The sequence below is a fragment of the Pseudomonas sp. B6002 genome (genome assembly GCF_013385985.1).
Classification (GTDB): Bacteria; Pseudomonadota; Gammaproteobacteria; order Pseudomonadales; family Pseudomonadaceae; genus Aquipseudomonas.
In genome coordinates, this window is sequence record NZ_JACAOY010000004.1 from 55,816 (window position 1) to 157,215 (window position 101,400).

Here is a 101,400-nt window from a genome sequence, read left to right on the forward strand (position 1 = left end):
CAGGAACACGTTTTTCTTGGCGGCCTTGGAGTACACCGACGGCATGTTGTGCACCAGCAGGCAACGGTCGAAACCGAGGTCGGCACCGCCCAGTTCACCGCTGTAGGTCACCTGGTCGGCGACGCTGGCGTCTTTGCCGTCCAGCACCACACGGGCCTTGATGCGTTTGCCAAAGGCAGCGAACTCACCGGCTACAGCCTTGGTGCCGGTGAAGCCCGGGGCGCCGATGATGGTCAGGTCTTCCGGCACGCTGGCCAATGCCGCCAGGCCGAGCTTGCGACCGGTGACCGGCTCGTCGCCGCCGATCACGTTGTTGATCGTGTCAGCCGGGGTCGTGCCCTCTTCGACGATCACCACGTAGACCGGCACCTTGACCACTTTGAGGATCTGGTAAACGGCGTGGAACAGCGTGCCCGACTCAGTGCCGGTCGGGTCCAGCAGCGCCTGGGTGGTGAAACTGTTGATGCGGAACGGCGCATTCTTCGGGATCGACGCATGGGCCTTCGGCGCAGTGCCGACCAGGCCGATCACGTTATCACCGAGGCCACCCATGGCCTCGGGGGATTCGGTGGCATTCACAGTGATGCCGTTGTGCTCGAAGTTCAAAACCTCAGCCATGATTAGTCAGCCTTCTTGGTGGTGGCCTTTTTGGCCGGGGTGGCGTTGAGGACGCTGGTGAGTTCCAAGCGGCCAGCGGTGCGCAGGGCGGATGCTTCGACGTCCAGCAGCTCCAGCTCCTGGCCGACGGTGGACCAATGGCCGGCGCCGATAGGGAATGGGGTTAGGACGGTGTAGGTTTGGCGGGTGGGCATAAGTAGGATCTCCAGGCGAAAAAAAACCGCTCAAGGCGGTTGGGATGGTTGGTGTTTTTAGGCCGGAGGCGCAGGCCATTCGATTTCCATGGGGTAGCCAACTTGAGCTGAGACTCGGCTAATATCCACACGGTATTTTTTCCATTTTCTAAGCTGTTCAATCTCTGCTGGCAAGGCCTCGTCAAGATCTTCGGCATCTTGCAATGGAGCAATTTTGGTCGTCGCTACTGCAAGCAAGACGTCTGCTTTTGCGGCTGCTTGCGCTAGGAGCTCCTCCTGTGTCTTTTGCTGCACGTCTAAACGAGGCTTTCCATCTGAATCAACAGTAATTACACCGCCTTCAGATTGGCCATTGATCAAAACCCAATAGCTTTCATCAGTGAGCGCTACAGCGCCTTCAAATGTTTGCAAATAGAACCCTGATGTTCGCGGATCAAAGTAATACATAGAAAACCCTCAGTAACCGAATGCCAACCACCTAACAGGGACACCATTTACCGTCCCCGTTCGAATTTTGAATTGTGCGTTCGATACAACAACGCCCATCGTCATATACTCCGTGCTACCGCCTCCCGAGTTGCCATCAACGTTAACGGTTGCGCCCAGATAAGCGCAGTTCGTAGCGAATGCTATAGGGAAGCTCAATGTTGCAGTCGACGAATTGATACTGCCCCATTGAATGGTCAAGCCACCTAGCCAAGAAGGGAATATGAGGTAACCGTTTGCGGTTAGAGAAGCAGCAAAGCCGAAGCGTAACTTTTTCGGGCTAACAAAAACTGAGTCGCTGGCGCCATCATTCACTTGGCCTTGCGTACCCACTTTCGCAGTGCCTTGGTTACTCTCGGTTGCCTGCGATGCGAGCGCAGCCAGAGCCGCGATATCAATATTTCCCTGATTTACTGGTGAGTTCCAGGCCTTGATGCACCACATGACGGCCAGGTTTCGAGGACGTGTAACCCCAAAATTATTACCTTCGGCCGCCATCGTGCCGCCGCTACCGCTAATGCCACCATACGCAGCACCTGGGTAATCCCCCGCGCTACCGATATCCAACCCGTATGCAGCACGAGCGTTCGATTCCGGCGTTACGGTCGCGTTGTACAGCCCCGTGATAGTGACGGTTGTGATCGTCGAATCTATCGTCTGAAGGCTACCCTTCTGTGCGCTCCCAAGCTCCCGTCCGGCATCCACTCCGCGACCATGGTCCCAACCACGCAAGAACTCTCCACGCGACTCAGGCAATCGGAAGTACCCGGCAGGTTCGCCCCCCGTGTTGAACGTAGTACCGAGGTATGCCGCCAGATCGGGGTAGGTCGCAATGCTCTTTACACTGCCGTCCAACTCCAGGTAGCCGGGCGGTACGGCAGTTTTGGGGAATGGAACGATCGAGCCGACGGGAACGGCGGATTTCAACGTATCGAGTTCACTGACAAGTGCGGCGACATCGATGCTTCCCTGATTGATCGGAGCGTTCCAAGCCTTGATGCAGTACATCACGGCAATACTGCGCGGGCGTGTTTCACTCGCGATACGGGGATCGCCGTTCACGCCATCATTAATAGGGGTGACAACTGTAGGGCCAAGAACCGTATCACCTACTTTGTTTGATACGAATGGCCCGTTCGACGTTTCACTGATAACGCCCGCTCTACCACGCAATTCATGACCATGACCTTGAAAAGAGTCCGCGCGCCAACTACCGATGCCACGGCCTAGGTCAACGCCCCGCCCATGATCCCACCCACGCAAAAACTCCCCACGCGACTCCGGCAGTCGGAAATTCCCAACCCCCTCATCGCCCTTATTGAACGCAGTCCCCAGGAACTTCGCCAAATCCGGGTACGCCGCAGCGCTCTTCACACTGCCGTCAATTTCCAGGAACCCAACCGGTACCTTATCCACCGGAAACGCCACCATCGAACCCACGGGCAGCGCCGAAGATTGAGCAATCAGCGCCTCAATCTCAGCCTTCGAATACGTCCCCTGCTTCAGGTAATCCATCACCCAAGCCCGAGTCGCTTTTACCACCGTGTCATCAATCAACAACGTGACAATCGAGGCATTGCTCGTCTCGAAAATCGAGCGGATATAAAACTCCTTACCCGACCCGGACGTAGCCAGCACCGGCTTGTACGACTCCGGATATTTCACGATGGCGTACAGAATCCCGGTGTCGGTCCACAGCCCGGCCTCTCGCACGTACCAGCCACCAACATCCGAAGGAATGGTGACTTCGGCCATCAGCCAGTTGGCGTTTTTTTCATCTTGAAACAGCGCATTCAACGGCCCGCGCCAGACTTCGCGTTTCAGCGCTTTTGCGTTGGCATCCGGGTTGTAGACGGCGCCGTTGCCGTCGCCGACGGAGATCTGCGCCAGTTTGATCGGCACGCCCGCCGCCTTGCAGGCGGTTTCGTAGGCGATCCCCGCATTCGTGAGCAGGGTGTAATAGTCAGCCATTTAGTGCTCCTGTGGATAAAGGGTGGTGGTTTCGACGGTGTACAGCCCGGCCGCCATAAAAGCGCGGCCCGTGGCCTCGACTCCTGCCAGCACGTTGGGGTAGATCGTGGTCAGTTCGCCGCACAACGTGGCGGCGCCGATGAAGTGACGGCCCGAAGCACTCAGGCCTACGGAGATCGACAAAATGTCGCGCTCGCTCTTGGCGTCAGCCAGGCGGCGATCGAGTCGGGCGTCGATGATTTCGCTGTAGGGCAATTCGGTGTAGGCCCGTACGGAAAAGCTGTAGGGCACGCCAGGCGGTGTTTGTTCGTACCAGGCACGCACCTCTGGGGTGAGTTGCAGACCTTTGGCCGCGTTTTCCAAAGCCTGTCGCGTGCCAGCCTGGCGAGCAGTGGGCCAGGCGAGTTTGACGGTCAGGCGTTTCTCGGCCTCGGGGGCCGTGGAACTCCATTCGTTCACCGCGCGGTCTGCCGCCAGGTAAGGCAAAAACGACGCCGGTGTGCGATCCGGGTCCATCAATTGCGGGAACGGTGGAGTCACCCGCTCCAGCAACTGGCCAAAGCCCAGATCCAGCGCCTTTTCCAGCGGTGAGCTGTTGGCGGGCAACAGGCTCGCTTTGGGTTCACTCATAGCGTGCGCACCTCCACCTCGACGCCCGTGCAATACGGGGCCTGGAACGCGCTGCTGATGATCGGTTCCAGAGGCTCGAGAATCTGCAACTGGGCGGCGCCGGCACTGTGGATGGCGTAGTCGATCCAGCTTGGATCGACGCGACCTTCCAGGCGGTGGCAGGAATCGGCGTAGGTTTGCAGCAGTTTTTGCGCCGCGACTTGGGTCAATCCCGAATCGGGGCCGGCGTTGATCTTGGCCACCACGCGAATTTTGTAGCGCTGGATCTGCGCGCCCTGGACGGTCACTCGATCAGTTTCCGGTCGCACATCGGGCCGCGCGAAATGTCGACGCACACCGTCAAGCAAATCGGCAGAGGCCGTGCCATCGCCATCCCGTGAAAGCACGGTGACCATCACCTCGCCGGGGGCGGTGCGCCGGCCATTGCCGTCCTTGACCTGTGCCGCATAACCATCCGGGTCGAAGGTGTAGCTGACGGTGACCACGCCTGGTGTAGCGCTTTGCACCTTCACCGACGGCCGTTCACCGAGGGTGAAGACTTCGCGGCGATACTGCATCCGCGAGCCCGCTGCCGGCGCATGGGGCGCCAGGTAATAACGCAGGCGGGCGTCATCATCGCTTTCCAGAATCGGCGGCACCGGCGGGAATGCAGCCGGGTCGCCGGGGTCGAGTACCTGGCGCTCCAGGCCCATGTCGGCCAGGCGGGCATCCAGGTTGCTACCAGTGGCCCACCACGCCAGCATCTGCTTGATGCGGGCGTTGTATTTGCGTTCATGGGTTTGCAGGCGCACGCAAAAGGCTTCCAGGGCCAGGGTCAGCAGCTCACTTTCGTTGTCGAGGCTGACCTTGAGTTTGGCCGCGCTTTGCGGCGCACGGGTGGCGACGTAATCGACGACGAAGGCTTTGAACTCGGCCAATAGAGGTTCGAACTCATCGACAGCGATGATCGCCGGTTCTGCCAGTTGGTTCTGGCCAGGGATCAGCATGCTCATGTGACAACCTCGAAGGATTGTTGGCGGTTTTTCCAGGTGCCGGCAAAACGCAGCAACAAACCTGCGCCCTGGCGGGTGGCGACAATGACCTGGGGTTGAAAATCAGCAATGCCGTTCTGGGTGTTGTAAAACGCTTGAGCCGCGTGGCTCTGGGCGAGAAGCAGCAAATCGTCGCCCAGGTTCTGGCCGAGCAGTTGGGGGATGAGCGAGCCGTACAACGGCCGCTTCTGACGCGTGCCCACAGGGGTGGTCAGCGCTCGGGTGGCACGCTGCACAAATTGCAGCCAGTCATCGACGGCTGCCCCGGTGTTCCTATCGATTCCGATCATGGCAAATCCTTATGCGCTGCTGATCACTCGGCCTTGGTGATCCACCACCGGGCCGCTCAAATGCACGCCGGCCGCATCCAGCAACACGCCGCTGGCGCCGAGTTGCAGGGTGATGCTCTGGGCCGTCATCGTCAGGCTGGCGGCACCGACCTTGACCTCGACCTGTTCGCGGGAGCCGCTGAACGTGGTAGGGCCGTTAATCCAATTGAAGGTGTGGCTGACGTCGTCGTAGTCGCTTTGGGTGCCGTCCTGATGGCGGCGACGTGTTAGCGAAGCAACACTCGATACAGGCGGAAACAGACTACTGTTGAGGCCGAACAAAGCCACGGACTGCGCGCCCCCTTCCCCGCTGCCATAGTTGAGCAACAGGCATTGCTCGCCGATTGACGGGATGCGGGTTTCGGTCTGTGCCCCCGCGCTGGGGTTGAAGAACCGGATGGCCGGGGTAAGCAACTCGCCGTGGCTGATCTTGCAGGTATTGCTGACAGCGTCCACTTCCTGGCACACACCGATGCGGCAGAAGCTTTCGGCGCGGCGGTAGAGGTCTTCGAGTTGGGCTTCCATTTCAGCCAGGCGCTCGACGATCGGCCCCAGTTGCATGCGTAGCAATGCATCGAACATGGACTACTCCAGCAAGGGGCGATATTGGTCAGGGTCATCGATGTTCGAAACTTCCCACGTGCGGGCAAACAGCGGTGTGCCGGTAGGATCTTCGAGCAGCGACGGGCCGAGGTAGAGGGTTTGGGTGAAGGACACGGTCCAGGTGTCGTAGTCCGTTTCTGCAATGGATGAAGTCGACGGCGCCGCGACAATGTTGGTGGGCAAGTCGCATTGGTCTGGCGGCAGGCCCCAGCGATTATCCAGGGCCAGGTCCATCACTTGGCTGGCCAGATCGCAGGCGTCGAAAGGGGCTGAGCCGGCAGGTACATTGACCTTGAGCAAAACCGTGAGGGCATGAGCCTTGCGCCCGTCCATGGAGCGAAAACCAGGCCCATTGCGTTCAATGCTGATCAAGACGCCGGGGCCTTGAGCGTCCAGGTGTGTTCCCAAGCTCAGCTGTGGGAAAGCGTTCTTCAACGCCAGCCCAATGGCTTCGGGAAGCCGGGAAGGTTTTTCAATAAGTGTCATTGGGTCGCGTCCTTGCAGCGGGTTACGGCTGATCCGGGCGAGACGTCGGGGTCTCGTTGACCCCGATGCGCTTGGCCGCCCAGCGTTCATAAAGGCCGATGGCGACGTCCGCGCCGGCCATGGCGGTGAGGCAACCAATGGCACCCGCGGTCCAGATCGACATGCCGGCGGCGTAGCACAGCATCAACGCCGAAACCCCGCAGACCATGCACGCCCCGGACCGCAGGGCCAGGCGCCGTATTAGCGACCAGCCACGGGCGCCCTCTTTGTCGGCGCGCCACATTTCGCCGGACACCCCGCCGATCAGGGCCAGTGCGATCACCAGCCAGATCGGCATTTCCGCTAACGCTTGCTGCTCGTTTGTCATGTCACGCCTCCTGGCTGAGCACTGCCGGCAACGTGCCGGTTTCCTTGGTAAATCCATACAGTGGTAGGCATTCCAAAAAGCCCGGTCGCCCGGGCTTTTCAGTAATGATGTCCTCGGTCTTTCGGCGCTACTGGCGCGGTACGGACCTTTCCTCGATGTTTTTCCGACCACGATCCCTGTCTGCCGGATAACTGCTTCTGGTGCTTTACGCTGCACACCCGGGCCAGTTGCCAACCCTCTGAACCGTTATGAGGCCGGTTCATCGCTGCCTGTTCTTGAAGCGGTGGTGAAACTAAAGAGCGTCGGCATCCTTGCCGGTGTTGCCTGGCATCCCTGCCATCGCTTCGATGGCGTCCATGCCGGTGTTGCATGCCTTCCTTGTCTTCCTTGGCAGCATCCTTGCCGCCTCCACCAGGCCTTATTGGCTGGCTTGAGATGAAGAATATGCATGTATGCATATACAGTCAATGCACAAATGCATTTATTTTTCCTGATGAAATGCACGAATGCATTTTCAGCCTTGTGGGCAGCGGGATTGGTGGTTTTTTGCAGACGAAAAAAAGCCCGCTCGTGGGCGGGCTTTTTCTTACGGAGGAAGGTTATCGGGCGTACATGCCCCACCAGAATACATGGCCGAGGATGCTGATCTGCTCATCCTGGATTTCCTGGAAGCTGTAGTCTTCGTCCGGGTGCTCATCGCGATTGAAACTGCGCAGGCGAATCCCGGAAGGCAGGCGGTAGAGCTGTTTCACGCGCAACTGGCCATTGTGATTGATGGCATACAAGTCGCCATCCACGATGTCGCCGATGCCGCTCTTGCCCGCGTTCACCCCGACCGTGGCGCCGTCACGCAGCACCGGCAACATGCTGTTGCCACGTACCGTTACGCACTTGGCCTGGTCGAACTGCACACCGTTGTGGCGAAGGCTGCGCTTGCCAAACCGCAGGCTGGCTTTCTCGCTTTCCTCGATGACGAATCTTCCTGATCCAGCAGCCAATTCAACCTCGCGCAAAAAGGGGATCGACACCTCGTCATCATTAACGGGCGTGTCGTCGTCCCACAGGCTTATGTCCTTGAGTTCGGAATGCATCGGGTCACGCCCCTCCTCCCGCGAAACGCCCACCGCCACGCGCCCGCGCAGTTGATCGGTGCTCACGCGAAAGTACTCGGCGATGCGGGAAATATGCTTGTCCGACGGATCCACGATCTTGCCGCTGAGGATCCGTGACAGCGTGGATTGAGGCACGCCGGTACGCCGGTGAAGCTCCGTGGGGGAGATCCGGTCGCGGTCCAGCAGTTCTCTTAATACGGTTGAAACGTTGCGTTTTTGCATAACGGGGATGATGACGGGGGATTTAGGGGTTGGCAAATGCAAATTTGCATATTTCATGCATTTACCTTGCCGGGATACCTATCCGTTTGCGAACTGCGTAGCCACGACCTCGCGTGTTAACCTTGCCGCCATCGCAAAATCGCAGGGCCGAATGCCCCACCTTTGCCCCACTCCTTTCAACGAATTTGCCTACGACCCAATGAGTAAAGCCACTTCAGATCTGTCCTCCCACACCCCGATGATGCAGCAGTACTGGCGCCTCAAGAACCAGCACCCTGATCAGTTGATGTTCTATCGCATGGGCGACTTCTACGAGATCTTCTATGAAGACGCGAAGAAGGCCGCCAAGTTGCTGGACATCACCCTCACCGCGCGCGGGCAGTCGGCGGGGCAGTCGATTCCGATGTGTGGCATTCCTTACCACTCGTTGGAAGGCTACCTGGTCAAGCTGGTGAAGCTGGGCGAGTCGGTGGTGATTTGTGAGCAGATCGGCGACCCGGCGACGAGCAAGGGGCCGGTGGAACGGCAGGTGGTGCGCATTATTACGCCGGGGACGGTGAGTGACGAGGCGCTGCTGGATGAGCGTCGCGACAACCTGATCGCCGCGGTGTTGGGCGATGAGCGTCTGTTCGGCCTATCGGTGCTGGATATCACCAGTGGCAACTTCAGCGTGCTGGAGATCAAGGGCTGGGAGAACCTGCTGGCGGAGCTGGAGCGCATCAATCCGGTGGAGCTGTTGATCCCGGATGATTGGCCAAAGGACTTGCCGGCAGAAAAACGTCGTGGGACCAAGCGTCGCGCGCCGTGGGATTTCGAGCGTGATTCGGCGCTGAAAAGTCTCTGCCAGCAATTCTCTGTGCAGGACCTTAAAGGCTTCGGTTGTGAAACCCTGACCCTGGCCATCGGCGCTGCCGGTTGCCTGCTCAGCTATGCCAAGGAAACCCAGCGCACCGCCCTGCCGCACTTGCGCAGCCTGCGCCATGAGCGCCTCGACGACACCGTGGTGCTGGATGGTGCAAGCCGTCGCAACCTGGAGCTGGACACCAACCTGGCCGGCGGTCGCGATAACACCCTGCAATCGGTGGTCGACCGTTGCCAGACCGCCATGGGCAGCCGCTTGTTGACCCGTTGGCTGAACCGCCCACTGCGGGACTTGAGCGTGCTGCAAGCGCGCCAGTCGTCTATTACCTGCCTGCTGGACGGATACCGTTTTGAGAAGCTGCAGCCGCAGTTGAAGGAAATCGGCGACATCGAGCGCATCCTGGCGCGGATCGGCCTGCGTAACGCTCGCCCCCGCGACCTGGCACGCCTGCGCGATGCCCTCGGCGCCCTGCCGCAGTTGCAGGCCGCAATGACCGATCTGGACACGCCGCACCTGCAACAACTGGCCGTGATCGCCAGCACCTACCCGGAACTCGCGGCGCTGCTGGAAAAAGCCATCATCGACAACCCGCCGGCGATCATTCGTGATGGCGGTGTACTCAAGACCGGTTACGACAGCGAGCTGGATGAGCTGCAGGCCCTCAGCGAAAACGCCGGGCAGTTCCTGATCGACCTGGAAGCCCGCGAAAAAGCCCGAACCGGCCTGGCCAACCTGAAAGTCGGCTACAACCGTGTGCACGGCTACTTCATCGAATTGCCGAGCAAGCAGGCTGAATCAGCACCGATCGACTATCAACGTCGCCAAACGCTTAAAGGTGCCGAACGCTTTATCACCCCTGAGCTGAAAGAGTTCGAAGACAAGGCACTGTCGGCCAAGAGTCGTGCCCTGGCTCGGGAAAAAATGCTGTATGAGAACCTGCTGGAAGACCTGATCGGCCAACTGGCACCGTTGCAAGACACCGCCGCTGCATTGGCCGAATTGGATGTGCTGAGCAACCTGGCCGAACGTGCGCTGAACCTTGACCTGAACTGCCCGCGTTTTGTGAGCGAGCCGTGCATGCGCATCGTGCAAGGGCGTCACCCGGTGGTGGAGCAGGTGTTGACCACGCCGTTCGTCGCCAACGACCTGTCGCTGGACGACGATACCCGCATGCTGGTGATCACCGGTCCGAACATGGGCGGTAAATCCACCTACATGCGCCAGACCGCGTTGATCGTGTTGCTGGCACATATCGGCAGCTTCGTGCCGGCGGCCAGTTGCGAATTGTCCCTGGTGGACCGCATTTTCACGCGGATCGGCTCCAGCGATGACCTGGCCGGCGGCCGGTCGACCTTTATGGTGGAAATGAGCGAAACCGCCAATATCCTGCACAACGCCACCGAGCGCAGCCTGGTGCTGATGGACGAAGTGGGACGCGGCACCAGCACCTTCGACGGCCTGTCCCTGGCGTGGGCGGCGGCGGAGCGATTGGCACACCTGCGTGCCTATACGTTGTTCGCCACCCACTACTTCGAGCTGACTGTACTGCCGGAAAGCGAACCACTGGTGGCCAACGTGCACCTGAACGCCACCGAGCACAACGAACGCATCGTGTTCCTCCACCACGTACTGCCGGGGCCAGCCAGCCAGAGCTACGGCTTGGCCGTGGCGCAATTGGCCGGTGTGCCGAACGATGTGATTCTGCGCGCCCGCGAGCACCTCAGCCGCCTGGAAACCACAGCCCTGCCCCATGAAACCGTGGTCGCAAGCCCTGCCAAGGCCTCCAGCAAACCTGCCGCTCCGCACCAGAGCGATATGTTCGCCGGCCTGCCCCACCCGGTGCTGGAAGAGTTGGCCAAGCTTGACCTGGATGACTTGACGCCGCGTAAAGCGCTCGAAATGTTATATGCACTGAAGGTTCGGATATAACGCTGGCGCTTGCAAGCTGGTAGACTCTCGCGCGGTTTGGGATGCTGCGGGCTATTAGCCTGGCCTGCAGACTATCGCTCCCGAACCTCGCGAGCCCTGCCACAAAGGGTTTCGCTGCCGCCGCCTGAGGAGAGAATTAGAAATGACCTTCGTCGTCACCGACAACTGCATCAAGTGCAAGTACACCGACTGCGTGGAAGTATGTCCGGTGGACTGCTTCTACGAAGGCCCGAACTTCCTGGTTATCCACCCGGACGAGTGCATCGACTGCGCCCTGTGTGAGCCAGAATGCCCGGCCGTCGCTATTTTCTCCGAGGACGAAGTCCCGGCAGAGATGCAGGAATTTATTCAGTTGAACGTCGAGCTGGCGGAAATCTGGCCGAACATCACTGAACGCAAGGATCCAATGCCAGAGGCAGCGGAATGGGATGGCAAAAAAGGTAAGATTGCAGACCTCGAACGCTGATAGCGTCGTCGCCCCAAAAGGCCCCTTGCGGGCCTTTTTGCGTTTCTACAGGGCGGGTTTTACTTTTCTACAGGCAAAAAAAAGGGGCGGTATGACCCGCCCACATTTTTTCCCTAGTCCCTGTGTTCCTTTTCATCATCCTGATGAATCGCATCCTGCGACGTTCCTTGAACCATCGTTCCTTGATGGCTGTGTCAATCCGTGGACACAGGGCTGATCTTAAAGAGTTCCAATGTAAGTTCAACGGGATCCAAGCACAGGGACCACCATTGATCTCGGTCAACTCGACAAAAATAACCCTTTAATATCAATGAGATAAAAAAACACTCTCAACGATTCAAGACGGCCAAGGCGGGTAAAAAAACCAATCACTTACGAAAAAGTAAGCGAATGCTTACACGAGCAATTGCGTAAAAGCGTAACTGCGACCTTTCTCCGGCCATCCAGATAAGAAAAAGCCCCGACACGTCGAGGCTCCTTTTCCCGCCAACGGCTCAGTCGTCGCTGACCGTAATGGTCGGCATGGCTGGCGCGGCGGCTTCCTGCAGGACGATTCGTGCGCCCACGTGGCGGGCCAATTCCTGGTAGATCATCGCGATCTGGCTGTCCGGCTCTGCAACTACCGTTGGCTTGCCGCCGTCGGCCTGCTCGCGGATCAACATCGACAACGGCAGCGAAGCCAACAGTTCCACACCGTACTGGGTGGCCAGCTTCTCGCCACCGCCTTCGCCGAACAGATGCTCGGCATGGCCGCAGTTGGAGCAGATATGCACCGCCATGTTTTCCACGACGCCCAGTACCGGGATGTTGACCTTGCGGAACATCTCCACGCCTTTCTTCGCGTCCAGCAGCGCCAGGTCCTGGGGCGTGGTGACAATCACAGAACCGGCCACCGGGACTTTCTGCGCCAGGGTCAACTGGATATCACCGGTGCCTGGCGGCATGTCGATCACCAGGTAGTCCAGGTCGCCCCAGGCCGTCTGGGTCACCAACTGCAGCAGCGCACCCGAGACCATCGGCCCGCGCCAGACCATCGGCGTGTTGTCATCGGTAAGGAAGGCCATGGACATGACCTCCACGCCCAGCGACTCGATCGGCACGAACCACTTCTGGTCCTTGACCTTGGGCCGCGTGCCCTCGGCAATGCCGAACATCACGCCTTGGCTCGGACCGTAGATATCGGCGTCGAGAATCCCCACGCGCGCGCCTTCACGGGCCAGGGCCAGGGCCAGGTTGGCGGCGGTGGTGGATTTGCCCACGCCGCCTTTGCCGGACGCGACCGCAACCACGTTCTTGACGTTGGCCAGGCCTGGAATCTGCGCCTGGGCCTTATGCGGGGCAATCACGCATTGGATGTCGACCTTGGCGGTCGCTACGCCGTCGAGGCCTTCGATAGCCATTTGCAGCATCTGCGCCCAGCCGCTTTTGAACAAGCCGGCGGCATAGCCCAGTTCCAACAGGACCGAGACCTGGTCGCCCTGGACCTCGATGGCCCGTACACAACCGGCACTGACCGGGTCCTGGTTCAAATAGGGGTCGGTGTACTGGCGAAGAACGGCTTCCACCGCTGCGCGATTGACGGCGCTCATGGGCTACTCCCGAAAAAAGACTGACTGAAACAGGCGGCTATCCTAACCGTTCCGACCGGTTAACGGCATGCTTTCGCAGCCAGGGAATGTTCTGAAACAGCGCCACGGGGTGAAATATATTTCCCGGCGCTTTATAGTGGCCGACCTCCGTTTCATCAAGTAGCCGAGCCCCATGTCCGAGCCACGCAAGATCCTCGTCACCAGCGCCCTGCCCTATGCCAATGGTTCCATCCATCTTGGCCATATGCTTGAGTACATCCAGACCGATATGTGGGTGCGCTTCCAGAAGCATCGCGGCAATCAATGCATTTATGTCTGCGCGGACGACGCCCACGGTTCGGCCATCATGTTGCGCGCCGAAAAGGAAGGCATCACCCCGGAACAACTGATCGCCAACGTGCAGGCTGAACACAGCGCCGACTTTGCCGAGTTCCTGGTGGATTTCGACAACTTCCACTCGACCCACTCCGAAGAAAACCGCGAGCTGTCGAGCCAGATCTACCTGCGCCTGAAAGAAGCCGGGCATATCGACCAGCGTTCGGTGACCCAGTATTTCGACCCGGAAAAGAAAATGTTCCTGGCCGACCGCTTCATCAAGGGCACTTGCCCGAAATGCGGCACCGAAGACCAGTACGGCGACAACTGCGAAAAATGCGGTGCCACCTACGCGCCGACTGAGCTGAAGAACCCTAAGTCGGCGATTTCCGGCGCCACCCCGGTGCTCAAGGACTCCCAGCACTTCTTCTTCAAGCTCCCGGATTTCCAGGCCATGCTGCAAACCTGGACCCGCAGCGGCACGTTGCAGGACGCCGTGGCCAACAAACTCGCCGAATGGCTCGACACCGGCCTGCAGCAATGGGACATCTCCCGCGATGCGCCGTACTTCGGCTTCGAGATCCCGGGCGAGCCGGGCAAGTATTTCTACGTGTGGCTGGACGCGCCGATCGGTTACATGGCCAGCTTCAAGAACCTGTGCGACCGCACGCCGGAGCTGGACTTCGACGCGTTCTGGAACAAGGATTCCACCGCCGAGCTGTACCACTTCATCGGCAAGGACATCGTCAACTTCCACGCCCTGTTCTGGCCGGCGATGCTCGAAGGTTCGGGCTACCGCAAGCCGACCGCCATTGCCGTGCACGGCTACCTGACGGTCAACGGCCAGAAGATGTCCAAGTCCCGTGGCACCTTTATCAAGGCGCGCACCTACCTGGATCACCTGTCGCCGGAATACCTGCGCTACTACTACGCCTCCAAGCTGGGCCGTGGCGTGGATGACCTCGACCTGAACCTGGAAGACTTCGTACAGAAGGTCAACTCGGACCTCGTGGGCAAAGTCGTCAACATCGCCAGCCGCTGCGCCGGGTTTATCCACAAGGGCAACGCTGGTGTGCTGGTGGCCGAAAACGCCGCACCCGAGCTGACCGACGCGTTCCTCGCCGCCGCGCCAAGCATCGCCGACGCCTATGAAGCACGCGACTTTGCCCGCGCCATGCGCGAGATCATGGGCCTGGCCGACCGTGCCAACGCCTGGATCGCCGACAAAGCCCCGTGGTCGCTGAACAAGCAGGAAGGCAAGCAGGCGGAAGTCCAGGCGATCTGCGCCACGGGCGTCAACCTGTTCCGCCAGTTGGTGATCTTCCTCAAGCCAGTGCTGCCGTTGCTGGCCGCCGATGCCGAGGCGTTCCTGAACGTCGCGCCGCTGACCTGGAACGACCACGTCACATTGCTCAGCAATCATCAGTTGAATGAGTTCAAGCCGCTGATGACCCGTATCGACCCGGTGAAGGTGCAGGCCATGACCGACGCTTCGAAGGAAGACCTGGTTGCCAGCCAGACCGACACCGGTGAATCCGCGTCTGCAGGTAATGGCGAGTTGGCCAAGGACCCGATTTCCCCGGAAATCGAGTTCGACGCCTTTGCCGCCGTGGACCTGCGCGTGGCGCTGATCGTCAAGGCTGAAGCCGTGGAAGGTGCCGACAAGCTGCTGCGCCTGACGCTGGACCTGGGTGGCGAGCAACGCAACGTGTTCTCCGGGATCAAGAGTGCCTACCCGGACCCGTCCAAGCTCGACGGCCGCCTGACCATGATGATCGCCAACCTCAAGCCTCGGAAAATGAAGTTCGGCCTCTCGGAAGGCATGGTGATGGCGGCCGGCCCTGGCGGCGAAGAAATCTACCTGCTGAGCCCTGACAGCGGCGCCAAGCCGGGCCAACGCATCAAGTAAGCCCATGGGCCTACGATGAGCGAAACAGGTCTACTGTAGGAGCCCGGCTTGCCGGCGATGGCGTTCTCAAGGACGCCATCGCAAGCAAGCCGGGCTCTTACACATCCACTACCCGCCCGTTCGCTTGACCGGCATGCCAATGATCACCCCATGAACCTGATTCAACGTATCGACGCGCTGCTGCCACAGACCCAATGCGGCAAGTGCGGGCACCCGGGCTGCAAGCCTTACGCCGAGGGCATTGCGCTTGGCGAGGCAATCAACAAGTGCCCGCCCGGTGGCCAGGAAACCATCGCCGGCCTGGCGCAGTTGCTGCAGATGCCTGTGCTGGAACTGGACACCAGCCGTGGCGAGGCTCCCGCCCAGGTCGCCTATATCCGTGAAGCCGAGTGCATCGGCTGCACCAAATGCATCCAGGCTTGCCCCGTGGATGCGATTGTCGGTGCGGCCAAGCTGATGCATACCGTTATCGCCGATGAGTGCACCGGTTGCGACCTGTGCGTCACACCCTGCCCCGTCGATTGCATTGAGATGCGCCCTGCGACCAACGTATTGCCGATCGTGGGAGGCCAGGCAACCCACGCTCACGAGCTGCATGAGCGCAGCCTCAAGCGCGATCGCGCTAGACGGCGCTATGAACAACGCACTATACGGTTGCAGCGGGAAGAAGCGCATAGGCTCGCCGAACGCCTGGCTCGGGCCAAGCGCCCAGCAACGGCTGCCCCCGTGCAGACAGATACGACTCAGGCCGCTCAGGATGCAGCGATCAAGAAAGCCAAAATCTCGGTTGCAATGAGTCGCGCCCAGTTACACAAATCGCTGAAGGCATTTGGTCACCCACCTACATTTGAGCAGCAGTCGCAATTGATCGTGCTCCAACAGCAGTTTGAAGCGGCTGAACAGGCACTCGCGGCATTGGAGCTCAGCACTCCGACACCTTTGCCCATACAGAAGGACCCGGCGCTCAAACGCGCAAAAATCCAGCTGGCCATGCGCCGGGCCGAACTGAAAAAAGCCCAGGACTTGAACGCTGACGAGCAACAGTTGGCAACCTTGAGTGCAGCCCTCTCCAGTGCGGAGCAGGCGCTGCATGATGCCGAGGCGGAAAGCGACCAACCCAAGCCCGACTTGCAACGCGTGGAAAAACGCCCTATCGATGCCCAGCTGCGCCAGCTGAAAACGGCCCTGGCTTATGCACGGGCTGAAGTCAGCAAGCTGCAACGCCAACCCGGTGTCAGTGCACAGGAGCTGGACGTCGCGCAACAGAAGCTCGAGCAAGCGCAGCTTCGGGTAGATACCCACACCAGCCCTTGACCCGCGACAGGCGCTGCAAGAGGTGCCAACGATGGTTTATCCTGCAAGCGCTGCCCCTATTCGAAGATCATGCTGACCGCCTGCAAGGAACCGCCCGCCCGATGAATGCCGCTAAACGCCTGGAAATATTCCGCAGGCTTCACGAAGACAATCCGGAACCCAAGACCGAACTGGCCTACTCAACGCCGTTCGAGTTGCTGATTGCGGTGATCCTGTCGGCCCAATCCACGGACGTGGGCGTCAACAAGGCCACGGCCAAACTGTATCCGGTGGCCAACACGCCAGAAGCGATCTATGCCTTGGGCGTGGAAGGGTTGTCGGAATACATCAAGACGATCGGACTGTACAACAGCAAAGCCAAGAATGTCATCGAGACCTGCCGTCTGCTGGTGGAACACCATGGCAGCGAAGTGCCACAAACTCGCGAAGCACTGGAAGCCTTGCCTGGGGTCGGCAGAAAAACGGCCAACGTTGTACTGAACACTGCATTTCGGCAACTGGCCATGGCGGTGGACACCCATATATTTCGTGTCAGCAACCGCACCGGCATTGCCCGCGGCAAAAACGTGGTGGAAGTCGAAAAGCAGTTGATGAAGTGCGTGCCCAAGCCCTACCTGCTTGATTCCCACCACTGGCTGATCCTGCACGGTCGCTACGTTTGCCAGGCGCGCAAGCCGCGTTGTGGCAGCTGCCGCATAGAAGACCTGTGTGAATACAAGGAGAAAACGTCCGACGATTGAGTGATCATTGTTTTTTTCGATCAATCGATTGAAAAAATCTTTTTTACCCGTTCATGGATTATCGTTATAAGGAGCGCCAACGGCAGTCTTAGCCTGGAGTTAACCTTATGAGCACTGGCAAAGAACAACTCGATGTAGAAGACGACCTCGTTGCGGAGTCGGACGATGATGGGGAAGCACCTGTTGCAGAGGTGGCCAAGACCAATTTGAGCAAACGCCGCACCATCGACAATCTTCTGGAAGAGCGACGCTTGCAAAAACAACTGGCCGACTACGACTTCGACCTCTGATCAATCCGTTGACGACCGGAAGCCTCCCTGACGGAGGCTTTTTTGTGCCGGTAATCCTTCCTAATGCCTGCGGCGTAACACGTTCGCCTATACCAGGCCATTGCGTTGGGCCAATTCGATCAAGTCGACAAGGGAGCGGGCGTTAAGCTTGAGCAGAAGGCGAGTCTTATAGGTACTGACGGTCTTGTTGCTAAGGAACATGCCATCGGCAATCTCCTTGTTGGTTTTGCCACGTGCCAGTTGCTGCAACACCATCATCTCCCGACCTGAAAGGCGCTCGACCATATCTGCTTCACTGGCGTTGCCAATGGTGGAGCGCACCGAGTTCAGTGCCTGGTTCGGAAAGTAGCTGTAGCCGGACAATACCGCCTTGATGGCGCTCAGCAGTTCGGCCAGGTCCTGTTGCTTGCACACATACCCTGCTGCGCCCGCCTGCATGCAGCGCATGGAGAAATGGCCCGGAGCCTGGGACGTCAGCACCAGCACCTTGAAGGGCGCAGGTTGTTTGGCGGAAGACAGCCGGCAGATAACTTCCAGGCCGTCGAGCTTGGGAATACCGATATCCAGTATGACAATGTCCGGCGTGTATTCCTTGGCAAGTTGCAGCGCATCGACACCGTTATCAGTCTCGGCAACGACCTCATAACCATGACGCTCCATTAGCATGCGCACAGCAAGTCGAATGACAGGATGATCATCCACGATCAGCACTTTATTCATGAGAAAGTCCAATTTCGCTGTTCGAATTATTTAGAGCAAGCACAATAGCCTAGTCGTTTCCTAGTTGGCATAGTGTTCCCCCCCAAGCAACAGCAAGCAGAGACCCAACCCACACAGATAAAGGAATCGCCCTACAAAAAAACGCCAACTTGGAGGTATAGCGTTTTATGGAGCCTTTCAGATCTTTCCTTGGGCTTACATATTTTGAGTGAAATTTCCAAAGGGTAAGGGGCCTTGGGTAAACATTCTGCACAAGGCTTTCAGGAAATTCCCCTTGCTTGGCGTTTTCCACAGGGACGGCATGCGAAATAAATTCAACAATTTTAGTTCCATTTAACATATTTACTTTCACCCTAAAGTCCTACAGACCATTCAGCACATTGCTGCTTATCAGCACTTTCATGAGTGAATTTTCTGTAAGACCAGTTCCTACGCAGGTGTAAATATTCATGCCAACCTACATAACGCTAGTGACCTGCCAATAACCGCTGTCGAAGTTTCCTGACAAAAAAACATCAACATTTGTTAAACAAGATTAAACATTACAAAGCTGAGCAAATAGACAGGCAAAAAAAATGGCCCCTTGAACAAGGGGCCATTTCTATAACGCGTGAAACACTCAGAACAACGAGCGACCTTTGTTGGCCGCAATGCGCATGCGCAGAGCATTCAACTTGATAAAGCCAGCTGCGTCCGCCTGGTTGTAGGCGCCGCCATCTTCTTCGAAGGTGGCAATGTTGGCGTCGAACAGCGACTCATCGGACTTACGGCCGGTGACGATCACATTGCCCTTGTACAGCTTCAGGCGCACAACACCGTTCACGTGAACCTGGGACGCGTCGATCATCTGTTGCAGCATCAGACGCTCAGGGCTCCACCAGTAGCCGGTGTAGATCAGGCTGGCGTACTTGGGCATCAGCTCGTCTTTGAGGTGAGCCACTTCGCGGTCCAGGGTGATCGACTCGATGGCGCGGTGGGCGCGCAGCATGATGGTGCCGCCCGGGGTTTCGTAGCAGCCACGGGACTTCATGCCCACGTAACGGTTCTCGACGATGTCGAGACGGCCGATACCGTGTTCGCCGCCGATACGGTTCAAGGTCGCCAGCACGGTGGCCGGGGTCATTTCGACGCCGTCCAGTGCAACGATGTCGCCGTTACGGTAGGTCAGTTCCAGGTACTGTGGCTTGTCTGGAGCGTTCTCCGGGGAGACGGTCCATTTCCACATGTCTTCTTCGTGCTCGGTCCAGGTGTCTTCCAGCACGCCGCCTTCATAGGAGATGTGCAGCAGGTTGGCGTCCATCGAGTACGGGGACTTCTTCTTGCCGTGGCGTTCGATCGGGATGGCGTGCTTTTCAGCGTAATCCATCAGCTTTTCACGGGACAGCAGGTCCCACTCACGCCAAGGGGCAATCACTTTTACGCCTGGCTTGAGCGCGTAGGCACCCAGCTCGAAACGCACCTGGTCGTTGCCCTTGCCGGTAGCGCCATGGGAAATGGCGTCGGCACCGGTTTCGTTGGCGATTTCGATCAGGCGTTTGGCGATCAGCGGACGTGCGATGGAAGTACCCAGCAGGTACTCGCCTTCGTAGACGGTGTTGGCGCGAAACATCGGGAAAACGAAATCGCGGACGAACTCTTCGCGCAGGTCGTCAATGTAGATCTCTTTCACGCCCATGGCTTGCGCCTTGGCACGTGCAGGTTCGACCTCTTCGCCCTGACCCAGGTCAGCGGTGAAGGTCACCACTTCACAGTTATAAGTATCCTGCAGCCACTTGAGGATCACCGAAGTGTCCAGGCCGCCGGAATACGCGAGAACGACCTTGTTTACGTCGGCCATGCCATCACTCCACGGGGTTGTACGGAAAGGCGTCGATTCTACCGACCAAAACCGTGGATTTACAGAGGCGCGACAGCAAATGAAGATAAAGCGACAGATTATGTCGAGCGGGCGACCGATGGTCGCACCTTACGACGTGTGCGCGGGGTTGCTCGGGCCGGTGGCCGTGGGCGCCGGTTTCTCGGGGGCTGCCACACGCTCAAGCTGAATGTTGACGCGGCGATTGCGGGCCCGGTTTGCCGCGTTGGTATTGGGCGCCAATGGGTAGCTTTCGCCATGAAAGCGCAAGGTGATCTGCGATTCCTGGATACCGTTGGCCTTCAGGTAATCCATTACTGCCAGGCCGCGACGGCGCGAGACATCCCGGTTGGTCAAACGGTTGCCGCTGTTGTCCGAATGGCCATTCAATTCGATATGGTTGACCGTGGGGTCGGCCTTCATGAACGCGAGTATCACATCCAGCTTCTTCTTGGCGGCCGCGTCCAGTTCGATGCCACCCCCGGGGAATCCGACTTCGGTCTGCTTGACCTGGTCGTAATTCATCGGCAACAGCTTGGTGGTGCACAACTGGTAGTCGTTGTAGGCCTTGCTGAATTTCACCGGCAACAGGCGAATTTCCGAGTACCCCCCTTCGCGCCCGTAATGTCGGACCGTCGGGCTGCGCCCTTCAAGCAAACCGGTGAACAGTCGCCCGGCCTGGGCCTGGGAGCTGTTGAACAGCACATCGCCACTACCTGCACGTACGGCGCCAAGGTTGATATCACCGCGCCCCGGCTGCCAGGGCGCCGCAGCGGCCAAGAGTGTCGCGGAACCTGCGCCCAGCGAGCCGTTATAGGCTTTCAGGCGGAACGTCGCCTGCTCACCGGCCCGGCGCACGAACTCACCCGAACCGAAATCCGTGATCGGCTGGGTCAGGCGGCACTCGAACTGGTCGCCTTCCACCTTCCACTCAATATTCTCCAGACGTGTCTGGAACGTGAGGGCCATCGCAGGCAGGCTGGCGAACACACTGAGCAGGGCTAGATAATGCTGGCGCACGGGAGGCTCCACTGGTTTCTACAACACTTCAAAGCGTCATACATCGATAAGGCATACAAAAGGCTATCGGATGCATCCCGCAAAACTTGATAGCGAGTGCCTGACAGAGTCTTTTCCGGTAGCATTCCCACCAGATTGACCCGCCTGGAATCCCCAATGTCCGACCGCCTGACCCTGCTGCGTCCCGACGACTGGCATATTCATCTTCGCGATGGTGCTGCGTTACCCCACACCGTGGCCGATGTAGCGCGCACGTTTGGCCGCGCCATCATCATGCCTAACCTGGTACCTCCGGTGCGTAACGCCGAGCAAGCCGATGCCTATCGCCAGCGAATCCTTGCTGCACGACCGGCCGGCAGCCGCTTCGAACCGTTGATGGTGCTCTACCTCACCGACCGCACCCAGCCCGAAGAGATTCGTGAAGCCAAGGCCAGCGGTTTCGTGCACGCCGCCAAGCTGTATCCGGCAGGCGCGACCACCAACTCCGACTCCGGCGTGACCAGTATCGACAAGATCCTGCCGGCGATCGAAGCCATGGCCGAAGTTGGCATGCCGCTGTTGATCCACGGTGAAGTCACCCGTGGCGACGTCGACGTGTTCGATCGTGAAAAAATCTTCATCGATGAGCACATGCGTCGTGTGGTCGAGCTGTTTCCGACCCTGAAGGTGGTGTTCGAGCACATCACCACCGCCGATGCCGTGCAGTTTGTCACCGAGGCCTCGGCCAACGTTGGCGCAACCATCACCGCGCACCACTTGCTGTACAACCGCAACCACATGCTGGTGGGCGGGATTCGGCCGCACTTCTATTGCCTGCCGATCCTCAAGCGCAACACCCATCAGGTGGCGTTGCTGGACGCCGCGACCAGCGGTAATCCGAAGTTCTTCCTCGGCACCGACTCCGCGCCTCATGCCCAGCATGCCAAAGAAGCCGCGTGCGGTTGTGCCGGTTGCTACACGGCATTTGCTGCCATCGAGCTGTACGCCGAAGCGTTCGAACAACGTAATGCGCTGGACAAGCTCGAAGCATTCGCCAGCCTCAACGGCCCGCGTTTCTACGGCTTGCCGGCGAACACCGACCGCATCACCCTGGTTCGTGAAGACTGGACCGCCCCTGCCAGCCTGCCGTTTGGCGAGCTGACTGTCATCCCGCTGCGCGCCGGTGAAACACTGCGCTGGCGCCTGCTGGAGGAAAGCAAGTGAGTGAAGACCATTACGACGACGAACACGAGCACAGTGGTGGCGGTTCCCGTCACCCGATGGCCGAGCGGTTTCGCGGCTATCTGCCGGTTGTCATCGACGTAGAAACCGGTGGCTTCAACAGTGCCACCGACGCCCTGCTGGAAATCGCTGCGACCACCATCGGCATGGATGAACAGGGCTTTGTGTTCCCGGAACACACCCACTTCTTCCGCGTCGAGCCGTTTGAAGGCGCGAACATCGAAGCGGCCGCTTTGGAATTCACCGGGATCAAGCTCGATCACCCGCTGCGCATGGCCGTGAGCGAAGAAGCGGCGCTGACCGACATCTTCCGTGGCGTGCGCAAGGCGTTGAAGGCCAATGGCTGCAAACGTGCGATCCTGGTGGGTCACAACAGCAGCTTCGATCTGGGCTTCCTGAACGCCGCCGTGGCGCGGCTGGACATGAAACGCAATCCGTTCCACCCTTTCTCCAGCTTTGACACGGCCACCCTCGCCGGCCTGGCGTATGGCCAGACCGTGCTGGCAAAAGCCTGCCAGGCAGCCGGTATCGACTTTGACGGTCGCGAGGCCCACTCGGCTCGCTACGACACCGAGAAGACGGCCGAGCTGTTCTGCGGCATCGTCAACCGCTGGAAAGACATGGGCGGCTGGGAAGACTTCAACGATTGAGATCGTTTCCCGCGCATAAAAAAACCGGCCTTCTCAGGCCGGTTTTTTTGTACCGCTAACGTGGCTTACAGCTTGCCAGCGTTCTCGGTCAGGTAAGCCGCAACGCCTTCTGGCGAAGCGTTCATGCCTTTGTCGCCTTTTTTCCAGTTGGCTGGGCAAACTTCGCCGTGCTCTTCGTGGAATTGCAGGGCGTCAACCAGACGGATCAGCTCTTCCATGTTACGGCCCAGTGGCAGGTCGTTGATGATCTGGGAGCGAACCACGCCTTTGTCGTCGATCAGGAATGCGCCACGGAAAGCCACGCCGCCTTCGGATTCAACGTCGTAGGCCTTGGCGATGTCGTGCTTCATGTCGGCAGCCATGGTGTATTTGACTTTGCCGATGCCGCCATCGTTGATGGCGGTGTTGCGCCATGCGTTGTGGGTGAAATGGGAGTCGATGGAAACGGCGACCACTTCAACGTTGCGCGCCTTGAAATCGTCCATGCGGTGGTCCAGAGCGATCAGCTCCGAAGGGCAGACGAAAGTGAAGTCCAGCGGGTAGAAGAACACCAGGCCGTATTTGCCTTTGATGGCTTCAGACAGTTTGAAGCTGTCTACGATTTCGCCATTGCCGAGAACGGCGGGTACGTCGAAATCCGGGGCTTGTTTGCCGACGAGTACGCTCATTGGGTATCTCCTGATGTGAGGGTGACGATTGAAGTAAAAGGACCGCCTCCAAGTCTGCCGTGTGTAAGCGACAGCCCTGTGACGCAGTCACGCTTCGTGAAGACCGACCATCATACACTGAAAAAACCGTTCGTCAGCGCACGGGCAACGTCGGTGAATACCCTACGATTCTACTTTGACAATCATTCTCGTTAACATTAAGATCCATCGCACTTAAGCCTTAAACCCGCGACGGTTCTCCCTTATGTATGTGTGCCTGTGTACTGGCGTCACCGACGGACAAATCCGCGAAGCAATCTATGAAGGTTGCTGCAGCTACAAGGAAGTGCGTGAAACCACCGGCGTTGCCAGCCAGTGCGGCAAATGTGCTTGCCTTGCCAAGCAAGTGGTACGGGAAACCCTGACGCAGCTGCAAACAGCCCAGGCCGCGATTCCCTTTTCAGCAGAATTTACACATGCTTAATTGAGCGTGTTTTAAAGAACCGGACTTAGTGTCCGGTTTTTTTATGCCCGTAATTCAATTAGTTAGCGTCAAGACGCGGAACACAAACATTCGTATTCCGATTAATTTTCATTTATTATTCAATAACTTAGGTTTGACACTCAGGATTTCGCCGCTCAAACTCCGCCTTATACACAGCTATTACAGGGCAGGACCCCAGTCATGAAAGGCGACATCTCAGTCATCCAGCAACTCAACAAAATCCTTGCCAATGAACTGGTCGCGATCAATCAGTACTTTCTGCATGCGCGCATGTATGACGATTGGGGCCTGGAAAAGCTGGGCAAGCGTGAATACAAAGAATCCATCAAGGCCATGAAGGACGCCGACGCGCTGATCAAGCGCATCCTGTTCCTCGAAGGCCTGCCGAACGTGCAGGACCTGGGCAAGCTGAACATCGGCGAGCACACCCAGGAAATGATCAGCAGCGACTTGAAGTTCGAGCACAAGAGCCACAGCGACCTGAAAGCCGCTATTGCTCATTGCGAAACCAAGGGTGATTTCGGCAGCCGCGAACTGCTGGAAGATATCCTGGAAGACCAGGAAGAACACATCGACTGGTTGGAAACCCAACTGGGCCTGATCGACAAGGTCAGCCTGGAAAACTACCTGCAATCGCAGATGGGCGAATAAGCCCAAACGCGCAGGTATAAAAAAGCCCCGCTCTCTTATGAGAAGCGGGGCTTTTTATTGACCACGGATTATGTAGGAGCCCGGCTTGCCGGCGATGGCGGTTTCAGAGTCACCGCTTGGCTCAAGGCCCTATCGCCGGCAAGCCGGCTCCTACAGATTACGCGTCGGTCTTGGCGGCGGCGTTGGCCGCGGCTTCTTTGATCAGCGCTTGCAGCGAGCCATCGGCCGCCATCTCAACGATGATATCGCTACCGCCGACCAGCTCACCGGCGACCCACAGTTGTGGGAACGTTGGCCAGTTGGCGTATTTCGGCAGGTTGGCGCGAATTTCAGGGTTTTGCAGGATATCCACGTAAGCGAATTTCTCGCCACACGCCATGATGGCCTGGGAAGCCTTCGCGGAGAAACCGCACTGAGGAGCGTTTGGCGCGCCCTTCATGTAAAGCAGAATGGTGTTGTTGGCAATCTGCTCTTTGATCGTTTCGATGATATCCATGGAACACCTCGGCTGGAACTTTGCGACTCACAGGTCGGCACGGTGGCGCATTGTAACGCAAAATCCCAGCGTGGTGCTCAGGCTCCTTATGCGGCCGCCACCTGCACGGGAACCCCGTTCAGCGCGGCATTTCCGGACAATTCGTCCAGTTGCCGCTCGTCGGTCAAGTCATTCGCGCTCGCCCCGGGCTGCCCGCTGGCAATCGTCATCTGCACCCCTGGCCGGCCGTGGCCCCACCCATGGGGCAGGCTGACCACGCCGGGCATCATGTCCTGACTGGCCACCACTTCCACCTCGATCATGCCGATACGCGAACTCACGCGCACACGCTGCCCATCAACCAGTTGCCGACTCGACAGGTCATCGGGGTGCATCAGCAATTGATGGCGCGGCTTGCCCTTCACCAGTCGGTGATAGTTATGCATCCACGAGTTATTGCTGCGCACGTGCCGGCGGCCGATCAGCAGCAGTTCGCCCGCCTGAGGCATGGGCTGCGCCGCAAAGCGCGCGAGATCCGCAAGGATCACCGCCGGTGCGGCCTGGACGTGGCCATCAGCGGTCTTCAGCCGCTCAGCGAGGTTGGCCCGAAGCGGCCCCAAGTCCACACCATGGGGATGATCCGTCAACATCGCCACCGACAGCTTGTGCTCGGAGGCATCGCCATAAACCCCGGCACGCAGGCCGAAGTCGATCATCTGGGCCGGCGCCATGGTCGGCTTGAGCGTGGCGCCGATGCGCGCCGCGAACGCCTGGGCCAGGCCGACAAAGATTTCCCAGTCATGCAGCGCGCCTACGGGCTTGGGCAGGATCGCCCGATTGAAACGGGTGACATTACGCACCGCGAACATATTGAAGGTGGTGTCGTAGTGATCATTTTCCAACGCTGACGTAGACGGCAGGATCAGGTCGGCATATCGCGTGGTTTCGTTGATATACAGGTCGACGCTGACCATAAACTCCAAGCTTTCCAGGGCTTGTTCCAACTGGCGGCCATTGGGCGTCGACAACACCGGATTACCGGCGACCGTCACCAATGCGCGGATTTGTCCTTCGCCTTCAGTAAGCATTTCCTCGGCCAAGGCCGACACGGGCAATTCACCGCCGTACTCAGGGCGCCCGGAAACCCGGCTCTGCCAACGATTGAAATGCCCACCACCGGTAGACGCCACCAAGTCCACCGCTGGCGTAGTACACAAGGCGCCGCCCACCCGATCCAGGTTTCCGGTCACCAGGTTGATCAACTGCACCAGCCAGTGACACAACGTGCCGAACGCCTGGGTCGACACACCCATGCGCCCGTAACACACGGCCTTATCCGCACCTGCAAAGTCGCGCGCCAACTGGCGGATCTGCTCGGCCGGCACCGCGCACTGGCCGCTCATGGCCTCAGCAGTAAACCCGGCGATCGCCTGGCGCACCTCATCCAGCCCCGTAACCGGCAAATGCGTGGCACGGGTCAGGTTTTCGGCAAACAGCGTATTGAGCACCCCGAACAACAGCGCTGCATCACCACCCGGGCGAACGAACAGATGCTGATCAGCCATCGCCGCCGTTTCGCTGCGCCGCGGGTCGACCACCACCACTTTGCCGCCTCTGGCCTGGATCGCCTTAAGGCGCTTCTCCACGTCGGGCACGGTCATGATGCTGCCGTTGGAGGCCAATGGGTTGCCGCCCAGGATCAGCATGAAGTCGGTGTGATCGATGTCCGGGATCGGTAGCAGCAAACCGTGCCCATACATGAGGTAGCTGGTGAGGTGGTGGGGCAGCTGATCCACCGACGTCGCGGAAAAGCGGTTGCGCGTCTTGAGCTGGCCCAGGAAATAGTTGCTGTGGGTCATCAGCCCGTAGTTATGCACGCTGGGATTGCCCTGGTACACCGCCACGGCGTTTTGCCCGTGCTGCGCCTGGATGCCCGCCAGCCGTTCGGCGACCAGTGCGAAGGCTTCGTCCCACGGGATCGGCCGCCATTCGCTGCCTTCACGCAGCATGGGCTGGTGCAAGCGGTCCGGGTCGTTCTGAATATCCTGCAGCGCTACAGCCTTGGGGCAGATGTGACCACGGCTGAAAGTGTCCAGCGCGTCGCCCTTGATCGAGGTGATCGCCAGGCTGCCGTCGTCGGCCTCGGTGGTTTCCAGGGTCAGGCCGCAAATGGCTTCGCACAGATGGCAGGCACGGTGGTGGAGAGTCTTGGTCATGGCCAGTCTCTTTATCAGGGCTTTGATTGCACTATGGGCCGCGACCGGAGCATGCACCAGCATCGTTCGCCCCGTGAATCCAAGCCCATCAGGCCAGACCATGGGCAAGCGTGAGCAAATGTTTCAGAACCCGGCGCACAGCCCCTGAAACCGACACAGCCTGGTCTGGGCCCGCCCCCACACATTGCAAAAGGTCTCGGCGCCAGTGTACAAATGGCCCGCTGCTGTCTGGAAATCGTCTTCAAAAGCGCTCTGGCGCCCTTCTTGAACACCCTTAAAAACCGTAGCCCTATTGGTAAGACGCGACATTTAATTATAAGATCGCGCCTTCCCCTATTTCGTCGCCCCGTGCGGCTTTCGCCGCAGGTCTCGCCCGTTGTCACAATAAACAAGGCTTTGAGTATCTGCGGTCTGTTGCAAAAAGGTAGTTAATGATGAGCGCAAGGCACTTTCTCTCCCTGATGGATTGCACGCCCGAAGAGCTGGTCAGCGTGATCCGTCGAGGCATTGAGCTTAAAGACCTGCGTAACCGCGGCGTACTGTTCGAGCCTTTGAAAAACCGTGTGCTCGGGATGATTTTCGAGAAGTCCTCGACCCGCACCCGCGTGTCGTTCGAAGCCGGCATGATCCAGCTGGGTGGCCAAGCCATCTTCCTGTCCTCGCGCGATACCCAACTGGGCCGTGGCGAACCGGTGGCCGACAGCGCCATCGTGCTGTCGAGCATGCTCGATGCGGTGATGATCCGTACTTTTGCCCACAGCACCGTCACCGAATTTGCCGCCCACTCCCGCGTACCGGTGATCAACGGCCTGTCCGATGACCTGCACCCGTGCCAGTTGCTGGCCGACATGCAAACCTTCCTTGAACACCGCGGCTCGATCCAGGGCAAGACCGTGGCCTGGATCGGCGACGGCAACAACATGTGCAACAGCTATATAGAGGCGGCGATCCAGTTCGACTTCAAACTGCGCGTCGCCTGCCCGGAAGGCTACGAGCCCGACGCACGTTTCCTGGCACAGGCCGGTGAGCGCATCACCCTCGTGCGCGACCCACGTGACGCCGTGACCGGCGCTCATCTGGTAAGCACCGACGTCTGGACCTCCATGGGCCAGGAAGACGAAACCGCCAAGCGCCTGGCGCTGTTCGCCCCGTATCAGGTGACCCGCGCCCTGCTCGACCTCGCCGCGCCGGACGTACTGTTCATGCATTGCCTGCCCGCGCACCGGGGCGAAGAAATCAGCCTCGACCTGCTGGACGACCCACGCTCGGTCGCCTGGGACCAGGCCGAAAACCGCCTGCATGCACAGAAGGCCTTGCTGGAGTTCCTCGTGCCGCCGTCGTACCACCACGCATGAGCCAGCCTTTACTGCTGAACCTGCGCAATCTGGCATGCGGCTATCAAGATCAACGGGTGGTGCAGAACCTCAACCTGCACCTCAATGCCGGCGACATCGGTTGCCTGCTGGGCTCTTCGGGCTGTGGCAAGACCACCACCCTGCGCGCAATTGCCGGGTTTGAACCGGTGCACGAAGGCGAAATCAGCCTGACAGGCGAAGTGATCTCCAGCGCCGGGTTCACCCTGGCTCCAGAGAAACGTCGTATCGGCATGGTGTTCCAGGACTACGCGCTGTTTCCCCACTTAAGCGTGGCGGACAACATCGCCTTTGGCATTCGCAAGCACCCGCAAAAAGAGCGCGTGGTGGCCGAGTTGCTGGAACTGGTGAACCTGAAGAACCTGGGCAAGCGTTTCCCCCATGAGCTTTCCGGTGGCCAGCAACAGCGTGTCGCCCTCGCCCGTGCACTGGCGCCGGAACCGGCACTGTTGCTGCTGGACGAACCGTTCTCCAACCTTGATGGCGAACTGCGCCGCAAGCTCAGCCACGAGGTGCGCGACATCCTCAAGGCCCGGGGCACCAGTGCGATCCTGGTGACCCATGACCAAGAAGAAGCGTTTGCCGTGAGCGATAAAGTGGGCGTGTTCAAAGAGGGCCGCCTGGAGCAGTGGGACACGCCCTACAACCTCTATCACGAACCGCAGACGCCTTACGTCGCCAGCTTTATCGGCCAGGGTTACTTCATCCGTGGCCAATTGAGTTCGCCGGAGTCTGTGATTACCGAATTGGGTGACCTGCGCGGTAATCGTGCCTACACCTGGCCTACCGGTGGCGCGGTGGATGTGCTGCTACGCCCGGATGACATCGTCTACGCGCCGGACAGTGCGTTGAAAGCACGGATCGTCGGCAAGACGTTCCTCGGTGCGTCGACCCTGTATCGCTTGCAATTGCCGACGGGCGCGCAATTGGAATCGATCTTCCCGAGCCATGCCGACCATCAGGTTGGGGCGGATGTAGGGATTCGTGTTGCCGCCGAACACCTGGTGTTGTTCCAGGCTTCGGGCAGCACGGCGGCGCAGATTCCGCAGTCCGAATCAGGCGTACGGCGTTACAGCCCGGCCCACTGACCGCACCGGATCACAAAATGTAGGCGCTGGCTTGCCAGCGATGCAGGCACTTCGGTCCTCCAGTGACACCGAGGGGATGCTATCGCCGGCAAGCCGGCTCCTACAGTTAGATTCCAGTCAAAATTGGTTCAGGGCCGGCCAATCGGGGCGAACTTGGCCTGGGTGTGCTCGGCCAGCACCGCCGCTGGCAATTCAACTTCCAACCCCCTTCTCCCCGCGCTCACAAAAATCGTCGCAAACGGTTGCGCCGTCTCATCGATAAAAGTACGCAAGCGCTTCTTCTGCCCCAACGGGCTGATACCGCCCAGCAAATAACCCGTAGAACGCTGCGCTGCTGCCGGGTCGGCCATCTCGACTTTTTTCACACCCGCCGCATGGGCCAACGCTTTCAAGTCCAGGCTTCCGACGACCGGCACCACGGCAACCAACAATTCACCTTTTTCACTGCTGGCCAGCAGGGTCTTGAACACCTGCGCCGGGTCCAACCCCAATTTTTCCGCGGCCTCCAGGCCATATGACGCAGCTTTGGGATCGTGCTCGTAACTGTGGATACGATGTTCGGCGCGAACTTTTTTCAACAGGTCCAATGCGGGGGTCATGACGTCTCCGGGCGTGGCAAACAGATGGCCAATTCTAGGCCAAGCCCACCTAAAAGGCTCTAGTCCGCCCACTCTTAAGGTGCACGCGTAATGTGACAAGCGTGATCATTCACCAGACCAATAGTTTGAAAGTGACTGACAGTTCACTTTCGACCTTTGACAGCCGTCATTCTTGTCTATATTTTTTCGTTTCCGAATACTGTAGGAATAGATCTACAGCACTCGAGCAGCAAGCCGCGACCGGGATGGGGATCCTTGCCACGGTGAAAATCGCGCAACAACCCGTTGAGGTTGTGCGCCAGACAAGAACAACAACTGAGGTTTTCCATGACGACTGCTCTTCAACAGCCTTCACTTTCGAGCCAATGCATGGCCGAGTTCCTGGGGACTGCGCTTCTGATCTTCTTCGGTACAGGATGTGTCGCTGCGCTCAAGGTTGCGGGTGCCAGCTTCGGGTTGTGGGAAATCAGCATCATCTGGGGGGTGGGCGTCAGCATGGCGATCTACCTGAGCGCCGGTATTTCCGGGGCGCACCTCAACCCTGCCGTCAGTATTGCCCTGTGTATTTTCGCCGACTTCGAAAAGCGCAAACTGCCCTTTTATATCCTTGCCCAAGTCGCCGGCGCCTTCTGCTCCGCCGCGTTGGTCTACACCCTCTACAGCAATCTCTTTTTCGATTACGAACAAACCCACCATATGGTTCGTGGCACACAAGCGAGCCTGGAACTGGCCTCGGTCTTCTCCACCTACCCTCACCCACTGCTGAGTACCGCCCAGGCCTTCCTGGTGGAAGTGGTGATTACCGCGATCCTGATGGGTGTGATCATGGCCCTGACCGACGACAACAACGGCCTGCCGCGTGGCCCAATGGCGCCCCTGCTGATTGGCTTGCTGATCGCCGTGATTGGCAGTGCCATGGGCCCGCTGACCGGCTTCGCGATGAACCCTGCACGGGATTTCGGGCCGAAGCTGATGACCTTTTTCGCAGGCTGGGGTGAAATGGCTTTCACTGGCGGCCGAGATATTCCTTACTTCCTGGTTCCGATTTTCGCGCCAATTGTTGGCGCATGCCTCGGTGCTGTGGCCTATCGCGGGCTGATCGCCCGCCATCTGCCGAGCGCCGCACCTGCTATAGCTGAAGAAACACCTGACACGGCTGTCAACGGCAAGACCCGTATTTCCTGATAGCGCCAGCCTGGACGCACCTGCCCTTTTTGTGGCCCAGGCTGATTACCGATTTTCTTATTTTCCAAGGCATTCGACATGACCGATCTTCAGAATAAGAACTACATCATCGCCCTTGACCAAGGCACCACCAGCTCGCGAGCGATCATCTTTGATCGCGACGCCAACGTGGTGTGCACCGCCCAGCGCGAATTCGCCCAGCATTACCCGCAAGCCGGCTGGGTTGAACATGACCCGATGGAAATCTTCGCCACCCAGAGCGCCGTGATGGTCGAGGCCCTGGCCCAGGCTGGCCTGCACCATGACCAGGTCGCCGCCATCGGTATCACCAACCAGCGTGAAACCACTGTGGTGTGGGACAAAGTCACCGGCCGCCCGATCTACAACGCCATCGTCTGGCAGTGCCGCCGCAGCACCGAGATCTGCCAGCAGCTCAAGCGCGACGGCCACGAGCAGTACATCAGCGACACCACGGGCCTGGTCACCGACCCGTACTTCTCGGGCACCAAGCTCAAGTGGATCCTCGATAACGTCGAAGGCAGCCGCGAGCGCGCACGCGCCGGCGAACTGCTGTTCGGTACCGTCGACAGCTGGCTGATCTGGAAATTTACCGGCGGCAAGACCCACGTCACCGACTACACCAACGCCTCGCGCACCATGCTCTTCAACATCCACACTCTGGAGTGGGATGCGAAGATGCTGGAGATCCTCGACATTCCGCGCGAGATGCTGCCGGAAGTGAAGTCGTCCTCCGAAATTTACGGCCGTACCAAAAGCGGCATCGCCATCGGCGGTATCGCCGGCGACCAACAAGCCGCCCTGTTCGGCCAGATGTGTGTCGAAGCCGGCCAGGCCAAGAACACCTACGGCACCGGTTGCTTCCTGCTGATGAACACCGGCGACAAGGCGGTGAAATCCAAGCACGGCATGCTCACCACCATCGCCTGCGGCCCACGTGGCGAAGTGGCCTACGCCCTGGAAGGTGCCGTGTTCAACGGCGGCTCCACCGTGCAGTGGCTGCGTGATGAGCTGAAGATCATCAACGACGCCCACGACACCGAATACTTCGCCGGCAAGGTCAAGGACAGCAACGGCGTGTATCTGGTACCTGCCTTCACCGGCCTGGGCGCGCCCTACTGGGACCCGTATGCCCGTGGCGCGCTGTTCGGCCTGACCCGTGGCGTACGCGTGGATCACATTATTCGTGCGGCCCTGGAGTCGATTGCCTACCAGACCCGCGACGTGCTCGACGCCATGCAACAGGACTCCGGCGAGCGCCTCAAAGCCCTGCGCGTGGACGGCGGTGCAGTGGCCAACAACTTCCTGATGCAGTTCCAGGCCGACATCCTCGGTACCCAGGTCGAGCGCCCGCAAATGCGTGAGACCACGGCACTCGGCGCGGCTTATCTGGCGGGCCTGGCGTGCGGCTTCTGGGGCAGCCTGGAAGAACTGCGCGGCAAGGCCGTGATCGAGCGCGAATTCGAACCGCAGCTTGAAGAAAAGGAAAAAGAAAAGCTGTACGCCGGCTGGCAGAAAGCGGTCAGCCGCACCCGTGACTGGGAGCCCCACGAAGGCGCTGAATAAGCCAAGCGCCGGCCCCATGTAGGGTTGTAACTGGCAGGGAGCGGATTCCTGCGTCATCATGGGCCACTTTTGTATGGCAGCCCAAAGGACGCCCCATGAATCTGCCTCCCCGCCAACAACAAATCCTCGAGCTGGTCCGCGAGCGCGGCTACGTCAGCATCGAGGAAATGGCGCAGCTGTTCGTTGTCACCCCGCAAACCATCCGCCGCGATATCAACCAGTTGGCGGACGCCAATCTGCTGCGCCGCTACCACGGCGGCGCGGCTTATGACTCCAGCGTCGAGAACACCGCGTACGCCATGCGTGCCGACCAGATGCGCGACGAGAAACAACGCATCGGCGAAGCCATCGCCGCCCAGATCCCTGATCACGCCTCGCTGTTCATCAATATCGGCACCACCACCGAATCCATCGCCCGTGCGCTGCTCAACCACAGCCACCTGAAAATCATCACCAACAACCTCAACGTCGCCACCATGCTCAGTGCCAAGGACGACTTCGACGTGCTGCTGACCGGCGGTAACGTGCGCCGTGACGGTGGCGTGGTGGGCCAGGCCAGTGTGGATTTCATCAACCAGTTCAAGGTCGACTTTGCGCTGGTGGGCATCAGCGGCATCGATGAGGACGGCAGCCTGCTGGACTTCGATTATCAGGAAGTGCGCGTCTCCCAAGCGATCATCGCCAATGCGCGCCAGGTGATCCTGGCGGCGGACTCCAGCAAGTTCGGGCGCAATGCCATGATTCGCCTGGGGCCGATCAGTCTGGTGGATTGCCTCGTGACCGATCAGCAGCCGGTGCCGGCGTTGGTGCAGCTTTTGAACCAGCATAAGGTTCGTCTGGAAGTCGTGTAGCGCCTGTTCTGCCGCCTTCGCGGGCAAGCCCGCTCCCACATTGGAATGCGATCACCTGTGGGAGCCGGGCTTGCCCGCGATGGCGATCTGCCTGTCCCCCATTGCCCTGACCTTTTGTTCACAAATTTTCCTTTCTCGGTCTTTCGATGAGTTTTTTCAATCGAAGGCAGGTGGCTGCGCGCGCGTTTATCAGCTACCATTTTCGCAAATGAACATTAATGTTCGAATTCCAAGACGAAAAGATCGCGAGGCCAGCCGATGAACCCTTCCACCTTGCCTGCTCCACCGCTTGCCGAAGTCTATGACGTTGCCGTTATCGGTGGCGGGATCAATGGCGTCGGCATTGCAGCAGACGCAGCCGGTCGCGGGTTGTCGGTATTCCTTTGTGAAAAGGACGACTTGGCCAGCCACACCTCTTCGGCCAGCAGCAAGCTGATCCACGGCGGCCTGCGCTACCTCGAACATTACGAATTCCGCCTGGTGCGCGAAGCCCTGGCCGAACGTGAAGTGCTGCTGGCCAAGGCGCCGCACATCGTCAAGCAGATGCGTTTCGTGTTGCCACACCGCCCGCACCTGCGCCCGGCGTGGATGATCCGCGCCGGTCTGTTCCTGTACGACCACCTCGGCAAGCGCGAAAAACTCGCCGGTTCCAAAAGCCTCAAGTTTGGCGCAGACAGCCCGCTCAAAAGCGAAATCACCAAAGGCTTCGAATACTCCGATTGCTGGGTCGATGACGCGCGCCTCGTCGTGTTGAACGCTATGGCCGCCCGCGAAAAAGGTGCACACATCCACACCCAGACCCGCTGCGTGAGCGCTCACCGCAGCAAAGGCCTGTGGGAAATGAACATGGAACGCGCCGATGGCAGCCTGTTCTCGATCCGCGCCCGTGCGCTGGTGAACGCTGCCGGCCCGTGGGTCGCCAAGTTCATCAAGGATGACTTGAAGCTGGATTCGCCTTACGGCATCCGCCTGATCCAGGGCAGCCACTTGATCGTGCCTAAGCTGTACGAAGGCGCCCACGCGCACATTCTGCAGAACGAAGACCAGCGCATCGTCTTCACCATTCCGTACCTCAACCACCTGACCATCATCGGCACCACCGACCGCGAATACACCGGCGACCCTGCAAAAGTCGCGATTACCGAAGGCGAAACCGACTACATGCTCAAGGTGGTCAACGCGCACTTCAAGAAACAGCTGAGCCGTGAAGACATCGTGCACACCTACTCCGGCGTGCGCCCGCTGTGCAATGACGAATCGGACAACCCATCGGCCATCACCCGCGATTACACGCTTGCGCTGTCTGGCGGTACGGGTGAAGCACCGATCCTGTCGGTGTTCGGTGGCAAGCTGACCACCTACCGCAAACTCGCCGAATCGGCGATGGCGCAACTGGCCCCGTACTTCACGCAGATGCGTCCGAGCTGGACCGCCAACGCCAGCCTGCCCGGCGGCGAAAACATGAGCACACCAGAGGCATTGGCCGACGCCATTCGCAACAAGTTCGACTGGGTGCCGAGCGAGATCGCACGCCGCTGGTCCACCACCTACGGCAGCCGTACCTGGCGCTTGCTGGAAGGTGTGCAATCGCTGGCGGACATGGGCGACCACCTGGGTGGAGGCCTGTACACCCGCGAAGTCGACTACCTGTGCGCCGAAGAATGGGCCACCCAGGCGCACGATGTGCTGTGGCGCCGCACCAAGCTCGGTCTGTTCACCACGCCGGACGAGCAAGAAAACGTGCAGCGTTATCTGTCCCAGGTTGAGCAGAATCGCGGCAAGATCCAGGCAGCCTGATCACCGCTGCCAAACAAAGCCCCCGTGCCGAAAGGTCCGGGGGCTTTTTATTGGGGATCTGATTGCTGCTGGTAGCGCAGCCCCATCTCACGGATGGCGCTAGAGGCCGACGCGAGCAAAACAGGGTAGGCCGCTTCCAGAAATCCCGGCGTCGCTGTCTTCAAGGCGCGCTCGAGCCACATGCACGCCTGCTGTTCATCGCCCGCCTGGGCCAGTTCCGCAGCATGGTTGTATTGGCCGCGAAAATCCCCGGCCTCGGCGGCGCGCAAATACCACTGCCGCGCCAGTGGAACGTCCTGGGGCACCACGACACCTTCATGGTGGAAACGCCCCAGCAGATTCATCGACTTGGCGTGCCCCTTGGCGGCGGCCAGACGGAACTGTTCGTACGCGGCCACCAGATCTTGCCCCACGCCACGACCACGGCTCAGCAATTGGCCGTAGTTGTAGAGCCCCCAATCCAGCCCCAAGTCGGCAGCCTGCCTGTAATGCTGCGCCGCATCAGCCAGGTCGATCGCGCAACCCCAACCGTTCTCCAGGCAACGGCCGACCATATTGATCGCCATCGGGTGACGCTGGCGGGCCGCGATTCGAAACCAGCTCAGTGCCAATGTCGCGTCTTTCTGCACGCCACGGCCATCGAGCAACAACTGAGCCAGGGTCGCCTGTGCATCCACATCCCCCAGCTGCGCGGCATGCATGACCCAGCGCACATACGCACGCGGGTTGTCCGCAATTTCTGGCTGCCCACTCTGCATTGGCGCTTCTCATCGGCTGATAAAACTGACTGAAATTTCATGAATCATTTCGTTACAAAGTATTACATTTGAGATCCGTTATCAATTACGATCGCATCTCACTTCTACCAACAAGAGACTATTCAATGGCTACCGGGATCAGTTCTGCCCCCCTCTCATCGCGGCATTTGCTCGCGTCGGCTGTGGGTTTGGCAGTGGCTGCGCAAGGAGGATTCAGTTACGCGGCGGAGACCGCAACGGATGACAACACAGGCGTGATTCAACTGGGTGCAACCAGCATCGAGGGCCAAGCCCCGAGCCAGAGCACCTACAACCCTGTGGCTCCTTCGTCCCCCAAATACACCGAGGCGCTGCGCGATACGCCGCAGACCATCACGGTCGTCCCCAAGGAAGTCATTCATGACCAGAACCTGCTGACCCTGCGCGATGTGCTCAGCACCGTGCCTGGCATCACCTTCGGCGCCGGCGAAGGCGGTAGCGGCTACGGCGACAGCATTAACCTGCGCGGTTTTTCCGCCAGCGGTGATATCTACGTGGACGGCGTGCGCGACAGTGCGCAATACAGCCGCACCGACCCGTTCAATCTGGAACAGGTAGAGGTGGTCAGCGGCGCAAGCTCGGTGTATTCGGGCTCGGGCGCGGTCGGCGGCACCATCAACCTGGTGAGCAAGACCCCGGAGTTGCGTGACAAAACCACCATCAGTGCCGGCATCGGCACCGACAACTACAAGCGCACCACGCTTGATACCAACCAGATGCTCAACGACACCACCGCGTTCCGGCTCAACCTCATGGCCCATGGTAACGACGTGCCGGGGCGCGATTATGAAGATTACGAACGCTGGGGCATTGCGCCTTCCATTGCGTTCGGCCTGGGCACACCGACGCGCGTCACCGTCAGTTACGAACACCAGAAAGACGACAACACCCCGCAATACGGCATCCCCATCTACAACGGCAAACCCATGCCGGGCGTGGGTTGGAGCGACTTCTACGGCTACCACAACATCAATGACCAACAGATCACCTCGGACGCGTTCAGCCTGAAGCTCGAACACGACTTCAACGACGCCGTGTCCGTGCGCAACTTCACCCGCGTCGAGCGCGTGCGCCAAGACTTGCGCGCTTCTGGCCCCGAAGGCGCGCAAGCCGGCTGCCTGGCCAGCGGCACCCAGATCACCGGCGCCCCATGCGCAGCCGGTCTGAACCCGGGCTTCTTCCAGCCAAGCGGCGGTTCGCTGGGTAACGAGCGCAACACCCAGAACAAGATGTTCACCAACCAGACCGACGTGACCAGCCGCTTCAGCACCGGCTTCATCGACCACACGCTGGTGACCGGCATCGCCATCAGCCGTGAGGAATACGAGGCGGATACCGGAAAATGGCTGACCAACAGCAACGGCACCGCAATCGTGCCGCCACCGGTCAGCTTCAGCGACCCGAACTCCTACTGGGCTGGACCGGTCAACTTCACCCGCGCGGCGCACGTCGACGGTGCGCTGAACAACCGTGCGGCCTACGCCTTCGACACGCTCAAGCTGAACCCGCAGTGGGAAATCAACGGCGGCCTGCGTTACGAGCACAACGCCGGCAGTTCGGTGACCAACGCCTACTCCACCAGCGGCGTGGAAACCCCGGGCCAGCGCTACGGCCAAGCCGACGACCTGACCTCCTACCGCCTGGCACTGGTCTACAAGCCGGTGGAAAACGGCAGCTTCTATGTCGCCTACGGCAACAGCAAGACGCCGTCCCAGGCCAGCGTGAACGGTGGCTGCTTCACCCCGGCCAAAAGCTCCAGCATCGCCACCAACAACTGCAACGTCGCCCCGGAAACCGCCGTCAGCTATGAGATCGGCACCAAGTGGGACTTCCTCGACAATGCCCTGTCGGTCACCGGCGCGATCTTCCGCAACGACCGCACCAACTACAAAGTCGCCGACCCCGACCCCACCAACCTGAGCGGTACGCAGTCCCTCGACGGCAAGGCACGGGCGGACGGCGTGGCACTGGGCCTGAGTGGCGCTATCACCGATCGCTGGAAAGTCTTCGCCAACTACACCTACCTCGATACCCGCGTCCTGCGCAGCGCCAGCGACTTTACCCTGGCCAACACCGGCTTCGACGCGCAGAAAGGCGAGCCCCTGCCGTTCACGCCCAAACACGCAGCCAGCCTGTGGACGGTGTACGACCTGCCCTACGACTTCCAAGTGGGCTACGGCATCACCGCGCAATCCAAGCAATACCTGGTCAGCGCTGCCGGGGCACCGACGGCGCCCGGCTATGCGGTGCAGCGCGCGATGCTCGGCTACAAGGTCAACAAACAGCTGAACCTGCAGTTGAACGTCAACAACCTGTTCGACAAGGACTACCTGACCCGCATCCGTAACAACGGCTGGGCTGTGCCAGGCGATGGCCGCGCAGCCGTCGTTTCCGCCGACTACACGTTCTAACCCGCCCCTGTAGGAGCTGGCTTGCCAGCGATCACATCACCTCGGTCACTCTGACAAACCGAGGTGCCTGAATCGCAGGCAAGCCAGCTCCTACATAAAAGCGTCGCCTAAAACACCTTCAGCGCCATTCGGTTTTCCGAACGCCGCCCTCCCCCCGATTCGGTTTGCCGGATCCCTCGCTTAAAAATCCCCCGTCACACAAAGTTAATCTATATATAAATCAGATAGTTAACGGTTTGTTTCGGGTATGGCACGACTCATGCTCTACACTCCCTGACGATTGCCTGAGACGCCTCAGGAGCCGTCATGGGCATTCGCTGTACAAGAGAGCCGTTTAGCCGGCTTCATAAAAAAAACAAATGTCGAGGAAGTATTGATGCGCATCGTTCCCCATATCCTGGGCGCAGCTATCGCTGCTGCTCTGATCAGCACTCCAGTTTTCGCCGCCGAACTCACCGGCACACTGAAGAAAATCAACGACTCCGGCACCATCACCCTCGCGCACCGCGACAGCTCCATTCCGTTTTCCTACATCGCGGACGGTTCGGGCAAACCCGTGGGCTACTCCCACGACATTCAGTTGGCCATCGTTGAACAACTGAAAAAAGACCTGAACAAGCCCGACCTCAAGGTCAAGTACAACCTGGTGACCTCGCAAACCCGTATCCCGTTGATCCAGAACGGCACTGCGGACGTTGAGTGCGGTTCCACCACCAACAACGCCGAACGCGCCCAGCAAGTTGATTTCACCGTCAACATCTTCGAAATCGGCACCCGTCTGCTGGTCAAGAAAGACAAGGATGGCAAACCGTCCTACGCTGACTTTGCCGACCTCAAAGGCAAGAACGTCGTGACCACCGCGGGCACCACGTCCGAGCGCATCATCAAAGCGATGAACGCCGACAAGCAAATGGGCATGAACGTCATCTCCGCCAAAGACCACGGCGAATCCTTCCAGATGCTGGAAAGCGGCCGCGCCGTTGCCTTCATGATGGACGACGCCCTGCTGGCCGGTGAAGAAGCCAAGGCCAAGAAGCCGGACGACTGGGTCATCACCGGTACTCCACAGTCCTTCGAAGCCTACGCGTGCATGGTGCGTAAAGACGACCCAGCCTTCAAAAAGGCTGTCGATGACGCCATCGTCGCCCTGTACAAGTCCGGCGAGATCAACAAGATCTACAGCAAGTGGTTCGAGAGCCCGATCCCACCAAAAGGCCTGAACCTGAACTTCCCGATGAGCGACAAGGTGAAGGAGCTGATCGCCAACCCAAGCGACAAACCAGCGCCTGACGTAAAAATCTGATACCTGACTAAGCTTATCTCCTGAGGGAGCCAACCCTCCCTCAGGCGTCTGTTACTACCTGCTGGCTTTAATGTGGAACACTCGACCTGGCGGTTTTCGAGCCGATCGCGTGTGCCTGGCGTTCACCGTCAGGCGGGAAAGGATCTTCCCCAAGCGGGTGCTTGTACATCGATCGATCTCGAGGGGAGACCCTAATGAATTACAACTGGGACTGGGGCGTGTTCTTCAAGTCCACCGGCGTTGGCAGCGAGACTTATCTCGACTGGTACATCGCTGGCCTGGGCTGGACCATCGCCATCGCTGTCGTGGCATGGATTATCGCCTTGCTGCTGGGGTCCATTCTGGGCGTCATGCGCACCGTGCCAAACCGCATCGTATCGGGCATCGCGACCTGCTACGTGGAACTGTTTCGTAACGTGCCGCTGCTGGTTCAGCTGTTTATCTGGTACTTCCTGGTACCGGACATGCTGCCGCAGAACCTGCAGGACTGGTACAAACAAGACCTGAACCCGACCACCTCGGCCTACCTGAGCGTTGTCGTGTGCCTGGGCCTGTTCACCGCCGCTCGCGTCTGTGAGCAAGTGCGCACCGGTATCCAGGCGCTGCCACGGGGCCAGGAATCCGCCGCACGGGCCATGGGCTTCAAGCTGCCGCAGATCTACTGGAACGTGCTGCTGCCCCAGGCCTACCGGATCATCATTCCGCCGCTCACCTCGGAATTCCTCAACGTCTTCAAGAACTCCTCCGTGGCGTCCTTGATCGGCCTGATGGAATTGCTGGCGCAGACCAAGCAGACCGCCGAGTTCTCGGCCAACCTGTTTGAAGCCTTCACCCTGGCCACGCTGATCTACTTCACCCTGAACATGAGCCTGATGCTGCTCATGCGCCTGGTCGAGAAGAAAGTCGCCGTGCCCGGCCTGATCTCCGTGGGGGGTAAATAATGGACTTCGATTTCAGCGGCATCATCCCCGCCATCCCGGGCCTGTGGAACGGCATGGTCATGACCTTGCAGTTGATGGTCATGGGCGTGGTCGGCGGTATTGCCCTTGGTACGGTCCTGGCGCTGATGCGCCTGTCGTCCAGCAAACTGCTGTCCCGCGTGGCCGGCGCCTACGTGAACTACTTCCGCTCGATCCCGCTGCTGCTGGTGATCACCTGGTTCTACCTGGCGGTGCCGTTCGTGCTGCGCTGGATCACTGGCGAAGACACCCCGATCGGCGCGTTCACCTCCTGCGTCGTGGCCTTCATGATGTTCGAAGCCGCGTATTTCTGTGAAATCGTGCGGGCCGGCGTGCAGTCGATCCCTAAAGGCCAGATGGCGGCGGCACAGGCCATGGGCATGACCTATGGCCAGACCATGCGCCTGATCATCCTGCCCCAGGCGTTCCGCAAGATGACCCCGTTGCTGCTGCAACAGTCGATCATCCTGTTCCAGGACACCTCGCTGGTCTACACCGTGGGCCTGGTGGACTTCCTCAACTCCGCCCGCTCCAACGGCGACATCATCGGCCGCTCCAACGAGTTCCTGATCTTCGCCGGTGTCGTCTACTTCATCATCAGCTTTTCCGCCTCGCTGCTGGTCAAGCGTCTGCAAAAAAGGTTTGCCGTATGATCTCTATCAAGAACATCAACAAGTGGTATGGCGACTTCCAGGTGCTGACCGATTGCAGCACCGAGGTTAAAAAAGGCGAAGTGATCGTGGTGTGCGGGCCGTCGGGCTCGGGTAAATCCACCCTGATCAAGTGCGTCAACGCGCTGGAACCCTTCCAGAAGGGCGACATCGTGGTCGACGGCACCTCCATCGCCGACCCGAAGACAGACTTGCCGAAGCTGCGCTCGCGCGTGGGCATGGTGTTCCAGCACTTCGAGCTGTTCCCGCACCTGACCATCACCGAAAACCTGACCATCGCGCAGATCAAGGTGCTGGGCCGCAGCAAGGAAGAGGCCACCAAGAAAGGCCTGCAACTGCTCGAGCGCGTCGGCCTGTCGGCCCATGCCCACAAGCACCCGGGCCAGCTGTCCGGCGGCCAGCAACAACGTGTGGCGATCGCCCGCGCCCTGGCCATGGACCCGATCGTCATGCTGTTCGACGAACCGACCTCGGCGCTGGACCCGGAGATGGTCAACGAAGTGCTCGACGTGATGGTGCAGCTGGCCCACGAAGGCATGACCATGATGTGCGTAACCCACGAAATGGGCTTCGCCCGTAAAGTGGCCGACCGTGTGATCTTCATGGACGCCGGCAAGATCATCGAGGATTGCCCGAAGGAAGAGTTCTTCGGCGACATCAGCGCCCGCTCCGAACGCGCGCAGCACTTCCTCGAGAAAATCCTGCAGCACTAAAACAGCGATGATCTCCGTGTGAGAAACGGGCTCGTGTAGGAGCTGGCTTGCCAGCGATAGGATCGCCTCGATGTCACTGACACACCGAGGTGCCTGCATCGCTGGCAAGCCAGCTCCTACAGGAACCTTGTTCGTCACGGGGCCAGCAGCGCTGGTTGACCCAAGGCATCTGTGATGAAATGCGACCCCAACCCCTATCGCGCCGCGCCGCCATCACTTGCCGTGAAGCCTCGTCTGATTCGCCAACTGTTCCTGCCGCCGTTGATCATCGCCCTGATGATCGGCTTGGGTTATATCGGCTTCTGGGTCAGTGAGTACTATGGCATCCGCACCCTCAGCGACAACGGCGAACGCCAGTTGGAGCTGCACGCTCGTACCGTCGAAAGCGAACTGAGCAAATACACCTACCTGCCCAGCCTGCTGGAACTGGAGTCCAGCGTGTCGACGCTGCTGGCCGACCCGAACCAGGAAACCCGCAAGACCGTCAACGATTACCTCGAAGGCCTGAACCGACGCAGTCGCAGCCGGGCCATCTACGTGATGGACACCACCGGCCGTGTGCTGGCCACCAGTAACTGGCGCGACGCCGACAGTTACCAGGGTGAAGACCTGTCCTTTCGTGCCTATTTCCAGAACGCCGTGCGCGGCCAGCCCGGCCGTTTCTACGGCATCGGCAGCACCAACGGCGAACCCGGCTACTACCTCGCCCATGGCCTGGAAGAGCACGGCAAGATCATCGGCGTCGCCGTGGTCAAGGTGCGCCTCGAAGCCCTTGAAGAACGCTGGCAGCGCGCGCGCCTCGAAGCCTTCGTGAGCGACGAGAACGGCATCATCATTCTGTCCAGCGACCCGGCCCGTCGCCTCAAGGCCGTGCGCCCGCTGAGCGATGACACCAAGGAACGCCTGGCCCACAGCCTGCAATATTACTGGGCGACGCTGAACGAGCTTGAACCCCTGGCCCGCGAGCGCCTGAACGAAGGCACCGAAAAACTGACCTTCCCGGCCAATAGCGAAGTGGTCAACGACGAGCACGAAGTCAGCTACCTGGCACAAACCCGCCCGCTCAATGACACGCCATGGAATTTCACCCTGCTCACCCCGCTCAACGACCTGCGCCGGGCGGCCATCAACCAGGGCATCCTGGTGGCCGTGGCCTTTGGCCTGGTCGCGTTCCTGCTGATCGCCTGGAACGAGCGGCGCAAGGTCATCGCCACCCGCCTCGCCGCGCGGGAAGCCTTGCAGGAAGCCAACAGCCAGCTCGAACGGCGGATTGCCGAACGCACCGCCGACCTGCGTGCCAGCAACGAACGGCTCAAGGGCCAGATCCGCGAACGGCGCCAGGCCGAAGAAACCCTGCGCCGCGCCCAGGATGAACTGGTACAGGCCGGCAAACTGGCTGCTATCGGCCAGATGTCCACCAGCATCGCCCATGAACTGAACCAGCCACTGGCCGCGCTGCGCACTTTGTCCGGCAACACAGTGCGCTTCCTCGAACGTGGGGCTCTGGACACCGCCAGCGCCAACCTCAAGACCATCAACGAACTGATCGACCGCATGGGGCGCATCACCGCCAGCCTGCGCTCCTTTGCCCGGCGCGGTGACGACCAGGGTGAAGCCAGCCTCGCCAAGGCCGTGGATGCAGCCTTCCAGGTGCTCGGTGCACGCCTGGACAGCTTGCCGCTGACCCTGCACCGCGACTTTGCCAACGCCCAACTTCAAATCGACCAGACACGCCTGGAGCAGATCCTGGTCAATCTGATCGGCAACGCCCTCGACGCCATGCAGGCGCAACCGGCGCCCCAGCTGTGGCTCGAAGGCAGCAGCAGCGACGGCAAATACCGCCTGCAGGTACGCGACAACGGCCACGGCATCGACCCCGAGGCGCGCAAGCATTTGTTCGAACCGTTCTTCACCACCAAGCCCGGCGAACAAGGCCTGGGACTGGGTCTGACCCTTTCCGCCAGCCTCGCGGCGGCCACCGGCGGCAACCTCGCCGTCGAGCACCCGGCCAGTGGTGGTACTGCCTTTGTCTTGTGCCTGCCGTTGGTGGGCGCTCAAAAAGCTGAGTCGACATGAATATAGATCCCAAAGACCTTACCGTCCTGATCGTCGAAGACGACCCCCATGTGCTGCTCGGCTGCCAGCAAGCCCTGGCGCTGGAAGACATTCCCAGCGTGGGCGTGGGCAGCGCCGAAGAGGCGCTCAAGCGCATCGGCGAAAACTTTGCCGGCATCGTCATCAGCGATATCCGCCTGCCGGGCATCGATGGCCTGGAGTTGCTGACGCGCCTTAAGGCTTTGGATAAAAGCCTGCCAGTGGTGTTGATCACCGGGCACGGCGACATTTCCATGGCCGTCGGCGCCATGCGCAACGGCGCCTACGATTTCATGGAAAAACCCTTTTCTCCCGAGCGTCTGGTGGACGTGGTTCGCCGCGCCCTGGAGCAGCGTGGGCTGGCTCGGGAAGTCTGGTCGCTGCGCCGCCAGTTGGCCGAACGCGACTCCCTGGAAGGTCGCATCATCGGCCGCTCGCCGGCCATGCAGAACCTGCGCGAACTGATCGCCAACGTCGCCGACACCTCGGCCAACGTGCTGATCGAAGGTGAGACCGGCACCGGCAAGGAGCTGGTCGCACGCTGCCTGCATGATTTCAGTCGGCGTCACACCCACCAGTTCGTCGCCCTGAACTGCGGTGGCTTGCCGGAGAACCTGTTCGAAAGCGAGATCTTCGGCCACGAGGCCAACGCCTTCACCGGTGCCGGCAAGCGTCGTATCGGCAAGATCGAGCACGCCCATGAGGGCACACTGTTCCTCGATGAAGTGGAAAGCATGCCGATCAACCTGCAGATCAAACTGCTGCGGGTGCTGCAGGAACGCACCCTCGAACGCCTGGGTTCGAACCAGAGCGTTGCGGTGGATTGCCGGGTGATCGCCGCCACCAAGTCCGACCTCGACGAACTGAGCCGCGCCAGCCAATTCCGCAGCGACCTGTACTACCGCCTCAACGTGGTCACCCTGGAACTGCCGCCCCTGCGCGAGCGCCGCGAAGACATCCTGCAACTGTTCGAGCACTTTCTGCAGCAGTCGTCCCTGCGCTTCGACCGCACCGCGCCGGAGCTGGACAACCAGACCCTGTCGAGCCTGATGAGCCACGACTGGCCTGGCAACGTGCGTGAACTGCGTAACGTCGCCGAACGCTTCGCCCTGGGCCTGCCCGCCTTCAAGAAAAGCGGTACCGGCAGCGGCAACCATGGCCTGGCGTTCACCGAAGCGGTGGAGGCGTTCGAACGCAACCTGCTCAACGATGCACTGCAACGCAGCGGCGGCAACCTGACCCAGGCCAGCCTGGAACTGGGCATGGCCAAGACCACGCTGTTCGACAAGGTCAAGAAATACGGGTTGAGCCACTGATGGATCTGTTACTGAAGGCTGCCCTGGGCGCAGCGGTCGTGTTGATCCTGGCCGCGCTGGCCAAGACCAAGAACTACTACATCGCAGGCCTGGTGCCGCTGTTCCCGACCTTCGCGCTGATCGCTCATTACATCGTCGGCAAGGGCCGTTCGGTGGACGATTTGAAGACCACGATCCTGTTCGGGATGTGGTCGATCATTCCGTACTTTGTGTATTTGGCGACGCTGTATGTGATGGTCGACCGGATGCGGCTGGAGGCGTCCTTGGCCGTCGCAGCAGTAGCCTGGCTGATGGCCGCGACCGTGCTGGTCAGCATCTGGGTCCGCGTCCATTCCTGACCCAATGTGATCAAGACTGTGGGAGCTGGCTTGCCTGCGATGGCGGTGTGTCTGTACCCAATGCGCTGCCTGATACACCGCTATCGCAGGCAAGCCAGCTCCCACATTCGGATCGGTGGCGGATAGAAAATCAGCGGACGATCTTGTCGACCTGGATGCCCAGCTTCTTCAGGCGATACCAGAAGCTGCGCTCCGATATCCCGATCTTCGCCGCTGCCGCCGCCTGCACCCCATTGCTCTCTTGCAGGGCCGCCAGGATGTAAGCCTTTTCCACCTCGGCCAGCGCCGCGTCCAGGTCCTGGGGAATCCCCGGGCCGTCACTGAGGATCGTCGCCACCCCGCCTTCGCTCGGCTTGGAAGCGAACAGATAACCCGGCAAGTCGATGTCCTCGATCACCGGCGATGCCGCCACAATGGTCGCGCGTTCTACACAGTTCTGCAGCTCACGGATATTGCCCGGCCAGCTGTAGGCCGCCATCGCCTGCAACGCCTCGGCACTGAAGCCGGTGATACGCTTACCGGCCGTGGCGCTCAGGGTCTGGGCGAAGTGCCGGGCCAGGGGCGCGATGTCTTCCACGCGCTCGCGCAGGGCCGGCAGCGGGATCGGGAACACGTTGAGGCGGTAATACAGGTCTTCGCGAAATTCCTTATTGGCGACCGCGTCCAGCAGGTTCTTGTTGGTGGCAGCAATCACCCGCACATCGACCTTGCGTTCACGCGGGTCGCCCACCGGTTCGATCACCCGCTCTTGCAGCGCACGCAGGATCTTGGCCTGCAACGCCAGGGGCATGTCGCCCACCTCGTCGAGAAACAGCGTGCCCTTGTCAGCCTGCATGAAGCGCCCTACCCGGTCCGCCACGGCGCCGGTGAACGCGCCTTTGCGGTGGCCGAACATTTCGCTTTCCAGCAGGCCTTCCGGGATCGCGGCGCAGTTGACCGCCACAAAGGGTTTGTCGGCGCGGCTGCCGTGCTTGTGGATGGCACGGGCGACCATTTCCTTGCCGGTGCCGCTTTCGCCGGTCAGCAGGATAGTCGCGGTGCTGTCGCGTACCGAATCCACCGCCTGCAGCACTTTGCGAAACGCCGGGCTGTCGCCCACCAGACTGTCGAACTGGGCATGTTCATCCAACTCGGCGCGCAGGCGGGCGTTGTCGCGCATGATGTCGCGAAACTGCAGGGCCTTGGCCACGGTGATGTCCAGCTCATCGATGTCGAACGGCTTGGCGATGTAGTCATACGCGCCGTTGCGCATCGATTGCACGGCGTTTTTCACCGTGCTGTAGGCGGTCATCACAATCACCGGCAAGTGCGGGTAGCGCACTTTGATCTCGGCCAGCAGCGCCGGCCCGTCCATGCCCGGCATGCGCCAGTCACTGATCACCAGGTCGATGTCTTCCTGTTCCAGCACCTTGAGCGCATGCAGGCCGTTGCCTGCGGTGAACACCTGGATGCCGCTCTGGCTCAGGGCCGACGACAACAAGTCACACAGCTTGGGTTCGTCGTCGACCACCAATACGTTATGCGTCATGACCTTCCTCATCATCCCCGTCGTCTTCGCCGTTAGCCGGAATGTACAGGCTGAACGTGGCGCCGGCATCTTTCTCACTGGCACATTCGATGCTGCCGTCGTGACTTTCCATGATCGAATAGACTTTGGCCAGGCCCAGGCCAGTGCCCGAGGCCTTGGTGGTGACAAACGGTGTGAAGATGCGCTCGATCATGTCCGCCGGGATACCTTGGCCGGTGTCGGCAATGCTGATGATCGTGTTGTCGTCCTCGCTGCGGATGCCCAGGGTCAGGCGACCGCCTTCAGGCATGGCGTCGATGGCATTGAGGATCAGGTTGAGGCAGGCCTGCTTGAGCTGCTTGGCGTCGGCGTAGATCGTCGCGCCGGGCGCCTGGTCATCGATCTGTGCATCGATGTTATGGGTAGACAGCTCCGGGCCGCAGAAGCCGAGGATCTCTTCCACCACCGGGCGCGCCGCCTGCAGCGTGCGCAACGGTGGGTTGGGCTTGGCGAAATCGAGGAACTCGGTGATCAGGTCGTTGATGCGGCTGACTTCGCTGATCACGTATTCCAGATGGCGCTTGTCGGTTTCCGCCAGGTCGGCACGCCGGTGCAGCAGTTGCGTGGCGGTCTTGATGATGCCCAGCGGGTTGCGGATCTCATGGGCCAGGCCCATGGCGACCTCGCCCAAGGCGTGCAGGCGGTCACGTCGGCGCAGCTGGGCTTCCAGGTGATGCAACTCGCCCAGACGCTCGGTCATGTGATTGAACGTGCTGCTCAACTGCGCCAGCTCATCGCCGCCGCTCACCAGTACGCGGTGCTCATAGTTGCCCGAGATCACCGCATTCACGCCCTGGGACAAATCCCGCAAAGGCTTGGTCAGGCGCCGCGATACCAGCACCCCCGCCGCCAGGGACAGCGCCGAGCTAAGCAGGAAGATCAATACGAACAAGTTGCTCTGGTTCACCAGCCCCACCAGGCTGGTATGGCGCAGCAAACCACTGAAAATCACGCCTTGCAGTTCGCCGGTATCGTTGAAGATCGGCCAGTACAACCCACTGTACTTGCTGGTGAATTGCTCGCTGGGCTGCTTGGTGCTGCGCAACGCCGCTTCAACACCCTTGGGGATGCGCGAGGGGTGATCTTCGAAGCGCTGGGTTGAGAAAATCTCGGAAAACCCCGTGGGGTTGGCCAGGTAGAGACGCAGGTCCAGGGAGTGCACATCGGCCACGCTGGTGAGGAAACTGCTGTCCAGGTAAGTGGCGACCAGCAGCAGGTAATCCTCTCCATCGCGATTGGTCTCGAAGGTCGAGACCACCAACCCCGTACTGACGCCGGCCACTTGCACCGTCTGCAACACCGCGTTGCTGGTCAGGTTAATCTGCTTGACGATGTCATCGGCGGCGGTGCTGAACACCACCTTATGGTCGCTGACGCGAATCAGCGCCACCACATCGATGTCCGTGGCATCGGCAATGTCGGCGGTGAGCCGATCATGCCGGGCAGCCTGTTTGGACGAGGGCGGGCTGGTGTAGCGCAGGAACAGCTTGGCCATGCGCGCGTTGTCATGAAGGATGTCGCCGATCTCGTCCTTGACGATCTTGGTCGACTCTTGCAGCCAGATCCGCACGTTGCTGTCGAAAATCTGCGACAACGTGGTAGCGGCCAGCTCGGCCGCGATCATGGTGGGAATAACGCTGACCAGCCAGAACGCCAGCACCAGCTTGCGCTGGACGCTCCAGCGCGAGATGGCAAAGGGGCGAGCTTTCTGGCGGGTCTTGGTGATCATCAGGTTTCGCTTATCGCAGCAGCCATGGCAGGGTCGGAACGATCCGGTCGGAAAAACATTTTCACTACTTTGAGCAGCCCATTGACCAACCGATTGCGGTGGCGGAAGAACATGCTGTTGCCCTGGAACTCGCACCCCAGGCGCAGCTTACTGGCATAGCCCGCCTGCCCGCACTCGTACAACGCGATATTGTTCTGGATACAGTAGTCGACGTTGGTCAGCCAGCTGCGGAAGTACAGGTTGTACTCACGGGTGAACTCCACGTCGTGCCCGAAGAACTTGTCGATCAAACGGTGCTCATCCACCAGCACCAGGTTGAACGCCACCAGGCTGTCATCCACCCAGTAAAGTACACAGACCGCGCGCTCATCAAGGCGTTCGAGCACGCCGGTGAAGTAGCCGGCGGGCAAGCGTTCGAACTGCAAATCGGAGCGCGTCAGGGTGGCTTCGTAGAGGCGCATGATCTCGGGCAACACGTCGTCGATGTTACGCCGCCATTCCACACGCGGGCCCGGCGCACGCAGCTTGCGGCGCAGGTCCTTGCGGGTGGATTTGCCCAGCGACCCCAGGTAGGCGTCCACCGACCCGTAGGGCAGAGGCAACAGCCCGGTGGGCAGGCTCGGCATGCTTTGAAAGCCTGCGGCGCGGCAGCTGTCTGCCCAGTCCGGGTCTTTGGTCGGTGCATCCTTGACCGCCACCAGGCCGATGCCGAACTCGTCGGCATCCTGGCGCGCAGCCTGCAGCAAATGCTTAAGCAGCAATGGGCGGCGTTCGCTCGGGACATGGCTGGCCACCCCCGCGTCGCAACGCTCGGCCACCGGCGAACCGATGGCGTACAAACCCAACTGCAAAACACCCGGCCACAGTCGCTCCAGGCGCTCGGTCAAGCGCTTGCCGGCACCCGACACCGTGGTGTCGAGTCGATAATGAGTGATGAAGGCGGCGGCGACAGCCACCAGCACTCCATCGTCGTAAACAGCCAGGTAACGCCACTGAAAATCATCGATCGCGGCGTTTTCCACGGCCACGTAATAGTCCCAGTCCTCCAGGGCACCGGGAAAACAGTCATTCCAGGCACTGCGCTGGATAGCCCGGATGGTCGGGAAGGCTTGGGCGGTAATCACGTCTGTTCCTTAGGCTTACGCCCGCTGTCGATAATCTTCGGGCGCCTCGATGGCATGGGTGTGCTGCTCGACGAACTCGGCACTCAACTCGATCACACGGCGGTATTGCAGGTCGACGGTGATCATGTGGTAGCAGTTGTCCAGCAGGATCTTGGTCACGGGGCCGCCGAGGTGGCGTTCCACGTAATCGGCGTTCCAGCGGCTGGTGATGTCATCTTCGATGGAGTGCAACACCAGGGCCGGTACCTTGACCTCGGGCATGCGCTTCTTGACCACGGCGTTCATCCGGTGCAACTCGCGCACCGTGATGCCTTCCATGGTCAACAAGCCCGCCTCGCTGCTGTGCCCTTCCTTCATCTGTCGTTCGACGATCGCCCGCAGGCGCTCGTTCTTGATGCCATACGGCGGCTTCTCTTCGAAGCGGCAGATGTGCACGCCGAACGGGATCTTCATCAGCAATGGCGTCAGGAACGCCAGCTTGTGAATGCTCCAGCCGTCGTACTTCAAGGTGGTGGAATACATCAGCAACCCGGCAACCTGCCCGGGGTGCTCGGCGGCCACATACATCGACATCACCGCACCCATGGACAAGCCACCGACGAACACCTGCTCGTGGCGCTGCTTGACCTGTGCGAAGGTCTTGCGCACACCTTCGTACCAGTCCAGCCAGCCGGTGGCCTGCAGGTCGCTGTTGCCCCCGCAATGCCCGGCCAGCGTCGGCACGTACACCGTGCAATTACCCGCCTTGGCCAGGCCCTTGGCGACCTGGCGCAATTCCGTCGGGGTGCCGGTCAGGCCGTGGATCAACAGGATCCCGACCGGACCTTCACCGAGAACGAAGCCGGCATCACCTTCACCGAGGTCGATCTCGAGGCTGTTCACCGTTTGGTTGCCCGTACCAGCAGTTGCTCCAGGAGTTTCAGGCCCAGGTCGATTTCCGGGTAGCTGATTTCCAGGGACGGTGCCAGGGTGATCACGTTTTTGTAGTAACCGCCGACGTCGAGGATCAGGCCGAGTTTCTGGCCATCAACCACCATGTCGCCCTTCATGCCTTCTTCGACCATGTAGTCCAGGGTCGCCTTGTCTGGCGTGAAGCCGTCGGGGCCGCAGATTTCGCAGCGCAGGGCCAGGCCCAGGCCGTCGACGTCGCCGATGATCGGGAAACGTTTCTGCAGGTCTTGCAGGCCTTCCAGGAAGTATTTGCCCTTGGCCATGACCATCGCGCCGTAGTCGACTTCGTTGGTCATCTTGAACATTTCCAGGCCTACCGCCGTCCCCAGTGGGTTGGAGGCGAAGGTGGAGTGGGTGGAACCTGGCGGGAAGATCTTCGGGTTGATCAGCTCTTCACGGGCCCAGATACCGCCCAGTGGGTTCAGGCCGTTGGTCAGTGCTTTACCGAAGACGATCACGTCCGGTTGTACGTCGAAGTGTTCGATCGACCACAGTTTGCCGGTACGGTAGAAGCCCATCTGGATTTCGTCGGACACCATCAGGATGCCGTGCTGATCCAGCACTTGCTTGAGTTCGCGGTAAAAGTTCATCGGCGGGATCACGTAGCCGCCGGTGCCCTGGATCGGCTCGACGTAGAACGCTGCGTATTCGCTGGAACCGACTTTCGGGTCCCACACACCGTTGTATTCCGTCTCGAACAGACGGGCGAATTGCTGCACGCAGTGGCTGCCGTACTCTTCCTTGGTCATGCCTTTAGGGCCGCGGAAGTGGTACGGGAACGGGATGAACTGCGCACGCTCGCCGAAGTGGCCGTAGCGACGACGGTAGCGGTAGCTGGAGGTGATCGACGACGCGCCGAGGGTACGGCCGTGGTAGCCGCCTTCGAAGGCGAACATCAGGCTCTTGCCGTTGGTGGCGTTACGCACGACCTTCAGGGAGTCTTCGATGGACTGCGAACCGCCGACGTTGAAGTGCACGCGACCGTCGAGGCCGAACTTCTTCTTGGCGTCGACTGCGATCATTTCCGACAGCTCGATCTTGCCTTTGTGCAGGTACTGGCTGGCGATTTGCGGCAGGGTGTCGATCTGCTGTTTCAGCGCGTTGTTCAGGCGTGGGTTGGCGTAGCCGAAGTTAACGGCCGAGTACCACATTTGCAGATCGAGGTACGCCTGGTCTTCGGTGTCCCACACGTAGGAGCCTTCGCAACGGCTGAAAATACGCGGTGGCTCGATATAGTGAACGGTGTCGCCGTACGAGCAATATTTAGCTTCTTTATCCAGAAGAATCTGGTCTTCGGCGGTAGCGATACGGATATCAGACATGGTGGAAGAGTTCCTGATTTTCAACAGAGAGGTCAGTAGCAGTGAAGGTGGTGGCGTTGGCGGCGATGCCCAGAGGCAACTTGGCCAGCAGCGCGGGCACTTCGGCAAAGGTGTCGAAGCGCGCGTAAGGGATGTTGTGGGTCTCGCAGTAGTCAGCCAGGCTGCCTTTGGCGAAGACGAAATCGGCGGTGGAGGCCACGCACATGTCGGACTTGCCGTCGCCGATCACCAGCACGCGCTTGTTGCGCGGGGTGGATTTGCACTTGCAGTTGCCGGACGCGGCACGGCAGGCATCGCTGGAGTACGGGAAGTCGATGCGCCAGCTGTTCTGGTCGACCTGACGCAAGCGATTGGCGAGGATCGGCAGCAAGGTCACGTAGTTGCGCGACAGGATGCGTGCGATGCCTTGTTCGATGCCGTCGCTGACCACTTCGATGGTCGCGCCCAGGCCCATGACGTGGTCGACGAAGTCCGGGAAGTCCGGGTCGATCTCGACGCTGTCGAAGTACGCCAGCAGTTCGGCAGGTGTGGCCTTGATCAGCGCCAGTTGACGGCTCAGGCATTCGCGGGAACCGATATGCCCATCCAGCCATTCCTGTTCGATGGTTTCCCATTCGGGGCCGGCGAAGCGTTGGAGGACGTTGTCGATGACATCGGTGGGGGTAATGGTCCCGTCGAAGTCACACACGATATGCCAGTGGATCATCTGCGTTTACCTTGAAGGTGGAGCGCGCTGCATGCGCTTGCCCAACCGGTAGAGCAGGGAGCGTGCCAACTGGCCGAAAGCCAGCGGGGCTGGGGGTTTGCCGTGTCACGGTGGTGATATGTGTCGCCCAAGCTACAATTTTTGTAGCTTGCTACAAACAAGATGAGTGCTTGCGCCAGGGATGCCCTTCGCGCGTTCATGCGCACGTAATCAATCAAGGAACCGTGACCATGTTCAGGATCACATGTGCTGCATTCGCCGGTTTGCTTGGCTTGTGGGGCTTTTCAAACGCCGCCCAGGCTGAGGGCATTACCGGTGAAGTGGGCGCAGGCGTCAGCTATCAGCCCCGCGAACCCACAGGCAGCCGCTATCAGATCACCCCTATTCCCTACTTCGATCTGGACTGGGGCAATGTCAGCCTCGGGACCGACGATGGCTTGACCTGGAGCGCCCTGAATACCAACGGGTTCAGCGCCGGGCCTTACGTCAATTACATTTCGGGCCGCACGGCCAACGGTGCGCTCGCCGGCCTGCGGGATGTCTCGAGCATGGCCGAGGTGGGCGGGTTCGTGCAGTACGCGCCGGCCGAGTTCTGGCGGGTCTACGCCCAGCTGGGCCGGGCCGTGGGCGGTGGCCACGACCAGGGCGGCGTGCTCGGCAAGGTTGGTGGCGAGCTGGGTTACCCGCTGGGCGGCGGGATCATTGGCAGCAGCGGCCTGATGGCGCATTTCGCCGACGACCGCCAGACCAACACGTTTTTCGGCGTGGATGACAACGAAGCCGCGGCCTCGGGCTTCAAGCCCTACAACGCCAGCGGCGGCTTCCAGAACCTGACGTTTACCCAGAGCTTCGAGTTCCCCCTGGCGGCGAAGTGGTCGCTGCTGACCAGCGCCAGCTGGGTACACCTGGTGGGCTCGGCGGCAGACAGCAGCATCGTGCGCCAGACCGGCGAAGTGAATCAGGGCCAAGTGCAGACCGCCATCAGCTACAAATTCGACTGATCCCCCTGTAGGAGCCGGCTTGCCGGCGATGAGGCCCTTAAAAACGCCATCGCCGGCAAGCCGGCTCCTACAGTTGGGTTTCGTGAGTGCCGACGAAGTTGGTCTAAGCCTTGCAGTAACGCCCTGGAATCCACTGTTCAGGACGTTCTTCATGGCTCGCCCCGCTTACCGCCTGTTGCACCATTCGCTGTGGGACCTGGTCCCTATCGCCATGGGCCTGGCGCATTTCGCTTTTGTCATCTGGCTGGTTGCCGCGTTTCATAGCTTGAGCTGGTGGGCCTTGGTGCCCTTGGCGCTGGTATACGCGGTTAGCCTGTCGTGGAGCATCAACAGCATCTCCCACAACCAGATCCACAACGCCTACTTCACCCATCGCGCCATGAACCGTGCGTTCGACCTGCTGCTGTCCGTGACCATCGGGTTTTCCCAGACGCTCTACCGCGATATCCACAACCGCCACCACCGTGGCAACGCCGACCTGCCGGGCCCGGACGGGCAAACCATCGACCCGCTGTCGATCTACCAACGCGGCAAAGACGGCCAGCCGGAAAACCCGTGGGCCTACACGTTCCTCAGTTTTTTCCGCGACGATCCCAAGCCGTTCTACGACGAAATGAAGCGCAAGCGCCCGGCTGACGCTCGTTGGGTCAAGGTGGAGATCTGCGTGACGGTGGCGTTCTACATCGCCCTGGCGTTCTACAACTGGCAGGCGGTGCTGTGGCTATTGCCGTTCTGGTACCTGGGCCAATGCCTGTCATCGCTCAATGGCTACTACGAGCACTTCGGTGGCAACCCGGACCTGCCGATTGCCTGGGGCGTGAGTTCCTACAGCGTGTTGTACAACCTGATCTGGATGAATAACGGCTACCACGCCGAGCACCACTACCGGCCGAAGATGCACTGGACCAAGGTGAAGGCGTTTCATCGGGAGATTGCCGAGCAGCAGCGTGAGGCGGGGGTCAAGGCGCTTCCGGTGTCCCATGGCTTAGGCTTCCTGGTGGCACACCGCAAATCCCAGGGCTGACCCTAATTTGTAGGAGCCCGGCTTGCCGGCGATGGCGTCCTCAAGGGCCCCATCGCTGGCAAGCCAGCTCCTACAAGGGGTGGTCGTAGGTGCCGGCTTGCCGGCGATGAGGCCCGCACGGACGCCATAGCCAGGGATCTCAGTTCTCTTCGCCTTCAGCCAGCAAGGCAATCCCGCCGATAATCACCGCAACCCCCACCCAGTGCAGCAGGCTGATGTGTTCCCCCAGCCCCAGCCACGACCCTAGCAGCACCACCACAAACACCAGCGAACTCAGCGGAAACGCCAGGGACAGGCTGCTGCGCCGCAGGATCAGCATCCACACGAAGAAGGCGCCGATGTAACTGCCGATCGCCGCCAGGATTCCCGGGTTGCGCGCCACGTCAGCCAGCCACTGCCAGTTGAAATCCATCTGCCCCAGTTGGTCACCGGCCACCTTGGTAAACAGCTGCCCGGCGCTTTCAAAACCGATCAGCAACGCCCACAGCACCACGGTACCCAGGCGCCCGTGCAGCCAGCCGCTGGGCCGCTCTGCCGCTACATTCTGCGAACTCATGCCTGACTCCCCGCAATGGCCACCAACATCACACCAAAAGTAATCACCAGCGTGCCCAGCCAGCGACGCCGGCTGACGGTTTCCTTGAGCACCAGCTTGCCCGCCAGCACCACACCGCAGTAGGCCAGCGCTGCCGCCGGGAACAACAGGCTCAACGGCGCGCGCGACAAGGCTTCAAGCCACACGAAAAACTCGATGGCATAGGCGCCGATCCCGGCCCACAGCAACGGCGCATTGAACACTTGGCCCCAGAACGCATTCAGGCGAAAACCGCCTTCCAGTTCCGGCAGGCGGTCCAGGCCGATCTTGAAACACAGCTGGCCGATCACATCGAGCACGATGGAAAACGCCACCAGCATGACTACGAGCAAGGTCACGGGAACAACTCCTCAAACAGGTCAATCAGGGCTTCATTGGTCGCGGCATTGCGCTGAATATCCTCCGGGCTCCAGCGCTCGGGCGGCGGCTGGTCGGACTTGGCTTCCCAGCGCTTGAACGCGTTGCTGAACGCCGGCGTGGCGAACTCGCCGCACACGTCGATGCCGATGATGCGCTTGCGCGCCGCCAAGGCCCGCAGGGCCTCCAGCAAATGGGTCAGGCGCATGCCGCCCTGGTCCCAGTTGGTGGCGGCGTCTTCGCTGGCCAGCACGTCTTTGTCGATGGTGATCCAGATCGCTTCGGTGGGCAGGCTGCTGATCATCTGCTCCAGAAACGCGGTCCAATCCAACTCGGCCAGGTTGCGCCAGTGCAGGTGGTTTTCCTGCTGTTGATGGCCGGCGCCATCGCCTACCCGGCCCCAGACTTTCGACGGCGGATGCTGCCACGGAAACAGCTGCAACTGCCCGCGCTTGAGCGCGCCGAGGTTGCCGCCACGCAGTTGCGGGTTATGCAGGTCGTCGCTGCAGGGGCCGAGGGTGACGATGCGTTTGACGGCCGGCATTTTCAACGCACGGTTGACCCAGGAACCACAGTGGCGCTTGGGCGCAAAGCGCACCCAGTCAGGGTGGTTGTCGAAATGGATCAGGCTGATGGGTTCCTTGAGGTCTGCCAGGAACGCCGGCGTGAGGTGGTGGTAATCGCCGGAGCCGACAAACAGGATTTCCGGGCGTGCATCCACCGGCCGTGGCCGTTTGGCCAGGCGCTCGGCGAAGGACTTCCAGGTTTTTTCGGTGGACCACAGGCGCAGTTTCGGGCCCAGGTCCAGCAAGTCGAGGCGCGTGGCCTGGCCGCTGGCCAAACGCCGGGCAATCGGTGCCTGGCCGGTAAGGCTGTGGTCGAGGTCAAGAATATTCAAGGCAGTGTTGCCCCCTAATAACAGCGCCCATCCGGCTGCCGGATGGGCTTTGAGGGGGTAATGCAAGGGACGGGCCAGCACCTGTTTTGAAAACAACGCGCAACAATTGTAGGAGCCGGCTTGCCGGCGATGGCGGTGGGTCTGTGCCAAATGAGCCGACTGATACACCGCTATCGCAGGCAAGCCAGCTCCCACATTTTGAACAGTGACCGGCCTTAGGCTTTGGCTTCGTTGATGATCTGGCGGATGGCGCCAACAAACGCCTCGGCCGGCTGGCCACCGCTGACGGCGTATTGGTCGTTGAACACGATGGTCGGCACCGAGCTCACGCCACGGGAAATCCACAGCTGTTCCTGCTCACGCACCTCGGCGGCGTATTCATCGCTGGCGAGAATCTCGGCGGCGCGCTTGAGGTCCAGGCCGACGCTTTCGGCAATGATCGCCAGTGTGGCGTGGTCGGACGGGTCCTGGCCATCACTGAAGTACGCCTTGAACAGCGCTTCCTTGAGGTTGTACTGCAAACCTTCAAGCCCAGCCCAATGCAGCAGGCGGTGGGCGTCGAAGGTGTTGTAGATGCGGCTCTGGCCATCGGTGCGAAAGGCAAAACCCAACGCGGCGCCCATGTCGCGGATGCGCTCGCGGTTGGCCTGGGACTGCTCGGCCGTAGAGCCGTATTTCTCGGTGATGTGTTCGACGATGTTCTGCCCCTCGGCAGGCATGTTCGGGTTCAGCTCGAACGGCTGGAAATGGATCTCGGCCTGCACTTCGGCGCCCAGTTGGTCCAGGGCCTCGGTCAGGCCGCGCAGGCCGATGATGCACCAGGGGCAGGACACGTCGCTGACGAAATCGATTTTCAGGGGAGTACTCATGGTAGGCAACCTCGCTGGCATTCACGCGCCGGAAACCTCGCACGATACACCAATGTCACAGCACCTTCGAAGGCTCACCCAGGTCAATCTGCGCCCAGTGCGCGGCATCTTCACGGTGGGCTTTGAGATACGGCAGCACCGCCGTCAGCAGCGGGGCCTTGAACGCCTCCTGGAAACGGTGGGCCATGCCCGGGATCAATTTCAATTGGCTGCCCTGGATATGCGCGGCCAGGTGCACGCCGTGCATCACCGGCAACAACGGGTCGGCGGTGCCGTGTACCACCAGCGTTGGCACCCGCAATTGGTTGAGCAGCGGCACACGGCTGGGCTCGGCAAGGATGGCCATGATCTGGCGTTTCACACCGTCGGGGTTGAAGGCGCGGTCATAGGACAGCGCCGCCTGGTGCAGCAACGCCTGGCGATCGTCTTTCACATACGGGCTGCCGAGGGCGGCCAACAGGTCGGCCTGTTGCTCCAGCGCCACTTCGCGATTGGGCGCACTGCGCCGCGACAGCAACTGCACCAGCGCCGCGTTCGGGGCGGGCAGGCCTTCGGCGCCGGAACTGGTCATGACCAGCGTCAGGCTTTCCACCCGCTGCGGTGCCATGGCCGCCAGGTGCTGGGCGATCATGCCGCCCATGCTCGCGCCCAGCACGTGGAATTGCTGGACCCGCAATGCGTCCATCAAGCCCAGGGCGTCGTCGGCCATGTCGGTCAGCGTGTAGGGCGCCGCCACCGGCAGGCCGAGCTTGTAGCGCAGCACTTCAAAGGTGAGGTTGGCGCTGGCCGGCGCCTGGCGCCAGGTGGACAGGCCGACATCGCGGTTGTCGTAGCGGATCACCCGGAAACCTTGCTGGCACAGGGCGACCACCACCTCATCCGGCCAATGGATCAACTGCCCGCCCAAGCCCATCACCAGCAGCAACGCAGGATCGGACGCACGACCGATACTCTGGTAGGCGATGCTCACCTTTTCCAGGTCGACCGTTTGGGTCGGGACATTGACGTCACATCGAGAAGCCGCAAAGGACGGCAGGCCGAACAAAAGAGCGGCCAGTAAGAACAACACGCGCATGAAAAACACCGAAACGCAGAACCCCAGTAGAGCGCGAGTCTGATGAAGTTTGTTCAAGCGCGCTGCCACACTTCCGTGACAGTTTGATGAAGAGTGCCGAGTGGTCACCTTTTGTCGACAGGCGCGCCAACATGAGACAAACTCACGCCATTCTTATTCTTTACAAATTGTATTCATGGAGAGCCCGTGCTCGAGATCCGTCACCTCAAGACCCTGCACGCCCTGCGCGAGGCCGACAGCCTGGTGGAAGCCGCCGAGCGTTTGCACCTGACGCAGTCGGCGCTGTCCCACCAGTTCAAAGAGCTGGAAGAGCGCTTGGGCATGCCGTTGTTCGTGCGCAAGACCAAGCCGCTGCGTTTCACCAGCGCCGGTTTGCGCCTGCTGCAATTGGCCGACGCTACCCTGCCCCTGCTGCGCGGCGCCGAGCGGGATATCGCGCGATTGGCCGGCGGCACTGCCGGGCGCTTACACATGGCCATCGAGTGCCACAGTTGCTTCCAGTGGCTGATGCCAACCATCGACCAGTTCCGCGACGCCTGGCCGGAAGTCGAGCTGGACCTGGCCTCGGGCTTCGCCTTCGCGCCGCTGCCGGCCCTGGCCCGGGGCGACCTGGACCTGGTGGTGACCTCCGACCCGCTGGAGCTGCCGGGCATCACCTACGTGCCGTTGTTCACCTACGAAGCCATGCTGGCGGTGGCCAACCAGCACCCACTGGCGCACAAGGCGTACATCGTGCCGGATGACCTGTTGACCGAAACCCTGATCACCTACCCGGTGGAGCGCGACCGCCTGGACATCTTCACGCGCTTCCTCGAACCCGCCGATGTGGAACCTGCCCAGGTGCGTACGTCGGAGCTGTCGGTGATGATGATGCAACTGGTGGCCAGCGGCCGTGGGGTGTGTGGCATGCCCCATTGGGCGCTGCACGAATACAGCTCGCGTGGCTACGTGAAGGCCAAGCGCCTGGGCGAGAAAGGGTTGTTTGCGACGTTGTATGCGGCGATCCGTGCCGACATGCTGGATGCGCCCTACATGCGCGACTTCCTGCTGACGGCCAAGGACACGTCGTTTTCAACGTTGGATGGGGTTAGCGCCGTACGCTAAAACCTGCGCAACCTCACAGACGATGAGATCAAATGTGGGAGCTGGCTTGCCTGCGATAGCGGTGCATCAGACAGACCGCTATCGCAGGCAAGCCAGCTCCCACAGGGGAAATCACTGGCCTTTCAATTCGCGCCACAGGTGGATCTTGTCGAAGTAGTCCACCCCCACCCGCACCGCCAGCGGCTCCAGGCCGTACTGGATGAATCCGCAACGCTGGTACAGCGCAAAGGCGGCGTCGTTGCCGGCGGTGACGGTCAGTTGGATCAGCTTGAGGCGCGGGTGACGGCGTGCCTCATCGAGTGCCGCCTCCACCAACTGGCGACCCAGTCCTTTGCGTTGATGGGCCTCGGTCACGTACATGCCGAACAGCGTCACCTTGTGCCGCGCTTTTTCCCGGGGCTCGAAGGCCAGGCCGACAATGCCCGCCAGTTCATCGCCTTCAAACGCGCCGAGCAAACAGTCCAGTGGGCTGCTCACGCGCTTTTCCCACCAGCTCAACGGCATCGCCGCACGCTCGGCCACGCTGGAGGTGAAGGCCTGGGGGTAGGCGCCATACGCTTCAAGCATCAAAGCCCGATAGGCCTCGGCGTCGCCCGCCCCCAGGGTGCGAATGATCATGCGGGCAGCGAGGCGCGGTAGAACGGCAGGATCAAGTCACGCGTCAACGGCGCCAACGCCAGGCCGCCGTCACCGGCCGGGTCGATCCAGCGCACTTCTTCGATTTCTGCAGCGGGGGTTACCGGTACGTCGATCCGTACCTGGAACAATTGCGCGTGTACGGTGAAGCCGGGTTCGTTGGCGGCCGGGGCCGAGAAGTGGCCGAGGTAGAGCGCATCTTCAGGATTGATCCGCAGGTTCAGCTCTTCGTGCAGCTCACGGGCCAGCGCTTCGGCGGGTTGCTCGCCCGCATCGATCTTGCCGCCCGGCTGCATGAAGGCCTGGGTGCCGCGCTTGCGCACCAGCAGGGTCTGGCCGTCACTGCCGATCAGAAGGGCGGCGGCGATGCGGATGGTAGAAGTCATGAAAAGGTTACCTTGAACACAAAGGCGCAAGGATCACATGACCTACAGCCGCACCGCAATCCAATGTGGGAGCTGGCTTGCCTGCGATGGGGGAGTATCAGTAAACAGTTTTTTAACTGACACACCGCCATCGCAGGCAAGCCAGCTCCCACAGTTTTAGAGTGTGTTCAGCCTGTGGTTACGGCGGTGTCCTTGATGAACACGCTGTAGCGCGCACCTTCCATGGTTTCGAAGGCGATCAGCTTGTCCACCAGGGGCAGGTTCAAGACTTTGCCGGCATTGAGCAGCAACATGCCGTTATCGGCGTTGAGATTGCGCGCCAATATCATGCCCTCCTCCAGCTCACGGGTGCCCAGCACCTTGACGTTGGGGTCGCCCAGGGTCACGTCATTGAGGTAGGTGGCGCACACCCGCACAAAGTCCTCGACCATCAGCGGGTCATACAGCCGCCCGGCGTATTTGCGGATGTACAGCAGCGCTTCGTCGCTGTTCATCTGCCGTTCCAGAATCAGGCCTTTTTGCAGTTCGATAAAATCCACCGCCAGTTTCAACAGGCGCGAACCGGCCGGAATCGCCTCGCCCTTGAGGTGGTCAGGAAAGCCCGAGCCGTCCCAGCGCTCCTGGTGATGACGGATCAGGCGTGCAGCGTCTTTCATCGGTTCCAGGGTCATCAGCAGCGACTCGCTCTGGGCGGCATAGGCGCGATAACGCTCACGGTCGCTGCTGTGCAGCAGGTCCGAGGGCGAGGCCATCATGCTGTCGCTCCAGCTCAACTTGCCGATGTTGTAGAGCGCGGCCGCCATGGTCAGGTCGCGGTTGCTGGCCTCGTCCACGCCGTGGGCCACGCACCAGGTGCGCACCAGTTCGATGATCTGGCGATTGGTCTGCTTGGCGCGGGGCAGGCGCAGGTTGGCCAGCAGCGAGAACACTTCGGTGCCGGTGGCGTAGCTGTGCTTGAGCTCTTCGTAAGCCAGGTCGAGCATGTCGGCGGTCTGTTGCAGCTCGCTGGTGCGCGACGCCACGCGCTTTTCCAAGGTTGCATTGAGCTGCTTGAGTGCCTCGTTCTGTTGAAGGATCAGTTGCTCCAGGCGAAGGCGTTCACGCTCCGAATGCTGGTGGGCCAGGGATTGGCGCAGGGCCAGCAGCAGTTCTTCGTCCTTCCAGGGCTTGCTGAGGTAGCGGTAGATCTCACCTTCGTTGATGGCTTTGACGATCAGGGTCAGGTCGGTTTCGCCGGTGAGCAGGATGCGCACGGTGTGGGGGTAGTGCTGGTGGATATGCGCCAGCAATGTGGCGCCGTCCATATCCGGCAAGCGCGCGGCGCTCATCACCAGGTCGACGGGTTGGCAGGCGAGAATGGCCAGGGCATCGGCAGCGCAGGTGGCGCTGTGAAGGTCGAAGGGTTCCAACCGCAGCAGGTGCGTGAGGCTGTGCAGCACATCGGGATGGGCGTCGATCAACAGCACGGCGGCGCGGTCGGCATCGCTGAAGGTTACGGACTCTCCCATGGAACACCTCGGATCGTCGATGTGCGCTCCTTACGGTCGGGACCTGCCTCCTTGGCGTTTACTGAGTAGTTTAGTCGGTTTCTGGTAAAGTGATGGCCTTACGATATCAGCGCATAAAAAAAGCCGCTCCAGAAACCGGAGCGGCCTTCGAGGTGAAACGGGGTGCCTTCACGCGTCGGCTTTTTTCGGGCTTGAACCGAACGAAGCAAAACGCTTGTTGAACCCGGCAATCCGGCCTTCGGCCTGGGTCTTGCGCTGTTGGCCGGTGTAGATCGGGTGCGAGGCGCTGGACACGTCCAGCGGGATGTACGGGTAAGTGTTGCCGTCGCTGTGCGTGTGGGTGCGGTCACTGTCGGCGGTAGAACCGATCAGGAAAAACACGTCGGCGGCGGTGTCGTGGAACAGCACGGTGCGGTAGTCAGGATGGATACCAGCTTTCATAAGGCCTCCGGGGCGTCTGGGTGCAAAATATGTGTTACACAGTAACATAAATCATGCACCCAAACGAGAACCGATTGCAATAAGAATAGACCCGGCGCTTCTATGCCGCTTCCTGGAAGTCCATCTCCGGTGGCTGTGTCGAGAAACCGCGGGTCAGGAAACCCAGGTAAACCAGGCCAATTGCCAACCACACCAGGCCCAGGTAAATCGCCAAATGATCCAGGCTGACCATCAGCCACACATCCGCAAGCAGACCAATCGCCGGGAACACCAGGAACAGGATCAGCTCACGCACGCCGCGCTGTTTCGCGCCGATCCAGTAGTGAAAGATCACCGAGAGGTTCACCAGGCTGAACGCCAGGAACGCACCGAAGTTGATGAACGAGGTGGAGGTAGTCACGTCCAGCTTCAGCGCCAGCAATGCCACCACTGCACACAACAGGATGCTGTTGACCGGCGTACCGAAGCGCGCATGCAAGGTGCCGAAGAACGACTTGGGCAACACGCCGTCACGCCCCATGGCAAACAACAGCCGCGAACCGCTGGCCTGGGCCGATAGCCCCGAGGCGAATTGGCCGACGATCAGGCCAATCAAGAAGATCGACACAAACAGGTCGCCGCCGATATTGCGCGCGATTTCGTACGCCGCCGAATCCACATCGGCAAATTCAAACGATGGATGGGCCACCTGCACGAAATACGACACGCCGACAAAAATCAGCCCGCCAATCAAGGTAATCAGCATGATCGCCCGTGGAATGGTGCGGCGCGGGTCGCGGGTTTCTTCGGTGAGGGTGCTGACCGCGTCAAAGCCCAGGAACGAATAGCAGGCGATGGCCGCACCGCTCATGATCAAGGGCATTTGCATCTGGCCGTTGAAGAACGGGGCGATGGTCCAGAGTGGCTTGCTCGCATCACCACCGATGTAGTGGATGCACAGCGCGACGAACGCGATCAACACCAGGAACTGCACGAGCATCAGCAGCGCGTTGATGCCGTTGGCCAGTTTCAGGCCGATGATATTGATCACGGTGGTGATGCCGATGAAGGCCAGTACCCACACCCACTGCGGCACGGCCGGGAACGCCGAATGCAGGTATGCCGCGCCGATCAGCCAGATGGCCATGGGCAGGAACAGGTAGTCGAGCAACACCGCCCAGCCGGCAATAAAGCCCAGCTTGGGGCTGATGGCCTTGCGCACGTAGCTGTAGGCGGAACCGGCCACCGGAAAGGCCGAGGCCATGCGCCCGTAACTCATGGCGGTGAAGAACATCGCCACCAGGGCGGCCAGGTAAGCGGCGGGGACCATGCCCGCCGTGGATTGCGCCAGGATACCGAACGTACCGAGCACAATGATCGGCGTCATATAGGCGATGCCAAACAGCACCACCGACCCTAACGACAGGGTGCGTTGCAAACGAGCCATGAGCGATTCTCCGCGCAATTATTAGATTTATGGCAGAACTGAAGTCGGTGAAGCGAGTGCATTAATTCTTATGGGTGCAGCGCCCCCTGTAGGAGCCCGGCTTGCCGGCGATGGCGGTCTTAATGCCGCCATCGCCGCGGTGCGACGACTCGACAAGCCGGGCTCCTACAGGAGGGTGGTGTCAGGCTTTGGGGATCAACAGTTCGCGCGTCCCGTCGCTGCGCTCGATCACCTCGCCCGGCAATTTCAAGCGCTGGTCGTCCAGGTAGCGGTAGTCCTTGCGCGCCGCTGCCAGTTGGTCGAGGTCCAGCTCGACGGTGAATTGCCCTTCTTCACGTCCGGCTTCAAACAGCAAGGTGCCGAACGGGTCCACCAGCGCACTGCCGCCGGCGAACACCAATTCGCCATCGCCGTCTTCCACACGGTTGACCATCAGCGCAAACGCCTGGTTTTCCTGGGCGCGGGCCATGATCGCGGTGCGGTGGGTGGGGCCGTACGGGTCCATGTTGCCGTTGGTGACCAGTAGCAATTGAGCACCCAACTGCCCCAATGCGCGGGCGGATTCGGGAAATTCGATGTCGTAGCAGATCAACAGGCCGACGCGTACGCCCTTCCACAGGCAGGTGGCATAGCGATCACCAGGGCTGACCACGCCGCGCTCCAAAGGCCACAGATGGGTCTTGCGATAACGCAAGGCGATGCCTTCGGGGGTGATCAGCAGGGTGGTGTTATAGAACTGGCCGCCGTCGTTCTCGATCATGCCGATCACCACGGCAACATCGCGCGCACCGGCAGCCTGGATAATGGCTTGCACGGTGGGGCCGTCCAGCGGCTCGGCAACAGCGGCGACGGTTTCAGCCGAGGGGAAGCCCGTCAGGTGGGTTTCCGGGAAGACGATCAGTTGGGTATCGTCGGCGCAGGCTGCAATTGCCGCCAAGGCGCGCTCAAGGTTGTAAGCTGTATCGTTATCACGACCTGCCAACTGGGCAAATTCGACCTTCATGGGTATTCCTTGTTCTTTATCTGTGCCGCAGTATGCGCAGCGATAACCGGCCAGGGAATTACGCGGCGGGGGTAACCCGATAGGGGTAGATCAATGACCATGTCGCTGGAAGACATCGCCTGGCACCGTTCGGTGGGGCAAATGATAGACGCCCTGGACCAGGCCAATTTCTGGACCCAGCTGGTGCGCTTGCTCGACCAGTATGTGCCGTCCGACAGCTGGGTGGCCCTGCTGTTCAGCAGCGAACACCGGCCGCTGGTGTTCGCCGAATGCCCGGGCGCGGACGGCACGCCCGACCATCTGTTCCAGGATTACCTCAACGGGCTGTACCTGCTCGATCCCTTCTACATCGCCAGCCGCGAGCACGCCCATACCGGCCTGTTGCGCCTGGCCGAGGTGGCGCCGGAGCACTTCGAACTCACCGAGTATTACCAGCGCTACTTCCGCCTGAACGTGGTGGCCGACGAAATCCAGTTCAATTGCCACCTGCCGGATGGGCGTACCTTGTGCCTGTCCCTGGGTTCGAAGCAGCGTTTTGACCCGGCACAGATTGCCCTGCTGTCGTTGATCCAGCCCTGGGTACTGAGCCTGCTGCGCCAGCGCCTGCCCTATGAACTCAACCAGGTCAGCGCGCCACAACCGCCCGTACAGAACGATGAATGGGGCGCGCAACTGACGGCACGCGAGCTGGATGTCGGCCGTTTGATGCTCAGCGGTTGCTCCAGCAAGGAAATCGCTCGTAAGCTGGAAATCTCTGTTGAAACCGTGAAAGTCCATAAGAAACACATGTATAGCAAGCTGGGGATCAAATCCCAGTCTGAGCTGTTCTCGATCTTCCTTCAGGCGCAAAACGCCTGATTGAGCCCCGCGTAGGAGCCGGCTTGCCGGCGATGGCGATCTTAAAGGCGCCATTGCGAGCGAGCCGGGCGCCTACAGGCCCTGATGAGTGAACCCAAGGAAAACCGTATGAGCCTGTCCTTTTTGAGCCGTTACGCCTTCTTTGCCGTGTGCGTCATTTTCACCCTCGCCAGCCTCCCCTTTATCCAGCATGAATGGCTGTGGCCCATCACCGTGGTCACCGGCATCCTCAGCCTGATCGGTATCTTCGACCTGCTGCAAAGCCCCCACGCGGTGCGCCGCAACTACCCGATCCTGGGCAATATCCGTTACCTGGTGGAGGCCATCCGCCCGGAAATCCGCCAGTACCTGCTCGAATCCGACAGCGACGCCCTGCCCTTCTCCCGGGCCCAGCGTTCGCTGGTGTATTCACGCGCCAAGAATGAAAGCGCCGACAAACCCTTCGGCACCCTGATCGACGTGTACCAGTCAGGCTTCGAATTCATCGGCCATTCCATGCGCCCTGCGCCGTTGAGCGACCCCAGCGCCTTTCGCGTGATGGTCGGCGGCCCGCAGTGCAAGCAGCCTTACTCGGCGTCGGTGTTCAACATCTCGGCGATGAGCTTCGGCTCGCTGAGCGCCAACGCGATTCGCGCATTGAACCAGGGCGCCAAGCTGGGCAACTTCGCCCATGACACCGGCGAAGGCAGCATCAGCCCCTACCACCGCGAAAACGGCGGCGACCTGACCTGGGAGCTGGGCAGCGGCTACTTCGGCTGCCGCACCAGCGATGGCCGTTTCGACCCGGAGCGCTTCGCCGTGCAGGCCCAAGACCCGCAGGTGCGCATGATCGAAATCAAGATGAGCCAGGGCGCCAAACCCGGCCATGGCGGCATCCTGCCCAAACACAAGGTCACCAAGGAAATCGCCGAGACACGCGGCATCCTGATGGGCGAAGACTGCATCTCGCCATCGCGCCACAGCGCGTTTTCCACGCCGATTGAAATGATGCATTTCATCGCCCAGCTGCGCGAACTGTCCGGTGGCAAACCGGTTGGCTTCAAATTCTGCCTGGGCCACCCGTGGGAATTCATGGGCATCGCCAAGGCCATGCTCGAGACCGGCATCCTTCCGGACTTCATCGTGGTCGACGGCAAGGAAGGCGGCACCGGCGCCGCGCCGGTGGAGTTCACCGACCACATCGGTGTACCGCTGCGTGAAGGCCTGCTGTTCGTGCACAACACCCTGGTGGGCCTGAACCTGCGCGACAAGATCAAGCTCGGCGCCAGCGGCAAGATCGTCAGCGCGTTCGACATCGCCAGCGTCCTGGCCATCGGCGCCGACTGGGCCAACTCGGCACGCGGCTTCATGTTTGCCATTGGCTGCATCCAGTCCCAGTCGTGCCACACCAACAAATGCCCGACCGGCGTCGCCACCCAGGACCCGCTGCGCCAACGCGCACTGGTGGTGCCCGACAAGGCCCAGCGCGTGTTCAACTTCCACCGCAGCACGCTCAAGGCGCTGGCGGAGATGCTCGCCGCTGCCGGTCTTGATCACCCTTCGCAACTGTCGGCCAAGCACCTGGTGCGACGCATGTCGGCGACCGAGATCAAGTTGTTCTCGCAGTTGCATGTGTTCCTCAAGCCCGGTGAACTGCTCACGGGCGAAGTGAACGGTGAGTTCTATTCGCGCATGTGGCAGATGGCGCGGGCGGACAGTTTTGAGCCCAATGACATTGCTGCCGCGTAAGCATCACGCCTCACACACCGCTGAACCGGACCACCGACGGCATCGTTGAAACAAGGAGATTCACATGCCGTTACTGGACTTCGTCGCCATTGCAGAGCAATTGCCTGACAGCTGGAAATCCACGCGCCTGGGCCAGGTTGGCCCGGCGTGCATCAAGGTGTTGCGCATGGATGAGCAGGCGTACGACGAAGAGACCCATGACTACAACGAGGGGCTGTTAGTGGTCAGTGGGTGTTTGCGCTTGAGCATCGGCGACACAGAAATCCGAGTAGAGGCTGGCCAAATGTACCTCGTGCAAGCCGGTACGGCCCATGGCGTACTCAGCGGCAGTCATGGCACTTTGGTGATCATCGATGTCTAGAGACATTCAGTAATACCCAGCCTTTGCAATTGCTTACAAATACCGCCAACCTGCGCCCGCCCGACGTGCGGCGTACGACAACACGCGCATTCGCCTGTCTTTATTAAACCTTTTGTTCAAGAGCCCGCTGCCATGCTGAACGGACGCGACCCGCGCATCGATTTTTTTCGGGGCCTGGCGTTGATCTTCATTTTCTGGGATCACGTCCCCCACAACCCCCTCGGCCAGATCACCCTGCGAAACTTTGGTTTCAGCGATGCGGCGGAGGTGTTCGTGTTCCTCGCCGGTTACGCCGCCGTCCTGGCTTACGGCAAGATTCTGCAACGTGATGGCTATTGGATTGCCTCGCTGAAAATCCTGCGCCGCACCTGGGTGCTGTACGTGGTGCATATCTTCCTGTTGGCAATGCTGATGGGCATTGTGTTCTTCGCCAACAGCCACGTGGAAACCCGCGACCTCGTCGAAGAGATGGGCCTGACGCATTTCGTCACCCACCCACAGCAAGCGCTGACCGACGAATTGCTGTTGCGCTTCAAACCCAACCTGATGGACCCGCTGCCGCTGTACATCGTGCTGCTCGCTGGCTTGCCGCTGGTACTGCCGCTGATGATGCGCAAGACCGGGCTGGTGGTGGCCCTCTCTGCCACCATGTATTTTCTCGCGCCGTGGATGGGCTGGAACCTGCGGGCAATTGCCGACGGCGTGTGGTACTTCAACCCGGTGACCTGGCAATTCCTGTTTGTGCTGGGAGGCGCTGCTGCGCTGTACAGCGGGCGTGAACGCCCTGTCGAAACACGGCCTCTGCGTCACCAGCCGCTGTTTGTCGCAGCGGCGATTTACGCCGTGATGGCCGGCGTGCTGACCCTGTCGTGGCGCTGGCCTGAGATCCACGATGCGCTGATGCCCTCGGTGATCAGCGACCTGATCTACCCCATCAGCAAGACCGACTTGTCCCCCTTGCGCCTGCTGCACTTCCTCGCACTCGCCTACGTCACCGCCAAGCTGTTACCGGGCCGAGGCTGGACCGAAAACGCGTTGGCGCAACACGTTTGCCGTATGGGCCGTTATTCGTTGGAAGTGTTTTGCCTGGGCGTCGTGCTCGCGCCGCTGGCCGATATGGTCAACGCCCTGGCCGGGGATGCCGTGGCGATGCAACTGCTGACGGCCATGATCGGCGCCGCCTTGATGGTGATGCTTGCGCTGTGGCTGGAGTTCAACAAGCGCCTGGACCAGTCGCTCAAGTCGAGCGCAGGAGGAAGGCCCGCTGTGCGCAGCGAGCCTTCCCGCGTATCAGGCTGAACGCACCTGTGCCGAGGTCGCGCCGTTCGGCTGCAGCTTGAACACGTAGAACAACACGGTCAGCAACACCAGGAACGCCGGACCCACATACAGCGCCACACGGGTGTCCGGGAAGTACGCCATCAGGCCGACGACCAGCACCAGGAAGGCCAGGGCCAGGTAGGAACTGACCGGGTACAGCCACATACGGTACTTGAGCCCTGCCTGCTCGGCCGGGCTCAAGCCTTTGCGGAATTTGAGCTGGGCCAGCAGGATCATCAGCCAGGTCCAGATCGCACCGAAGGTGGCAATGGACGTCACCCAGACGAACACCTGGTCCGGCACCAGGTAGTTGAGCAACACGCCCAGCAGCAGCGCGAAGATCGACAACAGCAGCGCCTTGCGTGGCACACCGTTGCTGGAGGTCTTGGCGAAGGTGGCCGGGGCCTGGCCGTTCTGCGCCAGGCTGTACAGCATGCGCCCGGTGCTGAAGATGCCGCCGTTGCAGGAGGACAGCGCGGCGGTGATCACCACGAAGTTGATGATGCCTGCGGCGGTCTTGATGCCCAGGCGCTCGAAGGTCATCACGAACGGGCTGCCCTGGGTGCCGATTTCATTCCACGGGTAGATCGACAGGATCACGAACAGCGCGCCCACGTAGAACAACAGGATGCGCCAGAACACCGAGCCAATCGCGCTCGGAATAGTCTTCTGCGGGTTGCGCGCTTCACCGGCGGTGAGGCCGATCATTTCCACGCCCAGGTAGGCGAACATCACCATCTGCAAGGACATCAACACACCCTGCACACCGTTGGGCATGAAGCCGCCATGGCTCCACAGGTTGGAAATGCCCAGCGCCACGCCGTCGTTGCCAAAGCCGAACGCAATGATGCCGACACCGCCGATGACCATCGCAATGATGGTGACGATCTTGATCAGCGCGAACCAGAATTCGAACTCACCAAAGGCCTTTACCGCGATGAGGTTGATGGTGCCCATGCTGATCAGTGCCGCCAGGGCCCAGATCCAGCGCGGCGTGTCGGGGAACCACACGCCCATGTACACCGCCACGGCGGTGATCTCGGCCACACAGGTCACCAACCACAGGAACCAGTAGTTCCAGCCGGTGAGAAAGCCCGCCAACGGGCCAAGGTAGTCTTGTGCATAACGGCTGAACGAGCCTGCCACCGGGTTGTGCACGGCCATTTCGCCGAGGGCGCGCATGATCACCAGGATCGCCAGGCCACCAATGATGTAGGAGAGCATGATGGCGGGGCCGGCCATCTCGATAGCCTTGGCCGAACCGAGGAACAGGCCGACACCGATACAGGCGCCTAGGGCCATGAGGCGAATATGGCGTTCACCAAGTTCGCGTTTGAGCGGGCCGCCTTGAGCGGTCTCGCCATGGGGCAGTGGGTTGCCGACGGGCATAAGGGTACAACCTCATCTTGTTATTGGATTGTCCGTTGAGTTTCCAGGGCGCAGGCCGGTAAGCCTGTGCCCTTGCCGAAACCGGGGCCGCCTCTTAGGCAGGCCCTTCTTGCCGGGCAAGATCAGCGGGGCGAGCAGTATAAAAAGCCCAGGTCAGGGTCTTTCACTATAAAAGCGAGGCAATTTAGGGCAATCGCTCGCCTAAATGCAATTTAACAGGAGCATCTATCCTGCCTGGCGCGACAAAACGTCACGCAGCGCACCGAACGGCGTAGCTATCAGGAGATTCTGGCCGGGAAAATACATTTCCCTCACAGGCAGCCCTCAGCGACTACGCTTCTAACAAGTCCGATCAATCTGCGTGTAGGGATCAATCGACTATGGGCGCACTGTGGCAAACCGATTCGACCAAGGCTGCGAAAGTACAAGGCAGTCCGGACACAGCGCCTTTACCCAAAAATAAACCCAGGCCCCGCTACGGCCGTCGGCTGTTCTGGCTGATCGTGTTGATGGGGTTGATTGCCCTGGGCTTCGCCACCGCCAAAGAGATGCGCACCTCGCGTCTGCAAGCCCAGGAACTCAGCCGCCTGGCCCGCGACCTCACCTACCAGGTAAAACCCGGCGCCAGCGACGCCATGGTCTATCCGGGCGCCGGCCCGTTCGACCGGCGCCTGGGCTACAGCGACCTGGGTACGTTCCTGCCGCGTCTGCTCAAACGTGGTTATGTCATCCAGGCCCAGTCACGTTTCTCCCCGGAACTGATGGACTACAGCGCCAAGGGCCTGTTTGTGCCCTATGCAGAAAAAATCCAGGCCGGGCTGTCGATCACCGATTGCCGCGCGGTGCCGCTCTACCAATACAACTACCCACAACAGCTCTACGACAGTTTCGCCGCCATCCCGCCACTGGTGGTCAGCAGCCTTTTGTTTATTGAAAACCGCGACCTGCTCGACCCCGCCCAACCCCAGGCCAACCCTGCGGTGGACTGGCCACGCTTTGCCAAAGCCGCCTGGTCACAAATCGCCAAGCTGCTGCACCTGCCCGGCCAGAGTACCGGTGGCAGCACCCTGGCGACTCAGTTGGAAAAGTATCGCCACTCACCGGACGGCCTCACGGTTTCAGGCAGCGAAAAACTGCGGCAGATGTTTTCCGCCGCCGTGCGCGCCTACCACGACGGCCCCGATACGCTGCCCGCCCGCAAGAACATCCTGCGCGATTACCTCAACAGCGTGCCGCTGTCGGCGGTGCCCGGGCATGGCGAAGTGCATGGCATGGCCGAGGGTTTGCGGGTGTGGTACGGCGCCGATTTCAACCAGGTCAACCAGGCGCTGCGCGGGCCGGTGAACGCCGAACAGGGCCTGGCCTTGCGCCAAGTGTTGTCGTTGATCATCGCTCAGCGTCGCCCCTCCCATTACCTGGCCAAGGGTCGCGATGAACTGGCGCAGCTCACCGACAGCCACCTGCGCCTGCTGGCCCAGAATGGCGTGATCACACCGGCGCTGTTAAAGGCCGCGCTGGCGAGTAAAGTCACCTACCGCGACTGGGTGCAGCAACCCACGGTGCAGCCCGTCGAAACCAACAAAGGCATCAGTGTGGCCCGCAGCCGCTTGGCCGCCTTGCTCGACCGACCGCTGTACGACCTCGACCGCCTGGACCTGTCCGCTACCACCACCTTGCAAGCGCAGTTGCAGGGCCAGGTCAGCGACTACCTCAAGCACCTGGCCGACCCCGACTACGCGCGCCAGCTCGGCCTGCTCGGCGAGCGCTTGCTCACCCCGGCCAGCACCGCCCAGGTCCGCTACAGCTTCACGCTCTTCGAGCTGACGCCAGACGGTTCACGGGTGCGCGTGCAAACCGACAACACCGACCAGCCCTTCGACATCAACGAAGGCAGCAAGCTGGAACTGGGCTCCACCGCCAAGCTGCGGGTGCTCACCACCTACCTGCAAATCATCAGCGAGCTGCACGACAAGCACGCCGCCAAAGCGCCCGCCGAGCTAAGAAAAGTCCCGGTGGACGAACAAGACCGCCTCAGCCGATGGGCCCTGGACTACCTGATCCAGACGCCGGACAAATCGCTCGCAAAAATGCTCGACGCCGCCCTCGACCGTACTTACTCAGCCAGCCCCGGCGAGAGTTTCTTTACCGGTGGCGGCCTGCACCACTTCCATAACTTCCGCAGCCAGGACAACGGCCGCAGCCCCACACTGCGCGACGCGTTGCGCGAGTCGATCAACCTGCCCTTCATCCGCCTGATGCGCGACCTGGTGCGCTACGTGACCTACTCCGGCGAGAACAACAGTGCCGAGTTGCTCAAGGACGACAACGACCCGCGCCGCCAGGAATACCTCGCCGGTTTTGCTGACCGTGAAGGCACCACCTTCCTGAGCAAGTTCTGGAAGAAGTACCAGAAGAAGGACACCCAGGCGCGCCTCGAAACCTTCCTCGACAGCCTGCGCCCTACACCGATCCGCCTGGCTGCCGTGCACCGCTACCTGCTGCCCAACGCCAGCCAGGAGAGCTTCAACCTGTTCGTGCGCTCGCACTTGAACGGGGTCAAAACCAACGAAAAGCTCACCGATGAGCGCCTGGAAAAGCTTTATAAAAACTACGGCCCCGGTACCTATGACTTGCCCGACCAAGGCTACATCGCCAAAGTCCATCCGCTGGATTTGTGGCTGCTCGGCTACCTGCTCAATCACCCCGACGCGACCTTCAGCGAGGTGGTCAAAGCCAGCCAGTTCGAACGCCAAGAGGTTTACAGTTGGTTGTTCAAGAGCCGCCATCAGAGCGCCCGTGACAGCCGAATCCGCACCATGCTGGAGATCGAGGCGTTCCTGGATATCCACCAACGCTGGCGGGCGGTTGGCTATCCGTTCGATCATCTGGTGCCGTCCCTTGCCACAGCCATCGGCAGTTCCGGCGACCGCCCGGCAGCGTTGGCCGAACTGATGGGCATCATCCTCAACGACGGTGTGCGCCCAAAAGTGCTGCGCATCGACACCCTGCGCTTTGCCGCCGATACACCTTATGAAACCCAAGTCGTCAACGACCCGGCACCGGGCAAGCAAGTGATTCCGGTAGAGGTGGCCCGGGCCTTGCGTGGTGCCTTATCCCAAGTGGTGGACGCCGGTACCGCCAAGCGCGTGGCCGGCAGTTTCAAGCTGGCCGACGGCACACCACTGGCCATGGGCGGTAAAACCGGTACCGGGGACAACCGCATCGAGGCCATCGGCGCCGGTGGGCGCATCCTCAGTTCCAAATCCATCAACCGTACCGCCACCTTTGTGTTCTACCTGGGCGAACACCATTTCGGCACATTGACGGCGTTCGTCCCCGGTCAATCGGCCGAGCATTTCACCTTCACCTCGGCATTGCCGGTGCAGGTGCTCAAGGGCATGGCCCCCATCCTGATGCCGTACCTGCAACCCGGCGACCACACCTTGTGCACGCCATCAGTCGACGCTGAAAAACAAGCGCCGGGCCAGGGCCAATCCGATCTGCGCGCGGCGGATCTGTAAGGTCTGCACCGCACGGCCGCCCTGACCACTGCGCATTTGCGCAAATGCCAAGGCTTCGGCCTGCGCCTGGGCCTGTCGGCCGAGGCGCTCCTGCTCGGGGCTCTTGAGGTGGGCGGCGGTGAAATGATCATCCGGACCTTCACGCCGGGCGTAATGAAAATGCGCAAAACACACCGGCTTTGCGCTGTGCACGTCGTTGACTGCGTACACCTGCAGATAGTCGTCGCGCCGGCCCTTCAGCGCCACCCGTGGCCCTTTGCGAACAATGCGGACTTCACCCTGGCTGTGCAGGAACGCCACATCCTCCTGGCTGACGGGCCGCAACAGAGTGGCGCGAATGCGTGCGTTCAAGCCGGCTTGCTCCAACTTGGCCACTGCGGCGCGAAGCTGGGTTTCGGCGGCCCGCGCATTGGCCTGCTGCACGGCGGCCAGGCGCGTACCACCCGATTCACGCAACTTGCGCGCGATCGCATCGGCGGCCCAGGTCCGGCTGCGCGCCTCAGCCTGGAGCAACTCTTGAAGCGACGCCGGATCGTTAGCCCGTTCGACCATGCCTTCAACCCGGGAAATGGCTTTGTCCACGTCGTGCAACAACACCCCGGACTTTTTCATCAGTGCCCCCAGTTCGGGGTCCGGGCGCAAGGGTGCGGGGTTGACGCGCTGATCCCAGATGCCGTCATCGGCTTCGGTGAACGTACCGATCACACCACCCTCTGCGTCATGCACCTGTACCGTCTGCACGGTCATGGGTTCCGGGCTCAGGCGCGCGACCAAGAGGTCACGATTACGCGTACGAATGATCTTGCCACCGCGACCAGCAGCTGCAGGTGCCTTGACCACGGACGATTCGCTGGCGTCAGGTTGCAACAGCGACTCCAACTGCGTCTGCACTTGCCGGTGCAGAGTGGCCAGCAATTCCTGCAGTTGTTGCAGATAATCAAGATCAAATTTTTCAGGTTCCATGGCACGCCAGAATTCGATGCGGTCATCGGTCTGCGCAAAAACGTGGTCAATGCTGTCGAGCAGCTCGACGCGTTCGGTAGACCCGGCACTCAATTGCGGTAGATCGGCAAAGGCGCGGCTGGCCCACCGGGCGCGGTCAACCGTGGCACTCAGGTTCGCGTAGAAATCGTCCTCCAGAAACGGGCTTGGCACATCGATGGCAATGCCCCACAACGTAGTCAGTTGCAGGGATTGCAGGTCTGCTACCGATGGACGCACGGGCATGACGTTGGCCAACGCCTGGGCTTTGTCCCGGCCGACGCGCGGCACCCCACGCAGTTCCTCAAGGTAGCGCTGCTCCAGCATGCGCCAACGAATGGCGCTGTCGTGGATCGCCGCCAGCTCACGCATGCCCTTTTTCAGTTCCGTATGGCCAGATGCCTGTGGGTCGGTTTGCAACGTTTCCAGCAGTGGCCGCAGGCGCTCATTACCCTCTTGCAATTGCCTGCGCACCATCGCATCCAGTAACTGCGTGGTCAGCACGGTCGACTCCAACACCTCGCTCAACTCCTCCTCATAACGCGGCCTGGGCGCCAGCTCGCGCAATTGTCGTAACAAGTGCAACTCGTCCTGGCAAAACTGCAGCTTTTCCGTCAATGCCTTGAAATAACGGGACTTGAGCTGGCTACGTTGGCGTTCATCCACCACGCCCTCAGGCCCGTTGACCAGGCTGCGTGCGACTTCCAGGCTGGCTTGGGCGCGCGCGCGATCACGCCGAGCCTGTTGGTAGTGCTGTTCCAACTGCGGGCGCTGGTCGGCGGTCACTTGCGCAGCCCTATCACTGGCGCCACCGCTCAAGCGCAGTTGCAGGTCCAGATCCCAGCGGCCCTGGCCAAGGTGCTTGAGCCAGGGCCCGGGACGGCTGCCATCAGCACTGATGACCCTGACCCGCCCGCGCTCCACCCTTACCCGGAACTGCTGGCCACGGACCAGCGCCTGCCATTGGTTTGCACTGTGCAACAAACCTTGCCAGGGCCCGGAGGTTTCGGCGCCAGGCAACAACGCCGGCCAGGGCTCGGCGAAGGTTTTCACACTCAAGGCCCGCAGCCGCGCTGCAAGCTCCGGGGTCAGGGTATGACGTGCATTGGCCCACCCTGCCGGGGCGGTGAACTGCGCGGGTGGCGGGATGCGAACAGGCGGCAACGGCGCCGGCTCGACAGCCGCCAAGGAGCCGAAAGCAACATGTTCCAGTTCGAGGGGGTGCTGCGCATCATGGGGCGCTGCCTGGTGCGCAATGACGACCATCAGGTTGGCCAGCAGGTCGACCAACGCGGCATTTCTTGCCTGAGGGTCAGCATTGTGCAGCCCCGCCATGTCCTGCTGCGCGCTGTCGATCAGTTGCACCAGCCACGCAGCCAACATCAGCGGCCCGCTTAGCAAAGGCTGCACGATGCCAAACAGCAGCCACCCCAACTGTTTGAAACCGGCCCAGCGTTGCTCGGTATTCGAGAGGGTTTGCCGGTCCGCCAGGGTCACCAGCGCCCGGGCCATGGCGCTGAACAACTGCGCGGCGGGGTCCGCCTCGGCCACCCGTTTGCTCAAGCGCGCAGGAGCAGGTTTTTCATAGGTGGCAAACTCATCGCCCGCCAGGAAATGCCGGATATGCGGCTCGCGAAAGCCCCCATTGGCGTACACCGCTTGACGCCTAGGTTCCAACCAAGTCAACACGCTGTCCTGCAAGGGGCCTGGACGCGCGATAGCATCGAGCAGGTCGGGCAGCGACGCGTATTGCTGCAACACCGGGGTGTACAGCGGGCGATACAGCACATGGGGACCAGCCTCGCCATCGGCAGGACCGAAGATGAACATATTGGCCACCTCGTCGGCGCCGGCCTCGGCAGAGGCCTTGAACGCCAGTGGCCACACCGTCATCGTTTGCCCATCGACTTGACGCTGCGTCTCGCCGGTTTGCAGTGCCGTCTGTACGCGGCGCACACCCGAGTGGGTCAGCCCATGCTCGCCCTTGAGGTGTGCCTCCAGCGCCAGCATCGGCAGCTGGATACGCACCTGCTCGCTGAACAACCTCCGACGCCTGGCCGCTTGTTCTGCGTCCTCCACCAGCTGCTTTTTCAGCAACGCCGGGTAGTGCTGGCCGATATCGACGTGGTTCACGCACGCCTCGAGCCACTCATACGTCAGCCATGTGGGTGCCGCGTTGCCGTTGAGGGTGATGGTCTTGAGCGTGGCGTTGAACCCGCCGAGGCGTTCCAGGGCCAGCTCGGTCAGGCTGACATCAAGGGTTTGCACTTCTCCGGCAACAAATCCTCCCGGTACAGGCACAGCAGCAGCGATCACCCGGCTGAAGGTCAACCGGATATCACCGGGAGCGAGCTTGCCGGCCTGGGGGTGCCTGGCCAGGCACGCCCCCAAGCGCTCATCGGCATAGGCTTGCAAGGTGGGAATACCCTCAAGAAAATCCAGTGCGCCACTGTGCTGCCTGGCCAGCACCGAGGCCTGGAGCAGTTGCGCGCACAGCACGGCATCCTCCTGCGGTGCCTGTGCCAGCCATAACGGCAACTGTTCGAACAGGCGTTGCTGGCGCGTATTCAGGCTCGGCACAAACCAGCGCCGGCTGTCGGTGATGATGTCCAACATGGCCCGGTAATCGTGCGCCGTACGCGGCAACCGGGTGTCGATATGGGCGATCTCCAGCAACTGGCGCTCCAGGTAACTGGCAGCCAGCGCATCGAACGGATCACCTTGTACGGGCAGGGCAAACCATTGCCCGCCCGCCTCGCCAAGCAAGGGGCTGGTGTAGGCCGGCAACAGCGCCTGGACCTGATCCGGGTTGTCCAGCAGGTGAAGACCGCTGGCGGGGCTGAACAGCAGGGGGTGCCCGTCTTTGGGGGTAAACAGCAGCAGCGGCAAACTGTGTACGGATTGCCCTTGACGCAGATGCAGAGTCTGCACGGTCAGCGTCTGGCTTTGGGCACTCCACTCACGCGTGGGACGGCGTGCATGCAATTGCGCTTTGGGAAAAAGCTCGGCAAACCGAGCCTGACTCATTCCAGGACGGGCAGGCGAATCGTATAGCATGGCCAGCAACTGATCGGACACATAGCCCCATCGCGTCATGTTCACTGGCAGCGATTCGCCCCACCAGGCTTGCAGGCGCCGCGAATAAAAATCTAGCAGTCTGGTACCACAGCGGTTGATCAGCACTTCCAACTCGGCGAGGCCGGGACCGGCCGGCTCATAGGTTTCTCGCACGCGTTGAACCACTTGGTGCACGCCCTCTTCCAACAACGTTGGCCGGGCCGCCGCCAAACGTTCCAACAGCAGTTCGGGCAAAGAACGATAGGGCTCGCCATCAGTGGCCAGGTAGATCCGGGCGGCGTTATACCTGTGTTCACCGAAGTGTACTTGCAGGCAGGCATCAGCACTGTCCTGCGCGACCGCCAACAACGACGGTCGCGGACTCAGCAGGGTTTGAATCTGCTCGACATGCCGTTGGCGCAAGGAAGTTGGGCGGTTATCGGAAGCGGTCATCAGCAGGCTCTCGTCGGTTTCAAAACACCACGCTAGCCTCGCGCCAATCACGATTGGCACTACACAGTTAGCATGGCGCTTACCGCGTTTTCAGACGACGCTTAACTATGTAATTCAGATTACGCAGGTTGCCGACCTAACCTCCTGGCCTTGTTCTTTTTCAAGGTCTGCCGCCATGCTTGCCCCACCTGCGGACAAAGGTCCGCATCACTCACGGATACAGCAAAGTTTGCCCGCCTGGCTCAGTCAAACGTCTGTACACAGAGCCAAGGCGTTGCGCCAGGTCCCACCAGCGCTGTTCGTCAATCCCCCCGCCTCGCTCAAGACAGCCAACGCTCAGGCCTGGGCCAGGCAAAACTGCGTCGATCAGCGCCTCAAAAACCTGCAGGACGTGCATGCCTTTGCCGAGCCGCTGTTGGTCGGCGCCCTGAAAGCGAGGTATGGGTTGGACCTCGACGTGCGCGACACTCATCTATACCTGCATACCAGCAAGGGATGGCTGCTCAAAGGTAGCGTCAGCCGGACCGTGTCGCTGCTCGACGCAGCGCTGCACAACTTCGCACGCCACGAAACCTTCATTGATACCTCGTGTTACATCACCCGACCGGACACCCGCCGACACTTCAACATCCTGCCCCTGCACCGTCAGATGAGCATCCAGCAGTTCATTGTGCTGTGCCGCGAACTGGACCTGGGAACGCGCTACCAGCAACATCTGCGTGAACACCTGTTGCCCAGGGACTCGCACTTATTGCAGCGCCAGGTTATCGCCAGCCAGCAAGCGATGCTCAATGCTGCAGCCCATCTGGCGCTGCATCGGGGTGAAATCGATGCAACGGTATTTCACCTGGTGCAACGTACGCTCAAGGGTGAGCGTGGTGTAATGCAGTTCTATCGTTTGCAGATGCTCGATACGGTGCTGACCGGCATTCTGTTGATCGCCGCTGACCTGGATAGTGCCAAGCACCCCTCCCCTGTGATCGTCTACATCCCTCACGACCCGCAGACCCCGTTGAAGGCCTATGCCGATACACACGCCTTCATGCTCGCGCTCACCGCGCGCCTGCAAGATAACGACTACCGCACCTTCTTCAGCCAATTCGTCGATCAACAACAACGCGGGCGCTTTTTCAGCACCCTGGCGCAACGTTTGAGCCACATTCAATACCACCCGCGTAAGGACGTCATCGATATGCGCCCGCCGTGGCGCGACACCCCCATCGAAAAGCCGCAACTGGCATTTGCCGCCGTGCGTATCGACGGCGAGCTCTGGACCTTTCTCTACCAGCGCAGCCTCGACAAGATCCTCAATGACGGACGCGAACTGGCTGTCTCCACCGCCGACGCCGACAGCAAGGCACGCTGGGCCTGGTGGGACAACGTCAGCCAATTGCTCAGCGATATCCTCAACGCCGCCTTGCTGGTCGCCACACCCTTTGTGCCGTTGTTGGGTGAGGTCATGCTGGCGTACACCGCCTGGCAACTGCTCGACGAAGTGGTCGAAGGTGCCTTGGACCTGGCCGAGGGCCAGGCGCTGGAAGCAACCACCCACCTGTTGGATGTACTCAACGAAATGGCCCAACTGGCCGCGTTCGGCGTGGCCACGACGCTGGTGCCGTCGGCGTTCGTCAATCAGCTCAAGGTGATCGAAGTTCAGGGTCGCCAACGCCTGTGGCACCCCGACCCTGCCGTTTATGAGCAACACAATGTGCAGTTGGCGCCGCAATCTTTACCGGATGAAGAGGGGCTGCACCTGCACGAAGGGCGTCACCTTCTGCCGGTGGACGGTCGGTATTACAGGGTCGAACGTGACGAAGCCCGAGGCGGGCAATGCATAACGCACCCCACACGCGCCGATGCGTACGCGCCACCGATCCAACTGAACAGCACGCCCCGGGCCTGGACCGATCAGCGCCGTCTGCGTGAGCTGGGTCCTTTCAGCCGTGAACAACAGCAGCAGATCCTGGCTGCCAGTGGGTTGGATCACGACACCTTGCGCGCGATCCAGACCGATAACCCGCCAAGCCCGATACTGGCCGACACCCTCAAACGCACGCGATTGAACCAACAGGCCGGCGAACTGCCCATGCGCTTGCGCCAGGGCGAACCGGTAGACGACGACACTTACTGGAGCCCGCATCTGGCGCTCGAACTGCCCGGCTGGCCGGTCCAAGTGCAGATAGCCGTGTTTGAAAGCGCCGATCTCAGCGGCGTGCCCATGCGCTTCGGCGCTCAAGATGCGAGCCGTACCCTTGATATCAGTCGCCACGACTTGAACCAAGGCAAGTTGCCTGAGCGACTGGCGAGTACGCTTGCCCCACCAGAGCTGCACGCGCTGCTGGGCGAACTGCCCGTCGAGCGTCAGGCTTGCATTGAGGCCCTGCGCGAAAGACTTGCGCGACTGCTCACGCAGCGTCATGCCTCGGTGTTTGACTACCTCTATCGCCACAGTGAAAACGCCGGCAGCGAACTCGCCGCACGGGTGCGAGAGGTTTTCCCAGACCTCCCGGACAGCGTGGTGCAGCATGTCCTGAGCCTGGCGCGTCCGGACGAACGAGCGATTCTGGAGACCGAACGACGCTTGCCGCTGCGCTTGAAAAACATCGCCCGTGAACTGCATTTACAAACCCGCACCGCCCGCGGCGTGCAAGGGTTCCATACACCGTCGATGCTGGACGCCAACACCGAACAGATGGTGCTACGCATCCTGCAGCTGCACAGCAATGCACTGGCGCACACCCGCATCGAAGTGCGCCCGCACCATCCTCGAGCCACCGTACGCGCCAGCGCCGGGCCGGCAGACGCCCGTCACATGCAGGCGCTGGTCAGAACCGATGGGCACTACCAGCTCTACGCGCAACAACGCCCGCTATCAGCGCCCTACAGCGACTTCTTCGAGGCGGTACTGCACGCGTTACCCGCCGGCGAACGTGTGGCACTGGGCTTCGACGCTGAGCACTTCAAGGCCTGGGTGGCGGAACACCTGCGCACTCCGGAGCAACGGCGCACCGCGCTGGCCGGCGCCGAGACGGCCCCCACCCCTGCACGAGATACGCAGGTACTGCTGCAAAAACCCATGCTGCCGGTGCGCCAGTGGTTTTGCCAGTTGTTCCCCGAGTCCCTGGAAGAACGTGTGAAAAACCTGTACCCCCGCGCCTCACGCGCCGACATCGACGCCTGCCTGGGCAGCCTCGAAGACTTGCAATGGCTGGCGCGTTTTGAGGCCCGGGTGGTTGAAAAAGCCACGCTGCAACAGGACCTGAGCACCTGGATGAAGGCAACCGAACCTCACGATCAACCGGTTGACCGCCAACGACGCCTGAACCTGACCAAGGACTTGCTGTACGCCTGGGAGCAGAACATCAACCCACCCGCCGAAGGCTGCGGCCTTTTGTTCAATGGCATACGCCTGTCCGGCCTGTTGGGTAACCTGCGGTTGCAGGCAGACTTCAGCCATATCACGCACTTGGAGTTGATCAACGCCGACTTGCTGGACAGCGATACGCCCTTCCTCTCGCACTTCACCCAACTGCGTGGATTGAACCTGCAACGCAACCTGCTCACCCAACTGCCCCCGCAGATCGCACCGATGGCGTCACTGAGTCACTTGGACCTGAGCGGCAACCCCATCCATTGGGTTAGCCGCGACCTGGATCAACTGGGCAGCCTGCGCCCGTTGCAGTTTCTGTCCCTGGCTGACAATCGGGAACTCACCCGCGCACCGCCCATCGGCCGCTTGCCTGCGTTGCATTCGCTGATTTTGCGCAATACCGGCATCAATGACTGGCCCGACGGTTTGTTTGAACTGCCGCGCACCGCGCAATTCCTGCTCGACCTGCGTAATACCGCCATTGAACGCATCCCGCAGTTTCTGCCCTGGGCGCCCGAGGCCGAACTGATTGCGCAAGTCAGGCTGGACCGTAACCGCCTGACCCCGGAGGCCGAGAAGCAGTTGATCAGCTATCGCCTGGAAGCCGGGTTCGACCCCTATCGCAGCTACCCGCCCAAAGGCGATGCCGAGTTCTGGCTCAAGACCGAGCCACAGGCCCATCAGCCCTGGCTCGCCCAGCTTTGGGAGGAGGTCGAACACGAACACGGTTCCCAGGGGTTCTTCGAAGTCATCAAGAGCCTGGAGCCTCCAGAGTTCTTTGAAGTGCTGGACGATGCCCGGCTTTATCGACTCAATCGCAAAGCATTGACCAGCAAGGTCTGGCGCATGCTGCTGGCCATGCAACGGGACGAAACCTTGCGCTCACGTTTATTCACCCTGGCGGACAACCCGGTCACCTGTGCCGATGCCGGCGCCCATCTGTTCAACGCGATGGGCCTGGAAGTGCAACTGGCCGAGATCGGCGAACACCCGCACGGCCCATTGCACGACGTACAGCTGACGCAGCTGGCCCGGGGCAAGGCGCGCCTGGACCGTCTGAACCAGGTAGCCCGTGCCGACATCCGCCATCGCGTCACTCCGACAGACCGAGGCGGCCTGGGCCTGCGCTTCAATCACGAAGTGGTCGCTGGCCTGCCCGGCAGTGTCGACGAAGTGGAGGTGTACCTGGCATATCAGAGCGGGCTTCAGCGCCGGCTCGACTTGCCGTGGGTGTCCGAGCACATGACTTACCGGTTGACCTCGGGCGTTGGCGAGGCCCGTCTCAATGAAGCCTACGACGAGGTCACTGGCCTGGAAGCAGGTGATGGGCTGGCCGACGGCATGCTTGAACAGCCGTTCTGGGACACCTTCCTGCGCGAACGCCACGCCGACCTGTTCCAGGCCAGCCGCGAACGGGCCGAGGCGTTGATGGGCCCGTTGGACGACCTGATGTTCGCCCAGAACGCATGGGCCAGTGCCGAACCTGCAGAGCGCGAAATACTCGCGCCAGGCCTGCTCGCCCTGGCCGACACCCTCAAGGTCAGCCACGCCGACGTGTTGAGCGGCGCGCCGATGTCGGCACGCACCTACGAACACCTGCTCGCAGCAGGCTTCAGTGAAGACAGCCCCAGCGAGCAGACCCTGGCCCGTCGCTTGACCTGTCAATTTCTGGCGCGCCTGAGTGACTATGAAAGCGGGCACGGCACGCCGACGGAGGATAAATAATCGGGGCACCGTGACGTGGCATCGACCGTCGGTCAGAAACGTTTGTCATACTTTAAGATATATCTTACGTTATATCTAAACCCGCTCAGGAGTCACTGACCATGAGAGACCATCCCCACCAGCGCGACGGCTTCGACCCTCGCCGCGAGCGCGGCGGCGGACGCGGCCCGCGCGTATTCGCCCCCGGCGATCTGAAGCTGTTGCTGCCCGCGTTGATCGCCGAACAGCCGTGTCATGGCTACGACTTGATCCGCCGCATCGAAAGCCTTTTCGACGGCGCTTACACCCCCAGCCCCGGCGTGATCTACCCGACGCTGACCTTCCTGGAAGAAAGCGATTTGATCCAGGGCGACGCCGAAGGCGGAAAAAAACGCTACACAATCACCGACGCCGGTCGTCTCTTCTTAAGTGAGCAACAGGTGGCCTTGGACGGCGTACGCATGCGCATCGATGTGAGCAAGCGCTCGTTGCGCGGCCATGACCGGCCGCCGGAAATCCACGAGGCGGTGCACAACCTGCGCCATGCCTTGCACTCGCACCACGGGCGCTGGAGCCCGGAAGAAATCGTTCGTGTCGCGGCGCTGCTCAACAGCACCGCCCAATCCATCGCCGACGGGAAAGCTCAATGAATACGCAAGTTATCCACCGCGTGACCCACGAAATCAAACGTCGCCGCCTCGAAGTCCTGCGGGTGGTCGACATCACCCCGCGCATGCGTCGCATCACCCTGGGCGGGCCTGAACTGGCGGGCTTTGTCAGCCTGGGCAGCGACGATCACATCAAACTGCTGTTCCCGCAAAACGCCGAAGAACAGGCGGCCCTGGAAAGCCCGACCTTCACCATCAAGGGCGACGGCCCGCAACCGCCGATGCGCGACTACACGCCACGGCGTTTCGACCTGAGCATCGGTGAGCTGGACATCGACTTCGTGCTGCACGGCGACGGCCCTGCGTCCACCTGGGCCGACCAGGTGCAGGTCGGCCAGCACCTGTATATCGGCGGGCCGCGGGGTTCGATGATCGTGCCGGATATCTTCGACAGCTACCTGCTGATCGGCGATGAAACCGCCCTGCCCGCCATCGCTCGGCGCCTCGAAGAACTGCCCGCTGGGCGCACTGTATTGGCGGTAATCGAAATCGCCAATGCGGCGGAAAAACAGGCGCTGCAAAGCGCTGCCGATGTGGAAGTGATCTGGGTGATTCGCGGTCAGGACGACCTGCTCGATACAGTGCAGAAGCTGACGCTGCCGGCTGGTTCGCTGTACAGCTTCGTGGCCACCGAAACCAAGTTGTCGCGCCAGGTTCGGCGCGTGCTGTTGGACACCCACAAGATCAATGAGGACTTCCTCAAGGCCGTAGGCTACTGGCAGGCCTGACCCCTGACCTGTAGGAGCCGGCTTGCCGGCGATGGCGGTATACCTGACACACCGCGATCGCCGGCAAGCCGGCTCCTACAAGTTAGCGCGCAGGTTTTAGCGCTCGATCCAGCCCCACCACCGCCAACGCAATCACGATGAACCCCGCCAGAATCCCCCCGGCATTCACGAACACCTGTGGATAACCCAAGGTGTCCACGTCAATGAACGGGTACTGATACTGCCCGAGCAAATGCCCCCGCAGCAGTGCATACGCAAAGTACACCAACGGGTAGAGCACCCAGGCGCCGATGTGCCTGAGGCGCAGGGTTCCCTTGGGCACGCAGCGCCACCAGTAGAGTAAAAACAGCACCGGCATCACGTCATGGAGCAATTCGTCGGCGATGAACTGGAAGCCTTCGGGCTGCCACAAATGCCGCAGCAACAGGTTGTAGGCCAGGCTCACCACCGCGATGCTCACGGCGATGCCACTGCTGGTTTTGGGCGCGAGAAAAAAGCGCTTCGCCGCCGAATCACGATCCACCAGCGCATAGCTCAGCACCACCACCACCAAGGTGTTGGTCAGTACCGTGAAGAAACTGAAAAAGTTGATCAGCCCGCCCAGCAGGCTGGCGCCGCTGGTCCAGCGCGAATAGAAGATCAGGTATTGCTGGATCGCCAACCCCACCCAACCGGCCAACGCCGCAGCCGCCACGAACCGCTTCATGGGGTCAGTCCAGCGGGCGTTTGGTGCGCATCAGCTTGACGTACAACCCTTCGACCTTCTCCCGCGCCCAGGGGGTTTTACGCAGGAAGGTCAGGCTCGACTTGATGCTCGGATCGCTCTTGAAGCAGCGAATATCAATGCGCTCGGCCAGCCCCGACCATTCGTAGTGTTCCACCAGGGTGGTCAGCACGTGCTGCAGGGTCACGCCGTGAAGAGGGTCGTTGCTTGTCGCGGTCATGCCGGGCCTTTTGCAATAAGAGGAAATACAGCCGCGCACCTTAGCCGACGGGGCGTGCAGGTGGAAGCACCGCATTGAATATAGACCCTTGGGAAAAGTTCCCCTTTTCAGCGAAAAAAGAGATGTTATATTGTAACGATACTTATCAGATTGTTATGAAAAGTAACGCGCTCGAAACCGTTTTAAGCCTTCTCTTTTTGCCGTTTTGCCAAGGAATGTCCCGATGTCCCTCTCCTCACTGTGGCGCTTGTCCCCGCTTGCCGCCGCCCTGTTGATCAGCTCCCACACCCAGGCCCTGGAACTGCAACCCCAAGTCATCACCGGTAACCCGCTGGGCAGCGAGCAACTTGCCTCGCCGACCACCGTGCTGGAAGGTGATGACCTGACCCTGCAACAAAAAGGCAGCCTCGGCGAAACCCTCAACAAGCAGCCGGGCGTGTCGTCTTCGTACTTCGGCCCGGGGGCCAGCCGGCCGATCATCCGTGGCCAGGACGGCGACCGCATCCGTCTACTGCGTAATGGCGTTGGCGCGCTGGACGCCTCGTCGCTGTCCTACGACCACGCCGTGCCGCTGGACCCGGTCAACGTCGACCGCATCGAAATCGTGCGCGGCCCGGCGGCCTTGCTGTACGGCGGCAGCGCCATCGGCGGCGTGGTCAATACCTTCGACAACCGCATCCCCACCGAAGCCATCGAAGGCATCCACGGTGCCGGTGAGTTGCGTTACGGCGGCGCCGACACCACCCGCAGCAGCGCCGGCAAACTGGAAGCCGGCAACGGCACCTTCGCCTTGCACCTGGACGCCAACGCGCGGGAATTCAACGACCTGAAAATCCCTGGCTACGCTCGCAGTCGCCACGCACCGGAGAGTGAAGACGGCCCCGGCAAAAACGGCCGCCTGGGCAACAGCGACGGGCGCCAGGACGGCGGCGCGGTGGGCGGTTCCTACACCTGGGACGACGGTTACGCCGGGCTGTCCTATAGCAACTACGACAGCAACTACGGCTCCCCCGCCGAGCAGGATGTACGTATTCGCATGAAGCAGGATCACTACGCGTTCGCGTCCGAGATCCGCAACCTGCAAGGCCCGTTCACCTCGGTGAAACTCGACGCGGGCTACACCGACTACGAGCACCGTGAAATCGAAGGTGGTGAAACCGGCACGATCTTCAAGAACAAAGGCTATGAAGCCCGCGTAGAAGCCCGCCACCAACCCATCGGCCCGTTTGATGGCGTGGTCGGCGCCCAGGTGACCCGCAACGAGTTTTCGGCGCTGGGCGAAGAGGCCTTCGTGCCGCAGACCGACACCAATGCTGGTGCGCTGTTCATCCTTGAAGAAATGCAAGCCACCGAGCGCCTGAAACTCAGCCTCGGCGGGCGCCTGGAACACACCACAGTCGACCCGGATGCCAAGGGCAACGCGCGCTTTGCCGGTGCCGACAAGTCCAATGACTTCACCGCCGGCAGCCTGTCGTCGGGCGCGGTCTACACCCTCACGCCGGTCTGGTCCCTGGCCGCGACCCTGGGTTACACCGAGCGCGCACCAACGTTCTACGAGCTGTACGCCAACGGCGCCCACGTCGCCACCGGCACCTACGAGTTGGGCGACGCCAACCTGTCGAAAGAGAAAGCCGTGTCCAGCGACCTGGCCCTGCGTTTTGACAATGGCACCCACAAGGGCAGCTTCGGTGTGTTCTACAGCCGCTTCTCCAACTACATCGGTTTGCTGGGCACCGGCCGCACGCTGAACGATGAAGGCGAAGAAGACGCTGCTGGCATTCCTGAATACAAATACTCAGGTGTGCGTGCCCGTTTCGCCGGCTTCGAAGCCCAGGATCACTGGAAACTTGGCGAAAGCGCCTACGGTAAATTCGCGCTGGAACTGTCGGGCGATTACACCCGCGCCACCAACCTGGACACCGGCGAAGCCTTGCCCCGCATCGCCCCGCTGCGCTTGAACAGCGGGTTGCTGTGGGAGCTGGACCGGTGGCAGGCACGTATCGACGTGGAACATGCCGCAGGCCAAGGCCGTGTGCCGGATAACGAGAGCGGCACCGACGGCTACACCACGCTGGGGGCGAGCGCGGGGTATCGCTTCAATGTGGGGGGCAGCCAGTGGCTGGCGTTTGTGAACGGTGAAAACCTGACGAACCAGACCGTGCGGTATGCCAGCTCGATCCTGCGCGACATCGCGCCAGCGCCGGGGCGCAGTGTGCAGTTTGGTGTGCGCACCACCTTCTAAAAACACCCACCTGTAGGAGCCGGCTTGCCGGCGAGGGCGCCCTTGAAATCGCCATCGCCGGCAAGCCGGCTCCTACAGGTTTTGTGGCGTCTTTTGCAGCGACGTTCTGTCACTGTTACCAAATCTGAAATGATGCATCTTGCGATTAGCCCTTTCTCTGCGGGCCCTCTCCCTTTATCCTTGCCCGCAACAAACTGAAACGTTTCATCTTCCGGTCGACCCCATCTTGCCGATTATTCCTACTCGTAAAGACAGCGCTGTCTTACACCCCGCTGCGCCTGGGGATAAATCGCCCGCCTGTGGATAACCCCCGCTGTCCCCAGAAAAACCGAATTCACGCTGAACCAAGCCCGCGCCGAATCGTCATCTACAGTGAAGCACGGGGTTACATAATTCCAACGTCACGGAGAAACACACTATGAGCACTGATGGTGCCTCGAGCCCAAGTCGCCTGCTGCCCAGGCTGCTAGGCGTCTTGCTGCTGATCATGGGCCTGGCCTTGCTGGCGGGCGGCGTCAAGCTGAGCATGCTCGGCGGGTCGCTGTACTACCTGCTGGCCGGTCTCGGCATCGCCCTCACCGGCCTTTTGCTGCTGGCCACCCACCGCGCTGCGCTGGGCTTGTACGCGCTGGTGCTGTTCGCCAGTACCGTGTGGGCATTGTGGGAAGTCGGCCTGGACTGGTGGCAGTTGGTGCCGCGCCTGGCCCTGCTGTTCGCCTTGGGCATCGTCATGCTGCTGCCGTGGTTCCGCCGTCCGTTGCTGCGCACCCAAGCTGCGCCAATGGGTACGGGCGCACTGAGCATCGCCGTGGTATTGGCCGGTGCGACCGCCCTGGCCAGCCAATTCACCAACCCGGGTGAAATGGTCAAGACCGGCCAACTGGACCGCGACGCTGTGCCTGGCATGGCCAGCGCGGCACCGACCCAGGCCGATGGCGACTGGAACTCCTACGGCCGTTCGGCCCATGGTGATCGTTACTCGCCACTGGCGCAGATCACCCCGCAAAACGTCGGCAAGCTGGTGCCAGCCTGGACCTACCGCACCGGCGACATCCCGGGCCCTAACGACCCGGGCGAGACCACAGCGGAAAACACTCCGCTGAAGGTCAATGGCATGCTCTACGTGTGCACCCCGCACAGCCAAGTGATTGCCTTGGACCCGGACACCGGCAAGGAAATCTGGCGTTTCGACCCGAAGATCACCACCCAGGGTGCACAGAACTTCAAAGGTTGGGCGCACATGACCTGCCGTGGCGTGTCGTATCACGATGACGCGGCCTACGCCTCCGAGCAGAGCCCTACCGGTTCGGCAAGCGCCACGCCTGTCAGCGCCGTGTGCCCGAAACGCATCTTCGTGCCGACGGCCGACACCCGCTTGATCGCCCTGGACGCCGACACCGGCAAGATGTGCGAAGACTTCGGTGACAAAGGCCAGGTCGACCTGCGTGCCAACATCGGCAGCTTCGCCCCAGGCGGTTACTACTCCACCTCGCCACCGGCCGTGACCAAGAACCTGGTGGTGATCGGCGGCCACGTGACCGACAACGTTTCCACCGACGAGCCAAGCGGCGTGATCCGCGCGTTCGACGTGCACACCGGCAAGCTGGTGTGGAACTGGGACAGCGGCAACCCGGACGACACCACCCCGTTGGCCGAGGGCAAGACCTACACCCGCAACTCGCCGAACATGTGGTCCATGTTCGCTGTGGATGAAAAACTCGGCACGCTGTACCTGCCGATGGGCAACCAGATGCCCGACCAATACGGTGGAGACCGTACCCCGGACTCCGAGAAGTACAGCGCCGGCCTCACCGCCCTGGACATCGACACCGGCCATGTGAAATGGACCTTCCAGTTCACCCACCACGACCTGTGGGACATGGACGTGGGCGGCCAGCCAACCCTGATCGACATCAAGACCGCTGACGGCGTCAAGCAAGCAGTCATGGCCTCGACCAAGCAAGGCAGCATCTACGTGCTGGACCGTACCAACGGCCAACCGGTGGTGCCGATCAACGAAATCCCTGTACCGCAAGGCGCAGTGGCCGGTGATCACACTTCCCCGACCCAACCGAAGTCCGACCTGAACTTCATGCCGCCGCCCCTGAAGGAACGCGACATGTGGGGCGTGACCCCGTTCGACCAACTGATCTGCCGGATCGACTTCAAGTCGATGCGCTACGACGGCCCGTTCACCCCGCCATCGCTGCAAGGCTCGATCGTTTACCCGGGTAACTTCGGCGTGTTCGACTGGGGTGGCATTTCCGTCGACCCGGTTCGCCAGATCGCGTTCGTGAACCCAAGCTACATGGCGTTCAAATCGAAACTGATCCCGGCCGCCGACATCGCCAAGCAAGGCCCGCGCGTCAGCGAAACCGAAGGCGTGCAACCGAACAAAGGCGCGCCGTATGGTGTGATCCTCGAAGCGCTGCTGTCGCCAATGGGCCTGCCATGCCAGGCACCGGCCTGGGGTTATGTGGCGGCGGTCGACCTGACCACCCACCAGACCATCTGGATGCACAAGAACGGCACCGTGCGCGACAGCTCGCCGGTTCCGATCCCGCTGACCATGGGCGTGCCTAGCCTGGGCGGTACGTTCACCACCGCCGGTGGCGTGGCGTTCCTCAGCGGCACCCTGGACCAGTACCTGCGTGCCTATGACGTGAAAAACGGCAAGCAACTGTGGGAAGGCCGCCTGCCTGCAGGCGCGCAAACCACCCCGATGACGTACACCGGCAAGGACGGCAAGCAATACGTGCTGGTCATGGCCGGCGGTCACGGCTCCCTGGGCACCAAGCAGGGCGACTACGTGATGGCGTTCAAACTGCCGGATTAAGCTTCGCTGGCGGTAACAAAAAGGCGGCTACCTGATGAAGGTAGCCGCCTTTTTTATGCCCACCACCGATCACAAATGTGGAGCTGGCTTTTGTGGGAGCTGGCTTGCCTGCGATGCGAGCACCTCTGTCTACCAGCCACACCGAGGTGATGCAATCGCGGGCAAGCCCGACTCCCACAAAAGCCAGCTTCCACAGTTGAGCATCATGTGGGATCAGTGCTCGATCACGTCGCCGCGCATCGGGGCCAGGCGTGCAATGAGGCGGTTCTGCACGGGCACCGAAATCCCTTCGCTGTCCATCGCCTTGATCAAATCTTCGACCAATGCATTGAAGTCGCTGCGACTGACCTTCTGGCCTTTATGACTCTCGGCCATGCTGTCGCCGGTATAGGTGCACGGCCCACCCGCCTCGACGCAGAATTGCTCGATCAGCTTGTTGCGCAGGCGCTGGATGTCGATGCGCCGGAAGCGCTCGACGATGCGCTCATCACGGGCGATGTTGAGCAACATGCCTTCGACAATCTTGGTGATGCCGGGCATGGCGCCGAGGTCGCGATAAAGGCTGTCATCCTTCGGTGGCTGTTGCGCACAAGCACTGAGCAGCAGCACAAACAGCGCGGGTAAAAAGCGCATCAAAAACTCCCCTGCACAGACAGGTAGGTGCCATTCTGGTTATCCAGCGTGGCGATCTCCCCCAGGCGTGCATACGCCAACACAAACGACACATGCTTGTTGGGGAAGTAGCCGACAAACACATCCGCCCAATCACTTTCACCGGCAAACGACAGGTTGTCCGGCTTCTGGCGATACTCCACGCCGAGTGCCCAGCGCGGGTTGAACAGCAGCGCCACCGAGCCTTCCTTGAGCAGGCTGCGACTGTCGCGCCGGTCGCCACCAAACCCGAGCAGGCCGGTTTCATTGGCGCGGCTGTAGCGCAGGCTGCCGTTGACCAGCACGTTGTAGCCAAAGGCCGCGCCCATGAACAAGCGGCTGGCGGCCAGGTAGCCCTCGACGTCGCTGTCGCGCTTGGCGCCCACCAGGCTTGGGATATCGAAATTGGTCTGGTGCTTGTATTCCAGGCCCAACGAAACCTGCGGCAGCTCGTCATAAATCACATCGCCAAACAGGCGCACCTTGAGGCCGAGCACGTCCTGACCCAGGTGGTCTTCAGGCAAGTTGAGCGCGTGCACCAAGGTGCCCAGGTCAAAGCGCTGGCGCGCAAAAGACACTTCGACACGGTTGTCATAAGCCAGCGCCAACCCGGCCACATCCAGCCGATAGTCCGGCAGGTTGACGGTGGTCGCGAACGCAGTGGCGCCCCACTCGTTCTTCTCGCCGTAACCGGTGAGCACCGCCCAGGGCGTGATCCCACCGCCCGCCGCGCCTTCAATGCTGCTGGCGCCACCGGTGGCGATCAAACGGCCGTTGTCGGCCCAGGCTGTTTGCAAGGCCAATGCACCCAGGAAACCGACCAGAAGAGAAAATCGCACCGTCATGCCACTCAATGAACCAGGGAAGTTTGCGCACTGAGGGGCAACGCCACCCAGGCTTCGAAAGCGTCGGCACTCAATGGCCGGCTGATCAGATAACCCTGGGCCGTGTCGCACTGCCAACGCTCCAGCAGGCGCAAGCTATGGGCGTACTCGACACCCTCGGCCACCACTTTAAGGCCCAGGTTATGGCTCATCTCGATGGTGGAACGCACGATCACCGCGTCTTCACTGGTTTCATCAAGGTTGCGCACAAAGGATTGGTCGATCTTCAACTCCTGCACCGGCAGGCGCTTGAGGTGCGCCAGCGACGAGTAGCCGGTGCCGAAGTCATCCACCGACAGGCTGATGCCGCAATCACGCAGCAGGTGCAGGACTTTCAGGGCCTTTTCCGGCTCGCGCATCACCGCACTTTCGGTGATCTCGAACAGCAGTTGCTCGGCCGGCAGGCCATAGCGGCGCAACAAGCCCGAGACGCGATGAGCCAGCTCATCACCGAGCAAATCATCCGCCGAGATGTTCAACGACAGTTGCAGGTACAGCCCACGGCGGTTCCATTCGCACAGTTGGCGAATGCCCTCTTCGATCACCCATTGGGTCAGTAATTGAATGCTGCCCGAGCGTTCGGCCAGGGGGATGAATTCCGCCGGTGAGACCATGCCGAACTGTGGATGCTGCCAACGCAACAACGCTTCGGCCTGGCGTACGTGGCCCTGGCGAATGTCGAGCTTGGGCTGGTAATGCAGCAGCAACTGCCCCTGGCCCGGCGCGTGGCGCAGGTCGCGAATCAGGGTGATCTGACGCCGGTGCGCCAAGTCGCGGCCCTGCTCGTAGATTTGCAGACGACCAGGCATCTGGGCGGCGTCTTTCATCGCAATCGCCGCGCGCTCAAGCAAGGTGGGCGCACTTTCGCCATCGGCCGGATAGGCCGCAATGCCCAGGCGGCAATCCAGTGCCAAGTCATGGCCGTTGATGCGCTGGGGCCGCAACAACAGCTGTTGCAGCTTATCGGCCATGCCCACCGCTTCCTCGCTGCCGGCCCCTTCCAGCAACAACAGGAACTCATCGGCAATCAGGTGCGCCAAGGTATCGCCGGGGCGCAATGTGGCTTGCAGGCGTCGGCTGACATCCAGCAGCAACTGGTCCACCGCGTCGGGCCCGGCCGCTTCGCTGGCTGCCCGCAGGTTGTCGACGCCCAGGTAAATCAACGCCATCGGTCGCTGCGTGGAAATCGCGCTGCCCAGGCGCTCCATGGCCAACGCGCGGTTGGGCAAGCCGGTGAGGCGATCATGCAAGGCGTTGTGGGCCAATTGCTGTTCGCGCTCGGCGATCCCGCTTTGCATCGAATTGACCGCCAGGGCCAGGCGCCCCAACTCATCACTGCGTTCGAGGTGCACCGGGGTCTGGTAGTCGCCCTGGCCGATTCGCTCGGCCGCCAGGGCCAAGGCCTGTACCGGGCGCGACACTCCCCGCGCCAACAACAAGGCGCCGATCAGCGAGGCGATCAGTGCGATCAGGGCAATGCCGAGAATCTTTTCATCCAGCGGAACGAAAGCCTGCATCGCCGCATCCAGCGGGCTCTGCAACAAGGCCAATACCTGGCCATCGTCATCGCTGGCCAGCACCAGCGACTGGCTGAGAAAGCTGTGCTCCAGGTGTTCGGTGGTGGCCACGCCGCGCCGCGTGGCATCCCCCAACATCAGGTTGACGATGCTGCCCTGCAAGCCCTGGGGCTGAGTACTGACCAGTTGACCCGGCTGCTGGCGATCAATGGTCAGGAACGACACTTCCAGGTTGCTCAACGAACGCAGTTCCTGGGCAAACGCGCTGTCCATGCTGAAGCCCATCACCACTCGCGCAATCGGCAGCGGCGCCAGCACCGGCGCTTCCACCAGCAGATGCGGCTTGCCCTGCAACGGCACCATCAGCATGGCCTGGCGATTACGCCGCGCCTCGCGCAATGCCTGGTCGTAGCGGAAAGCCGAGCCTTCGGGCACTTCGTCGAGGGTGCTGGCGAGGACTTTGCCGTCCATGCCGAGCAGGATCATGTCGCTGGCATTGATACGCTTGCCATGGTTGAGCAGCACCGAGCGCATGGTCGCCGAATCACCGCTGGCCACGGCATCGCGGAAACCGAAATCCGCCGCCAGCAGTTGCACGCCATCGGCCAGGCGGCGGCCACGCACCTCCAGCAAGCGTTCGAACACCCGCGAGCCTACCTCCAACTGAGCCATGGCCTGGCCGCGCACCGCAGAACTCGTCGCCGCTTTCACGCTGAAGTACAGCGCCCCGATCACCACCAGCAACAGCAGGATCAGGACACTGGCGACCCGCGCCTGGAAGCTACTGCGCAGTTTCACGGGCGGCTCGATTGAAGGCATCGCCAAACGCCGTCGGCGCGGGCGCACTCGGCAGATCGGACGGACGCGGTTCGAGGGCCAGCCGCACCTCGTGGCGCAGGCCGGTGGCCGGCACATTCAGCGTGCCGCCATCGAGGGGCTGCATATCGGCCAGTTGCGGGTGCCACAGCGTGACGTGGTAAGCCCCCGCCGGCAGCCCGTCGAGGCTCACGTGGCCAGCGGCATCGCTCACACCGAAGCGTGGGTCGTCGGTGACGTAGACGTAACCGAGCATCCAGTCGTGGATGTTGCAGCCGAGCACCACCACACCGGGTTTATCGAACAGCAACGGATCAGCGGGCGTGCCTTCATACAGGCGCAGCTCAAAGCGCTTGGCGGTGGAAAACGAGTAGACCTGATGGCGGATGTTGTCGCTGTTGGGAAAGCGGATCTGCGTGCCGGTGTGTACCGCCAGCACGTGGGGCGCGAACTGCTGGCCGCGTTGGTCCATGTCGGCCTTGAGTGCACCGGCCGCTGCGCCCACCGGGCCTTGCAGGGTCACCACTGCATCGTTGATCGGCGTGCCATCGGCTTGGCGGACAGAGACCTCAAGCGTCGCCGCAACGGCCACGATCTGTACCGAGAGCAACACGGCCCCAAGGGAAAACTGCTGGAAAATCCTGGCCATGCAAGGTCCGCGCGAAATAAGAAGAAAGGGCGGCCTGCCTTGGCACGGAAACGAAACAACGGCGTCACGGCGCAGATGATGCCGCAAATAAGGCCAATTGCCATCATTGAATTCACAGCGAAACCTGACCGTTGGTCGGCAAAAACCTATGCAATCGGTCAGGCGCTGTAGAGGTTATCGACCCGGCTCAAAAAAGCTGTAGTCGACATCGGGACTTTGTAGGAGGGGTTAGAAGTAATAGCCGATATTCACGTTGGTGCGGAAGTACCACTCATTGCTGCCCGATGATGTCGTCGAGGTCCAGCCGGTGCCGTTTTCCGCGCCGCCGTAGGGGTTGGCGTTCTTGCCCCAGGTGAGGTCCAGCCAGGTGATGATCGGCCCCGCCATCAGCTTCACACCCAGGGTATCCATCTGCGAGCTGTTCCATTGCGCCTGGTCTTTGTGCAGCACGCTGTAGTCGTTGTAGAACTTGACGCTCTTGACCTTGCCCAGCTGCGGCGTGTCCACGGTGTAGCCGATGTTCAGCAACCCGACATCGCCCTTGGCCGCCACCAGGTAGGCCGGGCTTGCGGCGTTGGCGCCCATCAACACACTGGCGTCGCTCACGCCGTCGGGGTTCTGCAGGTTGTACTGGTAGCGGATCCCCATCAACTGGGCGCTCCAGGGCCCCTTGCTCAAGGTGGTGTGAGCGGCTGCAGCCCAGTAGGTCCCGTTGCGGTCGGTGGTGCCGTTGTAGACTTGGGAGCCGGCCAGCGACACGCCGGATTCATTCTTCCAGCCATCGCTGCCCCACGACCGCGCCAGGCGCAGGTCGAGCTGGTTGCGCTTTTCATTGTCCTGCCCGTGCAGGCTGGCCAGTGCGTTGTCCTTGAGGTCGCTGTAGGTGCCGACTTCCGGGGTGTAGCGCCGGTCGGCCGGAATCATCCGTGGAAAGAACGCCGCCTGTAGGTTCCAGTCGCCCAACGGGTGACTGTATTTCAGGCCCGGCGCCGCGCTGTCGGCATAGCCCAGGAAGTACGGGATATGAAAGGTCCAGCCGTTTTCCGGGTAGGGGTAAATGCCAAACGGCTTGTAGACGATGCCCAGTTGCACGTCATCGCCGTCCTGGAATTTGTAGCCCACCAGGGCGTGCTCGATGGAACGCCGGTTGCGGTCCTGGAAGGTGTAGCCGCCGTCCAGGTAAAACTGGTCCCACTTGCCCTTGACTTCAAAACGGGCAATGTCGAACAGCAACCGCGCCGGGTCATTGCTGCTGGTTTTCCAGTCTTCGTAGCGATGGTTGAGCCGAATCGAGCCGCCAAAATCCAGGGCCTTGGCCCCGTCGTCACTGGCCCAACTCAGGTGCCCGAACGGCTTGGGCGACGGGTTGTCGTCCGCCGCCAGCAACGCAGTGCAAAACACAGTGGCACTCACCAGCAACATCAGGCGCACAGGCCATTCAACTCGTGACATAGCGGTTTTCTCCGGGCGATAGAGCGCCTTAAAGGTGGGCAGCAGAGCGCCTACCCTTGGCATGAAAGGGTTATGGATAAGGGATGTACCGCCTGCGAGCATCCTGCGTTCTTGCGGCACAACTATATGGCGTACACGCTGCTTTAATAAGCGTGTTCCGTCATCGGCGTGTTGTGCAAAGGGTGAGCCAAGTAAGATTAACTTTTGTTTATTTAGAATAAATTTATTATTTTCAAACAGTTATAGAAATTATCAAAAATAAACCAAATTATTTCAGTGCAACCGCAAGTAACACAATGAAGTGCTTACGCTCTACTTGCACCTCAAACAGGCCACCACCACGAAAAACGCCCGAAGCAGCGCATCGGGCGTTTTGAGGTGACTGTTGGCGGAGGATGAAGCGGTTTTCTAGATGGGCACCCGTTCGCGGCGCATCCACATTTCGAACGCCATGGCATTCAATGGCCGGCTGATCAGGTAACCCTGGGCGGTGTCGCACTTCCACTGTTTGAGCAGCTTCAGGCTGGGTTCGAACTCGACGCCTTCGGCCACCACCCTGAGTCCCAGGTTGTGGCTCATTTCGATGGTGGAACGCACGATCACCCCGTCGCCGGTGGTGCTGTCGAGGTTGCGCACAAACGACTGGTCGATCTTCAACTCCTGCACCGGCAGGCGCTGCAATTGCGCGAGGGATGAGTAGCCGGTGCCGAAGTCATCCACCGACAAGCTGATGCCGCAACCACGCAGTTGCTCAAGCACGCTGAGGGCCTGTTGCGGGTTATGCATGATGGCGCTTTCGGTGATCTCGAAAATCAGTTGCTGGGCCATGACGCCGTACTGCATGAGCAGCGCAGTGACACGAATCGCCAGGTCATCGTCGGCCAGGTCATCCACCGAGATATTCACCGACAGCTGGATATGCATGCCTCGCTGCCCCCACTCGGCGATCTGCCGGATGGCTTCTTCGATCACCCACTGGGTCAGGCTGCGCATGCTGCCGGTGCGTTCGGCCAGGGGGATGAATTCGGCGGGCGACACCAGGCCCAGCGTGGGGTGTTGCCAGCGCAGCAGGGCTTCGGCCTGGCGCACATGGCCGTGCTTCAAATCGAGCTTGGGCTGGTAGCACAGGTAGAGCTCACCCTCGAGGGCGGCGCGGCGCAGGTCACGAATCAAGGTGATCTGGCGCTGGTGCGCGAGGTCGCGGTCTTGTTGATAAATCTGCAAATAGCCGGGCAAGGTCGCCGCATCATGCCGGGCGATGGCGGCGCGGCTGATCAACTCTTCCACCTGCCGACCATCGGCTGGGTACGCGGCGATGCCAATGCTCACTTCATGGCGCAACTCATCATTGCCGATGCGCTGGGGCTCGGTGAGCAACCCGTAAAGGCGGTCGGCGCGGGCCACGGCGCGGTCGATCTCGGTGTTTTCCAGCAGCAGCAAAAACTCGCTGCCGGCAATGCGCGCGGCGGTGTCGCTGGCCAACAGGCTCATGGACAGGCAGCGGCTGGCCTCGCGCAGCATTTCTTCCACGCCTTGGGGGCCGAAGCCTTCGTTGATCACCCGGTAGTTTTCAATGCCCAGGTACAGCAACACCACCGGGCGACCCGCGCTGATCGCACTGCCGAGGCGCTCCATGGCCAGGGCGCGGTTGGGCAAGCCGGTCAGCGGGTCATGCAGGGCATTGTGCGCCAATTGCCGCTCGCGCACGGCGATACCACTTTGCATGGCATTGAAGGCCCGGGCGAGCAGGCCGAATTCATCATGGCTGCGCACCCGCACCGGCGTGCGGTAATCGCCGGCGCCAATGCGCTCGGCCGCGTCCACCAAGGCATTGAGCGGACGCGAGACCCGCCGCGCCAAAAACAGTGCCCCGGCCAAGGACACCAACAGCACCGCCAGCGCTATGCCCAGGAATTGCCGGTCCAGCGGCGCAAAGGATTCCAGCGCGTGGTCCAGCGGGCTTTGCAGCAGCACCCGCACCTCGTCACCATCGCCAGTGTTGGCCAGGGGCAGCACCTGGCTGAGCACGCGCTGCCCGTAAAACAGGTTGATCTGCGGCTCGGGGTACAGGTGCGCATCGCGCAAAGTGCTGATGATGGTGGCCTGGTAAGCATCAGGCTGGGTACTGAACAGCGGGCCGGGGCGACCGTCCTGCACACTGAGGAACGACACTTCCAGGTTGCTCATGGAGCGCAGTTCGCTGGCGAACAGCTTGTCCATGGGAAAGCCCATGATCACCCGGGCGATGGGCATCGGGTCGAGCACTTCGTCCTGCACCAGCAAGTACGGGCGGCCATCCATGGCCACGATCAACATTTGCAGGCCACTGCGCCGCGCCTTGCGCAACGCGTCTTCATAGGGGAACGCATCGCCGCGTGTGAGCATCGGCAAGGTGCTGACCACCACTTTGCCGTCGAGGCCCAACACGAACACTTCGCTGGAGCGGATACCGGTGCCATGCCGACGCAGCGCCGCGAGAATCGGCACGGTCTTGCCCTCGGCCACGGCTTGTTTGAAAGGCCCATCGACGGTAAGCCAATCGAGCCCGTATTGCAGGCGACGGCCACGCAGGTCCAGCAGGCGTTCGAACACCTGGCTGCCGGTTTTCAATTGGACTTGGGCCTGGTTCTCCACGGCGCGGCCGGTGGCAGCCTTGACTGCGAAGTAAGTGGCCGCAACCACTACCAGCAGCAACAGCGCCAGCACCCCGGCAATGCGGGTTTGGAACGTGTGGCGCCACCTCATTGCAGTGCCCTCTGGCAGCGTTCGCTTGACTCTGCCACTACGTCCCTTTGTCATAGGCCTCCCTGGCGACTGCTGACCTGGCGTCAAAAAAACATCCATTTGAATTGGATATTTGGTTTGAGCAGATTAGCTGGGACTTGGGTTAAGTGCACCCAATAAAACCGGGGAATGTAGTGGCGGTTTTTTGGCGACAAGGGGTTGGCTGGGGGTGAGTACATATCCGTTATTGGGGTAACGGCGGCTTATGGTTCCGCCCTTACGGCGGGTCACTTTGGAAAAGAGCCCCAAAGTAACCAAAGGGC

The 101,400-nt window shown here is 60.9% G+C and carries 84 protein-coding genes (1 of these 84 only partly in view); 37 read left to right on the forward strand and 47 right to left on the reverse strand.

Annotation, left to right across the window (positions count from 1 at the left end):
• The 11 genes from HX792_RS03810 to HX792_RS03860 form a co-directional block, all read right to left on the reverse strand.
• On the reverse strand, positions 1 to 618 hold the 5' portion of the coding sequence (locus tag HX792_RS03810; RefSeq protein WP_176994840.1) for a phage tail protein. 549 nt of this gene lie to the left of the window's left edge; the window shows 618 of its 1,167 coding nt (coding positions 1-618); it begins with the start codon at positions 616 to 618; the stop codon falls past the left edge of the window.
• A 2-nt stretch (positions 619 to 620) separates the two neighbouring features.
• Positions 621 to 812: a hypothetical protein gene (locus HX792_RS03815; RefSeq protein ID WP_176994841.1), complete on the reverse strand. Its 192-nt coding sequence runs from the start codon at positions 810 to 812 to the stop codon at positions 621 to 623.
• A 57-nt stretch (positions 813 to 869) separates the two neighbouring features.
• Complete coding sequence (locus HX792_RS03820; protein WP_176994842.1) at positions 870 to 1,259, reverse strand: tail fiber assembly protein; 390 nt, start codon at positions 1,257 to 1,259, stop codon at positions 870 to 872.
• A 9-nt stretch (positions 1,260 to 1,268) separates the two neighbouring features.
• Complete coding sequence (locus HX792_RS03825) at positions 1,269 to 3,269, reverse strand: phage tail protein (RefSeq protein WP_176994843.1); 2,001 nt, start codon at positions 3,267 to 3,269, stop codon at positions 1,269 to 1,271.
• Positions 3,270 to 3,899, reverse strand: a complete 630-nt coding sequence (locus HX792_RS03830; protein ID WP_176994844.1) for a phage tail protein I — start codon at positions 3,897 to 3,899, stop codon at positions 3,270 to 3,272.
• Positions 3,896 to 4,891: a baseplate J/gp47 family protein gene (locus HX792_RS03835; protein ID WP_176994845.1), complete on the reverse strand. Its 996-nt coding sequence runs from the start codon at positions 4,889 to 4,891 to the stop codon at positions 3,896 to 3,898. The genes HX792_RS03830 and HX792_RS03835 overlap by 4 nt, the downstream gene beginning before the upstream one ends.
• A complete protein-coding gene (locus HX792_RS03840) occupies positions 4,888 to 5,220 on the reverse strand; it encodes a phage baseplate protein (RefSeq protein WP_176994846.1) in 333 nt (110 codons plus the stop codon). The genes HX792_RS03835 and HX792_RS03840 overlap by 4 nt, the downstream gene beginning before the upstream one ends.
• 9 nt (positions 5,221 to 5,229) lie before the next feature.
• Entirely contained in the window at positions 5,230 to 5,841 is a 612-nt protein-coding gene (locus HX792_RS03845) for a phage baseplate assembly protein V (protein ID WP_176994847.1), read from the reverse strand.
• 3 nt (positions 5,842 to 5,844) lie between these two features.
• Positions 5,845 to 6,348 carry a hypothetical protein gene (locus HX792_RS03850; protein ID WP_176994848.1) on the reverse strand — a complete coding sequence of 168 codons (504 nt, stop codon included), beginning with the start codon at positions 6,346 to 6,348 and terminating at the stop codon, positions 5,845 to 5,847.
• A 22-nt stretch (positions 6,349 to 6,370) separates the two neighbouring features.
• Positions 6,371 to 6,715, reverse strand: a complete 345-nt coding sequence (locus HX792_RS03855) for a phage holin family protein (RefSeq protein ID WP_176994849.1) — start codon at positions 6,713 to 6,715, stop codon at positions 6,371 to 6,373.
• 599 nt (positions 6,716 to 7,314) lie between these two features.
• Positions 7,315 to 8,049 carry an XRE family transcriptional regulator gene (locus HX792_RS03860; protein WP_176995249.1) on the reverse strand — a complete coding sequence of 245 codons (735 nt, stop codon included), beginning with the start codon at positions 8,047 to 8,049 and terminating at the stop codon, positions 7,315 to 7,317.
• 199 nt (positions 8,050 to 8,248) lie between these two features.
• Here HX792_RS03860 and mutS point away from each other — a divergent pair, with 199 nt between their 5' ends.
• Both mutS and fdxA read left to right on the forward strand, forming a co-directional pair.
• Positions 8,249 to 10,840, forward strand: coding sequence for a DNA mismatch repair protein MutS (gene mutS / locus HX792_RS03865; protein ID WP_176994850.1), 2,592 nt, complete (start codon positions 8,249 to 8,251; stop codon positions 10,838 to 10,840).
• A 142-nt stretch (positions 10,841 to 10,982) separates the two neighbouring features.
• Positions 10,983 to 11,306 (forward strand): ferredoxin FdxA, encoded by a 324-nt coding sequence (fdxA, locus tag HX792_RS03870; RefSeq protein ID WP_078740980.1) that lies wholly within the window; start codon positions 10,983 to 10,985, stop codon positions 11,304 to 11,306.
• 494 nt (positions 11,307 to 11,800) lie between these two features.
• On the opposite strand, the gene apbC is transcribed toward fdxA, so the two are convergent.
• Positions 11,801 to 12,895 (reverse strand): iron-sulfur cluster carrier protein ApbC, encoded by a 1,095-nt coding sequence (gene apbC / locus HX792_RS03875; protein ID WP_176994851.1) that lies wholly within the window; start codon positions 12,893 to 12,895, stop codon positions 11,801 to 11,803.
• A gap of 172 nt (positions 12,896 to 13,067) precedes the next feature.
• Between apbC and metG the strand changes: the two genes are divergently transcribed.
• The 4 genes from metG to HX792_RS03895 all read left to right on the forward strand — a co-directional run bounded on the left by metG (position 13,068) and on the right by HX792_RS03895 (position 17,463).
• Positions 13,068 to 15,119 carry a methionine--tRNA ligase gene (gene metG / locus HX792_RS03880; protein WP_176994852.1) on the forward strand — a complete coding sequence of 684 codons (2,052 nt, stop codon included), beginning with the start codon at positions 13,068 to 13,070 and terminating at the stop codon, positions 15,117 to 15,119.
• A 150-nt stretch (positions 15,120 to 15,269) separates the two neighbouring features.
• The gene (gene rsxB, locus HX792_RS03885; protein ID WP_176994853.1) at positions 15,270 to 16,433 is read left to right on the forward strand and encodes an electron transport complex subunit RsxB; all 1,164 of its coding nucleotides are present in this window, start codon (positions 15,270 to 15,272) and stop codon (positions 16,431 to 16,433) included.
• Positions 16,434 to 16,534: 101 nt separating this feature from the next.
• Positions 16,535 to 17,173 (forward strand): endonuclease III, encoded by a 639-nt coding sequence (nth, locus tag HX792_RS03890; protein ID WP_176994854.1) that lies wholly within the window; start codon positions 16,535 to 16,537, stop codon positions 17,171 to 17,173.
• Between the two features lie 107 nt (positions 17,174 to 17,280).
• A complete protein-coding gene (locus HX792_RS03895) occupies positions 17,281 to 17,463 on the forward strand; it encodes a PA3496 family putative envelope integrity protein (protein WP_124526113.1) in 183 nt (60 codons plus the stop codon).
• 87 nt (positions 17,464 to 17,550) lie between these two features.
• Here the strand turns inward: HX792_RS03895 and HX792_RS03900 are convergent, their stop codons facing one another.
• The 3 genes from HX792_RS03900 to HX792_RS03910 all read right to left on the reverse strand — a co-directional run bounded on the left by HX792_RS03900 (position 17,551) and on the right by HX792_RS03910 (position 21,058).
• Positions 17,551 to 18,183 (reverse strand): response regulator transcription factor, encoded by a 633-nt coding sequence (locus tag HX792_RS03900; RefSeq protein ID WP_176994855.1) that lies wholly within the window; start codon positions 18,181 to 18,183, stop codon positions 17,551 to 17,553.
• A 619-nt stretch (positions 18,184 to 18,802) separates the two neighbouring features.
• Positions 18,803 to 20,020 carry an argininosuccinate synthase gene (locus HX792_RS03905; RefSeq protein ID WP_010212738.1) on the reverse strand — a complete coding sequence of 406 codons (1,218 nt, stop codon included), beginning with the start codon at positions 20,018 to 20,020 and terminating at the stop codon, positions 18,803 to 18,805.
• A 129-nt stretch (positions 20,021 to 20,149) separates the two neighbouring features.
• Entirely contained in the window at positions 20,150 to 21,058 is a 909-nt protein-coding gene (locus HX792_RS03910) for an OmpA family protein (protein ID WP_176994856.1), read from the reverse strand.
• Positions 21,059 to 21,214: 156 nt separating this feature from the next.
• Between HX792_RS03910 and pyrC the strand changes: the two genes are divergently transcribed.
• On the forward strand, positions 21,215 to 22,261 hold the full coding sequence (gene pyrC / locus HX792_RS03915; protein ID WP_176994857.1) for a dihydroorotase: 1,047 nt from the start codon (positions 21,215 to 21,217) through the stop codon (positions 22,259 to 22,261).
• Positions 22,258 to 22,929 (forward strand): ribonuclease T, encoded by a 672-nt coding sequence (rnt, locus tag HX792_RS03920; RefSeq protein ID WP_016970751.1) that lies wholly within the window; start codon positions 22,258 to 22,260, stop codon positions 22,927 to 22,929. Before pyrC ends, rnt begins: the two co-directional genes overlap by 4 nt.
• 65 nt (positions 22,930 to 22,994) lie before the next feature.
• Here the strand turns inward: rnt and HX792_RS03925 are convergent, their stop codons facing one another.
• Positions 22,995 to 23,597 carry a peroxiredoxin gene (locus HX792_RS03925; RefSeq protein WP_003172097.1) on the reverse strand — a complete coding sequence of 201 codons (603 nt, stop codon included), beginning with the start codon at positions 23,595 to 23,597 and terminating at the stop codon, positions 22,995 to 22,997.
• A gap of 244 nt (positions 23,598 to 23,841) precedes the next feature.
• On the opposite strand from HX792_RS03925, the gene HX792_RS03930 reads away from it, so the two are divergent.
• Together HX792_RS03930 and bfr are read left to right on the forward strand one after the other, a co-directional pair.
• Entirely contained in the window at positions 23,842 to 24,060 is a 219-nt protein-coding gene (locus HX792_RS03930; protein WP_176994858.1) for a bacterioferritin-associated ferredoxin, read from the forward strand.
• Positions 24,061 to 24,261: 201 nt separating this feature from the next.
• Positions 24,262 to 24,732, forward strand: coding sequence for a bacterioferritin (bfr, locus tag HX792_RS03935; protein ID WP_159956755.1), 471 nt, complete (start codon positions 24,262 to 24,264; stop codon positions 24,730 to 24,732).
• Between the two features lie 157 nt (positions 24,733 to 24,889).
• Here bfr and grxD read toward each other — a convergent pair whose 3' ends face one another.
• Positions 24,890 to 25,228: a Grx4 family monothiol glutaredoxin gene (gene grxD, locus HX792_RS03940; protein WP_065906770.1), complete on the reverse strand. Its 339-nt coding sequence runs from the start codon at positions 25,226 to 25,228 to the stop codon at positions 24,890 to 24,892.
• Positions 25,229 to 25,314: 86 nt separating this feature from the next.
• The gene (locus tag HX792_RS03945; RefSeq protein ID WP_176994859.1) at positions 25,315 to 27,423 is read right to left on the reverse strand and encodes a molybdopterin oxidoreductase family protein; all 2,109 of its coding nucleotides are present in this window, start codon (positions 27,421 to 27,423) and stop codon (positions 25,315 to 25,317) included.
• Positions 27,424 to 27,857: 434 nt separating this feature from the next.
• Between HX792_RS03945 and argF the strand changes: the two genes are divergently transcribed.
• Together argF and HX792_RS03955 are read left to right on the forward strand one after the other, a co-directional pair.
• The gene (argF, locus tag HX792_RS03950; protein ID WP_176994860.1) at positions 27,858 to 28,778 is read left to right on the forward strand and encodes an ornithine carbamoyltransferase; all 921 of its coding nucleotides are present in this window, start codon (positions 27,858 to 27,860) and stop codon (positions 28,776 to 28,778) included.
• Positions 28,775 to 29,884: an ABC transporter ATP-binding protein gene (locus HX792_RS03955; protein ID WP_176994861.1), complete on the forward strand. Its 1,110-nt coding sequence runs from the start codon at positions 28,775 to 28,777 to the stop codon at positions 29,882 to 29,884. Before argF ends, HX792_RS03955 begins: the two co-directional genes overlap by 4 nt.
• Before the next feature lie 128 nt (positions 29,885 to 30,012).
• On the opposite strand, the gene ybaK is transcribed toward HX792_RS03955, so the two are convergent.
• A complete protein-coding gene (gene ybaK, locus HX792_RS03960; RefSeq protein ID WP_176994862.1) occupies positions 30,013 to 30,483 on the reverse strand; it encodes a Cys-tRNA(Pro) deacylase in 471 nt (156 codons plus the stop codon).
• 327 nt (positions 30,484 to 30,810) lie between these two features.
• On the opposite strand from ybaK, the gene HX792_RS03965 reads away from it, so the two are divergent.
• From HX792_RS03965 to glpD, 4 genes are all read left to right on the forward strand, one after another.
• Positions 30,811 to 31,668, forward strand: coding sequence for an MIP/aquaporin family protein (locus HX792_RS03965; RefSeq protein ID WP_176994863.1), 858 nt, complete (start codon positions 30,811 to 30,813; stop codon positions 31,666 to 31,668).
• A 78-nt stretch (positions 31,669 to 31,746) separates the two neighbouring features.
• Positions 31,747 to 33,252, forward strand: coding sequence for a glycerol kinase GlpK (gene glpK, locus HX792_RS03970; RefSeq protein ID WP_176994864.1), 1,506 nt, complete (start codon positions 31,747 to 31,749; stop codon positions 33,250 to 33,252).
• Between the two features lie 95 nt (positions 33,253 to 33,347).
• Positions 33,348 to 34,103, forward strand: a complete 756-nt coding sequence (locus HX792_RS03975; protein ID WP_176994865.1) for a DeoR/GlpR family transcriptional regulator — start codon at positions 33,348 to 33,350, stop codon at positions 34,101 to 34,103.
• 258 nt (positions 34,104 to 34,361) lie between these two features.
• Complete coding sequence (gene glpD, locus HX792_RS03980; RefSeq protein WP_176994866.1) at positions 34,362 to 35,900, forward strand: glycerol-3-phosphate dehydrogenase; 1,539 nt, start codon at positions 34,362 to 34,364, stop codon at positions 35,898 to 35,900.
• A 47-nt stretch (positions 35,901 to 35,947) separates the two neighbouring features.
• Here glpD and HX792_RS03985 read toward each other — a convergent pair whose 3' ends face one another.
• The gene (locus HX792_RS03985; protein ID WP_176994867.1) at positions 35,948 to 36,658 is read right to left on the reverse strand and encodes a tetratricopeptide repeat protein; all 711 of its coding nucleotides are present in this window, start codon (positions 36,656 to 36,658) and stop codon (positions 35,948 to 35,950) included.
• A gap of 254 nt (positions 36,659 to 36,912) precedes the next feature.
• Here HX792_RS03985 and HX792_RS03990 point away from each other — a divergent pair, with 254 nt between their 5' ends.
• From HX792_RS03990 to HX792_RS04025, 8 genes are all read left to right on the forward strand, one after another.
• Complete coding sequence (locus HX792_RS03990) at positions 36,913 to 39,108, forward strand: TonB-dependent receptor (RefSeq protein ID WP_371319324.1); 2,196 nt, start codon at positions 36,913 to 36,915, stop codon at positions 39,106 to 39,108.
• 376 nt (positions 39,109 to 39,484) lie between these two features.
• Positions 39,485 to 40,411 (forward strand): glutamate/aspartate ABC transporter substrate-binding protein, encoded by a 927-nt coding sequence (locus HX792_RS03995; RefSeq protein ID WP_176994869.1) that lies wholly within the window; start codon positions 39,485 to 39,487, stop codon positions 40,409 to 40,411.
• A gap of 194 nt (positions 40,412 to 40,605) precedes the next feature.
• Complete coding sequence (locus tag HX792_RS04000; RefSeq protein ID WP_010212762.1) at positions 40,606 to 41,352, forward strand: amino acid ABC transporter permease; 747 nt, start codon at positions 40,606 to 40,608, stop codon at positions 41,350 to 41,352.
• A complete protein-coding gene (locus HX792_RS04005) occupies positions 41,352 to 42,023 on the forward strand; it encodes an amino acid ABC transporter permease (protein ID WP_010212763.1) in 672 nt (223 codons plus the stop codon). The genes HX792_RS04000 and HX792_RS04005 overlap by 1 nt, the downstream gene beginning before the upstream one ends.
• Positions 42,020 to 42,754, forward strand: a complete 735-nt coding sequence (locus tag HX792_RS04010) for an amino acid ABC transporter ATP-binding protein (protein ID WP_176994870.1) — start codon at positions 42,020 to 42,022, stop codon at positions 42,752 to 42,754. The genes HX792_RS04005 and HX792_RS04010 overlap by 4 nt, the downstream gene beginning before the upstream one ends.
• A gap of 174 nt (positions 42,755 to 42,928) precedes the next feature.
• Positions 42,929 to 44,830 carry a sensor histidine kinase gene (locus tag HX792_RS04015; protein WP_176994871.1) on the forward strand — a complete coding sequence of 634 codons (1,902 nt, stop codon included), beginning with the start codon at positions 42,929 to 42,931 and terminating at the stop codon, positions 44,828 to 44,830.
• Positions 44,827 to 46,164 (forward strand): sigma-54 dependent transcriptional regulator, encoded by a 1,338-nt coding sequence (locus tag HX792_RS04020; protein ID WP_176994872.1) that lies wholly within the window; start codon positions 44,827 to 44,829, stop codon positions 46,162 to 46,164. Before HX792_RS04015 ends, HX792_RS04020 begins: the two co-directional genes overlap by 4 nt.
• Positions 46,164 to 46,502: a GlpM family protein gene (locus HX792_RS04025; RefSeq protein ID WP_176994873.1), complete on the forward strand. Its 339-nt coding sequence runs from the start codon at positions 46,164 to 46,166 to the stop codon at positions 46,500 to 46,502. The genes HX792_RS04020 and HX792_RS04025 overlap by 1 nt, the downstream gene beginning before the upstream one ends.
• A 130-nt stretch (positions 46,503 to 46,632) precedes the next feature.
• Here the strand turns inward: HX792_RS04025 and HX792_RS04030 are convergent, their stop codons facing one another.
• The 6 genes from HX792_RS04030 to HX792_RS04055 are packed head-to-tail and all read right to left on the reverse strand — an operon-like array spanning position 46,633 to position 53,901.
• Positions 46,633 to 48,030: a sigma-54 dependent transcriptional regulator gene (locus HX792_RS04030; RefSeq protein WP_176994874.1), complete on the reverse strand. Its 1,398-nt coding sequence runs from the start codon at positions 48,028 to 48,030 to the stop codon at positions 46,633 to 46,635.
• A complete protein-coding gene (locus tag HX792_RS04035; protein WP_176994875.1) occupies positions 48,020 to 49,798 on the reverse strand; it encodes a HAMP domain-containing sensor histidine kinase in 1,779 nt (592 codons plus the stop codon). The genes HX792_RS04030 and HX792_RS04035 overlap by 11 nt, the downstream gene beginning before the upstream one ends.
• Entirely contained in the window at positions 49,798 to 50,922 is a 1,125-nt protein-coding gene (locus tag HX792_RS04040) for a GNAT family N-acetyltransferase (protein ID WP_176994876.1), read from the reverse strand. The genes HX792_RS04035 and HX792_RS04040 overlap by 1 nt, the downstream gene beginning before the upstream one ends.
• A gap of 15 nt (positions 50,923 to 50,937) precedes the next feature.
• Positions 50,938 to 51,804, reverse strand: coding sequence for an alpha/beta fold hydrolase (locus tag HX792_RS04045; protein ID WP_176994877.1), 867 nt, complete (start codon positions 51,802 to 51,804; stop codon positions 50,938 to 50,940).
• Complete coding sequence (locus HX792_RS04050) at positions 51,801 to 53,195, reverse strand: aspartate aminotransferase family protein (protein WP_176994878.1); 1,395 nt, start codon at positions 53,193 to 53,195, stop codon at positions 51,801 to 51,803. Before HX792_RS04050 ends, HX792_RS04045 begins: the two co-directional genes overlap by 4 nt.
• On the reverse strand, positions 53,188 to 53,901 hold the full coding sequence (locus HX792_RS04055) for an MtnX-like HAD-IB family phosphatase (protein WP_176994879.1): 714 nt from the start codon (positions 53,899 to 53,901) through the stop codon (positions 53,188 to 53,190). Before HX792_RS04055 ends, HX792_RS04050 begins: the two co-directional genes overlap by 8 nt.
• 230 nt (positions 53,902 to 54,131) lie before the next feature.
• Between HX792_RS04055 and HX792_RS04060 the strand changes: the two genes are divergently transcribed.
• Positions 54,132 to 54,902: a MipA/OmpV family protein gene (locus HX792_RS04060; RefSeq protein ID WP_176994880.1), complete on the forward strand. Its 771-nt coding sequence runs from the start codon at positions 54,132 to 54,134 to the stop codon at positions 54,900 to 54,902.
• 151 nt (positions 54,903 to 55,053) lie between these two features.
• Entirely contained in the window at positions 55,054 to 55,926 is an 873-nt protein-coding gene (locus tag HX792_RS04065) for a fatty acid desaturase (RefSeq protein ID WP_176994881.1), read from the forward strand.
• A 139-nt stretch (positions 55,927 to 56,065) separates the two neighbouring features.
• Here the strand turns inward: HX792_RS04065 and HX792_RS04070 are convergent, their stop codons facing one another.
• From HX792_RS04070 to HX792_RS04090, 5 genes are all read right to left on the reverse strand, one after another.
• Entirely contained in the window at positions 56,066 to 56,482 is a 417-nt protein-coding gene (locus tag HX792_RS04070; protein ID WP_176994882.1) for an EamA family transporter, read from the reverse strand.
• Complete coding sequence (locus HX792_RS04075) at positions 56,479 to 56,859, reverse strand: transporter (RefSeq protein ID WP_176994883.1); 381 nt, start codon at positions 56,857 to 56,859, stop codon at positions 56,479 to 56,481. The genes HX792_RS04070 and HX792_RS04075 overlap by 4 nt, the downstream gene beginning before the upstream one ends.
• Complete coding sequence (locus HX792_RS04080; RefSeq protein WP_176994884.1) at positions 56,856 to 57,776, reverse strand: arginase family protein; 921 nt, start codon at positions 57,774 to 57,776, stop codon at positions 56,856 to 56,858. The genes HX792_RS04075 and HX792_RS04080 overlap by 4 nt, the downstream gene beginning before the upstream one ends.
• A 215-nt stretch (positions 57,777 to 57,991) precedes the next feature.
• On the reverse strand, positions 57,992 to 58,645 hold the full coding sequence (locus HX792_RS04085) for a DsbA family oxidoreductase (RefSeq protein WP_176994885.1): 654 nt from the start codon (positions 58,643 to 58,645) through the stop codon (positions 57,992 to 57,994).
• A gap of 55 nt (positions 58,646 to 58,700) precedes the next feature.
• Positions 58,701 to 59,720 (reverse strand): alpha/beta fold hydrolase, encoded by a 1,020-nt coding sequence (locus HX792_RS04090; RefSeq protein WP_176994886.1) that lies wholly within the window; start codon positions 59,718 to 59,720, stop codon positions 58,701 to 58,703.
• A 186-nt stretch (positions 59,721 to 59,906) separates the two neighbouring features.
• Between HX792_RS04090 and metR the strand changes: the two genes are divergently transcribed.
• Positions 59,907 to 60,824, forward strand: coding sequence for a transcriptional regulator MetR (gene metR / locus HX792_RS04095; RefSeq protein WP_176994887.1), 918 nt, complete (start codon positions 59,907 to 59,909; stop codon positions 60,822 to 60,824).
• Positions 60,825 to 60,935: 111 nt separating this feature from the next.
• Here metR and HX792_RS04100 read toward each other — a convergent pair whose 3' ends face one another.
• The 6 genes from HX792_RS04100 to HX792_RS04125 all read right to left on the reverse strand — a co-directional run bounded on the left by HX792_RS04100 (position 60,936) and on the right by HX792_RS04125 (position 66,224).
• Positions 60,936 to 61,442, reverse strand: coding sequence for a GNAT family N-acetyltransferase (locus tag HX792_RS04100; protein WP_176994888.1), 507 nt, complete (start codon positions 61,440 to 61,442; stop codon positions 60,936 to 60,938).
• Complete coding sequence (locus tag HX792_RS04105) at positions 61,439 to 61,846, reverse strand: NUDIX domain-containing protein (protein ID WP_176994889.1); 408 nt, start codon at positions 61,844 to 61,846, stop codon at positions 61,439 to 61,441. Before HX792_RS04105 ends, HX792_RS04100 begins: the two co-directional genes overlap by 4 nt.
• Positions 61,847 to 62,013: 167 nt before the next feature.
• Complete coding sequence (locus HX792_RS04110; RefSeq protein ID WP_176994890.1) at positions 62,014 to 63,354, reverse strand: HD domain-containing phosphohydrolase; 1,341 nt, start codon at positions 63,352 to 63,354, stop codon at positions 62,014 to 62,016.
• Positions 63,355 to 63,522: 168 nt separating this feature from the next.
• Positions 63,523 to 63,795, reverse strand: a complete 273-nt coding sequence (locus tag HX792_RS04115; RefSeq protein WP_176994891.1) for a type B 50S ribosomal protein L31 — start codon at positions 63,793 to 63,795, stop codon at positions 63,523 to 63,525.
• 100 nt (positions 63,796 to 63,895) lie between these two features.
• Positions 63,896 to 65,221 carry an APC family permease gene (locus HX792_RS04120; protein ID WP_176994892.1) on the reverse strand — a complete coding sequence of 442 codons (1,326 nt, stop codon included), beginning with the start codon at positions 65,219 to 65,221 and terminating at the stop codon, positions 63,896 to 63,898.
• Positions 65,222 to 65,402: 181 nt separating this feature from the next.
• The gene (locus HX792_RS04125; RefSeq protein WP_176994893.1) at positions 65,403 to 66,224 is read right to left on the reverse strand and encodes a carbon-nitrogen hydrolase family protein; all 822 of its coding nucleotides are present in this window, start codon (positions 66,222 to 66,224) and stop codon (positions 65,403 to 65,405) included.
• Between the two features lie 93 nt (positions 66,225 to 66,317).
• Here HX792_RS04125 and HX792_RS04130 point away from each other — a divergent pair, with 93 nt between their 5' ends.
• The 4 genes from HX792_RS04130 to HX792_RS04145 all read left to right on the forward strand — a co-directional run bounded on the left by HX792_RS04130 (position 66,318) and on the right by HX792_RS04145 (position 70,470).
• A complete protein-coding gene (locus tag HX792_RS04130; RefSeq protein ID WP_176994894.1) occupies positions 66,318 to 67,082 on the forward strand; it encodes a LuxR C-terminal-related transcriptional regulator in 765 nt (254 codons plus the stop codon).
• Between the two features lie 108 nt (positions 67,083 to 67,190).
• A complete protein-coding gene (locus HX792_RS04135; protein WP_176994895.1) occupies positions 67,191 to 68,810 on the forward strand; it encodes an FMN-binding glutamate synthase family protein in 1,620 nt (539 codons plus the stop codon).
• 64 nt (positions 68,811 to 68,874) lie between these two features.
• On the forward strand, positions 68,875 to 69,171 hold the full coding sequence (locus tag HX792_RS04140) for a cupin domain-containing protein (protein ID WP_176994896.1): 297 nt from the start codon (positions 68,875 to 68,877) through the stop codon (positions 69,169 to 69,171).
• Positions 69,172 to 69,303: 132 nt separating this feature from the next.
• Positions 69,304 to 70,470, forward strand: a complete 1,167-nt coding sequence (locus HX792_RS04145; protein WP_176994897.1) for an OpgC family protein — start codon at positions 69,304 to 69,306, stop codon at positions 70,468 to 70,470.
• Here HX792_RS04145 and HX792_RS04150 read toward each other — a convergent pair.
• The gene (locus HX792_RS04150; protein WP_176994898.1) at positions 70,462 to 71,880 is read right to left on the reverse strand and encodes an amino acid permease; all 1,419 of its coding nucleotides are present in this window, start codon (positions 71,878 to 71,880) and stop codon (positions 70,462 to 70,464) included. The two genes, HX792_RS04145 and HX792_RS04150, sit on opposite strands and share 9 nt — an antisense overlap.
• Before the next feature lie 380 nt (positions 71,881 to 72,260).
• On the opposite strand from HX792_RS04150, the gene HX792_RS04155 reads away from it, so the two are divergent.
• Positions 72,261 to 75,401, forward strand: a complete 3,141-nt coding sequence (locus tag HX792_RS04155) for a transglycosylase domain-containing protein (protein WP_176994899.1) — start codon at positions 72,261 to 72,263, stop codon at positions 75,399 to 75,401.
• Here HX792_RS04155 and HX792_RS04160 read toward each other — a convergent pair.
• Positions 75,336 to 79,892 (reverse strand): hypothetical protein, encoded by a 4,557-nt coding sequence (locus HX792_RS04160; RefSeq protein WP_176994900.1) that lies wholly within the window; start codon positions 79,890 to 79,892, stop codon positions 75,336 to 75,338. The genes HX792_RS04155 and HX792_RS04160 overlap by 66 nt on opposite strands.
• Before the next feature lie 274 nt (positions 79,893 to 80,166).
• Here HX792_RS04160 and HX792_RS04165 point away from each other — a divergent pair, with 274 nt between their 5' ends.
• From HX792_RS04165 to HX792_RS04175, 3 genes are all read left to right on the forward strand, one after another.
• On the forward strand, positions 80,167 to 84,987 hold the full coding sequence (locus HX792_RS04165; RefSeq protein WP_176994901.1) for an NEL-type E3 ubiquitin ligase domain-containing protein: 4,821 nt from the start codon (positions 80,167 to 80,169) through the stop codon (positions 84,985 to 84,987).
• A gap of 101 nt (positions 84,988 to 85,088) precedes the next feature.
• Positions 85,089 to 85,616, forward strand: a complete 528-nt coding sequence (locus HX792_RS04170; RefSeq protein WP_176994902.1) for a PadR family transcriptional regulator — start codon at positions 85,089 to 85,091, stop codon at positions 85,614 to 85,616.
• Positions 85,613 to 86,362, forward strand: coding sequence for a siderophore-interacting protein (locus HX792_RS04175; protein ID WP_176994903.1), 750 nt, complete (start codon positions 85,613 to 85,615; stop codon positions 86,360 to 86,362). Before HX792_RS04170 ends, HX792_RS04175 begins: the two co-directional genes overlap by 4 nt.
• An 82-nt stretch (positions 86,363 to 86,444) precedes the next feature.
• Here HX792_RS04175 and HX792_RS04180 read toward each other — a convergent pair whose 3' ends face one another.
• Positions 86,445 to 87,068, reverse strand: a complete 624-nt coding sequence (locus tag HX792_RS04180) for a Pr6Pr family membrane protein (RefSeq protein ID WP_176994904.1) — start codon at positions 87,066 to 87,068, stop codon at positions 86,445 to 86,447.
• A gap of 4 nt (positions 87,069 to 87,072) precedes the next feature.
• Positions 87,073 to 87,306 carry a VF530 family DNA-binding protein gene (locus HX792_RS04185; protein WP_003188882.1) on the reverse strand — a complete coding sequence of 78 codons (234 nt, stop codon included), beginning with the start codon at positions 87,304 to 87,306 and terminating at the stop codon, positions 87,073 to 87,075.
• Positions 87,307 to 87,529: 223 nt separating this feature from the next.
• Here HX792_RS04185 and HX792_RS04190 point away from each other — a divergent pair, with 223 nt between their 5' ends.
• Together HX792_RS04190 and HX792_RS04195 are read left to right on the forward strand one after the other, a co-directional pair.
• Complete coding sequence (locus tag HX792_RS04190; protein WP_176994905.1) at positions 87,530 to 89,548, forward strand: TonB-dependent receptor; 2,019 nt, start codon at positions 87,530 to 87,532, stop codon at positions 89,546 to 89,548.
• A gap of 418 nt (positions 89,549 to 89,966) precedes the next feature.
• On the forward strand, positions 89,967 to 92,384 hold the full coding sequence (locus tag HX792_RS04195; protein WP_176994906.1) for a glucose/quinate/shikimate family membrane-bound PQQ-dependent dehydrogenase: 2,418 nt from the start codon (positions 89,967 to 89,969) through the stop codon (positions 92,382 to 92,384).
• 213 nt (positions 92,385 to 92,597) lie between these two features.
• Here the strand turns inward: HX792_RS04195 and HX792_RS04200 are convergent, their stop codons facing one another.
• The 6 genes from HX792_RS04200 to HX792_RS04225 all read right to left on the reverse strand — a co-directional run bounded on the left by HX792_RS04200 (position 92,598) and on the right by HX792_RS04225 (position 101,098).
• On the reverse strand, positions 92,598 to 93,017 hold the full coding sequence (locus tag HX792_RS04200; protein WP_176994907.1) for a group 1 truncated hemoglobin: 420 nt from the start codon (positions 93,015 to 93,017) through the stop codon (positions 92,598 to 92,600).
• A complete protein-coding gene (locus HX792_RS04205; protein WP_176994908.1) occupies positions 93,017 to 93,880 on the reverse strand; it encodes a DUF3034 family protein in 864 nt (287 codons plus the stop codon). The genes HX792_RS04200 and HX792_RS04205 overlap by 1 nt, the downstream gene beginning before the upstream one ends.
• Positions 93,881 to 93,885: 5 nt before the next feature.
• Complete coding sequence (locus tag HX792_RS04210; protein ID WP_176994909.1) at positions 93,886 to 96,234, reverse strand: EAL domain-containing protein; 2,349 nt, start codon at positions 96,232 to 96,234, stop codon at positions 93,886 to 93,888.
• Positions 96,218 to 96,901, reverse strand: coding sequence for a methylamine utilization protein (locus HX792_RS04215; RefSeq protein WP_176994910.1), 684 nt, complete (start codon positions 96,899 to 96,901; stop codon positions 96,218 to 96,220). The genes HX792_RS04210 and HX792_RS04215 overlap by 17 nt, the downstream gene beginning before the upstream one ends.
• Before the next feature lie 228 nt (positions 96,902 to 97,129).
• Complete coding sequence (locus tag HX792_RS04220; protein WP_176994911.1) at positions 97,130 to 98,353, reverse strand: hypothetical protein; 1,224 nt, start codon at positions 98,351 to 98,353, stop codon at positions 97,130 to 97,132.
• Between the two features lie 408 nt (positions 98,354 to 98,761).
• Positions 98,762 to 101,098 (reverse strand): bifunctional diguanylate cyclase/phosphodiesterase, encoded by a 2,337-nt coding sequence (locus tag HX792_RS04225; protein ID WP_176994912.1) that lies wholly within the window; start codon positions 101,096 to 101,098, stop codon positions 98,762 to 98,764.
• Positions 101,099 to 101,400: the final 302 nt, after the last annotated feature.

Coding starts and splice junctions, on each gene's coding strand:
- HX792_RS03815 (WP_176994841.1), bottom strand. CDS start 812: ATGCCCACCCGCCAAACCTACACCGTCCTAACCCCATTCCCTATCGGC.
- HX792_RS03820 (WP_176994842.1), bottom strand. CDS start 1,259: ATGTATTACTTTGATCCGCGAACATCAGGGTTCTATTTGCAAACATTT.
- HX792_RS03825 (WP_176994843.1), bottom strand. CDS start 3,269: ATGGCTGACTATTACACCCTGCTCACGAATGCGGGGATCGCCTACGAA.
- HX792_RS03830 (WP_176994844.1), bottom strand. CDS start 3,899: ATGAGTGAACCCAAAGCGAGCCTGTTGCCCGCCAACAGCTCACCGCTG.
- HX792_RS03835 (WP_176994845.1), bottom strand. CDS start 4,891: ATGAGCATGCTGATCCCTGGCCAGAACCAACTGGCAGAACCGGCGATC.
- HX792_RS03840 (WP_176994846.1), bottom strand. CDS start 5,220: ATGATCGGAATCGATAGGAACACCGGGGCAGCCGTCGATGACTGGCTG.
- HX792_RS03845 (WP_176994847.1), bottom strand. CDS start 5,841: ATGTTCGATGCATTGCTACGCATGCAACTGGGGCCGATCGTCGAGCGC.
- HX792_RS03850 (WP_176994848.1), bottom strand. CDS start 6,348: ATGACACTTATTGAAAAACCTTCCCGGCTTCCCGAAGCCATTGGGCTG.
- HX792_RS03855 (WP_176994849.1), bottom strand. CDS start 6,715: ATGACAAACGAGCAGCAAGCGTTAGCGGAAATGCCGATCTGGCTGGTG.
- HX792_RS03860 (WP_176995249.1), bottom strand. CDS start 8,049: ATGCAAAAACGCAACGTTTCAACCGTATTAAGAGAACTGCTGGACCGC.
- mutS (WP_176994850.1), top strand. CDS start 8,249: ATGAGTAAAGCCACTTCAGATCTGTCCTCCCACACCCCGATGATGCAG.
- fdxA (WP_078740980.1), top strand. CDS start 10,983: ATGACCTTCGTCGTCACCGACAACTGCATCAAGTGCAAGTACACCGAC.
- apbC (WP_176994851.1), bottom strand. CDS start 12,895: ATGAGCGCCGTCAATCGCGCAGCGGTGGAAGCCGTTCTTCGCCAGTAC.
- metG (WP_176994852.1), top strand. CDS start 13,068: ATGTCCGAGCCACGCAAGATCCTCGTCACCAGCGCCCTGCCCTATGCC.
- rsxB (WP_176994853.1), top strand. CDS start 15,270: ATGAACCTGATTCAACGTATCGACGCGCTGCTGCCACAGACCCAATGC.
- nth (WP_176994854.1), top strand. CDS start 16,535: ATGAATGCCGCTAAACGCCTGGAAATATTCCGCAGGCTTCACGAAGAC.
- HX792_RS03895 (WP_124526113.1), top strand. CDS start 17,281: ATGAGCACTGGCAAAGAACAACTCGATGTAGAAGACGACCTCGTTGCG.
- HX792_RS03900 (WP_176994855.1), bottom strand. CDS start 18,183: ATGAATAAAGTGCTGATCGTGGATGATCATCCTGTCATTCGACTTGCT.
- HX792_RS03905 (WP_010212738.1), bottom strand. CDS start 20,020: ATGGCCGACGTAAACAAGGTCGTTCTCGCGTATTCCGGCGGCCTGGAC.
- pyrC (WP_176994857.1), top strand. CDS start 21,215: ATGTCCGACCGCCTGACCCTGCTGCGTCCCGACGACTGGCATATTCAT.
- HX792_RS03925 (WP_003172097.1), bottom strand. CDS start 23,597: ATGAGCGTACTCGTCGGCAAACAAGCCCCGGATTTCGACGTACCCGCC.
- HX792_RS03930 (WP_176994858.1), top strand. CDS start 23,842: ATGTATGTGTGCCTGTGTACTGGCGTCACCGACGGACAAATCCGCGAA.
- bfr (WP_159956755.1), top strand. CDS start 24,262: ATGAAAGGCGACATCTCAGTCATCCAGCAACTCAACAAAATCCTTGCC.
- grxD (WP_065906770.1), bottom strand. CDS start 25,228: ATGGATATCATCGAAACGATCAAAGAGCAGATTGCCAACAACACCATT.
- HX792_RS03945 (WP_176994859.1), bottom strand. CDS start 27,423: ATGACCAAGACTCTCCACCACCGTGCCTGCCATCTGTGCGAAGCCATT.
- argF (WP_176994860.1), top strand. CDS start 27,858: ATGAGCGCAAGGCACTTTCTCTCCCTGATGGATTGCACGCCCGAAGAG.
- HX792_RS03955 (WP_176994861.1), top strand. CDS start 28,775: ATGAGCCAGCCTTTACTGCTGAACCTGCGCAATCTGGCATGCGGCTAT.
- ybaK (WP_176994862.1), bottom strand. CDS start 30,483: ATGACCCCCGCATTGGACCTGTTGAAAAAAGTTCGCGCCGAACATCGT.
- HX792_RS03965 (WP_176994863.1), top strand. CDS start 30,811: ATGACGACTGCTCTTCAACAGCCTTCACTTTCGAGCCAATGCATGGCC.
- glpK (WP_176994864.1), top strand. CDS start 31,747: ATGACCGATCTTCAGAATAAGAACTACATCATCGCCCTTGACCAAGGC.
- HX792_RS03975 (WP_176994865.1), top strand. CDS start 33,348: ATGAATCTGCCTCCCCGCCAACAACAAATCCTCGAGCTGGTCCGCGAG.
- glpD (WP_176994866.1), top strand. CDS start 34,362: ATGAACCCTTCCACCTTGCCTGCTCCACCGCTTGCCGAAGTCTATGAC.
- HX792_RS03985 (WP_176994867.1), bottom strand. CDS start 36,658: ATGCAGAGTGGGCAGCCAGAAATTGCGGACAACCCGCGTGCGTATGTG.
- HX792_RS03995 (WP_176994869.1), top strand. CDS start 39,485: ATGCGCATCGTTCCCCATATCCTGGGCGCAGCTATCGCTGCTGCTCTG.
- HX792_RS04000 (WP_010212762.1), top strand. CDS start 40,606: ATGAATTACAACTGGGACTGGGGCGTGTTCTTCAAGTCCACCGGCGTT.
- HX792_RS04005 (WP_010212763.1), top strand. CDS start 41,352: ATGGACTTCGATTTCAGCGGCATCATCCCCGCCATCCCGGGCCTGTGG.
- HX792_RS04010 (WP_176994870.1), top strand. CDS start 42,020: ATGATCTCTATCAAGAACATCAACAAGTGGTATGGCGACTTCCAGGTG.
- HX792_RS04015 (WP_176994871.1), top strand. CDS start 42,929: ATGAAATGCGACCCCAACCCCTATCGCGCCGCGCCGCCATCACTTGCC.
- HX792_RS04020 (WP_176994872.1), top strand. CDS start 44,827: ATGAATATAGATCCCAAAGACCTTACCGTCCTGATCGTCGAAGACGAC.
- HX792_RS04025 (WP_176994873.1), top strand. CDS start 46,164: ATGGATCTGTTACTGAAGGCTGCCCTGGGCGCAGCGGTCGTGTTGATC.
- HX792_RS04030 (WP_176994874.1), bottom strand. CDS start 48,030: ATGACGCATAACGTATTGGTGGTCGACGACGAACCCAAGCTGTGTGAC.
- HX792_RS04035 (WP_176994875.1), bottom strand. CDS start 49,798: ATGATCACCAAGACCCGCCAGAAAGCTCGCCCCTTTGCCATCTCGCGC.
- HX792_RS04050 (WP_176994878.1), bottom strand. CDS start 53,195: ATGTCTGATATCCGTATCGCTACCGCCGAAGACCAGATTCTTCTGGAT.
- HX792_RS04055 (WP_176994879.1), bottom strand. CDS start 53,901: ATGATCCACTGGCATATCGTGTGTGACTTCGACGGGACCATTACCCCC.
- HX792_RS04060 (WP_176994880.1), top strand. CDS start 54,132: ATGTTCAGGATCACATGTGCTGCATTCGCCGGTTTGCTTGGCTTGTGG.
- HX792_RS04065 (WP_176994881.1), top strand. CDS start 55,054: ATGGCTCGCCCCGCTTACCGCCTGTTGCACCATTCGCTGTGGGACCTG.
- HX792_RS04070 (WP_176994882.1), bottom strand. CDS start 56,482: ATGAGTTCGCAGAATGTAGCGGCAGAGCGGCCCAGCGGCTGGCTGCAC.
- HX792_RS04085 (WP_176994885.1), bottom strand. CDS start 58,645: ATGAGTACTCCCCTGAAAATCGATTTCGTCAGCGACGTGTCCTGCCCC.
- HX792_RS04090 (WP_176994886.1), bottom strand. CDS start 59,720: ATGCGCGTGTTGTTCTTACTGGCCGCTCTTTTGTTCGGCCTGCCGTCC.
- HX792_RS04100 (WP_176994888.1), bottom strand. CDS start 61,442: ATGATCATTCGCACCCTGGGGGCGGGCGACGCCGAGGCCTATCGGGCT.
- HX792_RS04105 (WP_176994889.1), bottom strand. CDS start 61,846: ATGACTTCTACCATCCGCATCGCCGCCGCCCTTCTGATCGGCAGTGAC.
- HX792_RS04110 (WP_176994890.1), bottom strand. CDS start 63,354: ATGGGAGAGTCCGTAACCTTCAGCGATGCCGACCGCGCCGCCGTGCTG.
- HX792_RS04115 (WP_176994891.1), bottom strand. CDS start 63,795: ATGAAAGCTGGTATCCATCCTGACTACCGCACCGTGCTGTTCCACGAC.
- HX792_RS04120 (WP_176994892.1), bottom strand. CDS start 65,221: ATGGCTCGTTTGCAACGCACCCTGTCGTTAGGGTCGGTGGTGCTGTTT.
- HX792_RS04125 (WP_176994893.1), bottom strand. CDS start 66,224: ATGAAGGTCGAATTTGCCCAGTTGGCAGGTCGTGATAACGATACAGCT.
- HX792_RS04130 (WP_176994894.1), top strand. CDS start 66,318: ATGACCATGTCGCTGGAAGACATCGCCTGGCACCGTTCGGTGGGGCAA.
- HX792_RS04135 (WP_176994895.1), top strand. CDS start 67,191: ATGAGCCTGTCCTTTTTGAGCCGTTACGCCTTCTTTGCCGTGTGCGTC.
- HX792_RS04140 (WP_176994896.1), top strand. CDS start 68,875: ATGCCGTTACTGGACTTCGTCGCCATTGCAGAGCAATTGCCTGACAGC.
- HX792_RS04145 (WP_176994897.1), top strand. CDS start 69,304: ATGCTGAACGGACGCGACCCGCGCATCGATTTTTTTCGGGGCCTGGCG.
- HX792_RS04150 (WP_176994898.1), bottom strand. CDS start 71,880: ATGCCCGTCGGCAACCCACTGCCCCATGGCGAGACCGCTCAAGGCGGC.
- HX792_RS04155 (WP_176994899.1), top strand. CDS start 72,261: ATGGGCGCACTGTGGCAAACCGATTCGACCAAGGCTGCGAAAGTACAA.
- HX792_RS04160 (WP_176994900.1), bottom strand. CDS start 79,892: ATGACCGCTTCCGATAACCGCCCAACTTCCTTGCGCCAACGGCATGTC.
- HX792_RS04170 (WP_176994902.1), top strand. CDS start 85,089: ATGAGAGACCATCCCCACCAGCGCGACGGCTTCGACCCTCGCCGCGAG.
- HX792_RS04175 (WP_176994903.1), top strand. CDS start 85,613: ATGAATACGCAAGTTATCCACCGCGTGACCCACGAAATCAAACGTCGC.
- HX792_RS04180 (WP_176994904.1), bottom strand. CDS start 87,068: ATGAAGCGGTTCGTGGCGGCTGCGGCGTTGGCCGGTTGGGTGGGGTTG.
- HX792_RS04185 (WP_003188882.1), bottom strand. CDS start 87,306: ATGACCGCGACAAGCAACGACCCTCTTCACGGCGTGACCCTGCAGCAC.
- HX792_RS04190 (WP_176994905.1), top strand. CDS start 87,530: ATGTCCCTCTCCTCACTGTGGCGCTTGTCCCCGCTTGCCGCCGCCCTG.
- HX792_RS04195 (WP_176994906.1), top strand. CDS start 89,967: ATGAGCACTGATGGTGCCTCGAGCCCAAGTCGCCTGCTGCCCAGGCTG.
- HX792_RS04200 (WP_176994907.1), bottom strand. CDS start 93,017: ATGCGCTTTTTACCCGCGCTGTTTGTGCTGCTGCTCAGTGCTTGTGCG.
- HX792_RS04205 (WP_176994908.1), bottom strand. CDS start 93,880: ATGACGGTGCGATTTTCTCTTCTGGTCGGTTTCCTGGGTGCATTGGCC.
- HX792_RS04215 (WP_176994910.1), bottom strand. CDS start 96,901: ATGGCCAGGATTTTCCAGCAGTTTTCCCTTGGGGCCGTGTTGCTCTCG.
- HX792_RS04220 (WP_176994911.1), bottom strand. CDS start 98,353: ATGTCACGAGTTGAATGGCCTGTGCGCCTGATGTTGCTGGTGAGTGCC.
- HX792_RS04225 (WP_176994912.1), bottom strand. CDS start 101,098: ATGAGGTGGCGCCACACGTTCCAAACCCGCATTGCCGGGGTGCTGGCG.